Below are 96,941 nucleotides of genomic sequence, written 5' to 3' on the forward strand. Positions count from 1 at the left end.
CGACCGCGTCTCTGCTGCGGTCGCGGGCCGGTCGGGTCGAGACGCCGTCGCGGGGCTGTTCGAGGCGCATCGCCGGTTCGCCCGGGAGCTGCCTGGCCGGTGGACCGCCCTCCAGCGACCCGCCCATCCAACCACCGTGAAATCCGAGTCCGCGATGCGGGTAGCCGAACTCATGCTCGCGGTGTTGCGCCAGTACGACCTTCCCGAAAGAGAGCTCGTACACGCGACCCGACTCCTCGGTGCCACCCTGAACGGGTTCGTCACGCTTGAGGCCGCGGGTTCGTTCGGCCATCGCGACCCCGACACCGAACTCTCCTGGACCCGGGCCATCGACGTACTCGATGCAGCTCTGCGGGCCTGGCCCACCACGACCCCAGAGGTGCACCGATGATCATCACGCCTATCGCGTCGCAGTTCGTTCGCGGCATCGCCGAACTCGAGGAGACCGGCAGGGGAGTACGTCCGCACCGACTGCCCACCTGGGTTCGTGAACAGTTCCCCGACCCGCAGTTGCTCTCCGTCGAGGCACAGCCCTCCGGCGTGCGCGTCATGTTCAACACGGCTGCCACGCACATTGAGCTGGAGGTGCACTCATCCCGTGCCGAGTATCGCGGAGTCGTTCGACCACGGGGCCGCATCGACGTCCGCATTGATGGCGAGCGACAGGTCAGCGATGAGCTGACCGGTGGCGACGAGATCGTTGTCGACCTGCAGGCGGGCTCGACGGAGCCGCTTGCTGGTCCGTCGCACACCACGATCCTCGACGGTCTTGCTTCGAGGGAGAAGCGCGTCGAAGTGTGGCTGCCCCACAACGAGACCCTCGAGCTCATCGAACTGCGTTCCAACGCCCCGCTCAGGCCCGTGACCGAGACGAAACGGGTGTGGATGCACCACGGCAGCTCGATCAGCCACGGTTCGAACGCGGCGGCACCCAGCGAGATCTGGCCGGCGATATCCGCGCGGCTCGGCGAGGTGGAGCTGCTGAACCTCGGCTTCGGCGGTAGCGCGATGGTCGACCCATTCATGGCGCGGGTCATGCGCGACACCCCGGCGGACCTGATCAGCGTGAAGCTCGGCATCAATGTGGTGAACGCCGATGCGATGCGGGTCCGCGCATTCGTTCCCGCAGTGCATGGCTTCATCGACACGATACGTGAACGTCATCCGGAGACGCCTCTCGTGCTTGTCTCACCGATCTTCTGCGGCATTCACGAGCACACGTCTGGGCCCGGCACCTTTGACCCGGCCTCGTTCGGCAGCGGGCAGGTCAGGTTCATCGCGACGGGAACGCCGGGCGACGAGTCGCAAGGTCGACTGACTCTCAGCGTCATCCGGCGAGAGCTGGCGTCGCTGGCCACGCGCCGCGCCGCTGACCCCAATCTCTACTACCTCGACGGCACCGAGTTGTTCGGAGAGGATGACGCGACCGTATTTCCGCTCCCCGACGATCTTCATCCGGGGCCGGACGCCCACCGGCTAATCGGGGAGCGCTTTGCCGCGTTCGCGTTCGCACCCGCCGGGCCGTTTGCGCCGGCGCCATAGCGACGCGCTGGTTGCCTCGGTTCCGCGGTCTCCGCGTCAGAAGATGCGGGTCCCGATTTCTGCGGGTGCCGCGAGCAGTTCTTCAATCTCGTCGTCGAGCTTGACCAGGGTGATCGATGCTCCCGCCATGTCGAGCGAGGTGCAATATTCGCCAACGTAGCTGCGGGCGACCGTGATGCCCTGTGCGGCCAGTTTTTCGTGGGCGATTCCGTAGACCAGATAGAGCTCGCTGATGGGTGTGCCACCGAGGCCGTTGACCATGAGTGCGACCCGGTCTCCGCTGGCATACGGCAGGTCGGCCACGATGGGCTCGAGCAAGATGTCGACGAGCTCGTTGGCGGGAACGATCTTCGCGCGCCGTCGTCCCGGCTCGCCGTGGATTCCCACGCCGATCTCGATCTCGTCGTCCCCAAGTTCAAACAGGGGAGACCCCTTGGCCGGGGGAGTGCAAGCCGTGAGTGCGAGGCCCATGGACCGCGTGACAGACACCACTTTCTCTCCAATACGCATCAGCTCGTCCAGGTCGGCGCCTGCCTCCGATGCGGCGCCCACCGCCTTGATGACAAAGAAGTTTCCAGCGACTCCGCGGCGGCCCACGGTCCAGGTGGAGTCCTTCACCGCAACGTCGTCGTCGATGAACAGGGTCTTGACGTTGACTCCGTCCGCGAGGCTCATCTCTTGCGCCATGTCAAACGCCATGCGGTCACCCGTGTAGTTATTGACCAACAGCAGAACACCCTTTTCTGAGTTCAAGAGCTTGGTCGTCTCGTAGACGTAGTCCATGGGTGGGGCAGCAAAGACGTCGCCGGGGCAGGCGGCATCCAGCATTCCGGGACCCACTGCCATCACGTGGGCGGGCTCGTGTCCGGAGCCGGAGCCCTGGATGATCGACACCTTGTCGTCGCGGGGCCCGCTCGATCTCATGATGAGGTTGTATTCCGGCACGTAGCGGAGGGTGTCGGGGTTTGCGAGCGCGAGACCCTTCAGCATCTCCGGCACAAATTGCTGCGGGTCGTTGACGAACTTCTTCATGGGAGATTCCTCTGCTGATCGATGGTGACTAGTTGGAGTTGTTCTTCGACGGCCACTGCGCCGCGAGCGCTTCGGCGAGGACCGCGACGGCGATGGCGCCCGCATCCGGAGACCCGATGCTGCGCTCGCCGGTGTAGGAGGCGCGCCCGCGCTTGGCGATGAGCGTGGAGGTCGCCTCTGCGGCGGTGCGGGCAGAGCTGGCAGCGGCGGCAACAATCGACGCGCCGTCGTCACCGTTGGTGACTCCCACTTCGATCGCATCAGTCATGGGCGCCAGTGCGTCGAGAAGTGTCTTGTCTCCCAGAGAAGCGTTGCCGCGAGCCATGATTCCTTCGATCGCCGATCGAAGCATTGCCACCAGATCCGCGCCGCCGAGATCGTCGCCGCGCGCCTTCGCGATCGCTGCGGCTCGAAGGAAGGCCGTGCCCCAAATGGGTCCGGAGGTTCCTCCGATCCGGCTCGTGATGGTCACGCCAACCTTCTGAAGGAAGGTTGCGACGGTCGAGCGGTCGAACTCGTCCCAGTCGTGGAGCACTATTTCAAACCCCCGGGCCAGGGAAAACCCGAAGTCGCCGTCGCCCACCACGGAGTCGAGATCGCCGAAGTACTTCTCGTTGTCGACGACCGTCTGCGCGATCGTGTGCACGATGAATTCGGTGTCGGTGAGGGATGTCATTGCTTCTCCTCTGGGAGGCGGGGACGCGGAGTTTGAAGAATCTGTTCGACGGTGGCGAGCGTGATCTCCCGGCCGGGATTGATGCTCAAGGGGTCCGACACCACCCGTGCCGGATCGGCCTCATCGCCCAGCGAGGAGACCACCAGCGATGCGCCAGTAAAATCCTCGTCGGCTGTGTAGCTGCTGGTGGTAACGAGGGTGCGCAGTCCCGCCGCGAGCGCGGCCGCCGCACCGTTTCCGCTGTCCTCAACGACCGCTGCCTCGTCGGGGTCGAGGTTTAGCTCGCGGAGGGCGAGGAGGTAGATGTCGGGCGCCGGCTTCTTGCGGGGAACGATGTCACCGGCGAAGACAGCGAAGCGCGAGGCATCCGCCCCCACTGCGTGTTCCAACACCGCACGCACTGATGGTTCCGCCGACGTCGAGGCGACCGCCAGCGTCCAGCCGGCCGCGATTGCCTGCGACGTGAGACGCGCGATTCCCGGCCGCGCCGGTAGCGCACCGGAGTCGACCAGGCCCGTGTAGATCTCCGTCTTTCGTTTGTGCCAGGCGGCGAGCAGCTGCCGTTGCGCATCATCATCCGTCGGCAGGTGGTTGGCGGCAATGAACTCGGGAGTGAGCAGGCTCGCCATGCGCTCCTTGCCTCCGCCGATGAGGACCTTGACCGCGTACTCCGCGTCGCTCCAGTGAACGGGAAGTCCAAACTCGGCGAAGGTGGCGTTGAAGGCGGGGAGGTGACCGTACCGCTCGGTGTCGGCGAGCACGCCGTCGCAATCGAAGATCAGGGCCGGCATCGTCACCATGCCTTGCCGGCGCTGCCGAACGTCGTGGCCAGGCCGGTGGTGAGCCCGATGATGTGGGAACGCACATCGGCAAATAATGACGGCGGGTCCCACTTGTCGGTTGCTTCGGCATTCTTGAGGAAGGCGAGGCTCGATGTCATGAACTCCACCTTCAGGGCTGTCGAAATGTTGACCTTGGCGCAGCCGCGGGCGATGAGGTCGGCGAACTGTGCGTCGGTCATTCCGCTGCCGCCGTGCAGGGCGATCGGAGTGCCGCTTGCCTCGACGAGGTCGGTGACGCGCTGGAAGTCGAGGTCAGGAGTGGACGAGTACACGCCATGGGCATTGCCGATGGACGGGGCGAAAACATCGACGCCTGTGGAGCGGATGAACCCGAGCGCGGTCTCCAGGCTCTGCCGACGGGTCTCGGTGTCCACGCCAATGCCGTCCTCGACTCCTTTGATGGCTTCGATTTCCCCCTCGACGTGCGCTCCATAACGCCTGGCCTCCGCGACCACCTCGATGGTCTGACGTTGGTTCTCTTCGACGGGGAGCGTCGACGCATCAAAGAGCACCGAGTTCCACCCGATCGCGAGGCACTCGCTGATCACCGCCCTCTCCGGACAATGATCCAGATGCAGGGTGACCGGAACGTCGATGTCGCGCGTCATCGCCGTCCACATGGCGAACAGGACGTCTGCCCCGATGGACTTCACGGTCTTGACGGAGGTTTGCACGATCACGGGGGAGTTCGCCTCGACCGCTCCGGTCAGCACGGCCTCGAGGGTGAGGTCGTTGACGATGTTGATGGCCGGCACCCCGTATCTCGCGTCGAATGCCCTGTCGACAATCTCGCGCAGCGATACGACTGCCATGGTCAACCTCCTCGTCGACGTCCACTATCCACATCATGCGCCGCGCCGCAGGCGTGGGCTAGGGGCAGAGAAACTCTTGACGGCGGGGCCGCGAAGGCGTATTCGCGCGGGCGTCGCTGACGTTCGAACTCAACAAATACGCGACGATGCCTGTGATTCCGTGCGCGTACGGAGTATTGCTGTAATCGGTAACGATCCACCGAGGAAGAAGGCCACCGTGCTCGACGACGAGGTCACCGCAGAGCTGCGCAACGAGGGAGCACTCAGCCTCCTGGAAACCGCGCCCATGTCACGGCTGGCGTACAACGGAAGTGACGGCTTTCCCCGGGTCATCCCGATCGGCTTTTTCTGGAACGGCGACGCGATCGTGGTCTGTACGGCGGTCACCTCACCCAAGGTGCGCGCTTTGGTGGAACGGCCGGAGGTTGCCGTCACCATCGACGTTGGCAACACTCCGAGCGACGCCCGCGCCCTACTCCTGCGCGGAACTGCGAGCCTGGAGCGTGTCGATGGGATCCCGCGGGAATACATCGCCGCGTCGGCCAAGGTGCTCAGCGAAGCGGAGCTGTACGTCTTCGAGCGCGCGGTCGCGGGAACGTACGAGCAGATGGTGCGGATCACGATCGTTCCCAGCTGGGCGCGCTATTTCGACTTCGGCGCCGGTCGGCTTCCCGCATTCCTGCAGGACCTCGTCAACAAAGCGTGACGGCGGTGCGTGAGCCGCGCGCGTGTCGCACCGAAAGCGTGCGACTGCTAGGTCTACCCCCGTTCGGGTTACGCGTGTTACGGTCACGATCGGTGACGTTTCGTCACTGAATCGAAGAGTTTCACGTCATGGAGCGGCAACGGTGCCGACTCGTTTGTCGGTCACCGTTCCGCCGATATCGGAGGTATTCGGTGATACGAGAACGAAAGAAAATGCTGTGGGCAACGATGACCACGGCAGCAGCGGTAGCGGTTGTGGCAATGATGCCCGCCGCGGCCGCAATCGCTGGGGGATCTTCGTCCCAGCACTCCGCGTCGAGCTACCCGGGCAAGTACCCAGTGGTGTCGACCGACAAGGGCAAGGTGCGCGGCGAGGCCGACTCCATGGTCACGTCGTTCAAGGGCATCCCGTTCGCGGCGCCGCCCGTGGGAAACCTGCGCTGGAAGGCGCCGGTTGAGGCGGCCAAGTGGCGCGGCGTGCTGGATGCCACGAAGTTCGGCGGCTCCTGCACGCAAGGCACCGGATGGGACCCCGGTTATGACCAGCCCACCCTCAACGAGGACTGCCTGTACCTCAACGTCTACCGGCCGAGCAACGTCAAGGCCAAGAACCTTCCCGTGTTCGTCTGGAACCACGGCGGTGGCAACACCGGCGGCGCGGGCAAGGACACCAACCCCGACAAGTTCGTGACGCGCAGTGACGTCGTGTACGTCACGATCAACTACCGGCTGGGCGCGATGGGATGGCTCGACACCGCCTCTCTCGAGCAGTCCAACCGCAACGACGGCGCTACGGGCAACTTCGGTCTCCTCGACCAGCAGGCGGCGCTGAAGTGGGTGCAGAAAAATATCCGCGCGTTCGGTGGTGACAAGAACAACATCACACTGGCCGGGCAGTCCGCGGGCGCCAGCAACACCTGTGCCCAGCTCGCGTCGCCCGGAGCCAAGGGGATCATCGACCACGCGATCATGCAGAGTGGCGGATGCTCCGCCAGAACCGCCGACGCGGCGCGGGCGTCAGGCCTCCGCTTCGCCACCCAGATCGGCTGTGCCGATGTTGCCACGCAGGTCTCGTGCCTGCGCGGTAAGACGCCCGCCGAGGTGCTCGCCGCCCAGACCGCGGTCCGCCAGAGTGGACCTGTAGCCGGCAACCGCGTGCTGCCGTCCAATCCACTCGACCTACTGAAGGCTGGCACGCTCACCAAGGTGCCCGTTATCGTGGGTGCGGTGTCGGATGAGGCGCAGCAGAGCGTCTTCGGATCCAACGACTACCTCGGCAACCCGATCACCACGCAACGTCTGAGTGAACTCATCAGTACGACGTACCCGGCGGCTGCGGCGCAGGTAGCGGCGGCGTACCCGGCGGCGAGCTACTGGTCTCCGTCGGTCGCCTGGGGTGACATTCTCAGCGATCAGTCGGCGTGCTCCACCCAGACGCTCCGCGACCGCATGGCGAACAACACCCGCACGTACTCCTACGAGTTCGCGGAGAAGAATGGCCCGCCCTTCACGTCGATCTGGCGTCTGAACACGGACTACCCGTTCGGCGCCACGCACGTGAATGACCTCGGCTACCTCGGGGACTACCTCGGCACCGCCCTTCCGTTCAGCACGGACCAGGTGGCACTGTCCAACCAGATGATCAGCTACTGGTCGAGCTTCGCCGAGGACGGTTCGCCGAACGTGAGGTACGCGCCGGTCTGGCCGAAGTACACCCCTCAGGGCAAGCTGCTGCAGTTCGTGGCTCCCAGCGCCCAGGTCGTCTCGCACGCGACTCTCGACGCTGAGCACAACTGCCAGCTGTGGGACGCGGTGGCACCCGCCGCCTAGTTCCATCGCTCCACGCACCGCCGTCCGGACCTCGGTCCGGGCGGCGGTGTGGTGAGTTGGCGCTGGTGCGTTGGCGCAGCTAGTGCAGAGCGCGCCGCATGAAAACGCGGGGCCACCGGGCGTGTCCCGCTGCGGCCTCGCGATCTACCCGGGCACGAATCCCGGCGCCCCACTCGTCGGGTGGGACGACAGCGAAACCCAGTCGCGCATAGTACGGAGCATTCCAGCGGATGTCCCGGAAGGTCGTGAGAGTGAGCGCGCCGAGCCCCTCGTGCCGTGCCCACGACTCCGCGTTGCGCAGCAGAGATGCTCCGATGCCGTGGTGGGCAAACGCCGGGTCCACCGTGATCTGCTCAACGTGGGCGCCGTCATCCACGGCCTCGACCAGAAGATAGGCGAGGACGGAGTCACCTTCGTCGGTCGCCACGAAAGCCCGGTGTTCGTTGACGAAGGTGGTGAACTCGGGCCGGGCGATGGGCGGATCGTCGGCGACACTGTCCATGCCGACCGTGCGGAAAAGCTCGCCTGCCGCTACCTCGATGCGGCGGATGTCGGTGTAATCGTCGAGGGTCGCTGCACGGTGCATCCACGCATTCATGAATCCAGTCTGTCGTGCCACAGCGCTGCCGACACGCGAGGTCCTGGTGTGGAGTGCGGCGCGGCGTCTACCCGCGCGAGATTGACCGGGGAATAACGATCGGGCGACCGCTCACGTCGTCATTGATCACCGAGCACTCGACGCCGAAGACGCTCCGCAGTACGGCGGGGGTGATGACCTCGTGCACTGTTCCAGCCGCGATGATCTGTCCGTCTCGCATGGCGATCAGATTGTCGGCATAGCGTGCCGCGAGACTCAGATCGTGCAGCACCATCACCACGGTCACGCCGCGCTCGCGATGCATGTCGCGCACCGTGTCGAGCACCTCGAGTTGGTGTGCGATGTCGAGGTAGGTGGTGGGCTCGTCCAGCAAGAGCACGTCGGTGTTTTGGGCGAAGGTGAGGGCGATCCACGCCCGCTGTCGCTGTCCGCCCGATAGCGACTCAAGGGGACGATCGGCGAACTCGGTCATCTCCGTGCGCCGGAGGGCCTCCTCGACGATGCGTTCGTCGGCGGCGGACCACTGGTCGTACCATCGCCGGTACGGATCCCGGCCGCGGGTGACCAGGTCAACCACGGTGAGGTTGTCGGGGGCGACCGGGGCCTGCGGCAGAAGCGCAACACGGGTGGCGAACTGCTTGCCGCGCATTCCGTAAACGTCGCTCTGCTCAAGCTGGATGCTGCCGTCATCGGGTTGTTGCAGTCGCGCCATGGCGCGCAGCAGCGTTGACTTGCCGCAGCCGTTTGGACCCACAATTGCCGTGACCGCGCCGCGGGGAATCTCTACCGAGACGCCGTCGACAGCGGCGCGATCGCCAAAACGGATCGCGACATTGTCGATGTGGAAAGCGGATGTCACCGAAGGCCATCCTTTCTCGACCGCACGAGCAGCCAGACCAGAAACGGAGCCCCCACGAGCGACGTGATGGCCCCGGTGGGAAGCAAAATGGGGGCAAACGCGGTGCGGGCGACGAAATCACTGCCCAGCAGGAGCACGGTGCCGATGAGCGCTGATGCTGCAAGGGGCGGGCGTGGGGCGGCGCAGGCGAGCCGCGCAAGGTGCGGGGCGACGAGAGCGATAAATCCGATCGGTCCGACGACGGATGACGCGATGGCCGCCAGCACCACCGCGATGGCAAGCAGTCCCGTTGTAGCCGCGGGCACGCGCACCCCGAGCGAGCGCGCCAGGTCGTAACCAAGTTCAATCGTGGGCAATCGAGCCGACAAGGGGACGAGCACGATGATCGAGGCCACCAGGGTAACGCCGACGGTCGCCACATCGGTCCATCCGCGACCGCCCAGCGAGCCGGTGAGCCACGCATTGGCCTTGGCCGCGTCATCGATTTTTGCCTGCACGAGCATCCAGCTCGTGAGTCCACCGAAGAACGCCGACACACCAATGCCGATGAGGAGGGGCCGGAGGCCGCCGCCCCCGGACAGCCGGAGGAGGGCCGCCACGAGCCCGGCAGCGACGAATCCTCCGATGAGCGCGGCGGTGGATGTGCCGACAAGGGCAAGTATCCCCGAGGCGGTGGTGCCGGCACCGCCCAGCACGATAACGGCTACTGCGCCTGCGCCGGCCCCCGACGTCACGCCGAGAAGGTCGGGGCTCGCGAGGCTGTTTCGCGCGGTGGTCTGCACGAGTGCACCCGAAATGGCCAGCGATGCCCCAACCAGGATGGCAAGCGCAATACGGGGAAGGCGCAGGTTGTAGATGATGAGGTGTTCGGTGCTGGTGCCGCCACCACCCAGCACCTCAATGACACGCAAGAATCCCATCGAAAAGTCTCCGACGCCGAGCGAGGTGACCGCCAGAACGACGGCGACGACCGTCGCGACGATCAGGACGGCGAAGGTGCGTGGGCGCCATCGGAATGACACGGGCCCGAGACGAACGGCGGTGCGGCGCGAGCCTAAGCGAGCGGATGTCACAGCGGGGGCGATCACGAACGGGACCTCCTCATCCGCGCAATGATGACGAGAAAGGCGGGCCCTCCGACAACGCCGAGCACGACGCCGACCGGCAACTCGGCCGGCATCACAACCAGCCGCCCGATGATGTCCGCGAAGACGGTAACGACCGCTCCGGAGATGAGCGACATCGGAAGCAGGAGTCGGTAGCCGCTGCCGGTGAACCAGCGAACCGCGTGAGGTGCGATCAGCCCGATAAAGCCGAGGGAGCCCACGAGAGAAGTGGCAGAGCCGACGAGAAGTGTAACTGCGGCGAGTCCGGCGATGCGCGTTGGCACCATCCGGCGCCCGAGTGAGCGGGCGACATCGTCGCCCAGTGCCAGGACATCCAGCACTCGCGACTGGGCAAGGGCCACCACCGCACCCGCGACCACGAAGGGAAGCACGGGTGTCAGCACCGAAAGGCTGCGGCCACCTGCCAGCGAGCCCACGGTCCAGAACCGATACAGATCTAGTGCCGACGAATCGAGCAACAGTACGACGCCTGTTGCGGCGCTGAGAAACGCTGAGACGGCTGCGCCGGCGAGTACGAGCGATGCGGGTGAAGCATCGCGTCGGCGTCCCGCCGCGGTCGCGATCGCCGTGACGATGGCCGTGCCCGCGGCCGCACCCGCAAACGCGAACCACAGGTAGCCAGCAGGGGTCGTCAGGCCGAAGACGGCGATTGCGGTCACCACGGCCAGGGATGATCCTGCCGTCACCCCCAGAAGCCCCGGATCCGCGAGAGGGTTGCGGGTATGTCCCTGAATCATTGCGCCGGCCAGGGCGAGTGCGCCGCCTCCGACAAGGCCCAGAAGCGTGCGGGGCAGCCTCTGGCCCACGACGATGGCGTGGGCCTCGGCGTTGCCCGCGCTCCACAGCGCCTGCCACACCGTTGCCGGGTCAAGCGCCCGGGAGCCGACCAACAGACTGGCCGCGACGACGGCGAGTACGGCAACGAGCCCGCCGCCGTAGAGCAACGCCGTGGGAGCGTGCTGTCGGGTCGGCGGGCTCGTGCGTCGATCGGTGGGAAGAGCGATCACCGGGTTAGAACGTCTTCAGTAACGATTCAATGACGTCGAGGCAGTGCATCGCGGTGAGAGCAGCGCCCTCGTGGGTCTGCTTGTCGGATCGGACCACATGTCCGTTCTCCACCGCTGGCAACTGCTTGTACAGCGGGTTCGCCTGCACCGCCGTCCACACCGCCGGCTCATTGACCAGAGCGATCAGACCGTCAGCGTCTGAGAAGGCACTCAACAACTGCTCCGGTCCGAACTTGGCGCCTTCGGTCGTCTTGATCGACGTGGCAAAGGCCGCGGAAGGGGTTGCCCCGAGGTCACGCAACACGGATGACAGGAGACGATTCGGACGAGTCTGCGACCCTTCATCGTCAATGCTGACAGGTGCGAAGGTGTGCTCCTTGAGCACAGTTGCGTAGGTGGTGGAGAGCTCCTTGACGCGAGCGTCGTACGCCGCAATCAGCGTGTCTGCCTTTGCCTCTGTGCCCGTGGCCGACGCGACCAGTCGCAGGTCGTCCTGCCAGGAACTGACATCTTGCTCTCCGATGGCGATCACCGGCGCGATGGGTGTCAGCTGGTCGATGATCGGTTCTACGTCATCGACGCGGCTCACGATGAGCGTGGGTGCGGCTTCCGCAATCGCCTCGACATTGATCTCGTCTGCAAGGAACAGTTCCTTGGCGCCCTTGGCCTTCGCCGCTGTCAACTCCGTTGCCATCGGCGAGGGTAGATCGAGCGAGCCGGCTTCCTCGTAGGGATAGCCAACCAGGGGAAGCCCGAGGGACAAGACGATGTCGAGGTCCCGGCGACCCTCGATGACAACGACGGACTTAATCGATGTGGGTACGGACACGTCCCCGAGCTGCGTCGTGACCGAGCGCGTTGACGGGGAAGTAGCGGATGGCGCTGCGGCGGTGCTGCACGCGGTGAGGCCGGCCATCGCGAGAGCACTGAGGAGCACTGCTGCTGCGGCAGTGCGAGGAGAGAGGGTGAGGTTCACGGAGGTAAGGCTATCCTTACTGACCGCCATTTCGCGAATCGCTGTACATGCAGATGAACGGCTGCACCATCGGGAAATTGTCCAGAAATTATTGTGCAAGGCATCACTCGGCGTAACGTACAGCCAAGTGGTTGGTTGAACGCGATCACCGCGTATTCCACATTGTGCGAGGTCATGAATCTAACTTGCTTTCGAGCTCGGTCAGGCGTCGTCGTTGATCTCGAACTCAGCGGGGACACGGACCAGTTGCGAGTGTCTTCCGCGACGGTCGACTTTGAATTCCCATAGCGACTGAACAGCGCTTGAGAGCGCAGATCTGTATGCACTCAGCAACTTTGACGGTTCATTTAGTTCGTCAGCGGACAACCCAGATTCCAGGGGGCCGGAGTTCCTACGCCGGATCTCGACACGAGCGTCCTTCTCGCCAACGAAAAGCAGAAAATATCGCGTCGAGAGCAGGCTCTGAGCACTCCGCCAGTACTGAGCTGGCCGAGGATCTCGATAGTAAATTCTCAGTCTCTGCTCGATTACTGTGCCACGTGCCCTGCTGGTTGTATAAATTTCCGTCAATTCGGCCAGCGGTGCTGCCAATGTTTTGTCAGTCGATCGTTCAGTGAGGGCCACAGGTTTCGCTTCGCGCCAGAACTTTTGCAGGGCGAAGTAGAGAAGATTTCCTGTTTCTGTCATTTCCGCGGCGAGAGTCTCGCGCGTCTCCGCCGCATCGCGCCGCCGCTGGGCCCATGCCGTCAATTGATTGATTACGAATAGCGCAAGGAGGGCCGTAACTAATGGGCCCACTGCCGCGACGAGCAGCTTCTCTCCGAGAGAGTCGGCACCCCAAAACGAGTCGCTCATCGCGGCCCTTCCCTCTGTTGTAGACCGAATGTAATGTGCCGACAGGGTAGGAGCATTGCTCGACTAATTGATAGCCCTAGAGGTGTCGATCGGATCATTCACAATCACTGGCTTGGACGCCTGCAACCCAAGGTCGCGGGCGATTGTCGGTGCCAAATGTGAAGTTCGCGAATGCAATCAAGATTCCCTTGCGATAACTGGAAACGCGGCGTAACATACAACCAAATGGTTGTAGATGAGATGAACGAAGCGGGCGTGGACCGGATGTTCCACGCACTGGCCGATTCCACCCGGCGAGATATCGTGCGTCGCGCGGTGACGGGGGATCTGTCGGTATCGCGGCTCGCTGAGGGCTACGCGATGAGCTTCGCGGCCGTCCAAAAGCACATCGCCGTGCTGGAGAAGGTCGGCCTCGTCACGAAGAAGCGGCGGGGGAGGGAGTATCTCGTGAGCACTGATCCGGATGCCCTTGTGCTCGCGCGGCTCGCGCTCGACCAGCTTGAGGAGGCATGGCGCGGTCGCGTAGATCGCATGGCCGACCTCCTCGCCGAGACAGCACCTCCAGAACAACGCACACCAACGAAAGGACAAGACCGATGACAGTCACCAGTGTCGACAAGAACTACGACGACCTGACTCTTACCCTGATTGCCGACTTCTCCGCCCCGATCGATCGGGTCTGGCAGTTGTGGGCGGATCCGCGGCAGCTGGAACGCTGGTGGGGACCGCCGACGTACCCGGCGACCTTCGAACAGCACGATCTGACCCCGGGTGGCACCGTCTCGTACTACATGACGAGCCCCGAGGGCGAGAAGTTCCCCGGTTGGTGGCGGATTGTCGCGGTGACGCCCGAGGAGTCGCTCGAGCTGCTCGACGGGTTCTCTGACGAGAACGGCAACCCGAAGGACGACATGCCCGTCACCACCATGCGCATGCAACTGACGACCACCGACACCGGCACCCGGATGGCACTGCACTCGGTCTTCGCCTCGCGCGAGCAGATGGACCAGCTGATCCAGATGGGGATGGACGAAGGGCTCGCGCAGGCTGTCGGCCAGATCGACGACATCCTCGCAACCAGCGCCTCGCGACAGCAGGCGTAGCAGCTCCTACCGCCGTAACGGCACGGCCGGAGGGAGAAACAGCACGCGGCGGGAGCCATATGGCTCCCGCCGCGTGCGTGCGTCTGGCGACTAGTAACGCGCGGGGCGCTCCCGGTCATCGCGACGGGCAGGCGCACCCTTGTCGAGACGAATCTCGATCAGCTTGCCGCTGATGCGGGTGTTCTCGAGCTTGGCGATGACATCGCCGGGAAGATCGGCCGGAAGCTCCACGACGGAGAAGTCCGGGAGGATCTTGATGTGACCGAAGTCGTCACGGCTCAGTCCACCCTCGTTGGCGATGGCGCCGACGATCTGGCGCGGCTCCACCTTGTGACGCTTGCCGACCTCGATGCGGTACGAGGCCATGGGCTTGTCGCTGCGGGGACGACGCTCGACGCGTTCCGGGCGGTCGTTGCGGTCCCACTTGTCGTCTCCGCCGCGGGCGGGGCGGTCGGTGCGGGGAGGACGCTCGGCCCGCTCACGCTCTTCGCGCTGGCGCTGCACGCGGGCATCTTCCGGCGAGAGCAGAAGCGGAGTGTCACCCTGGGCGACGATGGCGAGCGCAGCCGCGACATCTCCCTCGGGCACGTCGTGGTGGGAGACGTAGTGACCGATAATGTCGCGGAACGTCGCGAGACGCTCGGACTGGCTCAGCGCCTCGGTGATGGCGTCGTCGAAACGGGCAAGGCGCGTCACGTTGACGTCCTCGACGCTCGGGAGCTGCATCTGGGTCAGCGGCTGACGGGTGGCCTTCTCGATCGCGACGAGCAGGCGACGCTCACGCGGCGTGACGAAGCTGATGGCGGCACCGCTGCGTCCGGCACGGCCCGTGCGGCCGATGCGGTGCACATAGGACTCGGTGTCGATCGGGATGTCGTAGTTGATCACGTGGCTGATGCGGTCGACGTCGAGACCTCGCGCCGCGACATCCGTTGCAACCAAAATGTCCAACTTGCCGGACTTGAGCTGATCGACGGTGCGCTCACGCTGGGCCTGCGCGACGTCGCCGCTGATCGCCATGGCCGAGTATCCGCGGGCACGCAGCTTCTCGGCGAGGGTCTCCGTCTCGTTCTTGGTGCGAACGAAGACGATCATGCCCTCGAAGTTCTCGACCTCGAGGATGCGGGTGAGAGCGTCGACCTTCTGGGGGTACGACACCATCAGGTAGCGCTGCGTGGTGTTGGCCGACGTCGTGGTCTTGTTCTTGACCGTGATTTCTTCGGGGTCGTGCAGGTACTTCTTGGAGATGCGGCGGATCTGCGCGGGCATCGTCGCGGAGAACAGCGCGACCTGCTTGTCGTCAGGGGTATCGGCGAGGATCGTCTCGACGTCCTCGGCGAAGCCCATCTTGAGCATCTCGTCAGCCTCGTCAAGAACGAGGTACTTGAGCTCGGAGAGATCAAGGGTGCCCTTTTCGAGGTGGTCCATGATGCGGCCGGGAGTACCGACAACAACGTGGACGCCGCGGCGCAGGGCCGACAGCTGTACGCCGTAGGCCTGTCCGCCGTAGATGGGCAGAACGTGCACGCCCTTGACGTGGGCTGCGTACTTCTCGAACGCCTCACACACCTGGAGGGCGAGTTCACGGGTGGGGGCAAGAACAAGCGCCTGCGGCTTCTTCTGTGAAACGTCGATGCGCGAGAGGATGGGCAGCGCGAACGCTGCGGTCTTTCCTGTACCGGTCTGGGCGAGTCCTACGACATCGCGGCCATCCAGCAGTGGGGGAATCGTGGCAGCCTGAATGGCTGAGGGAGTCTCGTACCCGACGTCCTTGAGCGCCTTCAGTACCGCGTCGCTAAGTCCGAGCTCGGAGAAGGTGATCGCCACCGGGGCAGTTGCTGCCTCGGTTGGCTCGGTCGTATCAGGGGTCGTCATAGTACTACGGTACTCGGTAAGTGTGCACGCCCCGGTTGGGGGGCACGAACGGCACAGTATTGCCGCGCGATTTGGGCAGTTTCGGGATGCCCCGGGGCCGCGTCACCCCGTCCGTCTCCGCGCGGACCGCACCGGGGTCGGGACCGTGACGTTGTGATCGCGCCGCAGACCGGATAACCTCGAAGCGCTATGAGGAGATAAGCGCTTTCTTCCCGCGCCTGAGGCGCAGCGTGACGAAGCCCATCTCTGAAATTCTCCAGTGCCGTGTGGCGTTGCGGGTTGGCGTTCGCTGCAGTGCCCGTGCAGGAACCAATTCGACCCTTCGGAAACGGTGGCCTCCATGCCTGCAACACCCAGTTCGACCCCGTCAGACCCCACCGCACAGGCAAAGCCCGTGCGGGCCCGTCTGGTGAACGCCGAGGACATCTCGCGCCGCCCGTCTCCCACGCACATCCGCGTCGACGGTGTCTCGCACTCCTACGGCGAGCACCCGGTGCTCACCGACCTCACCCTGATCGTCGACAAGAAGGACCGCCTCGGCCTCATCGGGGAAAACGGGGTCGGCAAGTCGACGCTGCTGCGCCTGATGGGTGGGGCGGAAGCTCCCAACGTCGGCCGCATCACCCGTCCCACGCGCACCGGCCTGCTCTGGCAGGAGGTGCAGTTTCTGCCCAGCGACACCGTCAATGACCTCATCGAGAGCGGACTGGCCGGGCTTCGCGGCCTTGAGCGGGAACTGGATGCCTCGGGGCTCGCGCTCAGTGCGCCCGGGACATCCGCTGATCCGCTCCTTACCAAACGGGCCAACGACCGATACTCGCGTGCCCTCGCGGCGGCGGAGGCTGCGGATGTCTGGAACGTCGAAACCCGTCGCGACGAACTGATCGCCGGACTCGGGGTCAGCGGCATCCCGCTCGACCGCCGGCTGGACGAGGTCAGTGGTGGGCAGCGCTCGCGGTTCGCGCTCGCCGCGTTGCTGCTTGGGCGCCCCGTCGCGCTGCTGCTGGACGAGCCGACGAACCACCTCGACGACAACGCGACCGACTTCCTGCGTAAGCAGCTCATTAACTGGCAGGGTCCGGTGGTCTTCGCGAGCCACGACCGTGCATTCCTCGACGAAGTCGCGACGGTGCTCATCGACATCGATCCCGCGCGCGACGGCCTCACCCGTTTCAGCGGCACTTACACCGCGTACCTTGCCGAGAAGGCCGCAGAACGCGTGCGCTGGGAGCACCAGTTCCGCTCCGAGCAGGCCGAACTGCAGCGCCTCGAGTACACGCTGAACGTGACAGCGCGCGAGGTTGCCAACGACTACGGCCGCAAGGACCACGACAAGGTCGGCTTCGATTTCAAAGCGGGCAACGTCGAGCGGGCCGTGGCCCGTCGCGTGCGTAACGCCGAGCAGCACTACCTCGAGCTCGAAGAGAACCAGGTGTGGCAGCCGCCGTCGGTCCTGAGCTTCGGCGGAATTCCGAAGGGCGCGCAGCCGCTGGAAGACGACGGAAAGCCGCTGCTCGAGCTAACCGATGCCCGCGTCGCGGGACGACTGCACCTCGACAGTTTCACCGTCGAGCCCGACGCGCGCCTGCTGGTGACGGGTCCGAACGGTGCCGGCAAGTCCACCCTCCTGAGCGTGCTTGCTGGCGCCATCAAGCTCGACAAGCAGGCCGGCGGCACCTTCTACAAGCGCAAGGGACTGCGCGTCGCGATGCTCGAGCAGGACGTGCACTTCCCGGATCCCGAGCTCACGCCGCGCAGCATCTACGAAATCACCGTGGGGGAGAAGCGGGCGGAAGCGCTCACGCTGTTCAGCTTCGGCCTGCTCACCGAGCGCGACATCGACCGCTCCGTCGGCGAGCTCTCCGTCGGGCAGCAGCGCCGCCTCGCGCTCGCGCTGATCCTCGCGAAGCCGCCGCACGTGTTTCTGCTCGACGAGCCGAGCAACCACCTTTCACTGACGCTCGCCTCCGAGCTCGAGGACGCCCTCGGTACCTACCCCGGCGCTGTCGTCGTCGCGAGCCACGACCGGTGGTTGCGCCAGCGCTGGGGTGGCACCCGGCTGGAGCTCACGCACGGCCGCATCGCCGAGCGACCGCTTGCCGACCCCGAGTCCGCCGCATAGCCCACACCACCGGCGGGACCTTCGGCCCTACTGGCGAAAAACCGATGCGCCTAGCGTGAGGGATACCGGGTGCGAACGCACCTCGAATAGATCTCACGGAGCGTCTTATGACCAACGGACACCTGCCAGCCATCGAACAGCTCACCCCCGAGCAGAGCTGGGATCTGCTGGCCGAGACCACCGTCGGGCGCCTGGCCATCCGCCAGGGCAGCGGCGTCGACCTGTTCCCGATCAACTACCTCACTCACGAGCACAAGATCTACTTCCGCAGCGGACCCGGCACGAAGCTCATCGAGCTGACCGACGAGCCCGACGTGGCATTCGAGGCGGACGGGCGCGACGGTCACCACCAGTGGAGCGTCGTCATCCGCGGCATCGCCACGCGTTTGGACACCGACACCGAGATCATCGATTCGGGCGTCAAGACGCTGAAGTCCTGGTACCCCGACGGCAAGTTCAACTACGTGCGCATCGACGCGGCGACCATTGTCGGCCGCCGCTTCCTCCCTCACTTCCTCGGCGACTAGGCACCCGGCCCTGGGTCCTACCACGGTCGGTTGCGTGGGAACGGGTGGATGACTCGGGCGAGGTTCCTCGTTAGGTTGAGGGTTATGGCCACTGAAGCTGTTGTCCTCACCGTTGACGGACCCCACGGAGAGCGCGAGGTGAGAATCTCGAGTCCCAGCCGCGTCCTGTGGCCCGACTCGGGAATCACCAAGCTCGACCTGGCGAACTACATCATCGCCGTGGGGACGCCGTTCGTCGCCGCCAACGGGGACCGACCGGTGTCGCTGCAGCGGTTCCCCGACGGGATCGACGGCGAACAGTTCTTCTCCAAGAACCCGCCGAAGGGTGCGCCGGAGTACGTACGCTCCGAGATGGTGGTCTACCCCAGCGCCCGCACCCACCCCCAGCTCGTCATCGACGAACCGGCCGCCGCGGTCTGGGCGGTGCAGATGAACACGGTGGTGTTTCACCCGTGGGCGTCGCGCGCCGAGGCATCCGACAATCCCGACCAGCTGCGGATCGACCTCGACCCGCAACCGGGAACTGACTTTCAGGACGCGATCCCCGCGGCGATCGCGCTGAAGGCGGTGCTCGAGGAGGCAGGGCTCACGGCATTCGTGAAGACCTCCGGCAACCGGGGCCTGCACGTGTTTGCGCCCATCGAACCCACCCACGAGTTCCTCGAGGTGCGGCACGCGGTCATCGCCGCGGCCCGTGAGCTCGAGCGGCGGATGCCCGACAAGGTGACGACCGCGTGGTGGAAGGAGGAGCGCGGCGAGCGGATGTTCGTCGACTTCAACCAGGCGAACCGCGACCGCACGATGGCAGGCGCCTACAGCCCCCGCGCCATCGCCCACGCTCCCGTATCGTGCCCGCTGGAGTGGGACGAGTTGGACGGCGCCGATCCGACCACGTTCACCATTCTCACCATGCCCGAACGCCTCGCCACCGTGGGTGACCCCTGGGCACACATGCACGACGCTCCCGGCACCATCGACACCTTGCTCGGCTGGTGGGAACGCGATGTCAGCGACGGACTCGGCGAACTGCCATTCCCTCCCGACTATCCGAAGATGCCGGGGGAGCCGCCCCGCGTGCAGCCGAGTCGCGCGCGCAAGCAGTAGCCCCGCGCAGCCGGACTCCCGTCAGAGGATGACGCGGCTGAGATCGTAGGCGATCGGTCGTTCCAGCTGGTCGAACGTGCAGGAGCGCGCGTCCCTGTCGTCCCGCCAGCGATAGAACTGCGCCGTGTGACGAAAACGCATCCCCTCCATCTGGTCGTACTTGACCTCGATGACCCGCGTCGGGTTCAGCCGCACGTAGGAGACGTCCTTGCCCGACGAGAACCGGCTGCGCTCCGTCTCGCCCGCAACGACCTCGCCCGAGTCGTCCCGCATGACGAGGGGAGCGAGCTCATCGATGAGCTCCAGGCGACGGACATTGCTGAAAGCGGATGCCCCGCCGACGTTGCGCAGCGTGCCGTCGCTGTCATACAGCCCGAGCAACAGCGACCCCACCCCGCTGCCGCTGGTGTGGATGCGGTACCCGAGCAGCACGACGTCCGCCGTGCGGTGGTGCTTGATCTTGAGCATGAGCCGCTTGCCCGGGGAGTAGGGGGATGCGAGCGGCTTGGCGACAACGCCGTCCAGCCCCGCGCCCTCGAACTCCGTCAGCCAGGTGCGGGCGAGCTCGACGTCGGTGGTGGTCTGCGACAGGTGGATGGGGTCGCCGATGCCGTCGAGGAGTGCTTCGAGGGCGGCGCGGCGCTCGCCGAAGGGCCGGTCGAGGTAGGACTCGTCGCCCGAGGCGAGCAGGTCAAACGCCACGAACATGGCGGGGGTCTCGACGGACAGCTTCTCGATGCGACTGGCCGCCGGGTGGATCCGCTGCGACAGCGCCTCCCAGTCGAGCCGTTCACCACCGGTGACGCCGGAGCGCACAACGATCTCCCCGTCGAGCACGCACGGGCCGGGAAGCAGGCGGGCGAATGCCTCGGTGAGTTCCGGAAAGTACCGGGTCAGCATCTTGGAGCCGCGGCTGCCGATCTCCACCGTCTCGCCGTCGTAGTAGACGATCGCGCGGAAGCCGTCCCACTTCGGCTCGTAGCTCAGCCCGCCCTCGAGACTGTCGGGTTCCGGCACGGCGTCGATGGCCTTGGCGAGCATGGGGGTGACGGGGGAGGAGGCGGACGGTTCCATGCCTCGATCTTGGTCGATGCGCACGGTCGGCGGCGAGGGTTGAGTCGACCCCGAAATCGGAGCAGGATGAACAGGGAACGTTCCACATTTGCTTCGCCTTGGTTGTTTTTCTACAGCTCGGTAAGGAGAAATCGTGACTTCCACCCTGGAAACCAAAGAAGCCCAGCCCGAGTTGAAACGGGCCATCGGGCCCAGGCTCCTGCTGCTGTTCATCATCGGTGACATCCTCGGCACCGGAATCTATGCGCTCACCGGCCAGGTCGCCGCCGAGGTCGGAGGCGCGGCATGGTTGCCGTTCCTGCTGGCCTTCGGGGTGGCGACCGTCACCGCGTTCTCGTATCTCGAGCTGGTGACAAAGTATCCCCAGGCCGCCGGAGCCGCGCTGTACGTGCACAAGGCCTTCGGCATCCACTTCGTGACGTTCCTCGTCTGTTTCATCGTGATGTGTTCCGGAATCACCTCGGCGTCCGCGGCATCCCGTGCCTTCGCATCCAACCTCGTGGTCGGATTCGGCCTGGACCTCGGAAACGTCGGCATCATGCTGATCGCACTGGCCTTCATCGTGATCGTGATGGCCGTCAACTTCCGGGGTGTCACCGAGGGAGTCATCCTCAATGTGATCCTCACGCTCATCGAGCTGTCCGGTCTTCTGCTGGTGATCTTCATCAGCCTGTGGGCGATCGGTGGGGGTCAGGCGGACTTCTCCCGCGTCGTGGCGTTCGACACCCCGGATGACAAGGCGGTGTGGGTCGCCCTCAGCACCGCGACATCCCTCGCCTTTTTCGCCATGGTGGGATTCGAGGACTCGGTCAACATGGCCGAGGAGACCAAGGACCCGAGCCGCATCTTCCCGCGGATCATGCTCACCGGGCTGGGCATCACCGCGGTCGTCTACGTTCTGGTGTCCATCTGCGCGGTTGCGCTGGTGCCCGTGGGTGAACTCGCGGGCAACGACACCCCGCTGGTGACGGTGGTGCAGACGGCGGCGCCGGGCTTCCCGATCGGTGAGTTGCTGCCGTTCATCTCGATGTTTGCGGTGGCAAACACCGCCCTGATCAACATGATGATGGCGAGCCGTCTGCTCTACGGCATGAGCCGGCAGGGTGTGCTGCCACCGTTCCTCGCGCGGGTACACGCCGCACGGCGTACTCCGTGGGCCGCGATTCTCTTCACCACCGGCATCGCGCTGCTGCTGATCACCTACGTGTCTCTCGACCCGGAGGGCTCCGTTGTCGCGGTGCTGGGAGGCACCACCTCCCTGCTGCTGCTCTCGGTATTCGCGGTCGTGAACGCGACGGTCCTCGTGCTCCGCCGCGAGAAGGTAGACCACCATCACTTCAACGCCGGGCGGGTCTTGCCGGTGATCGGCGTCATCTCGTGTGTGTACCTCGTGTTGCCGTGGTCGTCGGGTCGTCCCGCCATCCAGTACCAGATCGCCGGGATCCTGCTGGCGATCGGCATCGTGCTGTGGGCAGTCACCTGGTTCGTCAATCGCACCATCCGCAACCGCAAGTCCGAGCTGAGCGACGTCAGCGAACTCACCTGATGTGACGCGCAATGAACACCTGTCGTCATGGGGCGTCACATCGGCGGGGCCGCGCCGGGCGCGCGCATACGATTGGCCCATGAAACCGTTCCTGCTGCTGGCCACCCGCGCAGAGGACGAAGCCGCCGACGATGAGTACTTCAGCTTTCTCGAGGCGGGCGGCCTGAACCCCGACGAGCTGCACCGCATCCGGCTGGAAGCGGAAGCCCTTCCGCCGATCAACCTCGACGACTACTCGGGCGTCATCGTGGGCGGCAGCCCCTTCAACACCAGCGACCCGGACGAGACGAAGTCCGACGTGCAGCGGCGCGTGGAAAGCGACTTCGGCCGCCTGCTCGATGAGGTGCTGGCGCGCGACTTCCCCCTGTTCGGCGCCTGCTACGGCATCGGGCTCCTCACCTCGCACCTGCACGGTGTGGTCGACGGCACCTGGTCGGAGGTCGCCGGTCCGATCCCCATCACCCTCACGCCGGAGGGCGCGGAGGACCCCATCTTCGGGCTCGTCCCCGCCGCCTTCGACGGGTTCGTCGGTCACAAGGAAGCGTGCACCGAGCTGCCGGCGGGTGCCGTGCTCCTCGCGTCGGGGGCGAGCTGCCCCGTGCAGGCCTTCCGGGTCGGCAGCAACGTCTACGCCACACAATTTCATCCCGAGCTGAACCAGGACAGCATCCTCGCCCGCCTTCGCATCTACAGCGATAACGGCTACGTCAGCGCGGAGACGTGGGACGACGTGGTCGCCTCGATCGGGTCATCCACCGTCACCGAACCTGCGAAGCTCGTGCGCGGATTCGTCGACAGGTTCGCCACCCGCGACTGACCGGTGCCGCGTCGGTCGTGGCGTCGCCCGGTGCCATCCTGAGTGCGTCTCACGGCTGCGGCTGGCATGATTGTCGCGTCAGCGCCGCCTTACTCGGGTGTCCGCGCCCGAGGAGATGCTTAGGTTTATGAACGATTCACCCCACACCGCCACCGCGACGAGCAACTTCCGGGCGGCGCGCGACCAGCTGATGGAGCTGCGACTGGACCAGCCGCGAGCCTCCTCCGAGTTCCGCTGGCCCGACGTCGGTGACGGCTTCAACTGGGCGTTGGACTGGTTCGACGCGCTTGCGCAGGATAACCCCCGCATCGCGCTCTGGATCGTCGAGGAAGACGGCCGCGAGAAGAAGGTGACCTACGCCGAGATGGCGCGGCGCTCCGACCAGGTGGCCGTGTGGCTGCGGTCGGTGGGCGTGGAGCGCGGCGATCACGTGATGCTCATGCTGGGCAACCAGGTCGAACTGTGGGAGCTGATGCTCGCCATTCTCAAGCTCGGCGCCGTGATCCTGCCCACGTCGGAGATGCTGGGCACCGCTGACCTTGCCGACCGCGTGCTGCGGGGCGGCGTGAAGCACGTCATTCTCAATTCCCACGACGCGGGCAAGTTCGACGGGGTCGAGGGAGACTTCGGCCGCATCACCGTGGGCGCTCCGGTCGACGGCTGGACCTCCTACGACGGATCCACGTCGGCGGAGGCCCAGACGATTGCCAACGATGGACGGTCGGATGACCCGTCGATCATCTACTTCACCTCGGGAACAACCTCGAAGCCGAAGATGGTGCTGCACTCGCAGATGTCATACCCGGTCGGGCACCTCACGACCATGTACTGGATCGGCCTGATCCCGGGCGATGTGCACCTGGCCATCAGCTCACCCGGGTGGGGCAAGCACGCGTGGAGCCTGTTCTTCGCGCCGTGGATCGCCGAGGCGACGATCTTCGTCTACAACTACGGCAAGTTCGATCCGAAGGCCCTCGTTGCGCAGCTGCATCGCGCCGAAGTGACCACGTTCTGCGCGCCACCGACGGTGTGGCGCATGCTCATCCAGGCCGACATCGGGCCGAAGCCCGAACACATGCGCGAGCTGCTGTCGGCGGGCGAGCCGTTGAATCCCGAGGTGATCACGCAGATCCAGCGCGCCTGGGGCCTGACGATCCGCGACGGGTATGGCCAGACCGAGACGACAGCCATCGTCGGCAACGGCCCCGGCACGGAGCTGAAGGCTGGCTCGATGGGACCGCCCCTCCCGGGTGTCGCCGCGGTGCTGGTCGACCCGATCACGGGCGAGCTCAGCGACGAGGGCGAGGTCTGCCTCGACCTCGGGATCCGCCCGGTCAACCTCATGACCGGCTACCACGGCGATGTGAACAAGACCGATGACGCGATGCGCGACGGATACTTCCACACCGGAGATGTTGCCAGCCGCGACGCCAACGGGTACCTCACGTTCATCGGTCGCACCGACGATATTTTCAAGTCCTCCGACTACAAGGTCTCCCCGTTCGAGGTCGAGAGCGCGCTGCTCGAACACCCCGCCGTTGCCGAGGCAGCCGTCGTGCCCGCACCGGATGCCACGCGCCTCAACATCACGAAGGCGTACGTGTCCCTGGCGCCCGGCTGGGAGCCGACGGCGGAGACCGCCGCCGCGGTACTGAGGCACGCCCGGATCACCCTGCCCCCGTATGAGCGGGTCCGTCGGGTGGAATTCTTCGAACTGCCGAAGACCAGCTCGGGCAAGATTCGCCGGGTCGAGTTGCGTGAACGGGAGACCGAGGCCGCGGCCAGTGGCATCCCGATTCCCACCGAGTGGCGGGACGACCAGTTCCCGGAGATTCGCAACTAGGCACGCGCGGGAGCCGTCGGGTCATCGCGCGCTGGCCGTCCGGTGAATCGGCGTAAACGACCGACACCGTCTGCCCGTTCCGCGCGAGCAGCCGGGCGAGGTCGTGCGCGCGACTGTACTCCGCACCGAAATTGCCGGATCGGGGGCGGCACACGGGGCTGGACACGGCCTCGCACCGTGACGACAATGGTTGTGAACCGTGCCCGTTCCACTGAGTAAAGTTCGCGTACTTCTAGACTCTCAACCCGAACCCACCCAGACTCAACGTTATGGATAGCCCGCCCAGCAGTATCCGTACTCCCGACCAAAGACTGCGCGTCTTTGTCAGCTCGACTTTGCGCGAGCTCGCCGACGAGCGGAAGGCGGCGCGGGTCGCGATTGAGAAACTGCATCTGGCACCGGTGATGTTCGAGCTCGGTGCCCGACCGCATCCGCCCCGGGACCTGTACCGCGCCTACCTGGATCAGAGCGACGTTTTCATCGGCCTGTACTGGGACCGCTACGGCTGGGTCGCTCCGGGGGAGGCCGTCTCCGGGCTGGAAGACGAATACAACCTCGCTCCCGAGCTGCCCAAGCTCATCTACATCAAGGAGCCAAGTCAGGCGCGGGAGCCCCGTCTCACCGAGCTGCTTAACCGAATCCGCGCCGACGACACCGCGTCGTTCAAGTACTTTTCGACGGCCGACGAGCTCGCCCAGCTGATGGAGGCCGACCTGGCGACGCTGCTGGCGGAGCGATTCGACCAGAGCCGGAGATCACCGACTCCGGTACCGGCAGATCGCCCCCGTGCGTCTGCGCCGCAACGGGTGCCGGCGCCGCTGACGGAACTTGTGGGGCGAGAACACGAGAGCCTCGCCGTGCAGGAACTGCTGCGCCGCGACGCCGTGCGACTGTTGACCCTGACGGGCCCCGGTGGCATCGGGAAGAGCCGGCTGGCCATCGACGTGGCAACCCGGATGACTGCGGACTTTCCCGACGGCATCTTTTTCATCGATCTGTCCTCCCTCCACGACGCCGCGCTGGTGCCGGTGACGATCGCGACCGCGCTCGGGGTACAGGACACCGGCAGTCAGGACCTGCCCGAAAAAATCGCGTTGGCGTTGCGGGGGTGCCGGTCGCTTCTGGTCATCGATAACTTCGAGCAGGTTCTGGATGCCACGCCCACCCTGATCGGGCTGCTGCAGTCGAGCCCGGGGGTGAAGCTTCTGGTCACCAGCCGCTCGATTCTCCGGGTCTCTGCCGAGCGCAACTTTGAGGTGGGACCGCTCGCACTCCCCGCCGCGGAAGCGTCGATCACCGTGGAGGAAGCGGCCCGCATCCCGTGCATCGAGCTCTTCGTGCAGCGGGCTCACGCGGTCAAGCCCGATTTCGAGCTGACAGCGGACAACGCGGCGGCCGTCGCCCGCATTTGCATTGGTCTCGACGGAGTTCCGCTTGCCCTGGAGCTCGCGGCCGCCCGCACCCGTGTGCTCACTCCGCAGGCGATGCTCGCCCGCCTCGACCGACGTCTCCCGTTGCTTGCCGGCGGCGGCCGTGACCTTCCCGAACGCCAGCAGACTCTCCGTGGCACCATCCAGTGGAGCACCGACCTGCTCACCGAGCAGGAACGGTCACTCCTGGCGACCCTCGGGGTGTTCGAGGGCGGTTTCACCCTCGAGGCAGCCGAGCAGGTGTCGGGTGACTCCGACGACACAATCACGCTGCTCGGGGCGCTCGTCGACAGCAGCCTCGTGCGCGAGCAGGACAGGTCGGGCACGTCGTGGTTCACGATGCTGTCGACGGTGGCGGAGCACGCGCGGGAACAGTTGGACGCGTCCGGACGGGGTGACAAGGTGCGGGCCCGGCATTGCCGCTACTTCGTGACGCTGGGAGCGCACGTCGAGTTCGCCCTCGAGGGCGCGGAGCAGCGCGCCTGGCTGGCCCAGCTTTCCCTCGACCACGACAACATCCGGGCTGGGATGCGGTACCTTCTCGACCGCCGGGACTGGGACACGGCCGCCGATTTCGCCTGGACGCTGTACCTGTTCTGGTGGGTAGGGGGACACCTCGGGGAGGTCCGTTCCCTGATGGAGGAGCTCCTGACCGCCGGTGGAGAGGCGCTGTCCGGCAGGGCGCGGGCGATTGCGCTGTACTTCACGTGCGCGATCGGTTTCTGGCAGGACCCGGACGGTCGAATTCTGCCCGGGCTCACCGAGAGCGCCGCGCTGTTCCATGCCGACGAGGACGCTCCCGGTGAGGCGCTCGCGCTCGTGTCCGTCGCGCTTGCCCTGCTGACCGAGCGCCCTCCCCGGCCGGGTGAGGCCGACGATGCCCTCGAATCCGCGCTCGGGCTGTTCCGTTCCGCACGGGACCGGTGGGGAGAAGCCCTCGCCCTCATCACCCTCGGACGCGTCGCGCTCCTGCAGCAAAAGGCTCATGCCGCCCTCAACAGGTTCGAAGAAAGCCTCGAGCTCACCCTTGCCCAGGGTGACCAGCTCGGCGAGGAGATCGCCTACCACCACCTGGGCTGGACACAGCTCGTGTTGGGGGAGACCGTGAAGGCCGCGGCGGACTTCGACGCGTGTCTGCGGCTTGCCCTGCGCCTGGGGCACGCGGAGGGCGTCGCGTACGGGCTTGAGGGATTTGTGGGTCTCGCCGCCGCCGCGGGCGACATCCACCGGACAGGTGTGCTGTTTGGTGCCACCCAGCGGCTCCGCGAGCGCGGTGGCCTGTTCAACGCCCCGGCATTCTCGTTCCACGAGCAGTACATCGACGCTCTGCCGGGAGGAGCGGCATCCCCGGAGTTCGTCGAAGCCCGCGCGGAGGGACACACAATGGACGCGGATGACGCGGTGTCGCTCGCCCTCTCTGTGGGGGTGACACCGTGACCGGGTCATCCACCGTCCGCACCGTCGGCGACGATCGGGTGACCGCGTACACCTGGTGGCTGTCGCTGGTCATCGTGCCGTTTCTCGTCGCCGCGGTGTTCCTGCTGTACGTTCTGCCGACACGGACGGATGACCTCTTCGCCTGGACGATCGCGCCTACCCTGACCGCGATGTTCCTGGGTTCCGCCTACGCGGGCGGCATATGGTTCTTCGTCCGCGTGCTGAGGGACCGGCTGTGGCACAGGGTGGCGCACGGCTTTCCCGCCGTCGTGGTGTTCGCGACGCTCATGGGAGTCGCGACATTTCTGCACTGGGACCGTTTCCATTTCGGGCACATCTCGTTTGTGACCTGGGTGGTGCTGTACGTGACAACGCCGTTCGCGGTGGCCGCGGTGCTCGTGATGGCACGGCACAAGGACCCGCGCACCGCGGAGGCGCGCGACTTCGTCATTCCCCTCGCGCCCCGCGTGGTCATCGCGGTGATCGGAATCATCGCGATGGTGTGCGGGGTGGTGCTGTTCGTGGTTCCCGGCATCGCTGTCGACGTATGGGCGTGGCCCCTCACCCCGCTGACCGCACGGGTGGTCGGGGCGATCCTCACGCTGCCGGGAATGGTGAACGTCTGGCTGCTGACCGACGCGCGTTGGAGCGCGTTCCGGTCGATCTTCCAGGCGCAGATCGTCAGTCTCGTGTTCATCGCCGGGGCGCTGCTCATCGCCCGGGGCGACCTCGACTGGACCCGCCCTGCCGCGGGTGGGTTTGTCGTGGGGATACTGGTGTCGTTGCTCGCGTTCGTCGGCTTCTACGTCTACTGCGAGTCCCGGCTGGGTTCGCCGGCTCCCCGCTGACCGGGCTCCCGGGGGCATACCCGACAATGGACGTATCGATACTTCACTGAGCGCTCCCGAATTCTCCCTTCCCACCGTGTTCCAGCAGACCGCTCCTCTCGATGTGTCCGTCACCGCCGTGCTGCTGATCGTGGCGGCGGCCGTGGTGCTGTGCATTCCGCGGGTGATCTGGAGCTATTTCGGGGTCTACATCACCCTCGTTCACGAACTTGGTCACGCCTTCGCCGCGCTGCTCACCGGTCGCGTTCTCGCCGGGATCCGGGTGCACCGCAATCAGTCGGGCACGACCCACAGCTCGGGCAGGGGCGGCTTCAGCGGCGTGTTCTCGGGGTTCTTCGGATACCCCGCCCCGGCGATGGTGGGAGCGGCTCTCGTGTGGAGCGTCTTTCAGGGGTACACCGCCGCGGCGCTCGCCGTGGGTGGGGTCATCCTCGTCCTCACCCTGGTCTTCATTCGCAACCTCTTCGGCGTCCTGGTTGTGCTCGTCTCGGCCGCGGTCAGCGTTCTGCTCTGGGTATACGCGCCGCCGGAGGTGCAGGGCTATGCGCTTCTCGTGCTCGGGACAGCGTTGATCGTGGGAGCGGTTCGCGCCTACCTCAACGTGGTGTCGGTGCACGTGTCGCGGCGGGGCGAGTTGCGGTCGTCCGACGCGTACCTGCTCTACCAGCGCAGCCATATTCCGTCGCCGATCTGGCTGTTGCTGTTCGCGGCTGTGATCGCGCTGAGTATCTTCGTGGCATTCAGCGCATACGTCTCCACGCTGTAGGAGGATGAAAAGACCGCCAACGAGGAGCACACTCTCATGACACAGGCATCCGACGCCGGAGCTACCGTATTTGTCTTGTTCGGAGCGACGGGGGATCTTGCCAAGCGCATGGTGCTACCGGCATTTTTCCAGCTTGCCCAGCACGATCTGCTGCCCAAGAAGTGGCTGTTGGTGGGTAACGGCCGCGGTGATGTCTCGCACGATGACTTCCGCCAGCACGTCAGTGAGGTGCTCACCGAGTTCGGCCCGGCGCCGGAGGGCGATGTCTGGGACGCCTTCAGCAAGAACCTGCGGTTTGCCGGCGGCGGCTTCGACAAGTCGACGCCCGGATCGCTGCTCGACGTTCTCGCGGATGCGAAAGACGACATCGGCGATGACGCCCAGTACATCCACTACCTCGCGGTGCCTCCGTCGGCCTTCATCCCGATTACCGAGGGGCTTGGCGAGCACAAGCTGGCCGAAGGCTCGCGGGTCGTTTACGAGAAGCCGTTCGGCACGTCCCCCGACAACTTCACGGAGCTGGATGACGCGGTGCACGCGGTTCTCGACGAATCCCAGGTGTTCCGCATCGACCACTTCCTCGGCAAAGAGGGCTCGCAAAACCTGCATGCCCTCCGTTTCGGTAACGGTCTCTTCGACGGCGTGTGGAACCGGGAGCACATCCGCGCGATGCAGATCGACGTGCCCGAGACCCTCGACATCGACGACCGCGCGGAGTTCTATGACGCGACCGGCGCCTTCCTCGACATGATCGTGACGCACCTGTTCCAGCTCGCGGCAGAGATCGCGATGGAGCCGCCCGTGTCGATGAAGCCCGACGATGTGCAGGCCGCACGCGAGTCGGTTATTTCCGCGTTCCGCCCTCTGGCCAAGGACGACGTGGTGTTCGGCCAGTTCGACGGGTACACCGAGACGGAGGGGGTGGCCAGCGACTCAACGATGGACACCTTCGTTGCCGCCCGCCTGTGGATCGACACCGACCGCTGGCGGGATGTCCCGTTCCTCCTGCGCACCGGAAAGCAACTGGCCGCGAGCGAGCAGCGGGTCAACATCATCTTCCGCAAGCCGGCCTCGGGGCCCCTCAGCCACGATGCTCCGGTGGCGGGCAACGTGCTCTCCATCGATCTGACCGGGGGCGGGGCAATCGATCTCAAGCTCGTGGTCAAGCAACCGGGCGCCGAGTTCGAACTCGCCACTGCTGTCGCGTCCCTCCCGCTCGCCCATGTGGAGGACGCCGACCCGCTGCCGCCGTACGTCAAGCTCATCAACGACGTCATTCTCGGTGACCGGTCGCTCTTCACCCGTCCAGATGGCCTCGCGTCGGCCTGGGCCGCCATCGCGCCGATTCTCGACGACCGTCCGGACGTGGAGAAGTACGCGCGCGGGTCGTGGGGGCCGGCATCGGCCACGGAACTCGCCGCGCCGGATGGATGGCTCCTCGGCCAGTAATTGGGGAAGACTCGACCCATGTCGTCCGTTGTCCGCGGTGTCCGGTCGCTCGTCGCCCGCTTCTCGCGGTCGCGATTCTTTCGTCGGGTCGGACCGACGGTGATGCCGCCCCTCGAACGTGGCATCGCCCGCATCACCGGCGGACGCGTACAGATGAGCGGCCTGCTCGTGCCGTCGCTGGTGCTGCACACCGTGGGGGCGAAGTCCGGTCTCGAGCGGGAGACGCCCCTCATGTACTGCCCCGAACCGAACGGGCGGATGCTCGTGACCGGCAGCAACTTCGCCCGCGACACCCATCCGGCGTGGACCGCCAACCTGCTGGCGCACCGGACGGCCTCGGTGACCGTGCACGGTCGCACCATTCCCGTGACGGCGACTCTCATCGGTGACGACGAGCGCGAGGCGGTGTGGCGCTATATCGAACGCCAGTGGCCCGGCTACCGCGGCTACGAGCGTGCGGCCGGCCGCGTGCTGCGCATCTTCCGGCTCATCCCGCTGGCCGACTCCACCCGCTAGAGCCTCGCCACGCCAGGGTGTTCCGCTCGTGCGGGACAATGGGGTCATGACAGACAGCACCATCGACGTGGCCGCAATCCTCTTCGACATGGACGGCACGCTCGTCGACTCCACCCCCGTGGTCGAGAGCGTCTGGGCCAGATTCGCCGACAGGTTTGGCCTCGATCTGGCCGAGATTCTCAGTGTCTCGCACGGCCGGCAGATGGAAGACACGGTTCTCCGCTTCGGGCCACGGGGTGTCGACGTGGCGGAAGTCTCCCGCGACCTGTCCGAGTTCGAATTCGCCAGCAAGGCCGAGGTGCTCGAAATCGCCGGTGCCGCCGCCTTCATCGCGACCCTGCCGGCCGCATCGATTGCCCTGGTCACCTCGGCGCCCCGTCGTCTCGCCGGGCTGCGTATGAACGCCATCGGAGTTCCGATGCCCGCGGTGCTCGTCGCCGCCGAAGATGCCGACAACGGCAAACCGCACCCGGAGCCCTACGTGAAGGCGGCGACGGCGCTGGGCGTGGACCCGGGCGACATCGTCGTGTTTGAAGACGCGGAAGCCGGCATCGCCTCGGCGCTTGCCGCCGGCACCCGGGTCGTGGTGGTGGGCGACGTAGCCAGCCCCAATACGGTCGGGCTCCCGCGCATTCCCAATTACACGGCGGTGCGGACGGAGCTTCGGGATGTCCCGGGGCAGCGGCCCCGGATCATCCTGACTCTCTGACACCCACCGCACCCAGGAAGCCCGGTCTGGACCTGCCCGCGGCTAGCTGTTACGGTTCGAGAACGTCTCGCTGTGGGGTTCTCCCTGTCGAGCGCAATCACCGGGGGACCACCAGCGCATGACCGCGACAACACTATGGGCACGCCGCTTTGGCGCCGTGCTGGCGGCCACGGCCCTGTTCGCCGGACTCGCGTTCGTCAACGCGCCCGCCGCACTGGCCGGCACCGATGACTACCCGACCGCCTGGCGCTCGATGCCCGCGGACACCAAGAAGTTCGACACCTGGGGCATGACGATCCGCCAGTGCACGTCGTTCGCCGCCTTCCGCCTCTCGTCACGTAACGAATTCACCATTCCGTTCCACGCCAACGCGGAGGACTGGGGACCGAAGGCCGCGGCCCTCGGGTACAAGGTCGATACGACGCCGCAGGTCGGCTCCATCGCCTGGTGGGCGAGCAACCACGTCGCGTGGGTGGAGTCGGTCAACGCCGACGGAACCATCACCATCGAGGAATACAACTACCAGGGCTCGGCGAGCTATCACACCCGCGTGATCTCTGCCTCGGGTCCGACCGGCTTTATTCACTTCCACGACATGGCCACGAGTACGGACGACGGCACCTTCGTCACCTACAAGGGCAAGGCGTACCGGATCGTCGGGGGAGCCGCCATCTACGTCGCGACCTGGGACGCCTACTACGGACAGCAGCCGACCGGGGTGCTCTCCGCCGCGCAGTGGGCTGGCCTCAACAAATACCCGTCCGACGGTACCTTCCTCCTCGGTAAGCCGAGCAACCTCGTCTACACGATCGTGGGCGGCGCACCCGTCGCCGTCGGCTCCTGGGCCGCCTACGGCGGAAAACAGCCGACCATTTCGGTATCCGACAAGAGCATTGCGAACGCGGGCACGGCGAGTCCCGCCGATAACTGGAACCACCTGCGCTTCTACCCCGCCGACGGCACGCGAGTCACGGCGCAACCCAGCGGCACGACCTACCAGATCACCGGGGGAGCCGCTCTCCCCGTCGCCGCCCAGCCCGCCTCGGGCGCTGCCGCGGTCGTCATCAGCGACACGACGATGCAGAAGGCGGGAGCGACGGATGCCTCGAGCCCGTGGAGTCACCTGCGTGGCACCATCACGGCACCGAAGCCGACCATCGCCGGCAGCCGTGTCGTCGGGCAGAAGCTGACAGCCCACACCGCGGCGTGGAAGCCGTCGGCCGTCTCCCTCACCTACCAGTGGCGCCGGGACGGCGTCGCCATCTCGAAGGCGACGAAGTCGACGATGACCCTCGCACGCGCCGACATTGGCCACGTCATTTCGGTGACCGTCGCCGGCAGCAAGACCGGCTTCCGGTCTGCCGGAGCGACGAGCACCGCGACCGTTGCGATCCTCAATGTTCTCGGCGCGTCACCTGTTCCGACCGTTAAGGGCACTCCCCGGGTCGGCCAGAAGCTCACTGCCGTCACCGGGAAGTGGGCACCCGCGGGCGTCGCGTTCACCTACCAGTGGAAGCGATCGGGTAAGTCGATCCCCGGCGCCACCGCCGCGACCTATACCGTCTCCCAGGCCGACGCGGGCAACCGTCTCACCGTTGCTGTCACCGGCACCCGCACGGGCTACGTTGCGGTAGCCCGGGGGAGCAAACAGACCGCTGTGGTGACCGGAGGCAGGCTGACCGCCGCTGTCCCCACGGTCGCAGGGACGCCGGCCGTCGGCCAGAAGCTCACCGCGGTTGCGGGTGCGTGGACTCCGGCCAGGGTGACGCTGAGCTATCAGTGGAAGCGGGCGGGAGCGGTCATCCGCTCGGCAACGAAGTCCAGCTATGTGCTGGTCGCCGCCGACCGTGGGAAGCCGATCACCGTCACGATCACGGGTACGAAGAGCGGCTTCACGAAGCTCGCACAAACAAGTACGGCGACCGCCGCCGTCCGGTAGCCACTCGGTGGAGTGGCTACCGGGCGAGGCGATCGCCGTAGCTCACGCAGGCTGACTACGCCGCGGCAGGGGTCTCCAGCGCGCGGACGATGCCGTCGACGACGGCCGTCAGCTGTGCGACAACCTCCGCGTCGTCGCGCGGGTGCGTCTCGGCGAAACGGACAACGGATCCGGGTATCGACAGCGTGACGTCATCGAGGATGGTCGCGCCAGCGATGCCAAACGCCTTGCGGGTCTCGTCCTGGGCCCACACTCCACCGAACTGTCCGTAGGCGCTGCCGATGACGGCGAGCGGCTTGCCGGACACGCTGCTTGCACCGAACGGGCGTGATGACCAGTCGATCGCGTTCTTCAGAACGGCGGGGATGGTGCCGTTGTGCTCGGGGGTGAGTACGAGGAGGGCGTCTGCCGCGGACACGGCGGCGCGGAATGTCTCGGCGGCGGCGGGCACGGAGCCTTCGACATCGATGTCTTCGTTGTAGAAGGGGATGTCGGACAACCCATCGAAGATCGTCAGCGAGACGCCGTCCGCGGAGATCTCCGAGGCCGCGTGGGCGAGCTGGAGGTTGGTGGAGCCGGCGCGAAGGCTGCCCACGAGAACGAGAACGGAAACGTCTGACATGGAGGTTTTTCCTTTGAATCGAGATACATCTGTACCTACAGATGTTTGTACATACAAGTGCAACACATCGACGACCCAAAACATGCCGGTAGGGTTCGAGAATGGATCATGATTCGCCCGCGGAGCAGCCGCCCACCGCTCCCGACGCCGCGCACTTCGCCGTATGGGCCGATTTCGTGCTCGCGCACACCCGCATCATGCGGCTCATCGAACGAGCCCTGCGGGCCGATCCGGGAGTGACGTGGTCCCAGTACGACCTGCTCTACAACCTGATGTCGGCGCCGGAGCAGACGATGACGGTGGGTGAGATTTCTGCCTCGCTCCTCTATAGCAGCGGATCGACGAGCAATCTCATCACGTCGATGGGCAAACTGGGCCTCGTGGACAGGACCACGTCCCAGAGCGATCGCCGGGTCATCCAGACGAGCATCACCGACGCCGGACGGGAACTCTTCACGCGCGCGACATCCGTGGTCCTTCGTATTTCAAAGGACGAGTTCACCGACTTTCTCGGCGCCGACGAATTCGTACCGGTGGCCGCGTTTATGGCCAGGCTGCGGACGCGCGACAGCCATTTGCGTCATCCGCCCTACGATCTGCCCATCGACCTCGGCTGATTCCGTGAACCGGACGGGCCTAAGGTGAGCGGCGTGTCCCTCCCGCCGCGTGGCGCCGTGGGTGCGTAATGCATAGGATCACCAGTGTGGGCGATGAGTGCCGTCACATTGCAGCTTCAGACCCCGGGGGAAATGACGCATGAAGAGCGTTCGTATTGCACGCGTGATCGCCGCCGTCGCGGCATCCATTCTGGTGTGCGCGACGTTCACGGCCGTTGTTCCCGCGCCGTCCGCTTCTGCCGCCGCACCGGCGACGTCCGGATGGCTGCACACCGATGGTTCGGCCATTCGCACCTCCGCCGGCAAGACTTACATCATCAAGGCAGTCGCCTGGTTCGGGATGGAAACATCAAACTGTGCCCCGCACGGCCTGTGGCAGATCGGGCTCGACGCCGGCCTCACCACGATCAAGTCGATGGGCTTCAACACGATCAGGCTGCCGTTCTCGAATGAGTGTCTCGCCGCGACATCCACCAACTCCATCGATTTCTCCCTCAACCCGACGCTGAAGGGTAAGAAGCCGCTGCAGGTGATGGATATCTTCATCGCGAAGGCGAAGGCCAAGGGGCTCAACGTCATTCTCGACCGTCACCGCCCCGACTCCGGCGCGCAGTCTGCTCTCTGGTACACGGCGCAGTGGAGCGAAGCGCGATGGATCGGCGACTGGAAGTCGCTGGCCAAGCGGTACAAGTCGCAGTCCAACGTGATCGGATTCGATCTGCACAACGAGCCGCACGGCACCGCATGCTGGGGCTGCGGCAACGCAAAGACTGACTGGCGGGCGGCGGCGAACCGGGCGGGAAACGCCGTTCTCGCCGTGAACCCGAACGTGCTCATCATCATCGAGGGTGTCGAGAACCAGTCGACGGGCAGCACCTGGTGGGGTGGTGGCCTCGCCGATGTGCTGGCGAAGCCGGTGAAGCTCGCGGTATCCAAGCGGGTGGTCTACTCACCCCACGACTACCCCTCCTCGATCTACGCGCAGAAGTGGTTCAGCGCGGCGAACTACCCCAAGAACCTGCCCGGTGTGTGGGACAAGAACTGGGGCCTGATTGCCAAGAAGAAGGTCGCGCCGATCCTGCTCGGCGAGTTTGGCAGCAAGCTGGAGACAACCTCGGACAAGCAGTGGATGTCCACCCTTGTCACCTATCTGAAGACCACCGGCATGAGCTACGCCTACTGGTCCTTCAACCCGAACAGTGGTGACACGGGGGGACTGCTGAAGGACGACTGGACCTCGCTGCAGACAGCGAAGCTCGCCGCCCTCAAACCCCTCCTCGGCACGACGAAGCCTGTGCCGGTCGGTTCGACCAAACCCGTGGCGGTGCCTGCCACCCCCGCGCCCCCGAACACTCCGTCGACCACGGCTCCCGTAACGCCGGCACCATCGACGACCACCCAGCCCACTCCCGGCGCGTCCAGCGGGAAGTCGGCCGGAACGGTGGCGGTAGCGGTGACGTGGACTCCGCAAAGCTGGTGGAACGCGGGCTACGTCGTGGGGCTTCAGGTCAGCAGTTCGACCGGCGCGGCTGGGTGGAGCGTCACCTGGCCCGACCCCAACGTCACCAGCGTTGTCAACGCGTGGGGAATGAGGTGCAGTGTGAAGGTGCGAACCTCCATCACGTGTTCCGGAGACGGATGGGCGGCCGCGATGACCCCCGGTGCCAGCAACCAGGTGGGACTTCAGGTGGCATCGAGCCGGGCTCCGTCCGCTCCGAAGCTCACGGTGGCGGCCAGGTAGTTCCCCGTTTGGGGGTGAGCTGAAAAGTCCTCATCCTCTTCAGCGGTGCCGTCAGGGTGAACTGAGCGGAGACATATTTGCCTCCGACGAGTCGGGGCGGTCGGGCATACTGATTCCGAGTGCTTCTCGGAATTTGCTTCGGGAGCATGTCGTCCATCGCACGCGTCTTACGTACGAAAGGTCCCCATGCCCACCGATTTCCTGGTGACAGGCGTCATTCTCGCCGCCGTCGTTGTTGTCATCGTCATCATCGCCATCGTTTTGCTGTCCGGTATCAAGGTCGCCAAACCCGATGAAGCGATCATCGTCACTTCTCGGCAGAAGACCCTGAAGCCCGGCTCTGCCGAGACCGAGAACGCCGGCCAGCGCGTGGTGTTCGGATCCCGCGTCTTCGTTAAACCCATCGTTGAGGCCCACTTCAAGCTCAGCCTGCGCAGTCGTCAGCTGAACGTGCAGGCCACCGCCCAGACCCGGGACGCCATCACCATTCGCGTCAACGCCGTCGCGGTCGTCAAGGTGGGTGGTTCCGAATCCATGGTGAGGGCTGCCGCCCAGCGATTCCTCAACCAGCAGGACCAGATCGAGACCTCCACGGAAGAGGTGCTCAGCGGCTCGGTGCGCTCCATCGTCGGTCAGCTGACCGTCACCGAGATCATTACCAACCGGTCCGCGCTCCAGGGACAGGTGCTCGAGGCAGTGCGCGATTCCCTCGACGTGCAGGGCCTTCAGATCGACACGCTCCAGATCAAGGAAATCGACGACGACAACGGCTACATCCGTGACCTGGGTCGTGGAGAAGCTGCGCGCGTCAAGCAGGTCGCAGAGATCGCGGAGTCCATGTCCCGCCAGGCGTCCGAGGAAGCGCGGATCGGTGCAGAGCAGGCGGTCGCCGAACAGCAGCGGAAGCTGGATCTGCGGAACGCCGAGATTCAGAAAGAGACGGACAAGGCCCGGGCCGAGGCATCGGCTGCCAAACCTCTTGCAGATGCGATTGCGCAGCAGGAGGTCGTGGCGCAGCAGGAGGTCACCGCGGGCAAGCGGGTGGGTCTGCGCAAGCAGGAGCTCGACGCCGAGATTCGCGCCGTGGCCGATGCCGAGGCATATGCGCTGGAGAAGCGTGCGCAGGCGTCCGGTGCGGCGAGCGTCGCCGCGGCCAACGCCAGCCGCGACAGCCGCAAGTCCGCCGCGGAAGCCGTCGAGGCCGAAGGTATTTCCGAGCGCAACCGTCGCCGGAGTGCGGCCGAGGCTATCGAGGCAGAGGGCGTTGCCGAGAAGAACCGGCGCATCGCCGCCGCGGAGGCGCTGCGGGCCGAGGGCGAGGCCGAGGCAAACACCATCCGGGTCAAGGGTGCTGCTGAAGCGGAAGCGACCCGCGCGCAGGCCGACGCCCTCGAGGAGCGTGCAGACGACCTCCTCCGTCAGCAGGTCATCGGCCAGCTTCCGCAGATCATCCGTGCCGCGTCGGAGCCGCTCGCGGCCATCTCCAATCTCACAATCATCTCCTCCGATGGTGCGGGCACGGAGCAGGTCGGTCAGGGCGTCGCATCCCAGCTCGCGACGTCCACGCAGATTGTTCGCGACCTGACGGGAATCGACATCGCCGAGATCGTCACGGGACGTGCCACCGGTGACGCCGCGGGCAAGGCAATGTCCACGCCTCGGTCGACAGCGACGAAGGCGCCCGCGACCCCGGCCCCGACCGCGGGGACTGACGCCACGAAGTAGCGGTTAACGCAGAAAAGGGGCACTTCCGTGAGGAGGTGCCCCTTTTCTGCGGTGTGTGCGTTGCCGCGCGAGCTTAGATCGAGGCGGACTCGCGCAGTCCGAGGAGCTGCATACCCTCATCAACGAGGGTTTCGATGAACTCGTCGGACGCGGGCACCCGGGTCATGAACTCGGCGAAGTAGATAGGTCCGACGAGCCGGGTGTACTGCTCCGCGGTGATGGGCGCGACCTCGGCGGTGAACTGGGCGATGCGCGCCTCGCTCATCGCGACGAGCGACGCGGATGCCTTGTCGTCCTGGGCGGCGTGGTTCACCAGGGTGGACAGAGCGACGTTGGTGACGGGTTCGTTGATGCCGGTGCGAACCTCGACGAGGAAGTGTCGCAGCAGTTCGCGAGGCGACATTCCGGCGAGGTCCGTGGACTCCTGAGAGTTCTGCATGGTCACGGCTTCGCTGATGACCTGCTCGATGGTGCCCCAGTGCACGTACAGCGTGCGTCGGGAGACCTGGGCTTCCTTCGAGAGGCTGCTGAAGGTCAGGGGCTCGCCACTGCGCTCCATGAGCATGCGTCGTGCGGTCAGCAGGACGTGCAGGCGCGTTCTAGTTATGCGGGGATCAGTCACTTTCATATTCTATGCGACTCGTATTCTTCGATGCACGCAATACGCCGAAAGTGCGGGTCAATTGGGTGCAAAAATGGGGTACAAAAGTGAAACCGATTTCACTTCCGTCGACAGGACGGCGGCGGAGAGCGGATGTCCCGTGCGGCCGCCATTCCCAGCTAATCCTTAGGATTATTTGCAGGTGGGGTGTACAGAGCGGTCCGTTCGCCTCGCATCCGGGCCTCCGCGGGGAGGTGGACCGAACGCTCGGTTTGCCCCCCATCAGGGGGCAAATGGGGGACAGAGTTGTCTGTACTGTTACAGGCAAGGTGTATCGCAGTTGACCTGGGCGATTTCGACAAATAACCATCCCGGTGGGTCGAAAAAGGCGGTTTTGTGTAATTGAGGATCAGCCACGACTGCGGCCGATAGACGGGTTGACGGTCGAGCCGTCCTGCCTGCGACTCGCGGGTATTAGCGGCCCAGCTCGGCGAGGACCAATTCGCGCACGCGGCGACGCTCCACCTTGCCAATGAGCGAGCGGGGCAGTTTGTCGAGGGCGATGACTCGCTTGGGAACCTTGTAGCCCGCGAGGCGGGTGCGGCAGAAGTCGCGGAGCGCAGCGGAATCGAGCTCGGCGCCGTCTCGCATCACCACCGCGGCGGCGACTTCCTCGTCTCCTCCGGGCCGGGGGAGACCGACGACCGCGGCTGCTTCGACATCGGGGTGAGTCACCAGGATTTCCTCCACCTCCGACGGGGAGACGTTGAAGCCGCCGGTGATGATGATCTCCTTCAGGCGATCAATGACGGTGACAAAGCCATCGGGCGAGACGGTGACTATGTCGCCCGTGCGCAGCCATCCGCCATCCAGCAGCGCAGCCGCCGTCTCGGCGGGGCGACCCCAGTACCCCTGGAACACCTGGGGCCCACGAATGAGCAGCTCGCCCGCCTCGCCCTCGGGGCGGTCAACGGTGGGGTCGGAGGGATCGACGACGCGAATGTCGGTGCTGGGGAAGGGAACGCCCACGGTCCCGGGCCTGCGGCTCGGTCCGATGGGGTTTCCGAGAGCGATGGGCGAGGCTTCCGTCATGCCATATCCCTCGACCAGGAGGCCGCCGGTGACTTCTTCCCAGCGTTGGACGGTGGCGACAGGCAGCGACATGGCACCGGAGATCGCAAACCTGATCGTTGACAGGTCCGCGCCGCGGCGTTCGGCGGCGCGCGACAGCTGCTCGTAGATCGGAGGAACCGCGGGAAGGAACGTCGGGGGAGACTTCTCGAGCGCGGCGATGACGAGGTCCACGTCGAACTTGGGGAACAACACGAGCTTCGCACCGATGCTCATCGCAAAGGTCAGGCACAGCGTCATGCCGTACGCGTGGAACAGCGGCAGCACGCCGTAGAAGTTCTCCTTGCCCAGCTGAAGACCGGGCACCCAGGCGCGGCCCTGCATGGCGTTCGCCCGCAGGTTGCCGTGGCTGAGGATGGCGCCCTTGGGATTACCGGTCGTGCCGCTGGTGTACTGCAGGAGGGCAACGTCATCGACGGTCGGCCGCGGGTGACGGCGGGACAAGCGCCTGCCGTCCAGGAGCCGGCTCCAGGTGAAGACGTGGCGGCCCGTGGGGGCGACGGTGAGCGCGGAGCGCATCGAGCGCACCTTCGGCACCGGCAGCATGAGGCCGAGGCGCTTGCCGAGCGGCATGGCGTCGGTCAGCTTGACGGAGACAAGGCTCTCCAGCTTGATGTCCGCGGGGAAATCGGCGACGGTGTCGTACATCTTGTCCCACACGATGGCGATGCGCGCCCCGTGGTCTTCGAACTGGTGGCGAAGCTCTCGCGCCGTGTAGAGCGGGTTGTGTTCGATCACGATCGCCTTGAGGCGGAGGATCGCATAGAAGGCAACGACGTGCTGCGGGCAGTTGGGCAGCACGAGAGCAACCCTGTCGCCGGCACGCACGCCGAGCTTGCGCAGGCCCTCGGCCGCGCGGGCGATCTGATCGCCAAGCTCTCCGTAGGTGGTCTCGGCGCCGAAGAACTCGAGCGCTGTCTTGCGCCGATAGCGTCCGACGCTGGCGTCCATCATGTCGATCAATGACTCGGTCACCGGCTCGATTTCGTGGGCAACGCCCGGGGCGTAGGCGGCGAGCCAGGGCTTTTCGTCGTAACGCGTCATGGCGTCCTCTCGGGTTCAGATTCCAGTATCGGGTACGGGCTACGCCGCTAACCGTGCATCTGCCGGGTACACCGCGCAGGGGGTCAGCCGACGAAGGCGCTCAGTCGAGATCGCTGTCGCGACCGCGCAGCTTTTCGAGGTCGCGGCGTTCGCGTTTGGTGGGTCGGCCGGCTCCCCGGTCCCGCATGGGAGCAAGCGCGATTTCCTCGCGGGGCGGTGGCGGGGGAGTCAGGTCGGTAAAGCTTTCGGCCGCAACGGTGGCGCTCACGCGCTTCACGAGAAGGCGTCTGACCACGAGTATCCGGTCAAACCCGGAGTCACGGACGCGCACCTCATCCCCGATGCGCACGGACTGAGCCGCCTTGGCGCGCTCACCATTGACCTTCACATGGCCGGCACGACAGGCCGCGGTCGCCTGGGACCGGGTTTTGACGACGCGTACCGCCCAGATCCAGCTGTCAACGCGCGCCGAGGTGACGTCGTCCGCCATCAGTGAAGCCGCTTACTCGGCGAGGGCGAGGTCGCTCTTCCAGCGCACCAGTGCCTGCACGGTGTCGCTGTCGTCCTGCGCCAGGCGCTCCATGACGTCGGCGGGAACGTAGAAGTTCACGGCGAGCCATCCGCGCACCACGTCCGACGGGTCATCCGCCATCGACCGCAGCACATCGCACGGGGTCGTCTCGTTGCGCGCGACGCAGCTGCGAACTCCCTCATTGGGGTCCGCCGCGAGGGCAATCATGACGTCTTCCGGCGTGTGGTAACTGCTCGCGGCGCTCTCCCGGATCTTGGGGTTGGGGTCGGCGGCCAGCAGTCGCAGTCGTGCGATCTTGGTGTCGGTCATCGCGGGCGCCGGGTGCAGCGCGGCTGCCTCTTCGGCCGTGAGCATGACGGGAGCGTAGTCCCGCATGGCCTGGCGTTGAGCGGGGGTGTTAAAGCGGATGCACGACATGCATTCACGCTACAGCGTTGAGGGTGCGCCATCGCGAATTACACGCGGCGCGCGTCATCGTTGTGTGGCGGGAGCCGGCTGCGCAGCGTGATGAAGCGGCGGGTCACGGGCCATGGGGCTCGAGCGGCCAGCGCCGACGGCAAGGCTCTCGGATGCCTGAATCCGTCGGACGCTGACCGCTCCGCCGCCGGTGAAGGCGGCACTCCCCGTTCGGGTCCGAGGAGATCTTTACGGTGTGATGTCAGCGACACGATGTTCGACGGCTGAGGCGTCAGCGCCACGGTGTGTTTCGTGATTCAGGGTACGTCCGGGCGCAGGGTCGTCCACTGTCCCCATTTGTGGGGGTTGTATCAGTTGGTGCGCGGCGCAACTTCAGACGCCGGTCGGCGCGGGGGCCACGGCACGATCGGCGAGGTCGTCGCCTGGTAGTCGGAGTACTCCGGGTACTTCGACTTGGTGATGCTCTCGGTGAAGATCGTCGACCCAATGAAGAGGGTGGTGAGCAGCACGGCGCCGAGCACCGTCCACTCCAGGACCGTTCCGGCGGCGACGGCGCCGATGAAGAACACGATCCACCACTGGGACTGCTCGAAGAAGAAGTTGGGGTGACGGGAGAAGCGCCACAGGCCAGTCTGCAGGAAGCGCGGGTGCGTGGTGTCCCCGGTCGCAGCCGCGGCTGCCTTGCGCGCGTGGAACGACCACTGCTGCTGGTCGGAGATCGTCTCGCCGGCAAGGAACGCGAGGAAAATCACCGCGAGGAGTCCGTCGAGGAATCCGAAGGGTGTGCCGCGGTTGAGGTACGCGGTGTACGCGGGCAGGGTGATGGCGACCAGGATGAAGTTTTGGTAGATGACGATGAAGAAGAGGTTGAAGAGCTCGAACTGCCACCGCGACATGCGGGCGCGCAGGATTGCCCATCGGTAGTCCTCGGTGCCGGTGTACCCACCGCGACGCGCGAAGTTAAAGGTCAGCCGCGCGCCCCACAGGGTGACGATGACGGCGAGAACGTTCAGCCGCGGGTCGGACAGGCCGGCCGAGGCCGCGAAGACCCAGACGTAGACGACGGGAACGATGGACCAGATGCGGTCGACCCAGGAGTGATCATGGGAGATCAGCGAAGCGACCCACGCAAAGACGCACACGGCCGCGGCAATATACACAACGAGCAAGAGGGGATCCATACACAAAAGCTTAGTTGGGCAGGATGCACTGGATAGACTCAGGAACTGTGCCAGGCGACGTCAAATCCGAAGTGAGTTCGCGCGTGTGGACGGTGCCCAACGTGCTGAGCTTCATCCGGCTGGCCCTCGTGCCCGTCTTCCTGATTTTCATCATCCTTGGCCAGGATGTCTGGGCCCTCGCGGTCCTCGTGTTCTCCAGTATTTCCGACTACCTCGACGGCGTGATCGCGCGCAGGTTCAACCAGATCACCCGCCTCGGACAACTGCTGGATCCGGCCGCTGACCGGCTGTTCATCTTTGCCGCGCTGATCGGGTTGTCTGTGCGGGGAATCCTGCCCTGGTGGCTGACGTCGGTCATCATCGGCCGGGATGTGATGCTCCTGGTGCTGGGCATCATCCTTGCCAACTTCGGGTACGGGCCGTTGCCCGTGCACCACCTGGGCAAGGTGGCCACGTTTGCGCTGTTCTACGCGCTCCCCATCCTCATGATTGGACAGGCATTTCCGGATGCCGCGTGGCTTACCAATCCAATAGGCTGGGCGTTCGCGATCTGGGGCGCATTCCTGTACTGGTGGGCGGGCTTTATCTACCTGGGGGAAACCGCACGGGTTATTCGGATCCCGCGGGTCGAGAGCGCAAAGTCATCCGATACGCTTGGAAGCTAAGGGAGGTTCATGATGGCTGGTACGGACAACGAGGGCGACGCCCCCGAAAACGCACCTCGCGAGCCAGAAAATGGACCGCGTGAGACTGACACGACAATGACCTTCACGGGTGGTTTCGCGGCTCAGCTCGCAGCGATGGGCGCCGATGTCACCACGGGTGAGCACGAAGCGATTGCAGCACTTCCCTCCGGCTCTGCCCTGTTGGTGGTTCGCCGTGGTCCGAACGTGGGAGCGCGATTCTTGCTTGACGCCGATGTCACCACGGTGGGGCGTCATCCCGAAGCCGATATTTTCCTCGACGACGTCACGGTGTCCCGCCGTCACGCCGAGTTCCGTCGCACCGGCACCAGCTTTGAGGTGCGCGACCTTCACTCCCTCAACGGCACGTACTTCGACGGCTCCCGCATCGACGCGGCACAGCTCAGCGATGGGTCCGAGGTGCAGGTGGGCAAGTTCCGCCTGACGTTCTACTCGTCGCGCGTTGACCTCGCGCATCTGGCCAGCAAATAGTGCCGCGGTCGTCCGCCCAGGTTCGTGAACCGGCAAGTGCAGCGCTGCTCAGCATCGGACAGGTGCTGGCGCGACTGAACCCCGAATTTCCGGACCTGACGCCCTCCAAGCTGCGGTTTCTCGAAGAGCGCCAGCTCGTGTCGCCCGCCCGTACGGAGTCTGGGTACCGCAAGTTCTCCACCGCCGATCTCGACCGCCTGCGGTTCGTTCTCGGCATGCAGCGTGACCACTACCTTCCGTTGAAGGTCATCCGCGGTTACCTCGACGAACTCGACGCGGGCCGCCAGCCGGTTTTGCCGGGCGGCGCCGTCCAGTCGCCGTCGATGCTCTCCAGCGAGCGTCGCTTCTCCCGCGAAGAACTGATCCGCGAGGCCGGCGCTACGGTCATGCTCTTCAACGACGCGATCTCCGCGTCCCTGATCGTTCCCGCCGACCTGTTCGGTGAGGATGCACTGTCGGTGCTGCGCTCGCTCGTTGAGCTGCAGCGGTCCGGCATTGAACCGCGACACCTGCGTGGCTTCCGGGCCGCGGCCGAGCGAGAGCTCGGGCTTATCGAGAGTGCGCTGATCCCGGTTGCCCGTCGCAAGGATGCGTCGAGCAGGGCGAAGGCGGCGGAGCTTGCGCGAGAAATAGCAGGTCAACTCGAGATTGTGCGGGGCAGCATCATCCGCTCCGCGCTGTCCAAGCTTCAGCAATAATCGCGCCCCATTTCGACACGCCAAATTCATTGCGCGAATGTCGTTGATCGGGGCAGATCGCCTCGGTACCGTGGGGTAACACAAACTATAAGTGTCAACTTAAACCTGAACGTTTGAGAGACGCTGGCATTGAAGGGCCGTGACATGAGTGAACTCAGCCGTAGCGAGGCGTCTCGCTACGATCAGGGTCTGTTGTTCACCGACGGTCTGCCCGACCTCGACGACGATTCCGGGTACCGCGGCGCTGTCGCAGCACGTGCCGCCGGCATCAGCTACCGCCAGCTCGACTACTGGGCTCGCACCCAGCTCGTCGAGCCAACCGTGCGGGGAGCCGCGGGTTCGGGCTCGCAGCGTCTGTACGGATTCCGCGACATCCTCGTGCTCAAGCTCGTCAAGCGTCTTCTCGACACCGGCATCTCGCTTCAGCAGATCCGCGTCGCCGTGAACCAGCTTCGCGAGTCCGGCATCAGCGACCTGGCGCAGACCACGCTGATGAGCGACGGCGCAAGTGTCTACCTGTGCACCTCCAACGACGAGGTCATTGACCTCGTGAGCCGCGGCCAGGGTGTGTTCGGCATCGCCGTAGGCAAGGTCCTTCGCGAGGTTGAAACCAGCCTCGTCGAGCTCGACTCGGTCAAGGGTGAAGACCCGTCCGACGAGCTCGCTGCCCGTCGCACCTCGAAGGCCTCCTGACCCTCGGTTCCTGACCGGGTGAACTCACCCGGTGGTGGCGCCGCGGACGCGCACCGTCGCGAGCGACGGGCGTGACGATCGTGCGGCGCGCGAGAACTGTGGCGTAGCTACCGTCCAGACTGGTATGCGGCGACCGCGGATGACGCGTCAGCGAGGTTCGCTGTAGTCACCGATCTTGGCGGTGCGCATGACCCGCTCGAGAAGCTGGTCGAAGTTGCGAGCCATCTCCTGCGCGCTCTCGCCCGGCCACATGTGGAGGGGACGAGCCGCACCCTGCGCCTGCTGCAGCGACGTGCGCTCCGGAAGCTGGGGGCTGAGAACGAGGGGGCCAAACATGTCGCGGAGTTCCTTGATGCGGAACTGGTGCTCAAGGGACTGCGAACGCACGCGGTTGACGATGATGCCGAGCGGCTGCAGGCGGGGGGAGAGGCCACGGCGGATCTCCTCGATGGCACGCAGAGCGCGGTCTGCGGCGGCAACGGAGAACAGGCCGGGCTCGGTCACGACGGTAACGCGGTCGCTGGCCGCCCACGCCGTACGCGTGAGGGCATTGAGGGAGGGCGCGCAGTCGATGAGCACCAGGTCGTAGTCGGCCTCGACGTTGGCGAGAGCCTCTTCGAGTTTCCAGATGTCGCGGATGCTCGGGTGCGGGCCGTCAAAGTTGATGGCGGAGGGAGAACCGATGAGCACGTCGATCTTGCCGGGACGCCCCTTCGTCCACCCGCTCGGCGCAATGGCCGCGCGAACGATCTTCTCCTTGGGGGAGGCGAGCACATCCGCGACGTTGAGATGACCGGCGACGCTGATGTCCATGCCCGTAGACACGTCCGATTGCGGGTCAAGATCGACGACGAGGGTACGCAAACCCTTGGCGAAGGCCGCGGACGCAAGCCCGAGCGTCACCGTAGTCTTCCCTACGCCCCCCTTGAGGGAGCTGACGCTGAGTACGTGCACGAGTAACGACGATACCTTCACTAGTCTGAAACAACCTAAAGCTGCGTGAGTGTCCCGACACCTCTCACGCCTGTCATCGGCCATGTTCGCCATAGGATTGGCGACGTCGGAGAGGACCGCATGTTCAAAAAGATTCTCGTAGCAAACCGTGGCGAGATCGCCATTCGGGCGTTTCGCGCCGCATTTGAGCTCGGCGCACGCACGGTTGCTGTCTTCCCTTACGAGGATCGAAACTCCATGCACCGCCTGAAAGCCGATGAGGCGTACCAGATCGGAGAGAAGGGCCATCCGGTCCGCGCGTACCTGGATGTCGCCGAGATCATCCGTGTCGCCAAAGAGTCGGGCGCGGACGCGATCTACCCCGGGTACGGCTTCCTCTCCGAGAACCCCGACCTGGCCCAGGCCGCCGCCGATGCCGGCATCACGTTCATTGGCCCCCACACCCAGGTGCTGGAGATGGCCGGCAACAAGGTCACCGCCAAGGAGCACGCCATCGCCGCCGGAGTGCCGGTACTCAAGTCGACTCCCGCATCGCGCGACATCGAAGAACTCCTCGCGGGTGCCGCCGACATCGGCTTCCCGATCTTCGCCAAGGCGGTCGCGGGCGGTGGTGGACGCGGCATGCGTCGCGTGGCATCCGCTTCCGATCTCCGCGGCGCCCTCGAAGAGGCGATGCGCGAGGCCGACAGCGCCTTCGGTGACCCCACCATGTTCCTTGAGCAGGCCGTCGTGCGTCCCCGGCACATTGAAGTGCAGATTCTGGCGGATGCCTCGGGCGAGACTGTTCACCTCTTCGAGCGCGACTGCTCCGTGCAGCGCCGCCACCAGAAGGTCGTGGAGATCGCTCCGGCACCGAACCTGGACGAGAACGTGCGCCAGGCGATGTACAGGGACGCCATCGCGTTCGCCCGGTCGATCAACTACGTCAACGCGGGAACCGTCGAGTTCCTGCTCGACACGGCGGGGGAGCGGAAGGGCCAGCACTTCTTCATTGAGATGAACCCCCGCATTCAGGTGGAGCACACGGTGACGGAAGAAGTCACCGACGTCGACCTCGTGCAGTCCCAGATGCGCATCGCCGCGGGACAGAGCCTGCAGGAGCTGGGGCTCACCCAGGACAAGCTGCACCTGCGCGGCGTTGCGCTGCAGTGCCGCATCACCACGGAGGACCCGGCCGCCGGCTTCCGCCCCGATACCGGCAAGATCACCACCTACCGGTCGCCCGGTGGGGCGGGCATCCGCCTCGACGGCGGAACCGTGAGCGCGGGAGCCCAGATCTCCCCACACTTCGACTCGATGCTGGTGAAGATGACCTGCCGTGGCCGCGACTTCGCCGCCGCGGTCACCCGTGCGAAGCGGGGGCTCGCCGAGTTCCGTCTGCGCGGAGTCACCACCAACATCCCGTTCCTGCAGGCCGTGCTGGAAGACCCCGACTTCGCCGCCGGCGACCTCAGCACCTCGTTCATCGAGGAGCGCCCGTGGCTCGTGCGCGGGCACGAGTCGAAGGACCGCGGCACGAAGGTGCTCAACTGGCTGGCCGATGTGACCGTCAACCAGCCCAATGGCAGCGGCAGTGGCATCCTCAATCCGTCCCTCAAGTTGCCGGACATCGACCTCAGCGTTCCCGCGCCGGCCGGATCGCGCCAGCGACTGCTCGAGCTTGGGCCGGTGGGATTCGCGTCAGCTCTGCGCGCGCAGACGGCTCTCGCCGTCACCGAGACCACCATGCGCGACGCCCACCAGTCGCTGCTGGCGACTCGCGTGCGAACCCGCGACCTGGTCGCCGTCGCGCCGTACGTTGCCCGAATGACGCCCGAACTGCTGTCCGTCGAGGCCTGGGGCGGTGCGACCTATGACGTTGCCCTGCGGTTCCTGGCCGAGGATCCGTGGGAGCGGCTGGCCACGCTGCGGGAGGCGCTGCCGAACGTTAACATCCAGATGCTGCTGCGCGGACGCAACACCGTGGGGTACACGCCGTATCCGACGGAGGTCACGGACGCGTTCGTGAAGGAGGCTGCCGCCACCGGCGTCGACATCTTCCGCATCTTCGACGCCCTGAACGACGTGTCGCAGATGCGCCCGGCGATCGATTCCGTTCTGGCGACCGGCACCACCGTCGCCGAGGTGGCGCTGTGTTACACCGCCGACCTCCTCGATCCGAACGAGACGCTGTACACGCTCGACTACTACCTTCGTCTCGCCGAGCAGATCGTCGATGCCGGAGCACACATCATCGCGATCAAGGACATGGCGGGAGTGCTGCGCGCCGGAGCGGCTGAGAAGCTCGTGACGGCCCTGCGCGAGCGCTTTGATCTTCCCGTGCACGTGCACACCCACGACACCGCAGGCGGACAGCTGGCGACGCTCCTGGCCGCAAGCCGGGCTGGCGCCGACGCCGTCGATGTCGCAAGTGCGCCGATGGCGGGCACCACGAGCCAGCCATCGGCCTCCGCGCTCATCGCCGCCCTCGCGCACACCGACCGCGACACCGGCATCTCCCTGCAGGCGGTTTCCGACCTTGAGCCCTACTGGGAGGCAGTGCGCCACGTCTACAAGCCGTTCGAGTCGGGCCTGCCGGGACCGACGGGTCGGGTCTACAAGCACGAGATCCCGGGCGGGCAGCTCTCCAACCTGCGCCAGCAGGCAATTGCCCTCGGGCTGGGCGACCGATTCGAAAAGGTCGAGGACCTGTACGCGGCCGCCAACGTCATGCTCGGTCGCCCGCCGAAGGTGACGCCGTCGTCCAAGGTCGTGGGCGACCTCGCCCTCGCGCTTGCCGCCGCGGATGCCGACCCGGCCGACTTTGAGCAGAACCCCGACAAGTACGACATCCCCGACTCGGTCATCGGTTTCATGGCCGGGGAACTGGGCGACCTGCCCGGGGGATGGCCGGAACCCTTCCGCAGCAAGGTTCTCGCCGGGCGTGAAGTGAAGATCGGCGTCGAGGAACTGACCGACGACGAGCGTGCGGGCCTCGCGGGGGACACGGCGACCCGTCGCTCCACCCTCAACCGCCTGCTGTTCGCAGCCCCCACCGCAACATTCGAAGAGAACCGTGAACAGTTCGGCGACCTGTCGGTCGTCGACACCGTTGACTACCTCTACGGTCTGCGCCAGGGCTCCGAACACATCGTCGAGATCAGCAAGGGCGTCAGTCTCTACGTGGGGCTCGAGGCAATCGGTGAGGCGGACGACAAGGGAATGCGCACGGTGATGGCGACCCTCAACGGACAGATGCGTCCCGTCTTCGTTCGCGACCGCAGCATCACCGTCAACTCCCAGTCCGCCGAGAAGGCCGATCCGACAAAGAACGGCCACGTCGCCGCGCCGTTCTCGGGCGTCGTCACCCTGCAGGTGGAGGAGGGTGCCGTGGTTGTCGCCGGCCAGACGGTGGCCTCGATCGAGGCCATGAAGATGGAAGCCGCGATCACCGCTCCCGTGGGCGGCACGATCAGGAGACTGGCGATCCCCACGACGCAGCAGGTCGACGCGGGCGACCTGCTCGTCGAGATCGCATAATAAGCCCTTGGTACCGATCCCGCCCCAAAATCTGGGGCAGCGGTAAACTGGGAACCCTGTATACATCACCGAAAGGTACGGCCGTCTTGGATAACGAACGCAACAACGAGGAGAGCGCAGGGCAGCTCCTCGAATCGGAAGCAGCCGCGGCCGCTTCCGAACGCGCGGTTCCATCGACTCAGGTGGTGCCTGTCGACGATGAGGAGTTCGACGACGACGTCGTCGTCCCCACCGTCACCGTCGATCTCCCCGCCACCGTGCACTCGACGCCGGAGGACGAGGCAGCGGTCGCCATCGACGAGGTCACCGTCAATCCCGGCTTCGTCGACGTGTCGGCACCGGGAACCACGTCGATCTCCGTTGCCGCGGTCGTGGTGCCCGAGGCAGAGCCGGAACAGCAACAGCGGGTCATCCCGGAGCTTCCCGGCAACGACCACGCCTATACGCGTCGCGACCGCCTGCGGGGTGAGGTATCCGAGGTGCCCGAGTCGGCGGCAATGCTCACGGCAGAGCGGCTCCTCGAGCCCAAGGGTCGTCGCCGACCCGCGCCCCAGGGACGCTGGCCCAGCTTCGTCTACGCGATCAGCTTCCACACCATCAACCTCGGCGATTCCGCGGTGTACCGCGCCCGCAAGGCCGTCGATCTGCGCATCGAGCGTGAGTTCGAGGGCGGCGCACGGTTTGTTCCCGTTCTGACCCGCAAGGGCGGAGTGGGAAAGACCACCGTCACCACCCTTCTCGGAATGGCCCTCGCCGACGTGCGTGAGGACCGCATCATCGCCGTCGACGCCAACCCCGACCGCGGAACGCTGGCGGAGCGCGTCAACAAGCAGACGCGGTCGACAGTGCGGGACGTCGTCACCCGTGCCCCCTCCATCGGCGGCTTCACCGACTTCACGACTCTCGTATCGCGCGACGAAACGCGGCTCGACATCCTCGCGTCGGACACCGATCCGATGCTCTCCGAGGCGTTCGACGAGAACGATTACAACGTCGTGGCCGACCTCGCGGCTCGGTACTACTCGATCGTCCTCACCGACTGCGGAACGGGCATTGTGCACTCCGTAATGCGCGCGACCCTGCAGCGGGCAGACTCCGTTGTCATCGTCTCGGGCGGCAGCGTCGACGAGGCCCGCCTTGCGTCAGAGACGCTGACGTGGCTCGAGGCAAACGGGTACGGCGACCTCGTGCGCAACGCGGTGGTCGCCCTCAACACCGCCACGCAGGGCACCAACCTCGTCAAGCTCGAGGAGATCGAGGCCCACTTCAAGTCGCGCGTTCGCGAGATCGTGCGCATTCCGTATGACCCGCAGCTGGCAGCGGGCTCCGTCGTGAGCTACAAGGACCTCAAGCAACTCACCAAGGACGCCGCCCGCGAGCTCGCCGCGCTGGTCGTCGAGGGGCTTCCCGTCCGTCGCGACGCGTAACCTCTGTAAGGCGTTCGCCCCGTGGGGCGAGCGTGGCACCGCCTGGGTCGCGCCGCGAGGCATCCGCACGCCCCATGTTCTTCCCGATCGAGATTGACAGGACGCACCGCAATGACTGAACGACAGATTCGCCTCTTCGGTGATCCGGTACTGCGGTCGGTGTGCGACCCCGTTGTGCTGGGATCCCGCGGTGTCACCGACCTGGTGGACGACCTGCTCGAGACGGTGGCCGTCCCCGGACGGGCCGGGCTCGCCGCCAATCAGATCGGCGTCAGCTCCCGCGCGTTCAGCTACAACGTTGATGGCGTGATCGGCTACATCCTCAACCCCGTCCTCGCCGAGGTGCAGGGAGAACCCGAACTGGTGGACGAGGGATGCCTCTCCGTGCCGGGTTTCTTCTTCCCCCGACTGCGCTACCCCTTCGCCCGGGTGACCGGCGTGGACCTCGACGGCAACCCGGTGGAGCTCAGCGGCGACGGCCTCATGGGGCAGGCGCTGCAGCACGAGACCGACCACCTGGACGGGCACCTCTACATCGAGGGGCTGCAGCCCGAGGTCAAGCGCGAAGCAATGCGCGCGATCCGCGAGTCGCCCTGGTACTAGGGCGACCCGCGTCTCGCGCGGCGGTGCTCAGTGCACCAGTGACTGACCGTGGGTTTCGGGCGCAACCGCGTACATCGCGGTGATGGCATCCGCGAAGTCCGCGACGATCACGTTGCGCTTGATGCTGAGCTTCGGCGTCAGGTGTCCGCTTGCCTCGGTTAGCTCGACCGGCAGGATCTGGAACTTGCGGATGGACTCGGCCCGCGAAACGAGGCTGTTGGCGGCATCCACCGCCCGCTGAATCTCGGCGATGACCTTCGGGTGCGTCGCTGCCTCGGTGAGCGACAGGGACGCAGTCTCGCCGTTGTTGTTCAGCCAGACCGGGAGCATCTCCGGGTCGAGGGTGATGAGTGCGGAAATGAACGGCTTCTGATCCCCGACCACGATGACCTGGCCGATGATCGGGTTGGCGCGAATCGGGTCTTCGAGCACCGCGGGAGCGACGTTCTTGCCCGCTGCCGTGACGATGATCTCCTTCTTGCGACCCGTGATCGTGAGGTAGCCGTCGTCGTCGAGTTCGCCGAGATCACCGGTGCGGAACCACTCGCCGTCAAACGCTTCCGCGGTCGCCTTCTCGTTGTTCCAGTAGCCCGCGAAGAGGTTGACGCCCTTGGTCTGGATCTCGCCGTCGGCCGCGATGCGCACCGACACCCCGGGAAGGGGCGGGCCCACCTTGCCGATCTTGAAGTTCGACGGCACATTGACCGACACCGGAGCGGTGGTCTCCGTGAGGCCGTAGCCCTCGAGGATCGTCAGCCCAAGGCTGCGGTAGAAGTGTCCGAGACGCAGGCCGAGGGGTGCGGAACCCGACACCGCGTACACGACACGACCCCCGAGCGCTGCACGGATCTTGCTCAGCACGAGCCGGTCGAACAGGGCGAACTGCAGCTTCAGTGCCAGCGGCACCGTGCCCTCGTCGAGCGCCTTCGAGTGGGCGATCGCGACTTCGGCCGCGCGACGGAAGATCTTGCCCTTCCCGCCGCCCTCGGCCTTCTGCTCGGACGAGTTGTAGACCTTCTCGAAGACGCGCGGCACCGCGAGCAGGAACGTGGGCTTGAACGACGCCATCGACTCGAGCAGACGGCTCGTGTCGGCCTGGTGCCCGACCTTCACGCCGCCGTGAACGCTGAGGATCGCGATGAACCGGGCGAAAATGTGCGCGGTCGTGATGAACAGCAGGGTGGATGATCCGGGGTGGATGACCTCGGGGATCGACAGCGTGGCATTCCTCGCCAGCTCCACAAAGTTGGAGTGCGTGAGAACACAGCCCTTGGGACGGCCCATGGTTCCCGAGGTGTAGATCAGCGTCGCGACATCCGACTCCTTGGCGAGCGTGCGACGACTCTCGATCTCCTCGTCGGATACGCCGGTGCCGGATGCCACGAGCCGGTCGAGTCCGTCGACAGTCCAGGAGCTGCGCACGAGAGGGAGGTCCGCACGCACCTCGTCGAAGCGCGCGAAGTGGTCGGGGGTTTCGGTGATGATCGCGATAGCCCCGGAGTCCTCGAGGTTCCACTGCACCTGCGAGGGGGAGGCTGTCTCGTACACGGGAACGAGAACGGCGCCGGCGAACCACGCGGCGAAGTCGATGAGGGTCCACTCGTAGCGGGTCTTGCACATGAGGCCGATCTTGTCGCCGGGTTCGATACCCGCGGCGACGAAACCCTTGGCGAGGGCGCGCACCTGCGTGAGAAACTCGATGGCAGTGACATCCGTCCATCCGCCGGCCGCCGTTGGCCGCGCGAAGAGAGCGAGATCGGGTGTTTCGGTGACGCGATCGATCAGGAGATCCGTTGCGTTCGCGTTCGGATCGGCCTCGACGAGCGCGGGCGCGTCTATTTGCTTCACGGTAACTCCTTTGGCACCGGGGCGGACATTGCACCCACTCTAACCTCCCCATTCGAAACCTGAGGTGGACTTCGGCAACCGGTGGACCAGAACAATAACTAAACTCGACAATCGTGCATGCAATTGGAATAGACATCGGCGGAACCAAGATCGCGGGAGCGTTGGTCTCCGATCAGGGCGAGATCATCCGCGAACACCGTGAGCCGACTCCCGCGGGAGATCCCGCAGCGATCGTTGACGCAGTCGTCGCGATGGTGAAGCGATTGGCCGGGGGCGAAGAGGTCATCGCGGCGGGAGTTGCCGCGGCGGGTTTCATCGACGCGGCCCAGTCCACCGTGTACTACGCGCCGAACATCAACTGGCGTAATGAGCCGTTCCAGCGGCACCTTGCCGAGCGCCTCGACCTGGACATCACAATCGACAATGATGCAAACGCCGCCGGGTGGGCCGAGTTCCGTTTCGGGGCAGGCCGTCTCGTCAGTGACATGACAATGCTGACGATCGGCACCGGTGTCGGTGGGGCGATCGTCACGCGCGACCGTCTCTTCCGCGGCGGATTCGGCGCCGGCGCCGAGATCGGTCACCTGCGCGTTGTGCCCGATGGGCTTCCGTGTGGGTGTGGGGCGAGGGGATGCATCGAGCAGTACGGTTCCGGACGCGCCCTGTTGCGCATGGCGAACGAGATCGCCGATGTCGGCGGAATCGGCAAGGCCCTCGCCGACGCGCGAACCGAGGCCGGCGTGCTCACCGGCGAGATTGTCGGACAGTTCATCGCCGCGGGCGACGCAGGAGCATTGCACGCGCTGCGCGAGCTCGGTTCCTGGCTCGGACAGGCCTGCGCCTCGCTGAGCGCCGTGCTTGACCCCCAGCTCTTCGTCTTCGGCGGGGGAGTGGCTGTCGCCGGCGACCTGCTGCTGGATCCCGTGCGCGAGGCCTACTTCGCCCACCTGCCGGCGCGTGGCTACCACCCGGAGCCGGAGTTCGCCATCGCAGAACTCGTCAACAACGCGGGAGTGGTCGGCGCCGCCGACCTCGCCCGCATCCACGCCGACACTGCGCGTGGCACCGTGGTTCCGCCGCTGCCGCGTTAGAGTAGACGGATCGGCTGGAGGCTACATTGTTGTACTGGTTCGCCAAGAATCTGATCGCTGGACCTCTTCTGTTGACGGTGTTCCGCCCCTGGATCGTGGGACGCGAGAACATTCCGAAGAATGGTGCCGTGATCTTCGCCGGCAATCACCTCTCGTTCATCGACTCGGTGTTTCTTCCCCTGGTGCTCGACCGCCCCATCTCCTTCCTCGCGAAGAGTGAATACTTCACCGGCAAGGGCATCAAGGGCTGGCTGACCAAGCTGTTCTTCAAGGGCACGGGAATGCTGCCGATCGATCGCACGGGCGGCAAGGCCTCCGAGGCATCCCTCAATACCGGACTCTCGGTACTGTCCCGCGGCGAGCAGCTGGGCATTTACCCGGAGGGCACGCGCAGCCCCGATGGAAAGATGTACCGGGGTCGTACGGGCGTCGCCCGCATGATTCTGGAAAGCGGCGCTCCCGTTATCCCGATTGCCATGGTCGACACGGAGAAGGTCATGCCCGCCGGCCGCCGGATTCCCAAGGTGCGCCGCATCGGCATCATCTTTGGTGAGCCACTCGACTTCTCCCGCTTCCAGGGGCTCGAGGGCGATCGATTCGTGCTCCGTTCCATCACGGACGAGATCATGTACGAACTGAACCGCCTCAGCGGTCAGGAGTATGTGGACGTCTATGCCTCCTCGGTCAAGGAGAAGGCGACGAGCCAGAACCGGTGACGGACTTTCCGCTCCGCTAGGCTCGATCGTTGGGGCCTTGCGAGGCTCAGTTCTCCCGTTCTGCTTGTTCACCGTGAAAAAGGAAACTCCGTGTCAGACCCGTCCGAAGCCGTCGTTCTTGCCGATCCTCAGGTGATTGCCGGACTCGACTATTGGCGCACGCTCGAGGTCAAGCAGCAGCCGAACTGGCCTGACCCCGAGGCAGTCGGTGCGGCAAGTGCCGAGATCGCGACGCTCCCGCCCCTGGTGTTCGCCGGTGAGGTCGACATCCTTCGCGACCGTCTTGCGACCGCCGCGCGCGGTGAAGCCTTCCTGCTGCAGGGTGGCGACTGCGCCGAGACGTTCGCCGGAGCGACGGCGGAGCAGATCCGCAACCGTGTTAAGACGATTCTGCAGATGGCTGTCGTACTGACCTACGGTGCGTCGATGCCCGTCATCAAAATGGGACGCATGGCCGGGCAGTTTGCCAAGCCGCGGTCCAACGACCTCGAGACGCGCGGCGATGTCACGCTGCCTGCCTACCGTGGCGACATCGTCAACGGATACGACTTCACCCCCGAGTCCCGCACCGCGGACCCGCGCCGGCTGGTGCAGGGCTACCACACCGCTGTCTCGACGCTCAACCTCGTCCGCGCCTTCACGCAGGGTGGCTTCGCCGACCTGCGCCAGGTGCACAGCTGGAACAAGGGCTTCGCCGCCAACCCGGCCAACCACGCGTACGAGAAGTTGGCGGGCGAGATCGACAAGGCCATCAAGTTCATGGAGGCGGCCGGCGCCGACTTCGACGAGCTGAAGCGCGTCGAGTTCTACGCAAGCCACGAGGGCCTGCTCATGGACTACGAGCGCCCCATGACGCGCATCGACTCCCGCACCGGCACCCCGTACAACACCTCCGCCCACTTCCTCTGGATCGGGGAGCGCACGCGCGACCTCGACGGTGCGCACGTCGACTACTTCAGTCGCGTTCGCAACCCGATCGGCGTCAAGCTCGGCCCGTCGACATCCGCCGATGACATGGAACGCCTCATCGACAAGCTCGACCCCAACCGCGAGCCCGGGCGTCTGACGTTCATCACCCGCATGGGTGCAGGCAAGGTGCGGGATGCCCTTCCGCCGCTGCTTGAGGCAATCAAGAGTTTCGACGCTCTTCCGTTGTGGGTGTCCGACCCGATGCATGGCAATGGACTGACGACGGCCACCGGCTACAAGACGCGTCGCTTCGACGATGTCGTGGATGAGGTCAATGGCTTCTTTGAATCCCACCGTGCCGCGGGAACCCACCCGGGCGGAATCCACATCGAGCTCACCGGTGACGACGTCACCGAATGCCTCGGCGGATCCGAGCACATCGACGAGGCCACCCTTGCGACCCGGTACGAGTCGCTGTGCGACCCCCGCCTGAACCACATGCAGTCGCTGGAGCTTGCCTTCCTTGTCGCCGAGGAACTGGCAATCAAGAAGTAATACCCGCCGAACACGAAGAGACCTCGTACCCATGGGTATGAGGTCTCTTCTGTCTGCGCTGCGCGCGGCCGATGGCCGACGGGCGCGGCGTTAGATGGTGAACGAGATCGAGATCTCGGTGTCCTTCGTCACGCTCTTGCCAATGCCCGGGTCAACGTTCTGCACCTTAGCGAGGCCGGGCGCGGTGTCGGCGATGGAGTTGTAGTTGAGGTTGGTGAAGCCAGCATCCTTCAGGATCGTCTTCGCCTCGTACCAGGTCTTTCCGATGATGCTGGGAATCTGGATCAGCTGAGGACCCCGGGAGATCGTCAGCTGCAGCGTCGTACCCGGGGTGAGAACCTGCGACGTGTCGCGGTCGATCTTGATGACCTTTCCTTCGTCGATGGAATCGCTGTAGGACTGCGATCCCGCCTCGCCGATCAGACCGACATCTTTCAACTTCGCTTGCGCGGCTTCGAGCGTGAGGCCAACAACATTGGGCACGGGACCGGATGACACGATCAGCTGGATCGGCTGCTGGTCGCTGTACTTCGCGCCGGCCTTCAGGGCCTTGCCCGACGCGCTCAGCATTCCAATGACGGTGTCTTTCGCGGACTTGGAGTACTGGAACTTGGACGGAGTCTCCGACACGGTGAAGCGGGCCGCGACGATTGCCTTCTTCGCCTCGGCTTCCGTCTTGCCGATGAGAGCCGGTACCGGCAATTGCTCGGGCCCCTGGGAGACCAGGAGCTGAACTTTCTCGCCCTTGACGACGACGGTTCCCGAGACCGGTTTCGTCTCGACGACGTCGCCCTTGACGACGCTGGTGGAGAAGGCAGTGCCGTTGGTGCCACTGACGACAAAACCATCGTCCTCGAGCGCAGCGGTCGCGCCAGCAATACTCTTGCCCGCGACGTCCGTCACCTTGATTTGGGAACCTGGACCCGCTCCGAAGTACCAGCCGGTGCCGGCTGCACCACCGGCGAGAAGGAGTACGAGTACAAAGAGCCACCAGCCGCGGGCACGACGTTTTTTCGAGCGCAGGGTCAGCGTGGTGGCGCTGTCGGGGACGACGGGACCCGTGCGGTGACGGGCGACCGGACGAAGCACCTGGGTGGCATCGTTGGACGGCTTCGCATCCTGCGCCGTCGGCAGAACCATCGTGCGCAGGGCAACGGTGGAGCCGGTCGAGTTGTCGGACTGCAAAATGGACTGCGCCGCGAGCAGCTGATCGAGCATGACCCGCGCGTCACGCGGACGCTTCTCCGGGTCCCGCTCGGTAGCCCACAGCACCAGCTCGTCGAGCTCCGCGGGGATCTTGGGGTTCTTGCTGCTCGGCGTCGGTACCGTGTCGTTGGCGTGCTGGTACGCGATCTGCATGGGCTGTTCGCCCTTGTAGGGCTGCTCGCCGGTCAGCATCTCGTACATCATGATGCCGACCGCGTAGATGTCGCTTCGGGCGTCCGCCACCCCGCGGGTTACGAGCTCGGGGGAGAGGTAGGCGATGGTACCGAGAAGCGCGGCGCCGGTGGCGGTGTTCGCGCTGACGGCGCGCGCCAGTCCGAAGTCACCAAGTTTGATGCGACCGTCGTCGGCGAGCATGACGTTCTCGGGCTTGAGGTCGCGGTGCACGATTCCGGCCTTGTGTGCGGCGGAGAGCCCCGACAACACGGCCTCGAGCACGTCGAACGTCTGCTCCGTCGTGAGCTTGCCATGCTCCTGCAGGAGGTCGCGCAGGGTAATGCCCGGCAAATACTCCATCACCAGGTAGGCGGTATCACTGTCCTGGCCCTGGTCGAAGACGTTGATGACGTTCGGGTGGGCCAACCGGGCCGAGGACCTGGCCTCCTGGATGAAGCGTTCCTTGAACTGGCTGTCGTCGGCCAGATGGCTGTGCATGATCTTGATGGCAACGCGACGCTCGAGTCGCAGATCGGTCGCCAGATACACGGTTGCCATTCCGCCACGCGCGATCCGCGAGCGGACCTGGTAGCGGCCGTCGATAAGACGACCAACCATCGGGTCCGTACTATTGCCTGTCACCGTTCGATTGTAGGTTCTTGTCGAGCCAGAATCCGTCGGAACACGGCGACGCGCGCGATTACTTTAGAGCGGTGAACCAAGCTCTCGCGGAGTCTTCCCACTTTGCATACGCGTTCGGGTATGCAGAGATCTGCACTGCCTGCGCGGCCTGCGTTACGGTCATCGACTGCCAGCCCTTGATGTCGAGCAGGCCGCGGGTGTTTCCCTTGTTGGGGTTCGTCGGCCCGCCGAAGAACAGGCGTGCCGCGTAGACAGGATCCAGAAGCTTGGCGTTCGTTCCCCAACCAGCGCTCGGGCGCTGCTGGAACAGTCCAATCGAGTCCCGGTCGCCGTAGTCGATGTTGCGCAGCGTCGATTCCTGCATCGCCGCGGCCAGCGCGATGACGATGCCGTAGTCAGGCACGCCCAGCTGCTGTCCCACGCGGGTGATGATCGTCGCGTTGGTCTTCATCTCGGGACTGAGCGGCGTGACGCGCGTGCCGGTGCCGGCGGGCGCGATCGTGGTTCCGCCACCGGTCGACCCGGTGGAGCCGGACGACGCAGCCGCCCCGCCGATGGTGAGCACGCGACCGGCATAGATGATCGTCGAAGCGGTCATGCCGTTGCCCGACAGGATCGACTGCACTGTCACGCCGAACTTCTTGGCGATGCTCGTGACGGTGTCACCCGACTTGATCGTGTACTTGGTTCCCGCCGCCGTTGTGGGGGTGGATGTCACGGGCTTCGTCACCACGACGGGCGTAACCTTCACCGGCGCGGTCTTGACGGGTGCAACCGTCGCGCCCTTGCCCGGAATTGTCAGTGTCTTGCCCGCGTAGATGATGCTTGACAGCGCAAGGCCGTTGGCGCTGAGTACGGCCGCTGTAGCGACGCCGAACTTCTTGGCGATGTTGGAGATGGTGTCACCCTTGCGGATGGTGTACCGGGTGGACCCTGCGGACACCGCGGTCGCCGTGGCGGGCTTTGCCGTCGTCGGCTTCGCTGTCACCGTCTTGGTGGGCACCGCTGCCGTCTTTGACAGCTTGAGAACCTGTCCGGGGTAGATCACTGACTTCCAGCCGAGGCCGTTCATCGCGAGCACGGATGCGGTGGAGAGGCCGTACTTGCCAGCGATACCGCTGACGGTGTCGCCGCCCTTGACGCGGTACGTGCTGGGCGCTGTGGATGCAACCTCGATAGAGCCGGCCGCTTCGATGTCGGCCTCCGGCTGGGTCGCACTGTTCGCGGCGGCGAGGGCGTTCTTGATCGAGTTCTTCGCGACGCTGCCCAGCTCGGCGGTTTCCGACTTCGGCTTGATGGGGCGCTTGGTCGCGGTGGACTCGACGGTCCCCGTGAAACCCATTCCCGCGAGGGCCATCGACCCGACGAGAACGATGGGCACGGTGTTGTACATGTTCTTCACGAAGCGGCTTCGCTCGCGTGATCCGACGTCGCGGTTCGCCGCGGCATCCTGAGCCTGCAGGCGCGTCGGAACGAGTCCGGCGAGCGGCGATCGAGCTGCGGTGTGTTCGTGGTCATAGAAATTAGTCATAGATGTTCCCCAGTCTTGCTCCCGGCCCCGAGAACTGTGCACGCCAAGCCCGGCGTGGCTACTGTCCAAAACTGACACAGATGTGTATGAGTGTCAATCACAGGGGCTGTTGGGGTTGCAGTTAACATGTTCGAAACATTTGACACGGCAGGGGATTGGATACCGGCTTTTGGGCCGCGACATGAAAGGATTAACCCGTGTCTGACTATCCCGATGTGCAATGGCTCACGATCCCCGACCTCACCACCGCTCTCGACCTCAAGGTCAGCCAGGTGCGCAGACTCATCGAGGACCGCGCTCTGCTTGCCCTGCGCCTTGACGGCGTCTGGAAGGTTCCGGCTGACTTCATCAATGGCAACGAGCCGCTGGGAGACCTGCGGGGAACGATCGTTGTCCTGGGTGACAGCGGTTTCACCGACGAAGAGGCGATGCGCTGGCTTCTGTCCACCGAGGACAGCCTCGGCACGAGTCCCATCGATGCGCTGAAGCACGGTCGCAAGGCCGAGGTGCGTCGCGTAGCCCAGGCGCTCGGCTTCTAACTACGCGATCCTGCGCGTGACGGTGTCCGTCAGCTGCAGCAGCTGGTCGCGGGCCGCCGAGGTCAGCGGAGCATCCTCGAGGGCCGCGCGTGCCTGCGCCACGTTGTGGTCGATGATGCGCTCGACGTGGTCGATCGCGCCGGAATCACGGATCGCGTCCTGCAGCATCCGGATTTGCTGACCGTCCAGCTCATCGTCGCCGAGGAGTTCATCGAGCAGCCGGCGCACGTTGCCCGGCAGCTTGGTGCGCGCCAACGCAATAAGTACTGTGCGCTTTCCCTCACGCAAGTCGTCGCCAGCGGGCTTACCCGTGATCTCCGGATCGCCGAAGACTCCGAGAAGATCGTCGCGGAGTTGGTAGGCAATGCCGAGGGGGAGGCCGAACTCCCGCAGGGCGGTGACCTGCTCCGGTGTCGCTCCGCCAAGGCTTGCGCCGATCGCCAACGGTGCCTCGACGCTGTACTTCGCCGACTTGAAGACGATGACCCGGTGAGCGCGGGACAGCAGCTCCGTTTCGGGGTGGCTGATCCAGGACTTCTCCTCGAGGATGTCGAGGTATTGACCAAGCGTTACCTCGGTGCGCATGCGCATGAACTCGGCGCGTGCGGCGATTGCCGACGCGCGGTCGCCCAGTTCCCGCAGCCCCTCATCCAGTAGTTCGTCGCTCCAGCCGAGCAGCAGGTCGCCCAGAAGCAATGCCGCCGACTGGCCGAATCCGAGCGGGCTGCCCGCCCACGCGTTCTCGCGATGCAGCGATTCGAAGCGTCGGTGTGCGGCCGGCTTGCCGCGGCGGGTATCCGAATTGTCCATGATGTCGTCGTGAACGAGCGCGGCGGCGTGGAACACCTCGAGAGCGGATGCCACGGTGACGACCGCGTTCAGATCCGCGGGTGTGTCCGTCTCGGCCATGGGGTCGAAGTCACCCCGGCCTGCTCCCACCGCCTGCCATCCCCAGTAACAGAAGAGAGCGCGGAATCTCTTGCCTCCCTGGAGGAGGTCCGCCGAGTAGTCGACGAGGGTCTCCAATTCGGGCGCGATGGACGCAGCGAGGGGCGAACGCTCGACGAGGAACGCGTCCACGCGGGCTTGGACAAGGTCAACTAACCGGGTACTCACAGGCACGCTCCTAGCCTAGCTACGCGCGCAGGCATACAATTGAGGCTTACACCGCGTCAATCCCAGACCTGAGGGGAACAGGATGCCACTTTCCGAGCAAGAACAGCGCCTCCTGGAAGAGATGGAGCGCAGCCTCTATCACAATGATGCTGACTTCGTCGCTACCGTTACGCCTCGTAGAGGCAAGCCCAATTACACGATTCTCGTTGTCGGCATCCTTGTCGGCGTTCTCGGGATCGCCACACTCGTTGCGGGTGTGGTTATTCGTCAGCCCCTCGTGGGCGTCCTGGGATTTGCGGTGATGTTCGCCGGCGTGTTGATCGCGGTAGCCCCGCCCCGAAAATCATCGGGATTCACCCCGCCCGTCAGCACCGACCGATCCACGGGATCGTCGTCGACGTCGTTCATGCAGGGCATCAACGACCGGTGGGACAAGCGTCAGGATGATCGCGAGTAGCCAGCTTCGTGGGAGGCGCGAAACACCACTTCGCTCCCTAAACTCCTCAAAAACAGGTCGACCCCTCCGGGTCGGCCTTTTTTTGTGCCCAAAAACGGGTCAGATTCTGGAAATCTCCTCCATTTCCCTCCACCGCCCCAATCCGCGCAATTACGGGGATGATCGGCAGACTTTCAGGGAAGAAACGCCCTAAATCATTGTTAAGTGGAGCAATGTGGAGTAAAGTGGGGGATACCCAAGCCCGGGCCGGACAGTGAGGGGGCGCAAGTGTTTCTTGGCACGTACGCACCCAAGCTGGACGAAAAGGGACGCCTGATCCTCCCGGCGAAGTTCTGGGATGAGCTGTCTGAGGGTGTAGTCATCACCCGAGGCCAGGAGCGGTGCCTTTACGTGTTCAGCACTCACGAGTTCGAGAGCCTGCACGAAAAGATCCGCCAGGCGCCCGTCACCAGCAAGCAAGCCCGCGACTTCCTTCGTCTGTTCCTGTCGGGAGCAAACCAAGAGACGCCAGACAAGCAGCGCCGCGTCACCATTCCTTCTGGACTGCGTGACTACGCGGGGCTCGGCCGGGACCTCACCGTTATCGGTGCGGGTAGCCGAGCCGAGATCTGGGATACGGAAGCGTGGAACACGTACTACAACGAGACAGAGTCCGAGTTCGCCAACACCACGGAGGAGGTGATCCCGGGACTCTTCTAGCGCCTTGGCGCTGACTCCCAGCCGTTCGCCCTGACATCACTTCCCCGGTGTCAGGTCGCAATGGATGGGGATCAGTGCCAAGGGGTTACATCCGGAAATTCAATGGTTGATACCTCTTCTCTCCACACCCCGGTGTTTCTCGAACGCACCATCGAGCTGCTGGCTCCCGCCATCTCTCATGACGGTGCCGTTCTCGTCGATGCCACTCTGGGAATGGGAGGGCACGCGGAAGCGCTGCTCACCCGCTTTCCCGGGCTGACACTCGTCGGACTCGACCGCGACACCGAGGCGCTTCGCCTCGCCGGCGAGCGACTGGCCCCATTCGCATCCCGGCTTCACCTCGTGCACACCGTCTACGACCAGATCGGTGACGCGCTCGAGGGACTGAAGATCCCCGCGGTCAACGGCATCCTGTTTGACCTCGGAGTGTCGTCGCTTCAGCTTGATCGCGTCGAGCGTGGTTTCTCCTACTCCAAGGACGCCCCGCTGGACATGCGGATGGACTCCACGTCACCGCTCACGGCCGAGCGCATCCTCGCCGAGTACTCCGAGGCCGAGCTTCGTCGCATCTTCTACGAATACGGCGAAGAGAAACTGTCTCCGCGCTACGCCCGCAAGATCGTGCAGGCGCGGGAGATCGAACCGTTCACCCGGTCGGCTCAGCTCGTCGAACTGATCATCGCGGCGACACCCGCTGCAGTGCAGCGTGCGGGTCACCCGGCAAAGCGCGTGTTCCAGGCGCTCCGCATCGAGGTGAATCAGGAGCTGTCCGTGCTCTCTGCAGCCATCCCCGCAGCCATCGACTCTCTGGATGTCGGCGGCCGGATGGTCGTGCTCGCGTACCAGTCCCTCGAAGACCGCATCGTCAAGCGAATCCTGCAGAAGCGGTCGGCGTCGACAGCTCCGGCTGGCCTGCCCATCGAACTGCCGGAGCACCGTCCGGAGCTGCGCCTTCTGGTCCGCGGCGCCGAACAGGCATCCGAGAGCGAACAAATTTCCAACCCCCGGGCAAAGCCCGTACGGCTTCGCGCCGTCGAACGACTGAGGAGAGCAGAATGAGTAATTTTGCATACGCCCTGCCCACCCCTCTCTCGTCGCCCCGGGAGCGTGACGCACAGCCGACTCGCCAGATCGAGATCGTCACCACTCGCAGCCAGCGTCGCGCCCGCCCCCGCGTCGTCTATGCGATGGTGGCCGTCGGCAGCGTGTTCGCGATCTTCATGGCGCAGCTGCTGCTGAGCATTGCGCTGTCGAACGGCGCGTACCAGATCTCCAAGCTCACCATCAGCCAGCGCGACCTGGGTCGTACCCAGAGCGCACTCAACGAAAATCTCCAGGTCATTGCTTCTCCCCAGAGCCTGTCTGCTGAGGCGGCCGACCTCGGTATGGGCCAGTCGGGAAACCCGACTTACATCAACCTGGCCAACGGCAAGGTGACCGGCGGTCAGGATCCGGCTCTGGCTATCGCGGCTCTCGCGCCCGCCATTAAGAACTCCCTGTTGAACCCCGAGGGCGCCAACTTCATGGGTGCGCCCGTGGCGGGGGCCAGCACCACCGACACGGCTACCGCAACAACCACGTCTTCCACGGCAACGTCGGCGTCCACTCCGACGACCGCCACCGACGCCACGGGAACAACAACGGACGCGTCCAAGACGGCGGACGCCACCACCGGTTCCGACGCCCTCACTGGGAATGACGCGACGGCCAGCGCGCCTGCGACCGGCACGGCGACCCCATCTGTACCGTCAACACCAGGGACACTTCCCTCACCGACTACGCACTAGGGAGCGCACGGCGTGACTAACCCCCGAAGCACTCGAGTGCGGCTCGCACTCACGATCATTGCTGTTTTTGCGGTTGTCATCGTGTTTGCTGTTCGTCTCGTCGACATCCAGGTTGTGCGGGCAAGCGAGCTCAGCTCGGCAGCGGTCAAGAACCGATCGGTGCCGCAGACCATCTACGGATCCCGCGGCGAGATCACGGACACCAACGGTGTGGTGCTCGCCGACAGTGTTGACCGTTTCGATGTCACGGTGTCGCCGAAGGATGTCGCGCCGTTCAACCGGGTTGCCGCCGACGGCACCCGCACCGTCATCACCGTCGATGCGGCCCTCGGCGAGATTGGCAAGCTCACCGGCCAGTCCCTCGCCGACCTGCAGAAGGCCATCGTCGACAAGACATCGAACTTCGCCTATCTCTCGAAGACCGTAAAGCTCAACGTTGTGCAGGCGGTCATCGCGCTCAAGATTCCGTGGGTCTATGACGAGCTGCGTCCGAGCCGCACCTACCCGAACGGCGCCGTCGCCGGTAACCTCATCGGCTTCATTGGAACGGATGGCCCGCAGGCCGGCATCGAACTCTCCGAGAACAAGTGCCTTGCCAGCGCGAACGGTACCTCCACGTACGAGCGCGGCGCCGACGGAGTGCGGATGCCCGGAAGTACCGTCACCGAGACTCCCGCCAAGGACGGCGGCACTGTCAAGCTGACCATCGACCGTGACCTCCAGTGGTTCTCGCAGGAGACCCTCGCTTCCGCGGTGAAGGCCGTCGGAGCGCAGTGGGGCACCGCGGTCGTCGTGCGCACCGCCGACGCCCACATCATGGCAATGGCCGACTATCCGACGGTGGACCCGAACAACGTCAGCGGCGCCAAGCGCTCGGCGCTGGGTTCCCTCGCCTTCAGTACCCCGTACGAGCCCGGATCGACGTTCAAGCCCATGACCGTGGCATCCCTCATCGATGCCGGCAAGATCACCATCGGCACAAAGCTCGTTGTACCGAGCGTCTACAACGTAGACGGTGGCGAGATCAGCGACTCCTGGTCTCACGACACGATGCACTACACGGTCGCTGGCGTCATCGAGATGTCGTCGAACATCGGCATCTCCGTCATGGTCAACAAGCTCGACAAGTACAAGCGCCACGACTACATGGTGAAGTTCGGAATCGGTAGCAAGACCGACGTCGGCTTCCAGTACGAGTCCGCCGGATCGCTGAAGGCGGCCAAGGACTGGGACCCCATCACCGACAAGACGGTGCAGTTCGGCCAGGGCGTGAGTGTCACGACGGCGCAGATGGCCAGCATCTACCAGACGCTCGGCAACGGGGGAGTGAAGAAGCCCCTCACCCTCGTTGAGAGCTGCACCGCTCCCGACGGCACCGTGACCGAGAAGCCGAGCACGAAGGGCACCCGGGTTGTCAGCGAATACGCGGCCGACCAGACGCTGCGCGCCATGGAGACGGTCGTCACCGACGGCTGGTTGTCCCCACAGATCACCATCCCCGGATACCGCGTGGCCGCCAAGACGGGTACCGCCGAGGTTGCCACCAACGGCGCCTACACCGGAGCCCGCATCGTGTCGGTCGCCGGCATCGCTCCGGCCGACAATCCGGAGTACGCGGTTATCGTCACCATTGGCTTGCCCACTACCATGAAGACGTCTGGTGCTGCGGCGCCGGCGTTCCAGAAAATCATGGCCCAGGTGCTCAAGACGTACCGGGCCGTCCCGTCCAAAAAAGCAGCGTCTCCGATCCCGTTGACCTGGTAGCTGGACAACAGAAAAACAGAAAGAGGATCTCGTGACCGCTCGGATCCCCCCGGTTCTCAGGCCGGAGCATCCATCGGCCCGATCGCTCGCCGGCCTTGTCGACGAGTTTGGCCTCGACACGCAGGGCTCGCTTGACGGCGTCGAAATCACCGGTGTAACGCTCAGCACCAATGACCTCCACCCCGGCGACCTGTACGTCGGAATCCAGGGCGCCCACAGCCACGGTGCCAGCTACGCCGCACAGGCTCGCGACGGCGGCGCTGTCGCGCTGCTGACGGACGAAGCCGGCGCAGAGCTCGCCAAGGACAGCGGCCTTCCCGTCGTGCTCGTGGCGTCACCGCGTGAGGCCCTCGGGGAGATTTCCGCCTGGGTCTACCGCACCGCAAACCACCCCCCGCTGCTGTTCGCCACCACCGGAACAAACGGAAAGACATCCACGTCGTACCTGCTCGAGGCGATCCTCAAGCAGCTCGGACTCGTCACCGGCCTCAGCTCCACCGCCGAGCGCCACATCGGTGACCTCACCGTCGTCAGCCGCCTCACCACGCCCGAGGCGAGCGAGATGCACGCCCTGCTTGCCCGCATGCGCGAGAGCAACGTTCGTGCCGTGGCGGTCGAGGTGAGCGCGCAGGCTCTCAGCCGCAACCGCGTCGACGGCATCGTGTTCGATGTCGCCGCCTTCACCAACCTCAGCCACGATCACCTCGATGACTACGCCGACATGCGCGAGTACTTCGAGGCGAAGCTGGCCCTGTTCCAGCCCGACCGCGCCAAGCGCGGCGTCGTCTCGCTCGACACCACCTGGGGACAGGCCGTCGTCGACGAGGCGCACATTCCTCTCACCACGATCTCGGCGACGCCGGGCATCGAGGCGGAGTGGATGGTCACCATCGTCGACGAGAAGCCCGCCTACACCGAGTTCACCCTCACCGGCCCCGAGAACCGCTCGCTGACCACCCGTGTGCCCCTCATCGGATGGCACATGGCCGCGAACGCGGGATTGGCGATCGTCATGCTGGTGGAGGCAGGGTTCGAACTCGAGGCCATCGGTCACGCGCTCAGCGAGGCCAACGGCATCGACGCCTACCTGCCTGGCCGCACCGAGCGTGTCTCCGGCGACCATGGTCCGTCGGTGTACGTCGACTTCGGCCACAGCCCCGACGCCTTCCTCAACACCCTCGCCGCGGTGCGCAAGTTCACGCCCGGCAAGACGATCATGGTCTTCGGCGCCGACGGCGACCGCGACACCTCCAAGCGCAGTGAGATGGGTCGCGTCGCGGCGGACGGTTCTGACATCCTCGTCATCACCGACCACCACCCGCGGTTCGAAGACCCCGCCTCCATTCGCACGGCACTGCTGGCCGGAGCCGCCCTTGCGGAGCACCAGCCCCAGATCATCGAGGTGAGCCCGCCCGAGCAGGCCATCCGCGCCGCCGTCGCCCTTGCCGGTGAAGGTGACTCCATCCTGTGGGCCGGACCCGGCCACCAGGACTACCGCGACATCGAGGGAGTGCGCACGCCGTACTCCGCACGCGAAGAGGCCCGTGCTGCCCTCCGCGAAGCGGGTTGGGAGTGATTGCCCTCACCCTGAGCGAGATCTCCTCGATCGTCGCAGGGAAACTGGTATCCGCCGGAGTGTTCGACGACACCGAGGTGTCCGGCACCGTCCACACCGATTCGCGCCTGGTTGCTCCGGGGGACATCTTCTTCGCGCTTCCCGGCGACGTGACGGACGGCCACCTGTTCGCGCCGGCCGCCATCTCCGGGGGAGCTGCGCTGCTCATCACCGAGCGTGAGCTTGACGTGGATGTCCCGCAGGTCGTTGTTTCGAACGGAGTGGCGGCCCTCGCCGCCCTCGCGACCGAGGTCGTTGCGCGCGTTCGCGCGGCGGGAAACCTCTCCGTTGTGGCCATCACCGGGTCGAACGGAAAGACCACCACCAAAAACCTGTTGCGCGCAATCCTCTCCGAGCACGGTCCCACCGTTGCTCCGCAGGGATCGTTCAACAACCACGTCGGTGCACCCATTTCGATGCTCGGCATCGACATGGACACGCGCTACCTCATCGTCGAGATGGGCGCCAGCGGCTCGGGAGAGATCGCGCGTCTCGTCGCCATCGCCAAGCCCGACATTGGCGTGGTGCTCAAGGTCGGACTCGCGCACGTTGGCGAGTTCGGCGGCATCGATGAGGTGCAGAAGGCCAAGGCCGAGATGGTCACCAGCCTTCCGGAGACCGCTGTTGCCGTCCTCAATGCGGACGACTTCCGCGTCGCGGCGATGGCCGGCATGACCGCCGCGCACGTGCGGTACTTCGGTCTGGACGAATCCGCCGACGTGCACGCCGCGGACATCGAAGCGACCGCAACGGGCACCAGCTTCTCGCTGATCGCGCGCGGCGAGTCATCCGCTGTCCACCTGCGCATTCTGGGTGAGCACCACGTGCTGAACGCGCTCGCAGCGTTCTCCGTCGCGGACGAGCTCGGTATCGACCGGGCGAGCACCATCGCCTCGCTCGAGGCCGTCGCCCGCGCCGAACGCTGGCGCATGGAGGTGCTCATCCCGCGGGAGGGCATCATCGTCATCAACGACGCGTATAACGCCAGTCCTGATTCGACCGTTGCGGCGCTCAAGACCCTCGCCCAGATCGTGGGCCCCGGCCAGCGGTCGGTCGCCGTGCTTGGCGAGATGGCGGAACTCGGCGAATACGCCGATGAAGAGCACGACAGGGTCGGACGACTCGCCGTGCGTCTCAACGTGCAAAAACTCGTGGTGGTGGGTCATCGTGCCCGTCATATCCACAATGCGGCGGGTCTGGAAGGCTCGTGGGACGGGGAGTCGATGCTCGTCGACACCCCCGAGGAGGCATACGCTGTGCTGCGTGATGAATTGCGTGAGGGGGACGTTGTGCTGGTGAAGTCGTCGAAGTCTGCCGGCCTCCGATTCCTCGGTGACCGCCTGGGCGGTGTAGCCGAGTGATCGCGCTTCTCGTTGCGGGCGGCGTCGGACTTGCGTTCACGCTGTTCCTCACGCCCCTGTTCATCAAGCTGTTCAAGCGTCTGAGCTGGGGACAGTTCATCCGGGATGACGGACCGCAGAGTCACCACTCGAAGCGCGGCACCCCGACCATGGGTGGCATCGTCTTCATCATCGGCACGGTCATCGCCTACCTCGTGGGCCACTGGGTCGGAGACATCCCGTGGACCATGGTCGGCGCCCTCGTGCTCTTTCTCATGGTGGGCCTTGGCTTCGTCGGTTTTATCGACGACTTCCTGAAGACCCGTAACCAGCGCAGCCTCGGGCTCGGCGGCTGGGCAAAGGTTCTCGGCCAGGTCATCGTTGCCTCGATCTTCGCGGTGCTGGCACTGAGCTTCCCCGACGAGCACAACCTGACTCCCGCATCGACGATCATCAACGGTGTTCAGCACACGTATATCTCGGTCATCCGGGACATCCACTGGCTCGATTTCATGTCGATCGGCCTCGCCGGCGGCGGAATCCTGTTTGCCCTGTGGTCGACGATCATCGTCGTCAGCGCGTCAAACGGAGTGAATGTCGCCGACGGCCTCGACGGTCTCGCGACAGGCGCCTCGATCATCGCGTTCTCGTCGTACATCTTCATCGGCTTCTGGCAAAATAACCAGTGGTGCTACGCGAAGCTTGAGTCCGCGGTGCAGGACCTCTGTTACACAGTGCGGGATCCCCTGGACCTCGCGGTGGTGGCCGCCGCCATCGCCGGAAGCCTCGTCGGGTTCCTGTGGTGGAACACCTCTCCCGCCCAAATCTTCATGGGTGACACCGGCTCCCTCGGCCTCGGCGGCGCACTCGCCGGCCTGGCGATCATGAGCCGCACCGAACTGCTGCTGGTCTTCATCGGTGGTCTCTTCCTCATTGTGACCGGCTCAGTGATCCTGCAACGGGCGTACTTCAAGATCACGCACGGTAAACGAATCTTCCTGATGAGTCCGCTGCACCATCACTTCGAGTTGAAGGGGTGGGCAGAGATCACCGTCGTGGTGAGGTTCTGGATCATCGCCGGGCTGCTTGCCGCCGTGGGCGTCGGACTGTTCTATCTGGAATGGGTCAGCCAGGCCTCGTGAGAATCGTCGACGACCTCACCAGCTGGAACGCAGACTGGAGCGGCCTGCGTGTCGCTGTTCTCGGCCTGGGGGTGACGGGATTCTCCGTCGCCGACACCCTGATCGAACTCGGCTGCGACGTGCTCGTTGTCGCGGCGGCCGCGGAGGACAACCCGCGCAACCTGCTCGCCGTCATCGGCGGCGGATTTGTCGACCACTCCGACGAGACCGCGGTGCCCACGGAGTTGGTGGACTTCGACCCCGAGCTGGTGATCGTGTCGCCCGGCTTCCGGGTGGGACATCCGATCGTCGCCTGGGCTCTCGACCGTGACGCTCCGCTGTGGGGCGACATCGAACTCGCCTGGCGATTGCGCGACAAGGTGACACCGGCGGCCGAGTGGCTTCTCATCTCCGGCACCCAGCGCCGCGACACGACCGCGGAGATCACCACCCACCTGCTCGAGGCGGCCGGACTCCGCGTTGCCTCCGTGGGGGCCGACGGCATCCCCGCGCTCGACGCGGTGCGGTACCCGGCTGGCTTTGATGTGCTCGTGGTCACCGTCTCTGGTGCCCAGGCGCACTGGTTGAACCACACCCCGAACGGATCGATCGTGCCGTGGGCGTCCGTGTGCATGAACGCGCTGGACGACACGTCGGGCTGGCACGGCACCGCCCGCGAGTACCGCGACGACCTGGGCCGTGTCTACACGAACACCAAGATCGCCGCCATCTACAACCGCGCCGACTCGGCAACCATGCGCATGGTCGAGAACGCGGAGGTCACCGAGGGTGCCCGCGCCGTCGGATTCGGACTGGATGCCCCGGGGCCGAGCGACTTCGGAATCGTGGACGGCATCCTCTGCGACCGGGCCTTCCTCGAGGAGCGGTTCACAACGGCGTTGGAGATTTCGACCCGCGACGAGCTCACCGTGGTGGGGCTGGGGGAGCCGGACGCGCTGAACGCCGTGCTCGCCGCCGCTGCCCTCGTGCGCTCGCTCGACGTGGACGCCGGCATTGTCCGCGGTGCGCTGCTGACCCTCTAGTTCTCCCTGAGAGTTTGCCCCGGCGCCGGTCATTCCGGCGACACGCGCCCGCCCTCCGCGGCATCGTCCCGGCCAGCGCTGACACTGGGAACGTGCTTCGTCGGGGCGGGACAGCACCCCGCCACGCTGCCGCACGCGCACAACACACAAGGCCCATGAAACGGAACGGAGCGTGGTCATGACGACACGAGCCACGCGCCCCCAGCGCCCCGAGCACCACCACGGTGACGGCAGGGCTCCCGCGGCCCTCGTCGTCGTCAAGCGCGTGTTCGGCGCCGAGACCGGAAACTACTTCCTGCTGTTGGGAACGACGCTGTTCCTGGTGATCTTCGGCCTGATCATGGTGTTGTCGTCCTCCTCTGTGGAGTCGAACTCCCAGACCGGCAACTTCTTCTCCTCCTTCCTGCGGCAGGGCTCCTTCGCCCTCATCGGGATTCCCCTCATGCTCATCGCGGCCCGCGCGCCGATCGCGTTCTGGAAGAAGTGGTCGTGGGCTGCCATCGCGCTTGGCATCGGCCTGCAACTTCTCGTCTTCGTTCCGGGTCTCGGTTACGAGACCGGTGGCAACCGCAACTGGATCCGCATCGGCGGGTTCAGCGCCCAGCCCTCCGAGATGGTCAAGCTCGCCCTGGTGGTGTGGCTCGCGTGGATCGTCACGGCGAAGTCCAATCTCCTCAGCGACTGGAAACACGTCTTCGTGCCCATCGCTCCGGTGGCGGGTGTCGCGATCGGTTTCGTCCTCCTCGGTAACGACCTCGGAACCGCGGTCATCATGCTCGGCATCGTGCTCGGCGCCCTGTTCTACGCGGGCGTGCGGCTGCGCATCATCTTTACGGCGATCGTCGTCGTCGCCGCGGTCGGCATCTCGTTCACCTCGCTCAGCAGCAACCGCATGCAGCGCATCCAGGCGTGGGCGAGCGGATGCACCAGCGACAAGGACTTCGTCAACAGCTGCTTCCAGACCGTGCACGGGTGGTGGGCGCTCGCCTCCGGCGGCATCTTCGGCTCCGGCCTCGGCGGCTCGCGTGCCAAGTGGAACTGGCTTCCCGAGGCCGACAACGACTTCATCTTTGCGATCATCGGCGACGAACTCGGTCTGATCGGTGCGATCGTCGTGCTGGTGCTGCTCGTCATTCTCGCGATCGCCTTCGTCCGGATCATCCGCGCCTCCACCGATCCCTACGCCAAGATCGTCACCAGCGGCGTCATGATCTGGATCGTCGGCCAGGCCTTCGTGAACATCGCGGTGGTGCTCGGCGTCTTGCCGGTGCTTGGCGTACCGCTTCCCTTAATATCGGCCGGTGGCTCGGCCCTGATCGCTTCGCTCCTCGGCATCGGGGTGGTGCTTTCGTTTGCGCGCCACGCGCCCGAGGCCGTCGAGCCGGCTCCCCAGCAAACTCCGCAGGATCGTTCGCGACTTGCTTCCTCAGAAAGATCCAGGTCCGCCCGATGACGACATACCTTCTTGCCGGGGGTGGCACCGCGGGACACGTGAACCCGCTGCTCGCCGTCGCCGACCGGATCCGCGACAGGGAACCGGATGCCACGGTGCTGGTGCTCGGCACACGGGAGGGTCTCGAGTCCCGCCTCGTCCCGGCCCGGGGCTACGAGTTGCTGACCGTTGAACGACTGCCGTTCCCGCGTCGCCCGAACATTGCCGCCGTCCGCTTTCCCGCGCGCTTCCGTGCCGCCGTCGCGCAGACCCGCACATACATCGAGGACCGGGGTGTCGACGTTGTGGTCGGCTTCGGTGGATACGCCTCGGCGCCCGCGTACGTCGCCGCCAATCGGGCAAAGGTGCCGCTCGCGCTGCACGAGGCGAACGCCAAACCCGGCATCGCGAACCGCCTCGGATCGTTCTTTACGTCCTTCGTTGGCGTCGCCTTCAGCGGCACCAAGCTGCGCGGATCGACCCTCGTGGGTATGCCGCTGCGGCGCGAGATCGAAGAGCTCGACCGGGCAGCAGCACGCATGGTCGGAATGGCGTTCTTCGGACTCGACCCCGAGAAGCCGACCCTGCTCGTCACCGGTGGGTCGCTCGGCGCGCGCAAGGTCAATGCCACCGTCTCCCAGTCGATCGACCTCATTCTTGGTGCCGGCTGGCAGGTGCTGCACATCGCCGGTGACAAGTCGGAGGTCATCGACCCGTACCTCGACGGGTATCACCTCATGTTGTACTGCGACCGTATGGACCTCGCCATAGCCGTGGCCGACCTCGCCATCTCTCGTGCAGGCGCCGCGACCGTCAGCGAGCTCAGCGCGGTCGGCATTCCCGCCGTCTACGTCCCGTATCCCGTTGGTAACGGAGAGCAGCGCTTCAACGCCGCCGATTCCGTGACGGCCGGGGGAGCGCTCCTCGTCTCCGACGCCGACTTCACCCGCGGGTGGGTTGCGAGCGAACTCGTGCCGCTGCTGCGCGATCCCGCGCTGGTCGCGCGCATGGCCGCCCTCGCGCTGACGGTGGGATCCCGCCACGGCGCCGACCGCATGGTCGACCTCGTTGTCGCAGCCTCGCACGCTAAAATCTAGTCCGATGATCAAACCTGACTTCTCCCAGGAGCTCCCCGCCGAGCTCGGTTCCCTTCACTTCGTCGGCATCGGCGGCTCCGGAATGAGTGGCATCGCCCGCCTGTTCCTCGCGGCAGGCCACACCGTCAGCGGCTCCGACCGCTCCGAGAACCACAACACGGAGGCCCTCCGCGAACTCGGTGCCACCATCACCATCGGCCACGACGCCGCGAACCTCGGCGACGCCGACACGCTCGTCTTCACGGGAGCGCTCTGGCCCGACAATCCGGAGTACCTCCTCGCGGTCGAGCGAGGCATCCCGACCCTCCATCGTTCGCAGGCCCTTGCCTGGTTGATCAACAAGCAGCGTCTCATTGCCGTCGCCGGTGCCCACGGCAAGACCACCTCAACGGGCATGATCGTGACCGCGCTGCTGGCGCTTGGTGCCGACCCGAGTTTCGTCAACGGTGGCGTCATCCAGTCACTCGGGGTCAGTGCCGCGCACGGCAGCGGCGAACTCTTCGTCGTCGAGGCGGACGAGTCGGATGGCTCGTTCCTGCTGTATGACACGGCAGTCGCCCTCATCACCAACGTCGACGCCGACCACCTCGACCACTATGGATCGCACGAGGCGTTCGACCAGGCCTTCGTCGACTTCGCCGGCGCGGCCTCGGAACTCGTCGTCGCCTCGAGCGACGACCCCGGCGCCGTGCGGGTCACCCGCGCCCTGCAGGCCGGCGGTTCGCTGGACGGCAAGAGACTCATCACCTTCGGCGAGCACGAGAGTTCGCAGGTGCGCATGCATTCCGTGGTGGCGTCCGGACCCGTGTCGTTCGTCATCAGCTATGACAATGTCGACTACCCGGCGCAGCTGCGCATCCCGGGTCGCCACAACGCCCTCAACGCGACGGGTGCGTTTGCCGTGCTCGTCGGGCTGGGCTTCGACCCGTCCGCGATCCTCGCGGGCATCGAGGAATTCGGCGGCACCGAGCGTCGCTTCGAGCTGCACGGCACCGTGCGCGGCGTGCGCGTCTACGACGACTACGCGCATCACCCGACCGAGGTCGCGGCCGCACTGTCAGCAGCCCGCACTGTTGTCGGCTCCGGCCGCATCATCGCGGTGCATCAGCCCCACCTCTACAGCCGCACGCAGATGATGGCCGGGGACTTCGCCCACACCTACGAGTCGCTCGCCGACCAGACGGTGGTGCTCGACGTGTACGGCGCCCGCGAAGACCCGATCCCCGGCGTCACCGGCGCGCTCGTGTCCGAGCGTTTCGATGACCCGTCCCGCGTATCCTACCTGCCCGACTGGCAGGAGGCCGCCGACTACGCAGCCTCCATCGCCCGCGACGGCGACATCATCATGACTCTCAGCTGTGGCGACGTGTACCGCATTGTTCCGCAGCTTCTCGCTGCCCTGTCGTCGACGGACGAGAGCACCGTGACCGTGTCGACCCTGACCGCGAACGCCGCAGCAGCCGAGTGAAGAGGCCAGAGGGGTTTGACGAGCCGCCGGCGGAACCCGCCGCGCGGAAACCCCGTCCACCCCGGGAGCGCGCGCCGAAGGCCGAGCCACCCGTAGCGCGTCCGGCAAACCCTGCCGGTTCTCCTGCCACGCCGCGGGCGAAGGCCACCACGCCCTCTGCCGCCCGGCCGTCGTTCCCCTCTGCTGCCGCACCGCGTCCCACTGCTAACGCACCGCGAATTCCATCGGCCACCCCCGCGACGTCTACCTCCGCCACGTCCACCGCGCCCGCGGAATCGGCGTCGTCCGCGCCGGCCGACGCCGAGGGTGACTCCACCCGGCCGTCCCGCCGCACGCGGTTCACGTCGGCCGTCGGCGATGCGCGCCGCGCCCTTCGCGCAGCGTCGCGTCAGCGCAAGCGCTACGAGCAGAGCGAGGTGCGCAAGTTCACCCGCCGCAGCCGTCGCCGTCGCGCGATCTGGACGACCGTGATCGCCCTCGTCGTCGTGATGGGCGTTGTGCTCGCCGTCGCCGTGTACTCCCCGCTCCTCGCGCTGCGGCACATTCAGATCACCGGCACGGACACCATGGCAAGCGGCGACGTCAATTCCGCCGTAGACGATCAACTGGGCACCCCGCTCGCGCTGCTTGATTTCGACAAGATCAAGTCGGAGCTCGCCCAGTTTCCGCTCATTCGCAGCTATGTGACTGAAACTGTGCCTCCGGACACGCTGATCATCCACGTCGTCGAACGTGAACCCATCGGGCTCATCGTGCGGGGCACCACCTACGACGAGATCGATGCCGCCGGAGTCGTGCTGTTGTCGACGACGACCAAGCCAAAGAAGCTGCCGATCATCGCCGCAACCGGCGGAACAAAGTCGGCTGCGTTCACCTCGGCGATTGACGTGCTGCTGGCCATGCCCGCCTCCGTGCTGACCAAAGTCACCACCATCACGGCGACCACCCCCGATGACGTCCGGCTGAAGCTCACCGGCAACACCACCGATGTGGTGTGGGGCAGTTCCAAGGATTCGGAGCTGAAGGCCAAGGGGCTTGCGGCCATGCTCAAGCTCGCGAAGTGCAAGACGCAGCAGGAGATTAACGTCTCGGCGCCCCACAGCCTGGTCTGTGGTCCCGCCCGCGAGACCGCCAAGAGCTAATTCCGGCAATCCCCGGGTCGGACGGGAATGTGGAGCGTGCGGGGTGGCGGTCGGGTCTGATGGCAGCGACTCGGGCCGCCGGGATCCGTCCGGGCGTGTGCCGCGGCCGATCCCGCAAAAATCTTTCGCAACACGCGGGGGAGCTTGCGTGGCTTGCGGGCGCCGCAGACCTACCTTCAAATCAGGAAATGCATACTGAGCATAACTTTAATCTTCAACTTGAGGTTGAGAGTTTCCAGCGGAGGCCGAAAGTGACATCGAACCAGAACTACCTCGCCGTAATCAAGGTGGTCGGCATTGGCGGAGGCGGCGTCAACGCCGTCAACCGCATGATCGAGCTCGGCCTGCGCGGGGTCGAGTTCATTGCCATCAACACCGACGCGCAAGCGCTGCTGATGAGCGACGCCGACGTCAAGCTTGACGTCGGTCGCGAGATCACCCGCGGCCTCGGCGCCGGCGCCGACCCCGAGGTTGGCCGTCGCGCCGCCGAGGACCACGCGGAGGAGATCGAGGAAGCGCTCGCTGGCGCCGACATGGTCTTCGTTACCGCCGGTGAGGGTGGCGGAACCGGAACCGGTGGCGCTCCCGTCGTCGCCCGGATCGCCAAGTCCATCGGTGCACTGACCATCGGTGTTGTGACCAAGCCCTTCGGCTTCGAGGGAAAGCGTCGCGCAGAGCAGGCCGAGACCGGTGTCGCAGCCCTCAAGAACGAGGTCGACACCCTCATCGTTGTGCCCAATGACCGCCTGCTGGAAATCAGCGACCGTGGCATCTCGATGCTCGAGGCGTTTACCACCGCGGACCAGGTGCTCCTCGCCGGTGTGCAGGGAATCACCGATCTCATCACCACCCCCGGTCTCATCAACCTCGACTTCGCCGACGTCAAGTCGGTCATGCAGGGCGCCGGATCGGCCCTCATGGGTATCGGTTCCTCCCGCGGAGCTGACCGCGCCATCAAGGCCGCGGAACTCGCGGTTGCCAGCCCGCTTCTCGAGGCCAGCATCGACGGTGCGCACGGTGTGCTCATCTCGATCCAGGGCGGGTCGAACCTCGGAATCTTCGAGATCAACGACGCCGCCCGTCTCATCCAGGAGGCCGTGCACCCCGAGGCCAACATCATCTTCGGTGCCGTCATCGACGACACCCTCGGTGACGAGGTTCGCGTCACGGTCATTGCTGCCGGATTCGACGGGGGAGATCCCGTCAAGGTGCTCGAGCCGCGCCGTGCGACGTTCGTCGGCTCCGAAGAGGGCGCACCGGTCATCGCGCCGGCCGCTCCGGTTCCGTCTCCCGTCGCGCCCGAGCAGTCGGTGCCGCAGCACGCAGCAACCTGGTCGGCCGAGCCCGACATGCCGGCAACCCAGCCCATCGACCGCGCGTTTCTCGACGATGGCGACGACGAGCTGGACGTTCCCGACTTCCTGAAGTAAGCGCAGCACAGGTGACGTTCGCCGCGGATCCGCTTCCGCCCCAGCCGCCCACGGTCGCCGACAGGCTCGCCGAGGTGCGCTTGGGAGTAGCGGATGCCGCGGCGCGCGCCGTGCGGAGCGCCGACGACATCACCACCATCGTCGTCACCAAGTTTCATCCCGCCTCGCTGGTGCGGGAACTCCATGCCCTCGGCGTGCGTGACTTCGGCGAGAGCCGGCACCAGGAGGCGTCGGTCAAGGCCGCCGATCTCGCCGACCTCGACCCGACCTGGCACTTCGTCGGCCAGCTGCAGAGCAAAAAGGCCCGTGCCGTGCGCGAGTACGCGCGGGTTCTGCACTCGGTCGACCGGGAGTCCCTCGTGGACGCTCTCGCCTCGGAGAAGGACCTCGTCGACGTGTTCATCCAGCTGAACCTGACGGATGACCCGGCGCGGGGAGGCGTCGCCCCGGACGCCCTCGAGTCGTTCGCGGACCGTGTGCTCGGGACATCCGGTGTCCGCCTGCGGGGCCTGATGGCGGTTGCACCCCTCGGTGCCGAACCCCGCGCGGCCTTTGCCGACGTTCGTCGGGCATCGGAGCGGCTGCGCACGCTGGCCCCGGATGCGGTCGCGCTGTCGATGGGGATGTCGGCGGACTACGCCGATGCGATTCTCGAGGGCGCGACACACCTGCGAATTGGTACCGCAATCACGGGAAATCGTCCGAACCCCGGTTAATCTCGGAGACAGGAATTCTTTCGATGGAGGCAACAAATGGCTAACCCGCTGCGCAAGACCATGGTTTACCTGGGACTCGCGGACGAGGAACTCGAGTACGACGAAGCAGCCCCGGTGGCTCCCGTCGCACCCGTGGCCCACGCCGTGCCCTCGACGTCGACGGGCAACCGTGCACCGGTCACCCCACTGCGACGTACCCCCACACCACGAGCTACCACTACAGGGCCTGCTGACATGAATGAGATTCTCACCGTCCACCCGCGCCAGTACAAGGATGCACAGGTCATCGCGGAGAGCTTCCGCGAGGGCATTCCTGTCATCATCAACCTGACGCAGATGAGCGAGCCGGACGCGCGCCGTCTCATCGACTTTGCGAGCGGACTCTCGCAGGGCCTCTACGGCAAGATCGAGCGCGTGACCAACAAGGTCTTCCTGCTGTCGCCGGCACACGTTGCCGTCAGCGGAGAGCAGGCCGAGGTCGACTCCGACGTCGAGGCCTCGTTCTTCGCTCAGCAGTAGCTCACTAAGCCGCAATCGCCGCAGTGATCATCATTTCCGTCATCCTGACGGTTGTCTATGTCGTGCTCGTCGTGTTCTTCATCCTGATGTGGGCGCGATTCGCGCTCGATCTGGTGAGTTCCTTCAACCGCAATTTCCGTCCGCGCGGACTGGGGCTTGTGCTGGCCGTATTTACGTTCAGCGTGACCGACCCGCCGTTGCGCTTCGTGCGTCGTTTCGTGAAGCCTGTGCGGCTGGGCGGGGCATCGCTTGACTTCGGGTGGAGCATCGTGATGCTCGTTGTCATCATCCTGATGTCTCTCGTGCCCTCCATCCAGCGCGCGCTCACCTAGCCGGAACCGGGAAGCAGTTCCATCGTTGTACGCTGGTTCATGCTGTCCACGGTTCTGTGGGCCCCAGCAAATGCTTGCTAGCGTTATCCCGACGCTAGATAAGTGCCAAAGATCGAGTTTTTGAGGAGACCGTAATGGCTTTGACTCCGGAAGATGTAGTCAACAAGCGGTTCCAGCCGACCAAGTTCCGCGAAGGCTACGACCAGGACGAGGTCGATGACTTCCTCGACGAAGTAGTCGTGGAACTGCGTCGCCTGAACCAGGAGAACGAGGAGCTGCGCCAGCGGCTCATCGCGAGCGACTCGCGCATCAGCGAGCTTTCCCGCAGCGGTGGACAGACGTCCCACGCGCAGGACAACGCCGACTCCGCCGTCGTTCCCGCTCCCGTCGCCGCGGCCCCCGCCGTGGTCGAGCCCGAGCCGACCCCCGAGCCCGTAGCGGCAGCCGTGGTTCCCGCCCCGGCCCCCGCTGTCGAGGAGGAGGACGAGGCCACCTCGACCACCAACCTCCTGCAGCTCGCTCGTCGTCTGCACGAGGAGCATGTGCGTGAGGGCGTTGAAAAGCGCGACTCACTCATTGCCGAGGGCCACGCGACCGCGTCGCGCATCGTTGCCGAGGCCGAGGCCGAGCAGCGTACGACCATGGCACTGCTCGAAAAGGACCGCGCGGTTCTCGAGGGCCGCATCGAAGAGCTCCAGGTCTTCGAGCGCGAGTACCGCTCGAAGCTGAAGGCGTACATCCAGGGCCAGCTCGAGGAACTCGAAGCACCCACCGGTTCTGGCAAGAGCCTCGACGCAGTGTCGTCGCCGCCCGCGAACTTCTCGGGCTTTGCCGGCAACTAATTCCGTAACGAAGGCCAGTACGCCGGCGCTCAGCATTCGAGCGCTCGTCGTACTGGCCATCGTTGCGTTAGCGGTCTATGTAATCGACCAGGGCTCGAAGTACCTGATCATCCAGAACCTCACCGAGGGCCAGCAGGTTCCCTTCGTGGGTGAGCTCCTGCAGCTTCACTTCGTGAAGAACTCCGGAGCGGCATTCTCCCTCGGTACCGGAATGACGTGGATCTTCTCGATCGCGGCCTCCGCGGTCGCGGTGTTCATCGTGATCTTCGCCCGTCGCATCCGGTCGGCCGGCTGGGCCATCCTGTTCGGGCTGCTTTTCGGTGGCACGATCGGAAACCTCACCGATCGCCTGTTCCGTGAGCCAAGCTTCGGCCAGGGCCACGTCATTGACTTCCTGCAGGTGGCAGGATTCCCCGCCATCTTCAACATCGCGGATTCCGCGATCGTGGCGAGCATGGGCCTGTTCATCATCCTGACCCTTCGCGGGGTGGGGCTGGACGGTCGTCGCACTGTCGCGGCAAAGAAGGTCAGCACCGCGGAGGCCTCCGTGGGAGAGCCCCTGACGGGCGACACCCGCGTGGTGACGGCGGATGAGGCATCCACTTCTCCTGTCTCGGACACCACCGACGGAACCGGATCGACCGCCGCCGGCAGCAACGAGCCCCGCTAATGGACACCCGCAGTCTTCCCGTTCCGGACGGACTCGCCGGCGAACGCGTCGACAGTGGCCTCGCCAAGCTTCTCGGCTTTTCGCGGAGCTTCGCCGCCGAGGTCGCCGAGGCCGGGGGAGTGAGTGTCGACGGCGCAGTCCTCGGAAAGTCGGACCGGCTCACGGCCGGCGGCTGGCTCGAAGTCACCTGGACTCCGCGCCAGGAACCGACGATCGTCCCCGTCATCGTGCCCGAGCTGACCGTGGTGTACGCGGACGACGACATCATCGTGATCGACAAGCCGGTGGGCGTTGCCGCGCACCCGTCGGTCGGGTGGGAAGGACCCACGGTTCTCGGGGCCCTTGCAGGCGCTGGCTACCGGATTTCGACGTCCGGCGCATCCGAGCGCGCCGGCATCGTGCACCGCCTCGACGCGGGCACCAGCGGCCTCATGGTGGTTGCCGCGAGCGAGCGGGCGTACACCCACCTCAAGCGGCTGTTCCACGACCGCGAGGTCTCGAAGATTTACCACGCCGTCGTGCAGGGGCATCCCGATCCGCTGACCGGAACCATCGACGCGCCGATCGGCCGCCACCCCTCCAGCTCCTGGAAGTTCGCGGTTACCGCCGACGGCAAGTCCTCGGTGACGCACTACGAGACGCTGGAGGCATTCCGCAGCGCGTCGCTGCTGGAGGTGACCCTCGAGACCGGTCGCACGCACCAGATCCGCGTCCACATGGCAGCACAGCGGCACCCCTGTGTTGGCGACGCGATGTATGGCGCCGACCCCACGATCAGCGCGCGGCTCGGCCTCACCCGGCAGTGGCTGCACGCCAAAAAGCTCGGATTCCGTCATCCGACTTCCGGGGAAGACGTCGTGTTCGAATCGAGATACCCCACCGACCTGCAACACGCGCTGGATGTCCTCCGCGAGGTTTAGGCTAAGACTTCAAACGAGCTAGTCGGAGACGTTTTGCCCCAAAGCAATGATTCGTTCGTGCACCTGCACGTGCACAGTGAGTACTCGATGCTGGATGGCGCTGCCCGCGTCACACCCCTCATGAAGGCCGCGGCCGAAGAGGGAATGCCAGCCATCGCCATCACCGACCATGGCAACATGTTCGGTGCCTACGACTTCTGGAAACAGGCGACGGCGGCCGGGGTCAAACCCATTATCGGCACCGAGGCGTACATCACGCCGGGCACTGCGCGCCAGGATCGCACCCGCGTGCGCTGGGGTGGCCAGCACCAGAACCAGGACGACGTCGGCGGTTCAGGTTCCTACACCCACATGACTCTCCTGTCGGAGAACAACGAGGGTATGCACAACCTGTTCCGGTTGTCGTCGCTCGCCTCCATCGAGGGCTTCTACTTCAAACCGCGCATGGACCGCGAACTGCTCAGCCAGTACGGCAAGGGCATTATCGCGACCACCGGATGCGTCGGTGGTGAGGTCCAGACCCGTCTGCGGCTCGGCCAGTACGAGGAGGCCCGTCAGGCCGCCGCCGACTTCCGCGACATCTTCGGCGAGGGCAACTTCTTCGCCGAGATCATGGACCACGGCATCGACATCGAGAAGCGCACGATGGAAGACCTCCTGCGCCTGGCAAAAGACCTGAACCTGCCTCTCGTGGCCACCAACGACCTGCATTACACGCACGCCCACGACTCCACCGCGCACGCCGCCCTGCTCTGTGTGCAGTCGGCGTCGACACTGGATGACCCGAACCGCTTCAAGTTCGATTCCGACGAGTTTTACCTCAAGTCCGCAGCCCAGATGCGTCACCTCTTCCGTGACTACCCCGAAGCCTGCGACAACACGCTGCTGATCGCCGAGCGGTGCGAGGTCAACTTCGAGCACCGCGACCTGATGCCGCGCTTCCCCGTTCCCGAGGGAGAGGATGAAGCGAGCTGGTTCGAAAAGGAGGTCGCGGCGGGCATGATGCGCCGCTTCCACAACAACCCGTCCGAGGCCCACCTCGCGCAGGCCAAGTACGAGGTCGACGTCATCAAGCAGATGGGCTTCCCCGGGTACTTCCTCGTGGTGGCCGACTTCATCACCTGGGCCAAGAGCCAGGGCATTCGCGTCGGTCCTGGTCGTGGCTCCGCCGCGGGATCCATGGCCTCCTACGCCATGGGCATCACCGAGCTCGACCCGCTGGCGCACGGACTGATCTTCGAGCGATTCCTCAACCCCGAGCGCGTCTCCATGCCCGACGTCGACGTCGACTTCGACGATCGCCGCCGCCCCGAGGTCATCCGCTACGTCACCGACAAGTACGGCGATGACCGCGTTGCCCAGATCGTCACCTACGGAACGATCAAGGCAAAGCAGGCGTTGAAGGACAGCTCGCGCGTGCTCGGAATGCCGTACTCGGTGGGCGAGCGCCTGACGAAGGCCATGCCGCCCGGAATCATGGGCAAGGACATCTCGCTCGGCGACATCATGGACAAGGATGCGCCGCGCTGGAAAGAAGCCGCGGACTTCCGCGCCATCCTCGAGGTCGACCAGGAGGCCCAGAAGGTCTTCGACACCGCCGTCGGCATCGAGAACCTGAAGCGCCAGTGGGGAGTGCACGCCGCCGGCGTCATCCTGTCGGCCGAGCCGCTGCTCGACGTGCTGCCGATCATGAAGCGCGAGGACGACGGCGCGATCATCACGCAGTTCGACCAGCCGCCGCTGGAGTCCCTTGGACTCATCAAGATGGACTTCCTGGGGCTGCGTAACCTCACCATCATCGAAGACGCGCTGCGGATGATCGAGAAGAACACGGGCAGCAAGCTCGTGATCGAAGACCTCGACCTTGACGCGGACCAGAAGACCTACGATCTGCTCGCCAACGGTGACACGCTCGGCGTGTTCCAGCTGGATGGCGGCGCGATGCGCGCGCTGCTCCGGCAACTGAAGCCCACAAACTTCGAAGACATTTCCGCGGTGATCGCCCTGTACCGCCCGGGCCCCATGGGAATGAACTCGCACACCAACTACGCCCTGCGTAAGAACGGCCTGCAGGCCATCGAGGCGATCCATCCGGAGCTCGAAGAGCCCCTGAAGGAGAGCCTCGGCATCACCTACGGCCTCATCGTCTACCAGGAGCAGGTGATGTCGGTCGCCCAGAAGGTGGCAGGCTTCACGCTCGGGCAGGCGGACGTCCTCCGCCGCGCCATGGGTAAGAAGAAGAAGTCCGAGCTGGACAAGCAGTACGAGGGCTTCGAGGGCGGCATGCTCGCCAACGGCTACAGCGCCCAGGCGGTCAAGGTCCTTTGGGACACCCTGATGCCGTTCGCCGACTACGCCTTCAACAAGGCGCACAGCGCCGGCTACGGCGTGCTGAGCTACTGGACCGCGTACCTCAAGGCGAATCATCCGGCCGAGTACATGGCAGCGCTGCTGACCAGCGTCGGCGACTCCAAGGACAAGCTCGGGATGTACCTCAACGAGTGCCGCCGCATGGGCATCAAGGTGCTCGCTCCGGACGTCAACGAGTCCTTCGTCGACTTCACCGCTGTGCCGTACGCCGGGGATAACCCGAACGGGATCGGCGACATCCGCTTCGGACTGGGGGCCGTGCGCAACGTCGGCGCCAACGTCGTCGAGGGGATCCGTCTCGCCCGCGAGGAAAAGGGCCGGTTCGACTCGTTCCACGACTTCCTCGCAAAGGTGCCGATCCCGGTGTCGAACAAGCGCACCGTCGAGTCCCTCATCAAGGCCGGAGCGTTCGACTCACTCGGCGCCACCCGCAGGTCTCTTCTCGAGATTCACGAGGACGCGGTCGAGGGCGCCGTCGCCATCAAGCGCACCGAGGCCACCGGTCAGGCCGGCTTCGACTTCGACAGCCTGTTCGACGAGCCGCAGGAGCAGCAGAAGGTTCCCGACCGCCCCGAGTGGTCGAAGAAGGACAAGCTCGCGTTCGAGCGCGAGATGCTCGGCCTCTACGTGTCCGACCACCCGCTGGCCGGCCTCGAGGCGGAACTGGCGAAACACGCGTCCTACAGCATCACCGACCTGCTCGGGGGCGAGTCCGCGAGCGACGGCGAGACGGTCTCGGTCGCCGGTCTGATCACGAGCGTGCAGCACCGGGTCGCCCGCCAGTCGGGCAACCAGTACGGGATGATCGTGGTCGAGGACTTCGGCGCCGAAATCACCGTCATGTTCATGGGCAAGACGTACCAGGAGTTCGGTCCGGCGCTGGCCAACGACTCCATCGTCGTGGTCAAGGGGCGCGTGAGCGTCCGCGACGACGGAATGAACCTCCATGCCGTGAGCATGTTCACCCCCGACACCGGCGCGGGCTTCGGAACCGGGCCGCTCGTGATCCAGATGCCCGAGTACCGCGCGACGACGGATGTCATCAGCAACCTGTACGACGTGCTGATCCGCCACCGCGGAAAGAGCGAAATGCGGCTGAAGCTCATCAAGGGCGACACCGCGCGCGTCTTCGAGATCCCGTATCCGGTCACCATTTCGGCGGACCTGTACGGAGAGCTCAAGACGCTGCTCGGCCCGAATTGCCTCGCCTAGCGGGATAACTCCGTTTCGGAACCACCCGGGAAAGCGGATGACCCGGGCCGCGTGTAATCACGCCGCCCGGGTCATCCGCTTTCCTGCCTGACCGCCTACGCGTCGATCGCGCCCGGCTTCATATAGCTGCGCTCGTGGTACAGCAGTGCCTCGTCCTCGGGACCGAGGGCGCCGGTCTCGATCTGGACGACGATGACGGCGTTGTTGTGCACCGGGTGCACCTCGAGAACGGTGCCGACCATCCAGGCGGTGACGTCGCTGAGGATGGGGAGTCCGTGGGGACCGGGGGTCCAATGGTCGCCGGCGAACCGCACGTCGTGGTCTGCGGCGAGCTTCTCGGCGATGTGACGGCTGCGCGGGCCGAGCATGTGGATCGCGACGTGGTTGCCCACGGTCATCGCGGGATACGCGCTCGCGACCTGTGACATGTTGAACGTCGCCATGGGCGGCACCGCGGCGAGGGAGGCGAGCGACGTTGCGGTGAATCCGACGGGTTTGCCCTGCGGATCCAGTGACGTCACGGCCGCGACACCCGCGGCATGACGGCGGAACGCCTGCTTGAAGGCATCGAGATCGTCGACGGCGAGGGGTTCTTCACCCGTGGGACCCGTTATCTGGTTCATCATTCTCAATCAAGGCGGGGAGAAGGGGAACTATTCCGGCCGACGTAGCACTTAGCATTGTCAGGCCATGATGCAGACGATCGATCTCCGAGACCTCCAGCCTAGCCGCGCAGAACTTGCCCGCCTTGTGCCCCGCGCCGTCACCGATGTCTCCGTGGCATCCGCCGTGTCGGCCGACCTCATCCGGGAGGTGCGCGAACGCGGCGAAGACGCCCTCTACGACCAGGCGGAGCGCCTCGACGGCGTGCGTCCGAAGCACATTCGCGTGCATTCCGACGAGATCGCCCGGGCGATGGCCGCCCTCGATCCCCTCGTGCGGGAGGCCCTCGAGGAGGCGATCGCGCGCGTCAAGGTCGCTTCCGCGGCGCAGCTTCCCATCGGGACCGTCAGCACGATCGCCCCGGGTGCCGAAATCATCCAGCGCTGGCAGCCGATCGCCCGTGTGGGCCTCTACGTCCCCGGCGGCAAAGCGGTGTACCCGTCGAGCGTCGTCATGAACGTAGTTCCGGCGCAGGTCGCCGGAGTAGCCTCCATCGCCGTGGCATCCCCGCCCCAGAAGGAGTTCGGTGGCGCCGTTCACCCCACAATCCTCGGGGCTGCGGGTCTCCTCGGTATCGACGAGGTCTACGCAATGGGTGGTGCCGGCGCGATCGGTGCCTTCGCCTACGGTGTCGATGGCATGAGCCTCGACCCCGTGCAGCTCATCACCGGCCCGGGAAACGTTTACGTCGCCGCGGCGAAGCGCCTCGTGCGCGGGGTGACAGGAATCGACTCCGAGGCGGGCCCCACAGAAATTCTGGTGATAGCGGATGACACGGCCGACGCGCGCCTCGTTGCCGCCGACCTCATCAGCCAGGCCGAGCACGACGAGCTGGCCGCTGCGGTGCTGGTGACCACCTCCGAACGGCTGGCTGCCGAGGTGGACGCCGAGCTCACCCGTGTGTCCAGCACCACGCGCCACGGCGACCGGGTGCGAGAGGCCCTGCGGGGACAGCAGTCCGCCCTGGTGCTCGTGAGCGACCTGACCGCAGCCGCGGCCTTCAGCAACGCTTACGGTCCCGAGCACCTCGAGATCCAGACGGCGGAGCCGGGCGCCGTGCTCGACCTCATCGAGAGCGCCGGTGCGATCTTCCTCGGGGAGAATTCGCCGGTCAGTCTCGGTGACTACCTCGCCGGATCCAACCACGTGCTTCCGACCGGCGGACAGTCCCGGTTCGCGTCGGGCCTCGGCGCCTACACGTTCCTGCGCCCGCAGCAGGTCATCCGCTACAGCCGCGATGCCCTGCGGGACGTCGAGGAACGGCTCGTTGCCCTCTCCCGCGCCGAAGACCTTCCGGCGCACGGCGAGGCCGTCACCGCGCGCTTCCCCGCATAGTCCGAGCAGAACGGGTATTCTTCAAGCACCATGTATTGCCCGTTCTGCCGCCACCCCGATAGTCGTGTCATCGACTCCCGCACGAGCGACGACGGAATGTCCATCCGCCGCCGGCGCCAGTGCCCCGAGTGCGGTCGCCGCTTCAGCACGACCGAGACCGCCAGCCTCACCGTCATCAAGCGCAACGGCGTCGTCGAGCTGTTCAGTCGCGAGAAGATCGTCGCCGGTGTGCGCAAGGCGTGCCAGGGCCGCCCCGTCACGGACACCGATCTTGCGATCCTCGCGCAGAAGGTCGAAGAGGCAATCCGGGCGACCGGTGCATCGCAGATCGACGCCAACGACATTGGCCTTGCGATCCTCGCGCCGCTCCGCGAACTCGACGAGGTTGCCTACCTGCGCTTCGCCAGCGTCTACCAGGCGTTCGAGTCGCTGGAGGACTTCGAGTCCGCGATCACGATCCTGCGCGTCGAGCGCGACACCGCGACCACCGAGTAGTCACCGGCACCGAGTAGTCACCCGGCGCTGTCACTCCCGGGTGCGGGCGCCCGTGGTCCCGTTCGCGGGATGGATGACCCTGCGGCCCCGGTAACCTGATTCGCAGCATGTATAAGACTCTCTTCTCCCTCGTCCTGTCGCACATGGACTCGGAACGCGCCCACCACCTCGGCTTCGTCGTTATCCGATCGCTGCCCACGTTCGGGTTCGGATCTCTCGTGCGCCGCTACACCGCGCCGGCCCCGTCGCTCGCGGTCGAGGCTCTCGGCCTGCACTTCGACTCGCCGTTCGGTGTCGCCGCGGGCTTCGACAAGGAGGGTCTCGCCATTCGCGGCCTCGGTCAGCTCGGCTTCGGCCACGTCGAGGTGGGCACCATCACCGCTGTCGCCCAGCCGGGCAACGAGAAGCCACGCCTCTTCCGCCTCATTCCCGACAGGGCCCTCATCAACCGCATGGGGTTCAACAACGGGGGAGCCGCCGAGGCCGCGCCCCGCATCGCCCGGGCCGCTGCCCGTCGTCGTCGTCCGGTCATCGGCGTCAATATCGGCAAGTCGCGCGTCGTTGATGTCGAGAACGCGATACCCGACTACCTCGAGAGCACCCGCCTGCTCGCGCCATCCGCTGATTATCTGGTTGTCAACGTCAGTTCGCCGAACACTCCGGGGCTCCGCGGACTGCAGGAACTCGACCGCCTAGAGCCCCTGCTCAGTGCGGTTCGGGATGCCTCGGGCGGCAAGCCAGTTCTCGTGAAGATCGCTCCCGACCTCACCGATGAGCAGGCCGAACGCATCGCGCATCTCGCCGTGCGGCTCGGGCTCGCCGGAATCATTGCCACCAACACGACGCTCTCCCGGGAGAACCTCGTGACCGCGCGGGCCACCGTCGAGGCCGCCGGTGCCGGGGGACTGTCCGGGGCACCCCTGGCGGCTCGCTCGCTCGAGGTGCTCCGCCTCATCCGTGCCGTCGTGCCCGCCGAGTTCTGCGTGATCTCGGTCGGGGGTGTCGAGACCGGTTTCGACGTCGCCGAGCGTCTGCGGGCCGGGGCAACCCTCGTGCAGGGCTACACCGCGTTCCTGTACCGCGGCCCGCTCTGGGCGCGCCAGATCAACAGAGAGCTTGCGCGCCTCATCTGAGAGGTGTGTATGCGCGGCGTTCCACGCGGTACGCCGCGCGACGCGGCGGCGCCGCGCGCGGATCTTGCCGCGTTACGCGGGGATCCTGCGGCGCCCCCGCGGGGGTCTTGCCGCGTTACGCGCGGATCCTGCCGCCGCTATGCGGGGAAGTTGCCGCGCTTGGTCTGCGGCTTCGGCAGGCGCATTGCGCGCAGCTGCAGTGACCGCATCGCCGCGTACCAGCGCACGCCGCTGACCACGTTGCCCTCGCCGAACTTCTCGCCCAGCTTCTTCTTGACGCGCATGCCGACGAAGAAGCAGTCGATGACCGCGAGGGCGAAGAACGTCCAGAGGGCGATGAGGCTGATCACGGAGGCGCTGGGGATGAACGTCAGCACGATGACGACGAGCATCAGGGGGATGAGCAGCTCACCCACGCTGTAGCGGGCATCGATGTAGTCGCGCACGAACCGCTTCTGCGGACCGCGGTCGCGGATCGGGAGGAATTTCTCCTCGCCGTTTGCCATGCCGATGCGGGCTCGTTCGCGCTGCGAGGCCATCGCCGTACGGGACTGGCGGCGCGCTTCAGTGCGGTCGCTGGAGACGAGGGGACGCTTACGTGCGGCTTCTTTTTCGCGGCGCGTCGGCGTCGGACGGCCCTTGCCGTTCGCAATATCCGTGGCGGAGGCGGAGCCGCTTGTTGTGTCGGTCTCGTGCGTCGGTGTCTTAGCCACTGGTCTTCCTTGCGTTGGGGTCGACTTAAGATTACCTGCATGACCGATTTGGAGCAGCCACCCATGGCGAATTCGCCTGTTTCCCAGTATCTCCCCGCCCTGACGGACGCCGTCCAGGGAGGATTGCCCACCGCGATCGCCGATCTGTCCGCCCTCGTGCGCATTCCGTCCGTATCGTGGGACGGCTTCGATCCAGCCGCGGTCGCCGCGAGTGCCGACGCGGTGAAGGCACTGTTCGACGGGCTGGGTGTATTCGATTCCGTTGAGATTGCCCGCGCTCCCATCGGAGATAGCGAGCGCCTGGGTCATCCCGCCGTCCTTGCAAGTCGAGCCGCCCGCAACGGACGCCCGACCATCCTTCTCTACGCGCACCACGACGTTCAGCCGCCCGGGTCCGACGAGGACTGGGAATCGCTCCCGTTCGAACCGACCCTTCGCGGTGACCGCCTGTATGGACGCGGAGCAGCGGATGACAAGGCCGGCGTCATGGCGCACGTTGCCGCCATCCGCGCCTTCGTTGAGACCGTGGGTGACGACTTCGACCTGGGACTTGCCGTCTTCATCGAGGGCGAGGAAGAGTTCGGCTCCCGATCGTTCACCAACTTCCTGTCGGCGCATCGCGAGAAGCTCTCCGCCGATGTCATCGTCGTTGCCGACTCCGACAACTGGGACACCGAAACGCCATCACTGACGGTCGCCCTGCGGGGAAACGTCACCTTTAAGCTCACGGTGTCGACCCTTGATCACGCTTCGCACTCCGGCATGTTCGGGGGAGCGGCCCCCGACGCGATGCTCGCGACGATCAAGCTGCTTGGCACCCTGTGGGCGGACGACGGGTCCGTCGCCGTTGCGGGGCTCACCACCAACGACACGCAGACACCGCCGTACACGGAGGAGCGTCTGCAGGAGGAAGCAGCGCTTCTCCCGGGCGTCAACTCCATCGGACACGGAGACATCCTGAGCCGACTCTGGATGCAGCCGGCGATTACCGTGACCGGCATCGATGCTCCCACCGTCCAGAACGCGTCCAACACCCTGTCTCCCTCGGTCTCGGTTCGCATCAGTTCGCGAATCGCTCCCGGACAGACGGCGGCAGACGCCTACGCGGCGATCGAGGCACACCTCACGGCGAATGCGCCGTTCGGGGCGCACATCCAGCTGTCCGACGTGGACCGCGGAAACCCCTTCCTCGTCGACACGACAGGGTGGGCGGTCGCGGACGCCAAGGCCGCGATGCACGAGGCGTGGGGTGTCGAACCCGTCGAAGCGGGAATCGGCGGATCCATCCCGTTCATCTCGGATCTCGTAGCCGAGTTCCCCGACGCGCAGATTCTGGTCACCGGTGTCGAGGACCCCGATACCCGCGCTCACAGCCCGAACGAGTCGCTTCACCTGGGAGTTTTCCGGCGCGCGATCCTCACAGAAGCCGTTTTGCTCGCAAAGCTCGAGTCGCGAGCGTAGAGTTTGCACAAGCTTTCCGTCCCAAGGAGTGACTCTATGTCTGACACCATCACCACGACCGCTGCCCATGGCGTCGGTCTCACCGACACCGCCGCGCAGAAGGTTCGTAGCCTGATGACGCAGGAAGGTCGCGACGACCTTCGACTGCGTGTCGCGGTTCAGCCCGGAGGTTGCTCCGGACTGATCTACCAGCTCTACTTCGACGAGCGCACGCTCGATGGCGACGCGACCGTTGACTTCGGTGAGGGCGTCGAGGTTGTCGTTGACAAGATGAGCGTTCCCTACCTGGACGGTGCGTCGATCGACTTCGAAGACACCATTCAGAAGCAGGGTTTCACCATCGATAACCCGAACGCATCCGGCAGCTGCGCATGTGGAGATAGCTTCCACTAAGCAGATGCACTGCTGACGTTCAGCCAGATTCCATGGTTTTTTCACGAAGAGCCGGTTCCCTTGTGGGAACCGGCTTTTTGCATATAAAACGCTCTCGGAACGCGTTTGCGGCGGGGCGGACGATCAGTGGCGCCCCGACCGCGTTATAGACTGACTAACGAAATCGTCCGTGTCATCCGAGAGGTTCCAGGTGCGCTCTAACCGCCGTCTTCGATGGGTCGCAATCCCCGTCGCGGTAGCTATCTCGATTGCTCTTGCCGGATGCACGCAGGAGGAGCTTCGCGGCTTCCTCCCGGGTACACCAGGCATCACCAATCACACCGACAGGATTGTTGGTCTCTGGACCACGTCCTGGATCGTCCTGCTCGCAGTGGGCGTCCTGACCTGGGGTCTCATCCTCTGGGCAGCGATCGTCTACCGCCGCCGTAAGGGCCAGACCGGCCTGCCGGTGCAGATGCGATACAACTTGCCGGTCGAGATCTTCTACACGATCGTTCCCCTGATCCTCGTGCTGGGCTTCTTCGCCTTCACCGCACGCGACCAGGCGGAGATCGAAACCCCCAACCCGAACCCTGACGTCAACATCGAGGTCATCGGCAAGCGCTGGGCTTGGGACTTCAACTACATCGACGCAAACGTCTACTCGGCCGGCGTTCAGGCTCAGGACCGGGCGAAGCTCAAGGATGGCGAAACCATCTCTGACACGCTGCCGACCCTGTACCTGCCGGTCAACAAGAAGGTCGACATCAAGATCGAGTCGCGGGATGTCGCGCACTCCTTCTGGGTCGTGGACTTCTTGTACAAGAAGGACATGATCCCGGGTAAGACCAACCACATGTACTTCATTCCGGAGAAGATCGGAACCTATGCCGGAAAGTGTGCAGAGCTCTGTGGTGAATACCACTCGCTCATGCTCTTCCAGGTGAAGGTCGTCTCGCAGGCTGACTATGACGCGTACATCGCGGCACAGCGTGCAGCGGGTTACGAGGGCCAACTCGGCCTCGAGTACGACCCGAACCAGAACCTGCCGGGAACCACCGGCGCCACAGAGGGAAGCGAAGGATGACGACAGTAGCATTCACGGGAACGGGCACCGACCCGATCACGGGTCAGTCAGCGTCTGTTGGCCGCAAGGGTAGTGTCCTCGTCAACTGGGTGACCTCCACCGACCACAAGACCATCGGGTACATGTACCTGATCACGTCCTTCCTGTACTTCTGCCTCGGCGGCGTGATGGCTCTTGTCATCCGCGCCCAGCTCTTCGAGCCCGGTCTTGAGATCGTCGGTACGAAGGAGCAGTACAACCAGCTCTTCACCATGCACGGCACGATCATGCTGCTGATGTTTGCGACGCCGCTGTTTGCGGGATTTGCGAACGTCTTGATGCCACTGCAAATCGGCGCACCAGACGTGGCGTTCCCACGACTGAATGCGTTTGCGTACTGGCTGTACAGCTTCGGTTCGCTGATCGCCGTCGCCGGCTTCCTCACCCCTCAGGGAGCTGCATCGTTCGGCTGGACAGCGTATGCGCCACTATCGAGTACAACATTCACACCAGGACTCGGCGGTAATCTCTGGGTAATGGGTCTGGCCCTCAGCGGATTCGGAACGATCCTCGGTGCTGTCAACTTCATCACCACGATCATCACCATGCGTGCTCCTGGTATGACGATGTTCCGCATGCCGATCTTCACCTGGAACACGATGGTCACCTCGATCCTCGTGATCATGGCGTTCCCGGTTCTCGCAGCGGCGTTCCTCGCCCTTGGTGCCGACCGAATATTCGGTGCTCACATCTACGACGCTGCCAACGGTGGCGCCATCCTGTGGCAGCACCTCTTCTGGTTCTTCGGCCACCCCGAGGTCTACATCATTGCGCTGCCGTTCTTCGGCATCGTCAGTGAGGTCTTCCCGGTCTTCAGTCGCAAGCCGATCTTCGGTTACAAGACGCTGATCTACGCAACCATCGCGATCGCCGCTCTTTCCGTCACGGTCTGGGCTCACCACATGTACGTGACAGGCTCGGTTCTGCTGCCGTTCTTCTCGCTCATGACGATGCTGATCGCGGTTCCCACCGGTGTAAAGATCTTCAACTGGATCGGCACCCTCTGGCGCGGCTCGGTTACTTTCGAGACCCCAATGATGTGGGCCATTGGCTTCCTGATCACGTTTACCTTCGGTGGACTCACCGGTGTCATCCTGGCCTCGCCGCCGCTCGACTTCCACGTCTCGGACAGCTACTTCGTTGTAGCCCACTTCCACTACGTGGTGTTCGGCACCGTCGTGTTCGCGATGTTCAGCGGGTTCTACTTCTGGTGGCCCAAGTGGACCGGAAAGATGCTGGACGAGCGTCTTGGCAAGATTCACTTCTGGCTGCTGTTCATCGGTTTCCACACCACGTTCCTCATCCAGCACTGGATCGGTGTTGCGGGTATGCCCCGTCGCTACGCGTCCTACCTGCCGGAAGACGGCGTGACCTGGATGAACCAGCTGTCCACCATTGGTGCGATGCTGCTCGGTGTTTCTATGCTTCCGTTCCTCTACAACGTCTACATCACGGCTCGCCGCGGTGCCAGGGTGACGGTGAACGACCCGTGGGGTTACGGACGCTCGCTCGAGTGGGCCACTTCGTGCCCGCCGCCGCGTCACAACTTCACGTCAATTCCCCGCATCCGTTCGGAGTCCCCGGCATTTGACCTGCACCACCCGGAGGCCGAAATGGCTTCGGGAATTGGCCCGCTGAAGGATGCCCCGGACGCGCCGGTCTACGACAAGGCCGACGGAGAGGTGAAGTAGCACGTGAACGCAACAGCTCGACTATTTTGGGTCCTGGTTGTCTTCAACCTGGTTCTGGCCGCTGTGTACAGCGTGTGGCATTGGATCGACACCGGCACCATCGAGTGGGTCGGCACCATCGGTCTTGCTTTGGTCGCGATCCTCTCGGCACTGATTGGCTTCTACGTCGGTCGTGTGCTGAAGTCGCAGCCCGCAGTCCTCGCTGAGGACCGTCTTGACGCCAACATCGACGATGGTGATGCCGAGCAGGGCTTCTTCAGCCCGTGGAGCTGGTGGCCGGTGCTGCTGGCCGGTGGCGCTGCGCTGGTGTTCCTCGGCCTGGCCGTGGGTATCTGGATCGCCATCATCGGCGGAGTACTTGGTCTCGTCTTCCTTGTGGGATGGACCTACGAGTACCACCGCGGATACTTCGGTCACTAGACACAAAATCTGTTCCACTCAACACTGGCGTGTGCTTTCGAGCACACGCCAGTTTTGTGTTGTAAGGCTGCCGCATCGCAACACAGCTGGTCCACCGACGTTGCCTAGTCGGAGATGGCGGCGTCATGGGTTCTCGTCGTCGGGGAGCTCGTACCTGTTGTGCGGGTCGTCGTCTCCGAGGAACTCGTCCTTGTCAGCTGGGACGTGGTCCTCTGTCAGATCGTCGTCGTGCGGGATGTCGAACTCGGGTGGCTCGGACGGGCGTGGCGGGTGGGGGTCCTGGGGGATTTCGTCGTCGGGCGCTCCCGGGTCGTCGACAGGCTGTTCGGGGCCCCCATCGGGCGGTGTGTCCCACCTAGGTGTCCCCGAGCCACTGTCGGGTGGTTCTGTGTCCCCATCGGGCGCTCCCGGGTCGTTGTCGGTTGGTTCTGTGTCCGCTTTGGGTGGTTGTGTGTCGCCCTGGGGTGGGGTGGGGGTGTCGGGCCAGGTGAAGGGCATGGGTTCGATGAAGCTGTCGGGTTCGGTGATGTAGCTGCGGCCGCTGGGAGAGGTCCATTCCAACCGGCCACCGCCGAGGTGCCGG

87 protein-coding genes and 1 pseudogene are annotated in these 96,941 nt (G+C 65.3%); 62 read left to right on the top strand and 26 right to left on the bottom strand.

The features are described 5' to 3' along the window. Nucleotides 1-391 (top strand): TetR-like C-terminal domain-containing protein (locus tag HB677_RS13695; RefSeq protein WP_213816291.1); only part of this gene is annotated, 391 nt, incomplete at its 5' end. Then, entirely contained in the window at nucleotides 388-1,542 is a 1,155-nt protein-coding gene (locus HB677_RS13700; RefSeq protein WP_213816292.1) for a GDSL-type esterase/lipase family protein, read from the top strand. The genes HB677_RS13695 and HB677_RS13700, both read left to right, overlap by 4 nt. Nucleotides 1,543-1,578: 36 nt before the next feature. Here HB677_RS13700 and dhaK read toward each other — a convergent pair whose 3' ends face one another. The 4 genes from dhaK to HB677_RS13720 are packed head-to-tail and all read right to left on the bottom strand — an operon-like array spanning nucleotide 1,579 to nucleotide 4,904. Continuing rightward, nucleotides 1,579-2,574, bottom strand: coding sequence for a dihydroxyacetone kinase subunit DhaK (dhaK, locus tag HB677_RS13705; RefSeq protein WP_213816293.1), 996 nt, complete (start codon nucleotides 2,572-2,574; stop codon nucleotides 1,579-1,581). Nucleotides 2,575-2,602: 28 nt separating this feature from the next. Then, nucleotides 2,603-3,250 (bottom strand): dihydroxyacetone kinase subunit DhaL, encoded by a 648-nt coding sequence (gene dhaL / locus HB677_RS13710; RefSeq protein WP_213816294.1) that lies wholly within the window; start codon nucleotides 3,248-3,250, stop codon nucleotides 2,603-2,605. Then, nucleotides 3,247-4,041 carry an HAD-IA family hydrolase gene (locus tag HB677_RS13715; RefSeq protein ID WP_213816295.1) on the bottom strand — a complete coding sequence of 265 codons (795 nt, stop codon included), beginning with the start codon at nucleotides 4,039-4,041 and terminating at the stop codon, nucleotides 3,247-3,249. Before HB677_RS13715 ends, dhaL begins: the two co-directional genes overlap by 4 nt. Nucleotides 4,042-4,043: 2 nt before the next feature. Continuing rightward, on the bottom strand, nucleotides 4,044-4,904 hold the full coding sequence (locus tag HB677_RS13720; protein ID WP_213816296.1) for a class II fructose-bisphosphate aldolase: 861 nt from the start codon (nucleotides 4,902-4,904) through the stop codon (nucleotides 4,044-4,046). A 217-nt stretch (nucleotides 4,905-5,121) separates the two neighbouring features. Between HB677_RS13720 and HB677_RS13725 the strand changes: the two genes are divergently transcribed. Both HB677_RS13725 and HB677_RS13730 read left to right on the top strand, forming a co-directional pair. After that, nucleotides 5,122-5,610, top strand: a complete 489-nt coding sequence (locus tag HB677_RS13725; protein WP_213816297.1) for a pyridoxamine 5'-phosphate oxidase family protein — start codon at nucleotides 5,122-5,124, stop codon at nucleotides 5,608-5,610. A 212-nt stretch (nucleotides 5,611-5,822) separates the two neighbouring features. After that, entirely contained in the window at nucleotides 5,823-7,439 is a 1,617-nt protein-coding gene (locus HB677_RS13730; protein WP_213816298.1) for a carboxylesterase/lipase family protein, read from the top strand. Nucleotides 7,440-7,518: 79 nt separating this feature from the next. Here the strand turns inward: HB677_RS13730 and HB677_RS13735 are convergent, their stop codons facing one another. From HB677_RS13735 to HB677_RS13760, 6 genes are all read right to left on the bottom strand, one after another. Continuing rightward, entirely contained in the window at nucleotides 7,519-8,037 is a 519-nt protein-coding gene (locus HB677_RS13735; protein ID WP_255546621.1) for a GNAT family N-acetyltransferase, read from the bottom strand. A gap of 67 nt (nucleotides 8,038-8,104) precedes the next feature. Further along, the gene (locus HB677_RS13740) at nucleotides 8,105-8,896 is read right to left on the bottom strand and encodes an ABC transporter ATP-binding protein (RefSeq protein ID WP_213816299.1); all 792 of its coding nucleotides are present in this window, start codon (nucleotides 8,894-8,896) and stop codon (nucleotides 8,105-8,107) included. Beyond that, complete coding sequence (locus HB677_RS13745) at nucleotides 8,893-9,984, bottom strand: iron ABC transporter permease (protein ID WP_307852598.1); 1,092 nt, start codon at nucleotides 9,982-9,984, stop codon at nucleotides 8,893-8,895. Before HB677_RS13745 ends, HB677_RS13740 begins: the two co-directional genes overlap by 4 nt. Next, nucleotides 9,981-11,030 carry an iron ABC transporter permease gene (locus HB677_RS13750; RefSeq protein ID WP_307852599.1) on the bottom strand — a complete coding sequence of 350 codons (1,050 nt, stop codon included), beginning with the start codon at nucleotides 11,028-11,030 and terminating at the stop codon, nucleotides 9,981-9,983. The genes HB677_RS13745 and HB677_RS13750 overlap by 4 nt, the downstream gene beginning before the upstream one ends. Nucleotides 11,031-11,034: 4 nt before the next feature. Then, entirely contained in the window at nucleotides 11,035-12,006 is a 972-nt protein-coding gene (locus HB677_RS13755) for an ABC transporter substrate-binding protein (protein WP_307852600.1), read from the bottom strand. Between the two features lie 201 nt (nucleotides 12,007-12,207). Further along, the gene (locus HB677_RS13760) at nucleotides 12,208-12,861 is read right to left on the bottom strand and encodes a hypothetical protein (protein ID WP_213816301.1); all 654 of its coding nucleotides are present in this window, start codon (nucleotides 12,859-12,861) and stop codon (nucleotides 12,208-12,210) included. A gap of 225 nt (nucleotides 12,862-13,086) precedes the next feature. Between HB677_RS13760 and HB677_RS13765 the strand changes: the two genes are divergently transcribed. Both HB677_RS13765 and HB677_RS13770 read left to right on the top strand, forming a co-directional pair. After that, the gene (locus HB677_RS13765; RefSeq protein ID WP_213816302.1) at nucleotides 13,087-13,461 is read left to right on the top strand and encodes a winged helix-turn-helix domain-containing protein; all 375 of its coding nucleotides are present in this window, start codon (nucleotides 13,087-13,089) and stop codon (nucleotides 13,459-13,461) included. After that, a complete protein-coding gene (locus HB677_RS13770) occupies nucleotides 13,458-13,964 on the top strand; it encodes an SRPBCC domain-containing protein (protein WP_213816303.1) in 507 nt (168 codons plus the stop codon). Before HB677_RS13765 ends, HB677_RS13770 begins: the two co-directional genes overlap by 4 nt. 90 nt (nucleotides 13,965-14,054) lie before the next feature. Here the strand turns inward: HB677_RS13770 and HB677_RS13775 are convergent, their stop codons facing one another. Continuing rightward, nucleotides 14,055-15,839 (bottom strand): DEAD/DEAH box helicase, encoded by a 1,785-nt coding sequence (locus HB677_RS13775; protein ID WP_213816304.1) that lies wholly within the window; start codon nucleotides 15,837-15,839, stop codon nucleotides 14,055-14,057. 340 nt (nucleotides 15,840-16,179) lie between these two features. Between HB677_RS13775 and HB677_RS13780 the strand changes: the two genes are divergently transcribed. The 3 genes from HB677_RS13780 to ligD all read left to right on the top strand — a co-directional run bounded on the left by HB677_RS13780 (nucleotide 16,180) and on the right by ligD (nucleotide 19,592). Further along, complete coding sequence (locus HB677_RS13780) at nucleotides 16,180-17,961, top strand: ABC-F family ATP-binding cassette domain-containing protein (protein ID WP_213816305.1); 1,782 nt, start codon at nucleotides 16,180-16,182, stop codon at nucleotides 17,959-17,961. 107 nt (nucleotides 17,962-18,068) lie between these two features. After that, the gene (locus tag HB677_RS13785) at nucleotides 18,069-18,488 is read left to right on the top strand and encodes a pyridoxamine 5'-phosphate oxidase family protein (RefSeq protein WP_213816306.1); all 420 of its coding nucleotides are present in this window, start codon (nucleotides 18,069-18,071) and stop codon (nucleotides 18,486-18,488) included. An 84-nt stretch (nucleotides 18,489-18,572) separates the two neighbouring features. Continuing rightward, a complete protein-coding gene (gene ligD / locus HB677_RS13790) occupies nucleotides 18,573-19,592 on the top strand; it encodes a non-homologous end-joining DNA ligase (RefSeq protein ID WP_213816307.1) in 1,020 nt (339 codons plus the stop codon). Nucleotides 19,593-19,613: 21 nt separating this feature from the next. Here ligD and HB677_RS13795 read toward each other — a convergent pair whose 3' ends face one another. Next, a complete protein-coding gene (locus HB677_RS13795) occupies nucleotides 19,614-20,666 on the bottom strand; it encodes an ATP-dependent DNA ligase (protein ID WP_213816308.1) in 1,053 nt (350 codons plus the stop codon). Between the two features lie 133 nt (nucleotides 20,667-20,799). Here HB677_RS13795 and HB677_RS13800 point away from each other — a divergent pair, with 133 nt between their 5' ends. The 10 genes from HB677_RS13800 to HB677_RS13845 all read left to right on the top strand — a co-directional run bounded on the left by HB677_RS13800 (nucleotide 20,800) and on the right by HB677_RS13845 (nucleotide 33,966). After that, the gene (locus tag HB677_RS13800) at nucleotides 20,800-22,212 is read left to right on the top strand and encodes an APC family permease (RefSeq protein WP_307852601.1); all 1,413 of its coding nucleotides are present in this window, start codon (nucleotides 20,800-20,802) and stop codon (nucleotides 22,210-22,212) included. Between the two features lie 79 nt (nucleotides 22,213-22,291). Then, nucleotides 22,292-23,029, top strand: coding sequence for a glutamine amidotransferase (locus tag HB677_RS13805; RefSeq protein ID WP_213816309.1), 738 nt, complete (start codon nucleotides 22,292-22,294; stop codon nucleotides 23,027-23,029). Nucleotides 23,030-23,156: 127 nt separating this feature from the next. Then, complete coding sequence (locus tag HB677_RS13810) at nucleotides 23,157-24,872, top strand: AMP-binding protein (RefSeq protein ID WP_213816310.1); 1,716 nt, start codon at nucleotides 23,157-23,159, stop codon at nucleotides 24,870-24,872. A gap of 269 nt (nucleotides 24,873-25,141) precedes the next feature. Continuing rightward, nucleotides 25,142-27,739 (top strand): DUF4062 domain-containing protein, encoded by a 2,598-nt coding sequence (locus tag HB677_RS13815; protein WP_213816311.1) that lies wholly within the window; start codon nucleotides 25,142-25,144, stop codon nucleotides 27,737-27,739. Then, nucleotides 27,736-28,587 carry a hypothetical protein gene (locus HB677_RS13820; protein WP_213816312.1) on the top strand — a complete coding sequence of 284 codons (852 nt, stop codon included), beginning with the start codon at nucleotides 27,736-27,738 and terminating at the stop codon, nucleotides 28,585-28,587. Before HB677_RS13815 ends, HB677_RS13820 begins: the two co-directional genes overlap by 4 nt. 76 nt (nucleotides 28,588-28,663) lie before the next feature. Then, the gene (locus HB677_RS13825; RefSeq protein ID WP_213816313.1) at nucleotides 28,664-29,353 is read left to right on the top strand and encodes a M50 family metallopeptidase; all 690 of its coding nucleotides are present in this window, start codon (nucleotides 28,664-28,666) and stop codon (nucleotides 29,351-29,353) included. 36 nt (nucleotides 29,354-29,389) lie between these two features. Beyond that, the gene (locus HB677_RS13830; protein WP_213816314.1) at nucleotides 29,390-30,802 is read left to right on the top strand and encodes a glucose-6-phosphate dehydrogenase (NADP(+)); all 1,413 of its coding nucleotides are present in this window, start codon (nucleotides 29,390-29,392) and stop codon (nucleotides 30,800-30,802) included. Nucleotides 30,803-30,820: 18 nt separating this feature from the next. Then, nucleotides 30,821-31,318 carry a nitroreductase family deazaflavin-dependent oxidoreductase gene (locus HB677_RS13835; RefSeq protein WP_213816315.1) on the top strand — a complete coding sequence of 166 codons (498 nt, stop codon included), beginning with the start codon at nucleotides 30,821-30,823 and terminating at the stop codon, nucleotides 31,316-31,318. A gap of 46 nt (nucleotides 31,319-31,364) precedes the next feature. Further along, nucleotides 31,365-32,027, top strand: a complete 663-nt coding sequence (locus HB677_RS13840) for an HAD-IA family hydrolase (protein ID WP_213816316.1) — start codon at nucleotides 31,365-31,367, stop codon at nucleotides 32,025-32,027. A gap of 118 nt (nucleotides 32,028-32,145) precedes the next feature. Then, nucleotides 32,146-33,966, top strand: a complete 1,821-nt coding sequence (locus tag HB677_RS13845) for a CHAP domain-containing protein (protein ID WP_213816317.1) — start codon at nucleotides 32,146-32,148, stop codon at nucleotides 33,964-33,966. A gap of 55 nt (nucleotides 33,967-34,021) precedes the next feature. On the opposite strand, the gene HB677_RS13850 is transcribed toward HB677_RS13845, so the two are convergent. Then, nucleotides 34,022-34,588 carry an NAD(P)H-dependent oxidoreductase gene (locus tag HB677_RS13850; RefSeq protein WP_213816318.1) on the bottom strand — a complete coding sequence of 189 codons (567 nt, stop codon included), beginning with the start codon at nucleotides 34,586-34,588 and terminating at the stop codon, nucleotides 34,022-34,024. 101 nt (nucleotides 34,589-34,689) lie between these two features. On the opposite strand from HB677_RS13850, the gene HB677_RS13855 reads away from it, so the two are divergent. The 3 genes from HB677_RS13855 (at nucleotide 34,690) to HB677_RS13865 (ending at nucleotide 38,671) form a co-directional block, all read left to right on the top strand. Further along, a complete protein-coding gene (locus HB677_RS13855; RefSeq protein WP_213816319.1) occupies nucleotides 34,690-35,205 on the top strand; it encodes a MarR family winged helix-turn-helix transcriptional regulator in 516 nt (171 codons plus the stop codon). 139 nt (nucleotides 35,206-35,344) lie between these two features. Continuing rightward, nucleotides 35,345-36,946: a cellulase family glycosylhydrolase gene (locus HB677_RS13860; protein WP_213816320.1), complete on the top strand. Its 1,602-nt coding sequence runs from the start codon at nucleotides 35,345-35,347 to the stop codon at nucleotides 36,944-36,946. A 186-nt stretch (nucleotides 36,947-37,132) separates the two neighbouring features. After that, entirely contained in the window at nucleotides 37,133-38,671 is a 1,539-nt protein-coding gene (locus tag HB677_RS13865; RefSeq protein WP_213816321.1) for a flotillin family protein, read from the top strand. A 73-nt stretch (nucleotides 38,672-38,744) separates the two neighbouring features. Here HB677_RS13865 and HB677_RS13870 read toward each other — a convergent pair whose 3' ends face one another. From HB677_RS13870 to HB677_RS13890, 5 genes are all read right to left on the bottom strand, one after another. Beyond that, nucleotides 38,745-39,293 carry a TetR/AcrR family transcriptional regulator gene (locus tag HB677_RS13870; RefSeq protein WP_213816322.1) on the bottom strand — a complete coding sequence of 183 codons (549 nt, stop codon included), beginning with the start codon at nucleotides 39,291-39,293 and terminating at the stop codon, nucleotides 38,745-38,747. A 453-nt stretch (nucleotides 39,294-39,746) separates the two neighbouring features. Next, nucleotides 39,747-41,447 carry a long-chain-fatty-acid--CoA ligase gene (locus HB677_RS13875; RefSeq protein WP_213816323.1) on the bottom strand — a complete coding sequence of 567 codons (1,701 nt, stop codon included), beginning with the start codon at nucleotides 41,445-41,447 and terminating at the stop codon, nucleotides 39,747-39,749. 100 nt (nucleotides 41,448-41,547) lie between these two features. Then, a complete protein-coding gene (locus HB677_RS13880; protein WP_213816324.1) occupies nucleotides 41,548-41,937 on the bottom strand; it encodes an RNA-binding S4 domain-containing protein in 390 nt (129 codons plus the stop codon). A 12-nt stretch (nucleotides 41,938-41,949) separates the two neighbouring features. Then, entirely contained in the window at nucleotides 41,950-42,396 is a 447-nt protein-coding gene (locus HB677_RS13885) for a hypothetical protein (RefSeq protein ID WP_213816325.1), read from the bottom strand. 350 nt (nucleotides 42,397-42,746) lie between these two features. Beyond that, entirely contained in the window at nucleotides 42,747-43,577 is an 831-nt protein-coding gene (locus tag HB677_RS13890; protein ID WP_213816326.1) for a DUF1295 domain-containing protein, read from the bottom strand. Nucleotides 43,578-43,600: 23 nt separating this feature from the next. Here HB677_RS13890 and HB677_RS13895 point away from each other — a divergent pair, with 23 nt between their 5' ends. The 4 genes from HB677_RS13895 (at nucleotide 43,601) to HB677_RS13910 (ending at nucleotide 46,143) form a co-directional block, all read left to right on the top strand. Then, nucleotides 43,601-44,242 (top strand): CDP-alcohol phosphatidyltransferase family protein, encoded by a 642-nt coding sequence (locus HB677_RS13895; protein ID WP_213816327.1) that lies wholly within the window; start codon nucleotides 43,601-43,603, stop codon nucleotides 44,240-44,242. Between the two features lie 96 nt (nucleotides 44,243-44,338). Further along, on the top strand, nucleotides 44,339-44,752 hold the full coding sequence (locus HB677_RS13900) for an FHA domain-containing protein (RefSeq protein ID WP_213816328.1): 414 nt from the start codon (nucleotides 44,339-44,341) through the stop codon (nucleotides 44,750-44,752). Further along, a complete protein-coding gene (locus HB677_RS13905; RefSeq protein ID WP_307852602.1) occupies nucleotides 44,752-45,450 on the top strand; it encodes a MerR family transcriptional regulator in 699 nt (232 codons plus the stop codon). The genes HB677_RS13900 and HB677_RS13905 overlap by 1 nt, the downstream gene beginning before the upstream one ends. Before the next feature lie 144 nt (nucleotides 45,451-45,594). Next, on the top strand, nucleotides 45,595-46,143 hold the full coding sequence (locus HB677_RS13910; RefSeq protein WP_213816329.1) for a MerR family transcriptional regulator: 549 nt from the start codon (nucleotides 45,595-45,597) through the stop codon (nucleotides 46,141-46,143). A gap of 147 nt (nucleotides 46,144-46,290) precedes the next feature. On the opposite strand, the gene HB677_RS13915 is transcribed toward HB677_RS13910, so the two are convergent. Further along, nucleotides 46,291-47,097, bottom strand: a complete 807-nt coding sequence (locus tag HB677_RS13915) for a ParA family protein (protein WP_213816330.1) — start codon at nucleotides 47,095-47,097, stop codon at nucleotides 46,291-46,293. 120 nt (nucleotides 47,098-47,217) lie between these two features. On the opposite strand from HB677_RS13915, the gene HB677_RS13920 reads away from it, so the two are divergent. From HB677_RS13920 to HB677_RS13930, 3 genes are all read left to right on the top strand, one after another. After that, nucleotides 47,218-50,616: a pyruvate carboxylase gene (locus HB677_RS13920; protein WP_213816331.1), complete on the top strand. Its 3,399-nt coding sequence runs from the start codon at nucleotides 47,218-47,220 to the stop codon at nucleotides 50,614-50,616. A gap of 86 nt (nucleotides 50,617-50,702) precedes the next feature. Then, nucleotides 50,703-52,043, top strand: coding sequence for a MinD/ParA family protein (locus HB677_RS13925; RefSeq protein ID WP_213816332.1), 1,341 nt, complete (start codon nucleotides 50,703-50,705; stop codon nucleotides 52,041-52,043). A gap of 111 nt (nucleotides 52,044-52,154) precedes the next feature. Next, the gene (locus tag HB677_RS13930) at nucleotides 52,155-52,646 is read left to right on the top strand and encodes a peptide deformylase (RefSeq protein ID WP_213816333.1); all 492 of its coding nucleotides are present in this window, start codon (nucleotides 52,155-52,157) and stop codon (nucleotides 52,644-52,646) included. A 27-nt stretch (nucleotides 52,647-52,673) separates the two neighbouring features. On the opposite strand, the gene HB677_RS13935 is transcribed toward HB677_RS13930, so the two are convergent. After that, on the bottom strand, nucleotides 52,674-54,494 hold the full coding sequence (locus HB677_RS13935; protein WP_213816334.1) for a long-chain fatty acid--CoA ligase: 1,821 nt from the start codon (nucleotides 54,492-54,494) through the stop codon (nucleotides 52,674-52,676). A 113-nt stretch (nucleotides 54,495-54,607) separates the two neighbouring features. On the opposite strand from HB677_RS13935, the gene HB677_RS13940 reads away from it, so the two are divergent. The 3 genes from HB677_RS13940 (at nucleotide 54,608) to HB677_RS13950 (ending at nucleotide 57,765) form a co-directional block, all read left to right on the top strand. Then, entirely contained in the window at nucleotides 54,608-55,585 is a 978-nt protein-coding gene (locus HB677_RS13940; RefSeq protein ID WP_213816335.1) for an ROK family glucokinase, read from the top strand. Between the two features lie 26 nt (nucleotides 55,586-55,611). Continuing rightward, on the top strand, nucleotides 55,612-56,301 hold the full coding sequence (locus HB677_RS13945; protein WP_213816336.1) for a 1-acyl-sn-glycerol-3-phosphate acyltransferase: 690 nt from the start codon (nucleotides 55,612-55,614) through the stop codon (nucleotides 56,299-56,301). A 90-nt stretch (nucleotides 56,302-56,391) separates the two neighbouring features. After that, complete coding sequence (locus HB677_RS13950; RefSeq protein WP_374193823.1) at nucleotides 56,392-57,765, top strand: class II 3-deoxy-7-phosphoheptulonate synthase; 1,374 nt, start codon at nucleotides 56,392-56,394, stop codon at nucleotides 57,763-57,765. Between the two features lie 90 nt (nucleotides 57,766-57,855). On the opposite strand, the gene pknB is transcribed toward HB677_RS13950, so the two are convergent. Continuing rightward, a complete protein-coding gene (gene pknB, locus HB677_RS13955) occupies nucleotides 57,856-59,787 on the bottom strand; it encodes a Stk1 family PASTA domain-containing Ser/Thr kinase (RefSeq protein ID WP_213816337.1) in 1,932 nt (643 codons plus the stop codon). 58 nt (nucleotides 59,788-59,845) lie between these two features. Then, nucleotides 59,846-61,318 carry a LysM peptidoglycan-binding domain-containing protein gene (locus tag HB677_RS13960; RefSeq protein ID WP_255546623.1) on the bottom strand — a complete coding sequence of 491 codons (1,473 nt, stop codon included), beginning with the start codon at nucleotides 61,316-61,318 and terminating at the stop codon, nucleotides 59,846-59,848. Between the two features lie 197 nt (nucleotides 61,319-61,515). On the opposite strand from HB677_RS13960, the gene HB677_RS13965 reads away from it, so the two are divergent. After that, a complete protein-coding gene (locus HB677_RS13965) occupies nucleotides 61,516-61,857 on the top strand; it encodes an Rv2175c family DNA-binding protein (RefSeq protein WP_213816338.1) in 342 nt (113 codons plus the stop codon). Here HB677_RS13965 and HB677_RS13970 read toward each other — a convergent pair whose 3' ends face one another. After that, on the bottom strand, nucleotides 61,858-62,979 hold the full coding sequence (locus HB677_RS13970) for a polyprenyl synthetase family protein (protein ID WP_213816339.1): 1,122 nt from the start codon (nucleotides 62,977-62,979) through the stop codon (nucleotides 61,858-61,860). A gap of 76 nt (nucleotides 62,980-63,055) precedes the next feature. Between HB677_RS13970 and HB677_RS13975 the strand changes: the two genes are divergently transcribed. The 21 genes from HB677_RS13975 to dnaE all read left to right on the top strand — a co-directional run bounded on the left by HB677_RS13975 (nucleotide 63,056) and on the right by dnaE (nucleotide 86,949). Continuing rightward, a complete protein-coding gene (locus HB677_RS13975) occupies nucleotides 63,056-63,430 on the top strand; it encodes a DUF3040 domain-containing protein (protein ID WP_213816340.1) in 375 nt (124 codons plus the stop codon). A 267-nt stretch (nucleotides 63,431-63,697) separates the two neighbouring features. Next, on the top strand, nucleotides 63,698-64,129 hold the full coding sequence (gene mraZ, locus HB677_RS13980; RefSeq protein WP_213816341.1) for a division/cell wall cluster transcriptional repressor MraZ: 432 nt from the start codon (nucleotides 63,698-63,700) through the stop codon (nucleotides 64,127-64,129). Between the two features lie 102 nt (nucleotides 64,130-64,231). Next, nucleotides 64,232-65,188 (top strand): 16S rRNA (cytosine(1402)-N(4))-methyltransferase RsmH, encoded by a 957-nt coding sequence (rsmH, locus tag HB677_RS13985; protein WP_213816342.1) that lies wholly within the window; start codon nucleotides 64,232-64,234, stop codon nucleotides 65,186-65,188. Continuing rightward, complete coding sequence (locus HB677_RS13990; protein ID WP_213816343.1) at nucleotides 65,185-65,916, top strand: hypothetical protein; 732 nt, start codon at nucleotides 65,185-65,187, stop codon at nucleotides 65,914-65,916. The genes rsmH and HB677_RS13990 overlap by 4 nt, the downstream gene beginning before the upstream one ends. Nucleotides 65,917-65,928: 12 nt before the next feature. After that, a complete protein-coding gene (locus tag HB677_RS18890; protein WP_213816344.1) occupies nucleotides 65,929-67,680 on the top strand; it encodes a penicillin-binding protein 2 in 1,752 nt (583 codons plus the stop codon). Between the two features lie 31 nt (nucleotides 67,681-67,711). After that, nucleotides 67,712-69,256, top strand: a complete 1,545-nt coding sequence (locus tag HB677_RS14000; RefSeq protein ID WP_213816345.1) for a Mur ligase family protein — start codon at nucleotides 67,712-67,714, stop codon at nucleotides 69,254-69,256. Further along, nucleotides 69,253-70,656, top strand: a complete 1,404-nt coding sequence (murF, locus tag HB677_RS14005; RefSeq protein ID WP_213816346.1) for a UDP-N-acetylmuramoyl-tripeptide--D-alanyl-D-alanine ligase — start codon at nucleotides 69,253-69,255, stop codon at nucleotides 70,654-70,656. Before HB677_RS14000 ends, murF begins: the two co-directional genes overlap by 4 nt. Then, nucleotides 70,653-71,777, top strand: a complete 1,125-nt coding sequence (mraY, locus tag HB677_RS14010) for a phospho-N-acetylmuramoyl-pentapeptide-transferase (RefSeq protein WP_213816347.1) — start codon at nucleotides 70,653-70,655, stop codon at nucleotides 71,775-71,777. The genes murF and mraY overlap by 4 nt, the downstream gene beginning before the upstream one ends. Further along, the gene (locus HB677_RS14015) at nucleotides 71,774-72,799 is read left to right on the top strand and encodes a hypothetical protein (RefSeq protein ID WP_213816348.1); all 1,026 of its coding nucleotides are present in this window, start codon (nucleotides 71,774-71,776) and stop codon (nucleotides 72,797-72,799) included. The genes mraY and HB677_RS14015 overlap by 4 nt, the downstream gene beginning before the upstream one ends. Before the next feature lie 178 nt (nucleotides 72,800-72,977). After that, on the top strand, nucleotides 72,978-74,252 hold the full coding sequence (gene ftsW, locus HB677_RS14020) for a putative lipid II flippase FtsW (protein WP_213816349.1): 1,275 nt from the start codon (nucleotides 72,978-72,980) through the stop codon (nucleotides 74,250-74,252). Then, complete coding sequence (locus HB677_RS14025; protein ID WP_213816350.1) at nucleotides 74,249-75,328, top strand: glycosyltransferase; 1,080 nt, start codon at nucleotides 74,249-74,251, stop codon at nucleotides 75,326-75,328. The genes ftsW and HB677_RS14025 overlap by 4 nt, the downstream gene beginning before the upstream one ends. Nucleotides 75,329-75,332: 4 nt before the next feature. Then, nucleotides 75,333-76,796, top strand: coding sequence for a UDP-N-acetylmuramate--L-alanine ligase (gene murC, locus HB677_RS14030; protein WP_213816351.1), 1,464 nt, complete (start codon nucleotides 75,333-75,335; stop codon nucleotides 76,794-76,796). After that, nucleotides 76,793-77,938 (top strand): FtsQ-type POTRA domain-containing protein, encoded by a 1,146-nt coding sequence (locus tag HB677_RS18895; protein ID WP_213816352.1) that lies wholly within the window; start codon nucleotides 76,793-76,795, stop codon nucleotides 77,936-77,938. The genes murC and HB677_RS18895 overlap by 4 nt, the downstream gene beginning before the upstream one ends. Nucleotides 77,939-78,189: 251 nt before the next feature. Next, nucleotides 78,190-79,368 (top strand): cell division protein FtsZ, encoded by a 1,179-nt coding sequence (gene ftsZ, locus HB677_RS14040; protein ID WP_213816353.1) that lies wholly within the window; start codon nucleotides 78,190-78,192, stop codon nucleotides 79,366-79,368. A gap of 11 nt (nucleotides 79,369-79,379) precedes the next feature. Beyond that, nucleotides 79,380-80,084, top strand: a complete 705-nt coding sequence (locus HB677_RS14045; RefSeq protein WP_307852604.1) for a YggS family pyridoxal phosphate-dependent enzyme — start codon at nucleotides 79,380-79,382, stop codon at nucleotides 80,082-80,084. Nucleotides 80,085-80,120: 36 nt separating this feature from the next. Next, nucleotides 80,121-80,603, top strand: coding sequence for a cell division protein SepF (locus tag HB677_RS14050; RefSeq protein ID WP_213816354.1), 483 nt, complete (start codon nucleotides 80,121-80,123; stop codon nucleotides 80,601-80,603). A gap of 23 nt (nucleotides 80,604-80,626) precedes the next feature. Further along, a complete protein-coding gene (locus HB677_RS14055) occupies nucleotides 80,627-80,935 on the top strand; it encodes a YggT family protein (protein WP_213816355.1) in 309 nt (102 codons plus the stop codon). 134 nt (nucleotides 80,936-81,069) lie between these two features. Continuing rightward, nucleotides 81,070-81,777: a DivIVA domain-containing protein gene (locus HB677_RS18565; protein ID WP_255546624.1), complete on the top strand. Its 708-nt coding sequence runs from the start codon at nucleotides 81,070-81,072 to the stop codon at nucleotides 81,775-81,777. Continuing rightward, nucleotides 81,764-82,447 (top strand): signal peptidase II, encoded by a 684-nt coding sequence (gene lspA / locus HB677_RS14070; RefSeq protein ID WP_218624708.1) that lies wholly within the window; start codon nucleotides 81,764-81,766, stop codon nucleotides 82,445-82,447. Before HB677_RS18565 ends, lspA begins: the two co-directional genes overlap by 14 nt. Then, on the top strand, nucleotides 82,447-83,367 hold the full coding sequence (locus tag HB677_RS14075; RefSeq protein ID WP_213816357.1) for an RluA family pseudouridine synthase: 921 nt from the start codon (nucleotides 82,447-82,449) through the stop codon (nucleotides 83,365-83,367). Before lspA ends, HB677_RS14075 begins: the two co-directional genes overlap by 1 nt. Before the next feature lie 33 nt (nucleotides 83,368-83,400). Beyond that, complete coding sequence (gene dnaE / locus HB677_RS14080) at nucleotides 83,401-86,949, top strand: DNA polymerase III subunit alpha (protein ID WP_213816358.1); 3,549 nt, start codon at nucleotides 83,401-83,403, stop codon at nucleotides 86,947-86,949. 95 nt (nucleotides 86,950-87,044) lie between these two features. Here the strand turns inward: dnaE and HB677_RS14085 are convergent, their stop codons facing one another. After that, nucleotides 87,045-87,572, bottom strand: coding sequence for a flavin reductase family protein (locus HB677_RS14085; protein WP_213816359.1), 528 nt, complete (start codon nucleotides 87,570-87,572; stop codon nucleotides 87,045-87,047). Nucleotides 87,573-87,639: 67 nt separating this feature from the next. Here HB677_RS14085 and hisD point away from each other — a divergent pair, with 67 nt between their 5' ends. The 3 genes from hisD (at nucleotide 87,640) to HB677_RS14100 (ending at nucleotide 90,575) form a co-directional block, all read left to right on the top strand. Continuing rightward, the gene (gene hisD / locus HB677_RS14090; RefSeq protein ID WP_213816360.1) at nucleotides 87,640-88,947 is read left to right on the top strand and encodes a histidinol dehydrogenase; all 1,308 of its coding nucleotides are present in this window, start codon (nucleotides 87,640-87,642) and stop codon (nucleotides 88,945-88,947) included. 30 nt (nucleotides 88,948-88,977) lie between these two features. Then, nucleotides 88,978-89,442, top strand: coding sequence for a transcriptional regulator NrdR (gene nrdR, locus HB677_RS14095; protein WP_213816361.1), 465 nt, complete (start codon nucleotides 88,978-88,980; stop codon nucleotides 89,440-89,442). A gap of 107 nt (nucleotides 89,443-89,549) precedes the next feature. Next, entirely contained in the window at nucleotides 89,550-90,575 is a 1,026-nt protein-coding gene (locus HB677_RS14100; protein WP_213816362.1) for a quinone-dependent dihydroorotate dehydrogenase, read from the top strand. Nucleotides 90,576-90,712: 137 nt separating this feature from the next. Here HB677_RS14100 and HB677_RS14105 read toward each other — a convergent pair whose 3' ends face one another. Beyond that, entirely contained in the window at nucleotides 90,713-91,288 is a 576-nt protein-coding gene (locus HB677_RS14105; protein WP_213816363.1) for a DUF3043 domain-containing protein, read from the bottom strand. 39 nt (nucleotides 91,289-91,327) lie between these two features. Here HB677_RS14105 and HB677_RS14110 point away from each other — a divergent pair, with 39 nt between their 5' ends. The 5 genes from HB677_RS14110 (at nucleotide 91,328) to HB677_RS14130 (ending at nucleotide 96,358) form a co-directional block, all read left to right on the top strand. Then, complete coding sequence (locus HB677_RS14110; RefSeq protein ID WP_213816364.1) at nucleotides 91,328-92,749, top strand: dipeptidase; 1,422 nt, start codon at nucleotides 91,328-91,330, stop codon at nucleotides 92,747-92,749. 36 nt (nucleotides 92,750-92,785) lie between these two features. Then, nucleotides 92,786-93,142, top strand: a complete 357-nt coding sequence (locus HB677_RS14115) for an iron-sulfur cluster assembly accessory protein (RefSeq protein ID WP_213816365.1) — start codon at nucleotides 92,786-92,788, stop codon at nucleotides 93,140-93,142. Nucleotides 93,143-93,332: 190 nt separating this feature from the next. Beyond that, complete coding sequence (coxB, locus tag HB677_RS14120; RefSeq protein ID WP_213816377.1) at nucleotides 93,333-94,208, top strand: cytochrome c oxidase subunit II; 876 nt, start codon at nucleotides 93,333-93,335, stop codon at nucleotides 94,206-94,208. Beyond that, complete coding sequence (ctaD, locus tag HB677_RS14125; protein ID WP_213816366.1) at nucleotides 94,205-95,938, top strand: cytochrome c oxidase subunit I; 1,734 nt, start codon at nucleotides 94,205-94,207, stop codon at nucleotides 95,936-95,938. Before coxB ends, ctaD begins: the two co-directional genes overlap by 4 nt. Before the next feature lie 3 nt (nucleotides 95,939-95,941). After that, the gene (locus HB677_RS14130; RefSeq protein WP_213816367.1) at nucleotides 95,942-96,358 is read left to right on the top strand and encodes a cytochrome c oxidase subunit 4; all 417 of its coding nucleotides are present in this window, start codon (nucleotides 95,942-95,944) and stop codon (nucleotides 96,356-96,358) included. A gap of 123 nt (nucleotides 96,359-96,481) precedes the next feature. On the opposite strand, the pseudogene HB677_RS14135 reads toward HB677_RS14130, so the two are convergent. Next, nucleotides 96,482-96,941 (bottom strand): annotated as a pseudogene (locus HB677_RS14135) (hypothetical protein); the annotation flags it as partial.

The sequence above is a fragment of the Glaciihabitans sp. dw_435 genome, from assembly GCF_018449675.1.
GTDB lineage: Bacteria > Actinomycetota > Actinomycetes > Actinomycetales > Microbacteriaceae > Glaciihabitans.

Coding starts and splice junctions, on each gene's coding strand:
- ctaD (WP_213816366.1), top strand. CDS start 94,205: ATGACGACAGTAGCATTCACGGGAACGGGCACCGACCCGATCACGGGT.
- HB677_RS13850 (WP_213816318.1), bottom strand. CDS start 34,588: ATGTCAGACGTTTCCGTTCTCGTTCTCGTGGGCAGCCTTCGCGCCGGC.
- HB677_RS13855 (WP_213816319.1), top strand. CDS start 34,690: ATGGATCATGATTCGCCCGCGGAGCAGCCGCCCACCGCTCCCGACGCC.
- rsmH (WP_213816342.1), top strand. CDS start 64,232: ATGGTTGATACCTCTTCTCTCCACACCCCGGTGTTTCTCGAACGCACC.
- murC (WP_213816351.1), top strand. CDS start 75,333: ATGATCAAACCTGACTTCTCCCAGGAGCTCCCCGCCGAGCTCGGTTCC.
- HB677_RS13975 (WP_213816340.1), top strand. CDS start 63,056: ATGCCACTTTCCGAGCAAGAACAGCGCCTCCTGGAAGAGATGGAGCGC.
- HB677_RS13890 (WP_213816326.1), bottom strand. CDS start 43,577: ATGGATCCCCTCTTGCTCGTTGTGTATATTGCCGCGGCCGTGTGCGTC.
- dhaK (WP_213816293.1), bottom strand. CDS start 2,574: ATGAAGAAGTTCGTCAACGACCCGCAGCAATTTGTGCCGGAGATGCTG.
- HB677_RS18565 (WP_255546624.1), top strand. CDS start 81,070: ATGGCTTTGACTCCGGAAGATGTAGTCAACAAGCGGTTCCAGCCGACC.
- HB677_RS13900 (WP_213816328.1), top strand. CDS start 44,339: ATGACCTTCACGGGTGGTTTCGCGGCTCAGCTCGCAGCGATGGGCGCC.
- HB677_RS13780 (WP_213816305.1), top strand. CDS start 16,180: ATGCCTGCAACACCCAGTTCGACCCCGTCAGACCCCACCGCACAGGCA.
- HB677_RS13765 (WP_213816302.1), top strand. CDS start 13,087: ATGGTTGTAGATGAGATGAACGAAGCGGGCGTGGACCGGATGTTCCAC.
- HB677_RS13700 (WP_213816292.1), top strand. CDS start 388: ATGATCATCACGCCTATCGCGTCGCAGTTCGTTCGCGGCATCGCCGAA.
- HB677_RS13735 (WP_255546621.1), bottom strand. CDS start 8,037: ATGAATGCGTGGATGCACCGTGCAGCGACCCTCGACGATTACACCGAC.
- HB677_RS13795 (WP_213816308.1), bottom strand. CDS start 20,666: ATGGAACCGTCCGCCTCCTCCCCCGTCACCCCCATGCTCGCCAAGGCC.
- HB677_RS14110 (WP_213816364.1), top strand. CDS start 91,328: ATGACCGATTTGGAGCAGCCACCCATGGCGAATTCGCCTGTTTCCCAG.
- ligD (WP_213816307.1), top strand. CDS start 18,573: ATGGCCACTGAAGCTGTTGTCCTCACCGTTGACGGACCCCACGGAGAG.
- HB677_RS13845 (WP_213816317.1), top strand. CDS start 32,146: ATGACCGCGACAACACTATGGGCACGCCGCTTTGGCGCCGTGCTGGCG.
- nrdR (WP_213816361.1), top strand. CDS start 88,978: ATGTATTGCCCGTTCTGCCGCCACCCCGATAGTCGTGTCATCGACTCC.
- HB677_RS14025 (WP_213816350.1), top strand. CDS start 74,249: ATGACGACATACCTTCTTGCCGGGGGTGGCACCGCGGGACACGTGAAC.
- HB677_RS13830 (WP_213816314.1), top strand. CDS start 29,390: ATGACACAGGCATCCGACGCCGGAGCTACCGTATTTGTCTTGTTCGGA.
- HB677_RS13895 (WP_213816327.1), top strand. CDS start 43,601: ATGCACTGGATAGACTCAGGAACTGTGCCAGGCGACGTCAAATCCGAA.
- HB677_RS13865 (WP_213816321.1), top strand. CDS start 37,133: ATGCCCACCGATTTCCTGGTGACAGGCGTCATTCTCGCCGCCGTCGTT.
- HB677_RS13860 (WP_213816320.1), top strand. CDS start 35,345: ATGAAGAGCGTTCGTATTGCACGCGTGATCGCCGCCGTCGCGGCATCC.
- HB677_RS13815 (WP_213816311.1), top strand. CDS start 25,142: ATGGATAGCCCGCCCAGCAGTATCCGTACTCCCGACCAAAGACTGCGC.
- ftsW (WP_213816349.1), top strand. CDS start 72,978: ATGACGACACGAGCCACGCGCCCCCAGCGCCCCGAGCACCACCACGGT.
- HB677_RS13730 (WP_213816298.1), top strand. CDS start 5,823: ATGCTGTGGGCAACGATGACCACGGCAGCAGCGGTAGCGGTTGTGGCA.
- HB677_RS14050 (WP_213816354.1), top strand. CDS start 80,121: ATGGCTAACCCGCTGCGCAAGACCATGGTTTACCTGGGACTCGCGGAC.
- HB677_RS13920 (WP_213816331.1), top strand. CDS start 47,218: ATGTTCAAAAAGATTCTCGTAGCAAACCGTGGCGAGATCGCCATTCGG.
- HB677_RS13840 (WP_213816316.1), top strand. CDS start 31,365: ATGACAGACAGCACCATCGACGTGGCCGCAATCCTCTTCGACATGGAC.
- HB677_RS13880 (WP_213816324.1), bottom strand. CDS start 41,937: ATGGCGGACGACGTCACCTCGGCGCGCGTTGACAGCTGGATCTGGGCG.
- HB677_RS13930 (WP_213816333.1), top strand. CDS start 52,155: ATGACTGAACGACAGATTCGCCTCTTCGGTGATCCGGTACTGCGGTCG.
- HB677_RS13810 (WP_213816310.1), top strand. CDS start 23,157: ATGAACGATTCACCCCACACCGCCACCGCGACGAGCAACTTCCGGGCG.
- HB677_RS14075 (WP_213816357.1), top strand. CDS start 82,447: ATGGACACCCGCAGTCTTCCCGTTCCGGACGGACTCGCCGGCGAACGC.
- HB677_RS13885 (WP_213816325.1), bottom strand. CDS start 42,396: ATGTCGTGCATCCGCTTTAACACCCCCGCTCAACGCCAGGCCATGCGG.
- HB677_RS13775 (WP_213816304.1), bottom strand. CDS start 15,839: ATGACGACCCCTGATACGACCGAGCCAACCGAGGCAGCAACTGCCCCG.
- HB677_RS13960 (WP_255546623.1), bottom strand. CDS start 61,318: ATGACTAATTTCTATGACCACGAACACACCGCAGCTCGATCGCCGCTC.
- HB677_RS13785 (WP_213816306.1), top strand. CDS start 18,069: ATGACCAACGGACACCTGCCAGCCATCGAACAGCTCACCCCCGAGCAG.
- HB677_RS14100 (WP_213816362.1), top strand. CDS start 89,550: ATGTATAAGACTCTCTTCTCCCTCGTCCTGTCGCACATGGACTCGGAA.
- HB677_RS13910 (WP_213816329.1), top strand. CDS start 45,595: ATGAGTGAACTCAGCCGTAGCGAGGCGTCTCGCTACGATCAGGGTCTG.
- hisD (WP_213816360.1), top strand. CDS start 87,640: ATGATGCAGACGATCGATCTCCGAGACCTCCAGCCTAGCCGCGCAGAA.
- HB677_RS13875 (WP_213816323.1), bottom strand. CDS start 41,447: ATGACGCGTTACGACGAAAAGCCCTGGCTCGCCGCCTACGCCCCGGGC.
- dhaL (WP_213816294.1), bottom strand. CDS start 3,250: ATGACATCCCTCACCGACACCGAATTCATCGTGCACACGATCGCGCAG.
- HB677_RS13770 (WP_213816303.1), top strand. CDS start 13,458: ATGACAGTCACCAGTGTCGACAAGAACTACGACGACCTGACTCTTACC.
- HB677_RS14085 (WP_213816359.1), bottom strand. CDS start 87,572: ATGAACCAGATAACGGGTCCCACGGGTGAAGAACCCCTCGCCGTCGAC.
- HB677_RS13805 (WP_213816309.1), top strand. CDS start 22,292: ATGAAACCGTTCCTGCTGCTGGCCACCCGCGCAGAGGACGAAGCCGCC.
- HB677_RS13760 (WP_213816301.1), bottom strand. CDS start 12,861: ATGAGCGACTCGTTTTGGGGTGCCGACTCTCTCGGAGAGAAGCTGCTC.
- HB677_RS13720 (WP_213816296.1), bottom strand. CDS start 4,904: ATGGCAGTCGTATCGCTGCGCGAGATTGTCGACAGGGCATTCGACGCG.
- HB677_RS13990 (WP_213816343.1), top strand. CDS start 65,185: ATGAGTAATTTTGCATACGCCCTGCCCACCCCTCTCTCGTCGCCCCGG.
- HB677_RS13835 (WP_213816315.1), top strand. CDS start 30,821: ATGTCGTCCGTTGTCCGCGGTGTCCGGTCGCTCGTCGCCCGCTTCTCG.
- HB677_RS14115 (WP_213816365.1), top strand. CDS start 92,786: ATGTCTGACACCATCACCACGACCGCTGCCCATGGCGTCGGTCTCACC.
- HB677_RS13715 (WP_213816295.1), bottom strand. CDS start 4,041: ATGCCGGCCCTGATCTTCGATTGCGACGGCGTGCTCGCCGACACCGAG.